92 protein-coding genes, 1 tRNA gene and 1 pseudogene (1 of these 94 cut by a window edge) are annotated in these 115,343 nt (G+C 72.2%); 60 read left to right on the forward strand and 34 right to left on the reverse strand.

The window, feature by feature from the left end; all coding sequences use genetic code 11:
• The first annotated feature begins 60 nt into the window (after positions 1 to 60).
• Both AC0NZQ_RS11120 and AC0NZQ_RS11125 read left to right on the forward strand, forming a co-directional pair.
• The gene (locus AC0NZQ_RS11120) at positions 61 to 744 is read left to right on the forward strand and encodes a TetR/AcrR family transcriptional regulator (RefSeq protein ID WP_474529888.1); all 684 of its coding nucleotides are present in this window, start codon (positions 61 to 63) and stop codon (positions 742 to 744) included.
• A complete protein-coding gene (locus AC0NZQ_RS11125; protein ID WP_474529890.1) occupies positions 744 to 1,082 on the forward strand; it encodes a DUF952 domain-containing protein in 339 nt (112 codons plus the stop codon). Before AC0NZQ_RS11120 ends, AC0NZQ_RS11125 begins: the two co-directional genes overlap by 1 nt.
• Here AC0NZQ_RS11125 and AC0NZQ_RS11130 read toward each other — a convergent pair.
• The gene (locus AC0NZQ_RS11130; RefSeq protein WP_474529891.1) at positions 1,066 to 1,986 is read right to left on the reverse strand and encodes a cytochrome c oxidase assembly protein; all 921 of its coding nucleotides are present in this window, start codon (positions 1,984 to 1,986) and stop codon (positions 1,066 to 1,068) included. The two genes, AC0NZQ_RS11125 and AC0NZQ_RS11130, sit on opposite strands and share 17 nt — an antisense overlap.
• A gap of 33 nt (positions 1,987 to 2,019) precedes the next feature.
• Here AC0NZQ_RS11130 and AC0NZQ_RS11135 point away from each other — a divergent pair, with 33 nt between their 5' ends.
• The 12 genes and pseudogenes from AC0NZQ_RS11135 to AC0NZQ_RS11190 form a co-directional block, all read left to right on the forward strand.
• Complete coding sequence (locus tag AC0NZQ_RS11135) at positions 2,020 to 2,493, forward strand: ribose-5-phosphate isomerase (protein ID WP_474529892.1); 474 nt, start codon at positions 2,020 to 2,022, stop codon at positions 2,491 to 2,493.
• 3 nt (positions 2,494 to 2,496) lie between these two features.
• Entirely contained in the window at positions 2,497 to 3,327 is an 831-nt protein-coding gene (locus AC0NZQ_RS11140; RefSeq protein ID WP_474529893.1) for a hypothetical protein, read from the forward strand.
• 89 nt (positions 3,328 to 3,416) lie between these two features.
• Positions 3,417 to 3,692: a WXG100 family type VII secretion target gene (locus AC0NZQ_RS11145; RefSeq protein ID WP_474529894.1), complete on the forward strand. Its 276-nt coding sequence runs from the start codon at positions 3,417 to 3,419 to the stop codon at positions 3,690 to 3,692.
• Positions 3,689 to 5,179 carry a hypothetical protein gene (locus tag AC0NZQ_RS11150; RefSeq protein ID WP_474529895.1) on the forward strand — a complete coding sequence of 497 codons (1,491 nt, stop codon included), beginning with the start codon at positions 3,689 to 3,691 and terminating at the stop codon, positions 5,177 to 5,179. Before AC0NZQ_RS11145 ends, AC0NZQ_RS11150 begins: the two co-directional genes overlap by 4 nt.
• Before the next feature lie 71 nt (positions 5,180 to 5,250).
• Positions 5,251 to 5,520: a hypothetical protein gene (locus tag AC0NZQ_RS11155; RefSeq protein WP_474529897.1), complete on the forward strand. Its 270-nt coding sequence runs from the start codon at positions 5,251 to 5,253 to the stop codon at positions 5,518 to 5,520.
• Between the two features lie 96 nt (positions 5,521 to 5,616).
• Complete coding sequence (locus AC0NZQ_RS11160) at positions 5,617 to 6,585, forward strand: hypothetical protein (protein ID WP_474529898.1); 969 nt, start codon at positions 5,617 to 5,619, stop codon at positions 6,583 to 6,585.
• A 10-nt stretch (positions 6,586 to 6,595) separates the two neighbouring features.
• The gene (locus AC0NZQ_RS11165; protein ID WP_474529899.1) at positions 6,596 to 10,996 is read left to right on the forward strand and encodes an FtsK/SpoIIIE domain-containing protein; all 4,401 of its coding nucleotides are present in this window, start codon (positions 6,596 to 6,598) and stop codon (positions 10,994 to 10,996) included.
• On the forward strand, positions 10,989 to 13,475 hold the full coding sequence (locus tag AC0NZQ_RS11170) for a hypothetical protein (protein WP_474529900.1): 2,487 nt from the start codon (positions 10,989 to 10,991) through the stop codon (positions 13,473 to 13,475). The genes AC0NZQ_RS11165 and AC0NZQ_RS11170 overlap by 8 nt, the downstream gene beginning before the upstream one ends.
• Positions 13,472 to 14,485, forward strand: a complete 1,014-nt coding sequence (locus AC0NZQ_RS11175; RefSeq protein ID WP_474529901.1) for an AAA family ATPase — start codon at positions 13,472 to 13,474, stop codon at positions 14,483 to 14,485. Before AC0NZQ_RS11170 ends, AC0NZQ_RS11175 begins: the two co-directional genes overlap by 4 nt.
• Before the next feature lie 7 nt (positions 14,486 to 14,492).
• Complete coding sequence (locus tag AC0NZQ_RS11180) at positions 14,493 to 15,671, forward strand: DUF58 domain-containing protein (protein ID WP_474529902.1); 1,179 nt, start codon at positions 14,493 to 14,495, stop codon at positions 15,669 to 15,671.
• A complete protein-coding gene (locus AC0NZQ_RS11185; protein ID WP_474529903.1) occupies positions 15,668 to 17,779 on the forward strand; it encodes a transglutaminase TgpA family protein in 2,112 nt (703 codons plus the stop codon). The genes AC0NZQ_RS11180 and AC0NZQ_RS11185 overlap by 4 nt, the downstream gene beginning before the upstream one ends.
• A gap of 104 nt (positions 17,780 to 17,883) precedes the next feature.
• A pseudogene (locus AC0NZQ_RS11190) lies at positions 17,884 to 18,015 on the forward strand (VOC family protein); the annotation flags it as partial.
• Positions 18,016 to 18,046: 31 nt separating this feature from the next.
• On the opposite strand, the gene AC0NZQ_RS11195 reads toward AC0NZQ_RS11190, so the two are convergent.
• On the reverse strand, positions 18,047 to 18,547 hold the full coding sequence (locus tag AC0NZQ_RS11195) for a methylated-DNA--[protein]-cysteine S-methyltransferase (RefSeq protein WP_474529904.1): 501 nt from the start codon (positions 18,545 to 18,547) through the stop codon (positions 18,047 to 18,049).
• Positions 18,544 to 19,986, reverse strand: coding sequence for an AlkA N-terminal domain-containing protein (locus tag AC0NZQ_RS11200; RefSeq protein WP_474529905.1), 1,443 nt, complete (start codon positions 19,984 to 19,986; stop codon positions 18,544 to 18,546). Before AC0NZQ_RS11200 ends, AC0NZQ_RS11195 begins: the two co-directional genes overlap by 4 nt.
• Before the next feature lie 103 nt (positions 19,987 to 20,089).
• Here AC0NZQ_RS11200 and rfbB point away from each other — a divergent pair, with 103 nt between their 5' ends.
• From rfbB to rfbD, 4 genes are read left to right on the forward strand one after another with little or no spacing between them, the layout of a single operon-like run.
• Positions 20,090 to 21,091 carry a dTDP-glucose 4,6-dehydratase gene (gene rfbB, locus AC0NZQ_RS11205; protein ID WP_474529906.1) on the forward strand — a complete coding sequence of 334 codons (1,002 nt, stop codon included), beginning with the start codon at positions 20,090 to 20,092 and terminating at the stop codon, positions 21,089 to 21,091.
• 8 nt (positions 21,092 to 21,099) lie between these two features.
• Positions 21,100 to 22,002, forward strand: a complete 903-nt coding sequence (gene rfbA / locus AC0NZQ_RS11210; RefSeq protein ID WP_474531375.1) for a glucose-1-phosphate thymidylyltransferase RfbA — start codon at positions 21,100 to 21,102, stop codon at positions 22,000 to 22,002.
• Entirely contained in the window at positions 22,002 to 22,544 is a 543-nt protein-coding gene (locus tag AC0NZQ_RS11215; RefSeq protein ID WP_474529907.1) for a dTDP-4-dehydrorhamnose 3,5-epimerase family protein, read from the forward strand. The genes rfbA and AC0NZQ_RS11215 overlap by 1 nt, the downstream gene beginning before the upstream one ends.
• The gene (gene rfbD / locus AC0NZQ_RS11220; RefSeq protein ID WP_474529910.1) at positions 22,544 to 23,392 is read left to right on the forward strand and encodes a dTDP-4-dehydrorhamnose reductase; all 849 of its coding nucleotides are present in this window, start codon (positions 22,544 to 22,546) and stop codon (positions 23,390 to 23,392) included. The genes AC0NZQ_RS11215 and rfbD overlap by 1 nt, the downstream gene beginning before the upstream one ends.
• Before the next feature lie 24 nt (positions 23,393 to 23,416).
• Here rfbD and ppc read toward each other — a convergent pair whose 3' ends face one another.
• Positions 23,417 to 26,233: a phosphoenolpyruvate carboxylase gene (ppc, locus tag AC0NZQ_RS11225; RefSeq protein WP_474529911.1), complete on the reverse strand. Its 2,817-nt coding sequence runs from the start codon at positions 26,231 to 26,233 to the stop codon at positions 23,417 to 23,419.
• A gap of 71 nt (positions 26,234 to 26,304) precedes the next feature.
• Between ppc and galE the strand changes: the two genes are divergently transcribed.
• The 5 genes from galE (at position 26,305) to AC0NZQ_RS11250 (ending at position 37,063) form a co-directional block, all read left to right on the forward strand.
• Positions 26,305 to 27,309: a UDP-glucose 4-epimerase GalE gene (gene galE, locus AC0NZQ_RS11230; protein WP_474529914.1), complete on the forward strand. Its 1,005-nt coding sequence runs from the start codon at positions 26,305 to 26,307 to the stop codon at positions 27,307 to 27,309.
• An 807-nt stretch (positions 27,310 to 28,116) separates the two neighbouring features.
• Positions 28,117 to 29,631 carry a sugar transferase gene (locus AC0NZQ_RS11235; RefSeq protein WP_474529915.1) on the forward strand — a complete coding sequence of 505 codons (1,515 nt, stop codon included), beginning with the start codon at positions 28,117 to 28,119 and terminating at the stop codon, positions 29,629 to 29,631.
• 46 nt (positions 29,632 to 29,677) lie between these two features.
• Positions 29,678 to 30,943 carry a DUF1972 domain-containing protein gene (locus AC0NZQ_RS11240; RefSeq protein ID WP_474529916.1) on the forward strand — a complete coding sequence of 422 codons (1,266 nt, stop codon included), beginning with the start codon at positions 29,678 to 29,680 and terminating at the stop codon, positions 30,941 to 30,943.
• A 391-nt stretch (positions 30,944 to 31,334) separates the two neighbouring features.
• Positions 31,335 to 36,050 carry a PKD domain-containing protein gene (locus tag AC0NZQ_RS11245; protein WP_474529917.1) on the forward strand — a complete coding sequence of 1,572 codons (4,716 nt, stop codon included), beginning with the start codon at positions 31,335 to 31,337 and terminating at the stop codon, positions 36,048 to 36,050.
• Between the two features lie 62 nt (positions 36,051 to 36,112).
• A complete protein-coding gene (locus tag AC0NZQ_RS11250; protein WP_474529918.1) occupies positions 36,113 to 37,063 on the forward strand; it encodes a glycosyltransferase family 2 protein in 951 nt (316 codons plus the stop codon).
• A 22-nt stretch (positions 37,064 to 37,085) separates the two neighbouring features.
• Here the strand turns inward: AC0NZQ_RS11250 and AC0NZQ_RS11255 are convergent, their stop codons facing one another.
• Complete coding sequence (locus tag AC0NZQ_RS11255) at positions 37,086 to 38,135, reverse strand: glycosyltransferase (RefSeq protein WP_474529919.1); 1,050 nt, start codon at positions 38,133 to 38,135, stop codon at positions 37,086 to 37,088.
• Between the two features lie 154 nt (positions 38,136 to 38,289).
• Here AC0NZQ_RS11255 and AC0NZQ_RS11260 point away from each other — a divergent pair, with 154 nt between their 5' ends.
• Entirely contained in the window at positions 38,290 to 39,687 is a 1,398-nt protein-coding gene (locus AC0NZQ_RS11260; protein ID WP_474529920.1) for a lipopolysaccharide biosynthesis protein, read from the forward strand.
• 19 nt (positions 39,688 to 39,706) lie between these two features.
• Here AC0NZQ_RS11260 and AC0NZQ_RS11265 read toward each other — a convergent pair whose 3' ends face one another.
• On the reverse strand, positions 39,707 to 40,795 hold the full coding sequence (locus AC0NZQ_RS11265; protein WP_474529921.1) for a glycosyltransferase: 1,089 nt from the start codon (positions 40,793 to 40,795) through the stop codon (positions 39,707 to 39,709).
• Positions 40,796 to 40,966: 171 nt separating this feature from the next.
• On the opposite strand from AC0NZQ_RS11265, the gene AC0NZQ_RS11270 reads away from it, so the two are divergent.
• Complete coding sequence (locus tag AC0NZQ_RS11270) at positions 40,967 to 43,876, forward strand: right-handed parallel beta-helix repeat-containing protein (RefSeq protein WP_474529922.1); 2,910 nt, start codon at positions 40,967 to 40,969, stop codon at positions 43,874 to 43,876.
• A 2-nt stretch (positions 43,877 to 43,878) separates the two neighbouring features.
• Here the strand turns inward: AC0NZQ_RS11270 and AC0NZQ_RS11275 are convergent, their stop codons facing one another.
• Positions 43,879 to 45,477 (reverse strand): glycosyltransferase family 39 protein, encoded by a 1,599-nt coding sequence (locus AC0NZQ_RS11275; protein ID WP_474529923.1) that lies wholly within the window; start codon positions 45,475 to 45,477, stop codon positions 43,879 to 43,881.
• Positions 45,478 to 45,659: 182 nt separating this feature from the next.
• Here AC0NZQ_RS11275 and AC0NZQ_RS11280 point away from each other — a divergent pair, with 182 nt between their 5' ends.
• Complete coding sequence (locus tag AC0NZQ_RS11280) at positions 45,660 to 47,858, forward strand: polysaccharide biosynthesis tyrosine autokinase (RefSeq protein WP_474529924.1); 2,199 nt, start codon at positions 45,660 to 45,662, stop codon at positions 47,856 to 47,858.
• On the opposite strand, the gene AC0NZQ_RS11285 is transcribed toward AC0NZQ_RS11280, so the two are convergent.
• Entirely contained in the window at positions 47,818 to 48,528 is a 711-nt protein-coding gene (locus tag AC0NZQ_RS11285) for an arsenate reductase/protein-tyrosine-phosphatase family protein (RefSeq protein WP_474529925.1), read from the reverse strand. The two genes, AC0NZQ_RS11280 and AC0NZQ_RS11285, sit on opposite strands and share 41 nt — an antisense overlap.
• Between AC0NZQ_RS11285 and AC0NZQ_RS11290 the strand changes: the two genes are divergently transcribed.
• Positions 48,452 to 49,438: a glycosyltransferase family 2 protein gene (locus tag AC0NZQ_RS11290; protein ID WP_474529926.1), complete on the forward strand. Its 987-nt coding sequence runs from the start codon at positions 48,452 to 48,454 to the stop codon at positions 49,436 to 49,438. The genes AC0NZQ_RS11285 and AC0NZQ_RS11290 overlap by 77 nt on opposite strands.
• Before the next feature lie 27 nt (positions 49,439 to 49,465).
• Here the strand turns inward: AC0NZQ_RS11290 and AC0NZQ_RS11295 are convergent, their stop codons facing one another.
• Complete coding sequence (locus tag AC0NZQ_RS11295; protein ID WP_474529927.1) at positions 49,466 to 50,659, reverse strand: glycosyltransferase; 1,194 nt, start codon at positions 50,657 to 50,659, stop codon at positions 49,466 to 49,468.
• Positions 50,660 to 50,786: 127 nt separating this feature from the next.
• Here AC0NZQ_RS11295 and AC0NZQ_RS11300 point away from each other — a divergent pair, with 127 nt between their 5' ends.
• From AC0NZQ_RS11300 to AC0NZQ_RS11310, 3 genes are all read left to right on the forward strand, one after another.
• Positions 50,787 to 51,398: a hypothetical protein gene (locus tag AC0NZQ_RS11300; protein ID WP_474529929.1), complete on the forward strand. Its 612-nt coding sequence runs from the start codon at positions 50,787 to 50,789 to the stop codon at positions 51,396 to 51,398.
• 115 nt (positions 51,399 to 51,513) lie between these two features.
• A complete protein-coding gene (locus AC0NZQ_RS11305) occupies positions 51,514 to 51,939 on the forward strand; it encodes an FAD synthase family protein (protein WP_474529930.1) in 426 nt (141 codons plus the stop codon).
• Between the two features lie 37 nt (positions 51,940 to 51,976).
• Positions 51,977 to 53,062: a glycosyltransferase gene (locus AC0NZQ_RS11310; RefSeq protein WP_474529931.1), complete on the forward strand. Its 1,086-nt coding sequence runs from the start codon at positions 51,977 to 51,979 to the stop codon at positions 53,060 to 53,062.
• Between the two features lie 13 nt (positions 53,063 to 53,075).
• On the opposite strand, the gene AC0NZQ_RS11315 is transcribed toward AC0NZQ_RS11310, so the two are convergent.
• The 7 genes from AC0NZQ_RS11315 to AC0NZQ_RS11345 all read right to left on the reverse strand — a co-directional run bounded on the left by AC0NZQ_RS11315 (position 53,076) and on the right by AC0NZQ_RS11345 (position 59,575).
• Positions 53,076 to 53,843, reverse strand: coding sequence for a CDP-alcohol phosphatidyltransferase family protein (locus AC0NZQ_RS11315; protein WP_474529932.1), 768 nt, complete (start codon positions 53,841 to 53,843; stop codon positions 53,076 to 53,078).
• Entirely contained in the window at positions 53,840 to 55,654 is a 1,815-nt protein-coding gene (locus AC0NZQ_RS11320; RefSeq protein WP_474529933.1) for a DUF4012 domain-containing protein, read from the reverse strand. Before AC0NZQ_RS11320 ends, AC0NZQ_RS11315 begins: the two co-directional genes overlap by 4 nt.
• Positions 55,651 to 56,874, reverse strand: a complete 1,224-nt coding sequence (locus AC0NZQ_RS11325) for a hypothetical protein (RefSeq protein WP_474529934.1) — start codon at positions 56,872 to 56,874, stop codon at positions 55,651 to 55,653. The genes AC0NZQ_RS11320 and AC0NZQ_RS11325 overlap by 4 nt, the downstream gene beginning before the upstream one ends.
• A 59-nt stretch (positions 56,875 to 56,933) precedes the next feature.
• Positions 56,934 to 58,070, reverse strand: a complete 1,137-nt coding sequence (locus AC0NZQ_RS11330; RefSeq protein WP_474529935.1) for an acyltransferase family protein — start codon at positions 58,068 to 58,070, stop codon at positions 56,934 to 56,936.
• A 212-nt stretch (positions 58,071 to 58,282) separates the two neighbouring features.
• Complete coding sequence (locus AC0NZQ_RS11335) at positions 58,283 to 58,666, reverse strand: hypothetical protein (protein ID WP_474529936.1); 384 nt, start codon at positions 58,664 to 58,666, stop codon at positions 58,283 to 58,285.
• Positions 58,663 to 58,803, reverse strand: a complete 141-nt coding sequence (locus AC0NZQ_RS11340; RefSeq protein WP_474529937.1) for a hypothetical protein — start codon at positions 58,801 to 58,803, stop codon at positions 58,663 to 58,665. Before AC0NZQ_RS11340 ends, AC0NZQ_RS11335 begins: the two co-directional genes overlap by 4 nt.
• Before the next feature lie 4 nt (positions 58,804 to 58,807).
• Positions 58,808 to 59,575, reverse strand: a complete 768-nt coding sequence (locus AC0NZQ_RS11345; protein WP_474529938.1) for a hypothetical protein — start codon at positions 59,573 to 59,575, stop codon at positions 58,808 to 58,810.
• Between the two features lie 327 nt (positions 59,576 to 59,902).
• Here AC0NZQ_RS11345 and mfd point away from each other — a divergent pair, with 327 nt between their 5' ends.
• The 9 genes from mfd (at position 59,903) to AC0NZQ_RS11390 (ending at position 72,314) form a co-directional block, all read left to right on the forward strand.
• Positions 59,903 to 63,523: a transcription-repair coupling factor gene (mfd, locus tag AC0NZQ_RS11350; protein WP_474529939.1), complete on the forward strand. Its 3,621-nt coding sequence runs from the start codon at positions 59,903 to 59,905 to the stop codon at positions 63,521 to 63,523.
• Between the two features lie 27 nt (positions 63,524 to 63,550).
• Positions 63,551 to 64,180 carry a hypothetical protein gene (locus AC0NZQ_RS11355; RefSeq protein WP_474529940.1) on the forward strand — a complete coding sequence of 210 codons (630 nt, stop codon included), beginning with the start codon at positions 63,551 to 63,553 and terminating at the stop codon, positions 64,178 to 64,180.
• Positions 64,164 to 64,874 (forward strand): nucleoside triphosphate pyrophosphohydrolase, encoded by a 711-nt coding sequence (locus AC0NZQ_RS11360; protein WP_474529941.1) that lies wholly within the window; start codon positions 64,164 to 64,166, stop codon positions 64,872 to 64,874. The genes AC0NZQ_RS11355 and AC0NZQ_RS11360 overlap by 17 nt, the downstream gene beginning before the upstream one ends.
• A 232-nt stretch (positions 64,875 to 65,106) precedes the next feature.
• Positions 65,107 to 66,396 (forward strand): MFS transporter, encoded by a 1,290-nt coding sequence (locus AC0NZQ_RS11365; RefSeq protein ID WP_474529942.1) that lies wholly within the window; start codon positions 65,107 to 65,109, stop codon positions 66,394 to 66,396.
• Positions 66,397 to 67,696: 1,300 nt separating this feature from the next.
• A complete protein-coding gene (locus AC0NZQ_RS11370) occupies positions 67,697 to 69,055 on the forward strand; it encodes a GGDEF domain-containing protein (protein WP_474529943.1) in 1,359 nt (452 codons plus the stop codon).
• Between the two features lie 121 nt (positions 69,056 to 69,176).
• On the forward strand, positions 69,177 to 70,475 hold the full coding sequence (gene eno / locus AC0NZQ_RS11375) for a phosphopyruvate hydratase (protein ID WP_474529944.1): 1,299 nt from the start codon (positions 69,177 to 69,179) through the stop codon (positions 70,473 to 70,475).
• Positions 70,476 to 70,477: 2 nt separating this feature from the next.
• The gene (locus tag AC0NZQ_RS11380; protein ID WP_474529945.1) at positions 70,478 to 70,882 is read left to right on the forward strand and encodes a septum formation initiator family protein; all 405 of its coding nucleotides are present in this window, start codon (positions 70,478 to 70,480) and stop codon (positions 70,880 to 70,882) included.
• Complete coding sequence (locus tag AC0NZQ_RS11385) at positions 70,879 to 71,400, forward strand: DUF501 domain-containing protein (protein WP_474529946.1); 522 nt, start codon at positions 70,879 to 70,881, stop codon at positions 71,398 to 71,400. Before AC0NZQ_RS11380 ends, AC0NZQ_RS11385 begins: the two co-directional genes overlap by 4 nt.
• Complete coding sequence (locus AC0NZQ_RS11390; RefSeq protein WP_474529947.1) at positions 71,397 to 72,314, forward strand: Ppx/GppA phosphatase family protein; 918 nt, start codon at positions 71,397 to 71,399, stop codon at positions 72,312 to 72,314. Before AC0NZQ_RS11385 ends, AC0NZQ_RS11390 begins: the two co-directional genes overlap by 4 nt.
• Here AC0NZQ_RS11390 and AC0NZQ_RS11395 read toward each other — a convergent pair whose 3' ends face one another.
• Entirely contained in the window at positions 72,315 to 72,650 is a 336-nt protein-coding gene (locus AC0NZQ_RS11395; RefSeq protein WP_474529948.1) for a DUF4235 domain-containing protein, read from the reverse strand.
• Between the two features lie 76 nt (positions 72,651 to 72,726).
• On the opposite strand from AC0NZQ_RS11395, the gene AC0NZQ_RS11400 reads away from it, so the two are divergent.
• A complete protein-coding gene (locus AC0NZQ_RS11400) occupies positions 72,727 to 73,530 on the forward strand; it encodes a uracil-DNA glycosylase (RefSeq protein ID WP_474529949.1) in 804 nt (267 codons plus the stop codon).
• A 33-nt stretch (positions 73,531 to 73,563) separates the two neighbouring features.
• Positions 73,564 to 74,541 (forward strand): NAD(P)H-dependent flavin oxidoreductase, encoded by a 978-nt coding sequence (locus tag AC0NZQ_RS11405; RefSeq protein WP_474529950.1) that lies wholly within the window; start codon positions 73,564 to 73,566, stop codon positions 74,539 to 74,541.
• Here the strand turns inward: AC0NZQ_RS11405 and AC0NZQ_RS11410 are convergent.
• On the reverse strand, positions 74,535 to 74,918 hold the full coding sequence (locus tag AC0NZQ_RS11410; RefSeq protein WP_474529951.1) for an acyl-CoA thioesterase: 384 nt from the start codon (positions 74,916 to 74,918) through the stop codon (positions 74,535 to 74,537). The genes AC0NZQ_RS11405 and AC0NZQ_RS11410 overlap by 7 nt on opposite strands.
• 37 nt (positions 74,919 to 74,955) lie before the next feature.
• On the opposite strand from AC0NZQ_RS11410, the gene AC0NZQ_RS11415 reads away from it, so the two are divergent.
• Positions 74,956 to 75,028, forward strand: a tRNA-Leu gene (locus AC0NZQ_RS11415).
• 190 nt (positions 75,029 to 75,218) lie between these two features.
• Here the strand turns inward: AC0NZQ_RS11415 and AC0NZQ_RS11420 are convergent.
• Positions 75,219 to 75,392 (reverse strand): DUF5302 family protein, encoded by a 174-nt coding sequence (locus AC0NZQ_RS11420; protein WP_474529952.1) that lies wholly within the window; start codon positions 75,390 to 75,392, stop codon positions 75,219 to 75,221.
• 19 nt (positions 75,393 to 75,411) lie between these two features.
• Here AC0NZQ_RS11420 and AC0NZQ_RS11425 point away from each other — a divergent pair, with 19 nt between their 5' ends.
• Positions 75,412 to 75,771 (forward strand): GntR family transcriptional regulator, encoded by a 360-nt coding sequence (locus AC0NZQ_RS11425; RefSeq protein WP_474531376.1) that lies wholly within the window; start codon positions 75,412 to 75,414, stop codon positions 75,769 to 75,771.
• Positions 75,772 to 75,795: 24 nt separating this feature from the next.
• Here the strand turns inward: AC0NZQ_RS11425 and AC0NZQ_RS11430 are convergent, their stop codons facing one another.
• On the reverse strand, positions 75,796 to 76,200 hold the full coding sequence (locus tag AC0NZQ_RS11430) for a nitroreductase family deazaflavin-dependent oxidoreductase (protein WP_474529953.1): 405 nt from the start codon (positions 76,198 to 76,200) through the stop codon (positions 75,796 to 75,798).
• Positions 76,201 to 76,305: 105 nt separating this feature from the next.
• Between AC0NZQ_RS11430 and AC0NZQ_RS11435 the strand changes: the two genes are divergently transcribed.
• The gene (locus AC0NZQ_RS11435) at positions 76,306 to 77,283 is read left to right on the forward strand and encodes a pirin family protein (protein WP_474529954.1); all 978 of its coding nucleotides are present in this window, start codon (positions 76,306 to 76,308) and stop codon (positions 77,281 to 77,283) included.
• Between the two features lie 268 nt (positions 77,284 to 77,551).
• Positions 77,552 to 79,210: an acetolactate synthase large subunit gene (locus tag AC0NZQ_RS11440; RefSeq protein WP_474529955.1), complete on the forward strand. Its 1,659-nt coding sequence runs from the start codon at positions 77,552 to 77,554 to the stop codon at positions 79,208 to 79,210.
• Between the two features lie 69 nt (positions 79,211 to 79,279).
• Here AC0NZQ_RS11440 and AC0NZQ_RS11445 read toward each other — a convergent pair whose 3' ends face one another.
• Genes AC0NZQ_RS11445 through AC0NZQ_RS11485 form a run of 9 tightly spaced genes read right to left on the reverse strand, consistent with a single transcriptional unit; the run spans position 79,280 to position 91,553 of the window.
• A complete protein-coding gene (locus tag AC0NZQ_RS11445) occupies positions 79,280 to 81,055 on the reverse strand; it encodes a glycoside hydrolase family 3 protein (protein ID WP_474529956.1) in 1,776 nt (591 codons plus the stop codon).
• A gap of 10 nt (positions 81,056 to 81,065) precedes the next feature.
• The gene (locus tag AC0NZQ_RS11450) at positions 81,066 to 82,823 is read right to left on the reverse strand and encodes a serine hydrolase domain-containing protein (protein WP_474529957.1); all 1,758 of its coding nucleotides are present in this window, start codon (positions 82,821 to 82,823) and stop codon (positions 81,066 to 81,068) included.
• Positions 82,820 to 84,151, reverse strand: a complete 1,332-nt coding sequence (locus AC0NZQ_RS11455; RefSeq protein WP_474529958.1) for an exo-beta-N-acetylmuramidase NamZ family protein — start codon at positions 84,149 to 84,151, stop codon at positions 82,820 to 82,822. Before AC0NZQ_RS11455 ends, AC0NZQ_RS11450 begins: the two co-directional genes overlap by 4 nt.
• The gene (locus AC0NZQ_RS11460; RefSeq protein ID WP_474529959.1) at positions 84,148 to 85,716 is read right to left on the reverse strand and encodes a sodium:solute symporter; all 1,569 of its coding nucleotides are present in this window, start codon (positions 85,714 to 85,716) and stop codon (positions 84,148 to 84,150) included. The genes AC0NZQ_RS11455 and AC0NZQ_RS11460 overlap by 4 nt, the downstream gene beginning before the upstream one ends.
• A 39-nt stretch (positions 85,717 to 85,755) precedes the next feature.
• Complete coding sequence (locus AC0NZQ_RS11465; protein WP_474529960.1) at positions 85,756 to 86,808, reverse strand: SIS domain-containing protein; 1,053 nt, start codon at positions 86,806 to 86,808, stop codon at positions 85,756 to 85,758.
• Positions 86,805 to 87,902, reverse strand: a complete 1,098-nt coding sequence (gene nagA / locus AC0NZQ_RS11470; RefSeq protein WP_474529961.1) for an N-acetylglucosamine-6-phosphate deacetylase — start codon at positions 87,900 to 87,902, stop codon at positions 86,805 to 86,807. Before nagA ends, AC0NZQ_RS11465 begins: the two co-directional genes overlap by 4 nt.
• Entirely contained in the window at positions 87,899 to 89,044 is a 1,146-nt protein-coding gene (locus tag AC0NZQ_RS11475) for an anhydro-N-acetylmuramic acid kinase (protein ID WP_474529962.1), read from the reverse strand. Before AC0NZQ_RS11475 ends, nagA begins: the two co-directional genes overlap by 4 nt.
• Positions 89,041 to 90,840, reverse strand: coding sequence for an N-acetylmuramic acid 6-phosphate etherase (locus AC0NZQ_RS11480; protein WP_474529963.1), 1,800 nt, complete (start codon positions 90,838 to 90,840; stop codon positions 89,041 to 89,043). The genes AC0NZQ_RS11475 and AC0NZQ_RS11480 overlap by 4 nt, the downstream gene beginning before the upstream one ends.
• Entirely contained in the window at positions 90,837 to 91,553 is a 717-nt protein-coding gene (locus AC0NZQ_RS11485) for a GntR family transcriptional regulator (protein WP_474529964.1), read from the reverse strand. The genes AC0NZQ_RS11480 and AC0NZQ_RS11485 overlap by 4 nt, the downstream gene beginning before the upstream one ends.
• A gap of 167 nt (positions 91,554 to 91,720) precedes the next feature.
• Between AC0NZQ_RS11485 and AC0NZQ_RS11490 the strand changes: the two genes are divergently transcribed.
• Complete coding sequence (locus AC0NZQ_RS11490; protein WP_474529965.1) at positions 91,721 to 93,484, forward strand: S8 family serine peptidase; 1,764 nt, start codon at positions 91,721 to 91,723, stop codon at positions 93,482 to 93,484.
• A gap of 57 nt (positions 93,485 to 93,541) precedes the next feature.
• Here AC0NZQ_RS11490 and AC0NZQ_RS11495 read toward each other — a convergent pair whose 3' ends face one another.
• The gene (locus AC0NZQ_RS11495; protein WP_474531377.1) at positions 93,542 to 94,255 is read right to left on the reverse strand and encodes an AAA family ATPase; all 714 of its coding nucleotides are present in this window, start codon (positions 94,253 to 94,255) and stop codon (positions 93,542 to 93,544) included.
• 173 nt (positions 94,256 to 94,428) lie between these two features.
• Between AC0NZQ_RS11495 and lon the strand changes: the two genes are divergently transcribed.
• On the forward strand, positions 94,429 to 96,750 hold the full coding sequence (gene lon / locus AC0NZQ_RS11500; RefSeq protein ID WP_474529966.1) for an endopeptidase La: 2,322 nt from the start codon (positions 94,429 to 94,431) through the stop codon (positions 96,748 to 96,750).
• A gap of 78 nt (positions 96,751 to 96,828) precedes the next feature.
• Here lon and AC0NZQ_RS11505 read toward each other — a convergent pair whose 3' ends face one another.
• Together AC0NZQ_RS11505 and AC0NZQ_RS11510 are read right to left on the reverse strand one after the other, a co-directional pair.
• Complete coding sequence (locus tag AC0NZQ_RS11505; protein ID WP_474529967.1) at positions 96,829 to 97,800, reverse strand: pirin family protein; 972 nt, start codon at positions 97,798 to 97,800, stop codon at positions 96,829 to 96,831.
• A 101-nt stretch (positions 97,801 to 97,901) separates the two neighbouring features.
• On the reverse strand, positions 97,902 to 100,094 hold the full coding sequence (locus AC0NZQ_RS11510; protein ID WP_474529968.1) for an MMPL family transporter: 2,193 nt from the start codon (positions 100,092 to 100,094) through the stop codon (positions 97,902 to 97,904).
• A 93-nt stretch (positions 100,095 to 100,187) separates the two neighbouring features.
• Between AC0NZQ_RS11510 and AC0NZQ_RS11515 the strand changes: the two genes are divergently transcribed.
• Positions 100,188 to 100,790 (forward strand): TetR/AcrR family transcriptional regulator, encoded by a 603-nt coding sequence (locus tag AC0NZQ_RS11515; RefSeq protein ID WP_474529969.1) that lies wholly within the window; start codon positions 100,188 to 100,190, stop codon positions 100,788 to 100,790.
• Between the two features lie 109 nt (positions 100,791 to 100,899).
• Here the strand turns inward: AC0NZQ_RS11515 and AC0NZQ_RS11520 are convergent, their stop codons facing one another.
• A complete protein-coding gene (locus AC0NZQ_RS11520) occupies positions 100,900 to 101,814 on the reverse strand; it encodes a LysR family transcriptional regulator (RefSeq protein ID WP_474529970.1) in 915 nt (304 codons plus the stop codon).
• Between the two features lie 84 nt (positions 101,815 to 101,898).
• On the opposite strand from AC0NZQ_RS11520, the gene hisD (AC0NZQ_RS11525) reads away from it, so the two are divergent.
• The 10 genes from hisD (AC0NZQ_RS11525) (at position 101,899) to AC0NZQ_RS11570 (ending at position 112,662) form a co-directional block, all read left to right on the forward strand.
• Positions 101,899 to 103,218 (forward strand): histidinol dehydrogenase, encoded by a 1,320-nt coding sequence (gene hisD / locus AC0NZQ_RS11525; RefSeq protein ID WP_474529971.1) that lies wholly within the window; start codon positions 101,899 to 101,901, stop codon positions 103,216 to 103,218.
• 106 nt (positions 103,219 to 103,324) lie between these two features.
• Entirely contained in the window at positions 103,325 to 104,086 is a 762-nt protein-coding gene (locus AC0NZQ_RS11530; RefSeq protein WP_474529973.1) for an ATP-binding cassette domain-containing protein, read from the forward strand.
• Positions 104,087 to 104,088: 2 nt separating this feature from the next.
• Positions 104,089 to 105,180 carry an ABC transporter permease gene (locus AC0NZQ_RS11535; protein ID WP_474531378.1) on the forward strand — a complete coding sequence of 364 codons (1,092 nt, stop codon included), beginning with the start codon at positions 104,089 to 104,091 and terminating at the stop codon, positions 105,178 to 105,180.
• A 79-nt stretch (positions 105,181 to 105,259) separates the two neighbouring features.
• Complete coding sequence (locus tag AC0NZQ_RS11540) at positions 105,260 to 106,255, forward strand: ABC transporter substrate-binding protein (protein WP_474529974.1); 996 nt, start codon at positions 105,260 to 105,262, stop codon at positions 106,253 to 106,255.
• 76 nt (positions 106,256 to 106,331) lie between these two features.
• Entirely contained in the window at positions 106,332 to 107,570 is a 1,239-nt protein-coding gene (locus AC0NZQ_RS11545; protein WP_474529975.1) for an ester cyclase, read from the forward strand.
• 41 nt (positions 107,571 to 107,611) lie between these two features.
• Complete coding sequence (locus tag AC0NZQ_RS11550) at positions 107,612 to 108,442, forward strand: nitrilase-related carbon-nitrogen hydrolase (RefSeq protein WP_474529976.1); 831 nt, start codon at positions 107,612 to 107,614, stop codon at positions 108,440 to 108,442.
• Between the two features lie 58 nt (positions 108,443 to 108,500).
• A complete protein-coding gene (locus AC0NZQ_RS11555) occupies positions 108,501 to 109,499 on the forward strand; it encodes a LacI family DNA-binding transcriptional regulator (protein WP_474529977.1) in 999 nt (332 codons plus the stop codon).
• Positions 109,500 to 109,588: 89 nt separating this feature from the next.
• Entirely contained in the window at positions 109,589 to 110,905 is a 1,317-nt protein-coding gene (hisD, locus tag AC0NZQ_RS11560; RefSeq protein ID WP_474529978.1) for a histidinol dehydrogenase, read from the forward strand.
• Complete coding sequence (locus AC0NZQ_RS11565; RefSeq protein ID WP_474529979.1) at positions 110,898 to 111,668, forward strand: SDR family NAD(P)-dependent oxidoreductase; 771 nt, start codon at positions 110,898 to 110,900, stop codon at positions 111,666 to 111,668. The genes hisD (AC0NZQ_RS11560) and AC0NZQ_RS11565 overlap by 8 nt, the downstream gene beginning before the upstream one ends.
• A 34-nt stretch (positions 111,669 to 111,702) precedes the next feature.
• On the forward strand, positions 111,703 to 112,662 hold the full coding sequence (locus AC0NZQ_RS11570; protein WP_474531379.1) for an alpha/beta fold hydrolase: 960 nt from the start codon (positions 111,703 to 111,705) through the stop codon (positions 112,660 to 112,662).
• Positions 112,663 to 112,873: 211 nt separating this feature from the next.
• On the opposite strand, the gene AC0NZQ_RS11575 is transcribed toward AC0NZQ_RS11570, so the two are convergent.
• Positions 112,874 to 113,659 carry an HpcH/HpaI aldolase family protein gene (locus AC0NZQ_RS11575; protein ID WP_474529980.1) on the reverse strand — a complete coding sequence of 262 codons (786 nt, stop codon included), beginning with the start codon at positions 113,657 to 113,659 and terminating at the stop codon, positions 112,874 to 112,876.
• 110 nt (positions 113,660 to 113,769) lie between these two features.
• Between AC0NZQ_RS11575 and AC0NZQ_RS11580 the strand changes: the two genes are divergently transcribed.
• Together AC0NZQ_RS11580 and AC0NZQ_RS11585 are read left to right on the forward strand one after the other, a co-directional pair.
• Positions 113,770 to 114,903 (forward strand): cupin domain-containing protein, encoded by a 1,134-nt coding sequence (locus AC0NZQ_RS11580; protein WP_474529981.1) that lies wholly within the window; start codon positions 113,770 to 113,772, stop codon positions 114,901 to 114,903.
• A gap of 232 nt (positions 114,904 to 115,135) precedes the next feature.
• Positions 115,136 to 115,343, forward strand: partial view of a chymotrypsin family serine protease gene (locus AC0NZQ_RS11585; protein ID WP_474529983.1) — the 5' end (the start) only. Its footprint extends 503 nt past the window's final position; 208 of the gene's 711 nt are visible here — the first part of the coding sequence; its start codon is at positions 115,136 to 115,138; the stop codon falls past the right edge of the window.

The raw sequence follows: 115,343 nt of genomic DNA on the forward strand, positions 1-115,343 counted from the left end.
ATCGCTCTCGGTATCTGTGTATGTCAAGAGCAGTGCTCTCTGTTGTGGCAGACTCGGGTCATGGCACCGACACCGCGGGAGCAGGCCCGCGCCGAGACCATCGAGCAGATCAAGGCCATCGCCCGCCGCCACCTCGCCACCGACGGACCGGACCTGTCGCTGCGCGCCGTCGCGCGCGAGCTCGGCGTGGTGTCGTCGGCGGTGTACCGGTACTTCGAGAGCCGGGACGCACTGCTGACCGAGCTCATCGTCGAGGGCTACGGCTCGCTTGCCGAGGCTGTCGAGCAGGCCGAGGCCGCCGTGCCCCGCCGTGACCTGGCAGGACGGTGGGCGGCGATCTGGCACGCCGTGCGGGACTGGGCCCGCGCGCGCCCCAGCGAGTACGCGCTGCTCTACGGCAGTCCGGTCCCCGGTTACGCCGCCCCGCAGGACACCATCGAGGTGGCGCAGCGGCCGGTGGTGCTCGCGGTGGGGCTGCTCCGTGAGGCGGTCGAGGCCGGCCTGGCCGTCCCTCGCGAGCGGGTGTCCCGGCCGGTGCGGGCCGATCTGGCCGGCATCGCGCAGTACCCCGGCCTCGACGGGGTCCCGCCTGCGCTGCTGGCCCGCGGCATGACGATGTGGGCACTGCTCTTCGGTGCCGTCAGCTTCGAGCTCTTCGGCCGCTACGGTGACGCCATCGCCCACCCGGACGACTACTTCGACCACCAGATCCGGCTCTCGCTGGACTACCTCGGGATCTCCTGATGCGCCTGTTCCACCTCGTCGACCCCGCTGTCTGGGACGCTGCCGTCGCCGCCGGGAGCTACGCGCCACCCTCGCTGGCGGCGGAGGGCTTCATCCACTTCTCCTTCGCCGAACAGGTCACCGGGACGGCCAACCGGCATTACCGCGACGTCCCCGAGCTGGTCGTGATCGAGATCGACCCGGCCGGCGTCGACGTCGAGCTGCGGGTGGAGGACAGCTACGGCAGCGGCACCGAGTTCCCGCACCTCTACGGCCCGGTCCCGACCTCGGCCGTGGCCGCCGTGCATCCGATCCGCCGGGACGCGAACGGCGACTGGAGCTTCAGTCCCGACGCTTGAGCCGCGCCTGCATCGTCGGGTCACTGAGCCACCACGGCTCGTCGGTCTCGGCACCGCGAGCGCTGCGTTCGGCCTCGAGGACGGCGTCGACGCGGGCCGCGTCCTTCTCGTCGATCGCCCGCCAGCGGCGATAGGCCAGGACGAGGAACGGCAGGTCGATGATCTCGGCGATGAACCACATGATGGCGCCGGCCCGGCGCTGGTCATCCAGGGCGCCGGGTGCCCAGCCGTGGGCGGCACGGTAGTCGAAGTAGCTCGTCAGCAGGTTGTCGTTCAGCCGCATGACGATGCCGGGGATCGCGTCGATGACCAGCTCGATCATGCCGATGGCGAGCGCCATGCCGGCGAGGTTGGTCGAGACCGACTCGTCGTCCAGCCCGACCAGCCACAGCGCCATCCCGGCCCCGACAGCGACGAGCAGCAGCTGCAGCAGCCAGCCGGCGGCCGGGACGCGGATCGCCAGACCCGGCACCGGCCCGAAGAAGATCGCGAACGACAGCACCGGCACCAGCGCCGGTGAGACGAACGGGTTGGCGACGACGCGGACCGGTCGCCAGGCCAGCACCCGCGCGGTCGGGGCCGGGGCGACGGCACGAGCCAGCTGCACGGGGTGTCCGAAGACGAGGATCACCGGCACCACGAGCCAGAGCACGAGCGCCTGCGAGGTCCAGACCCAGAACAGCGAGCCGGCGTACACCCCGGCCGGACCGCAGGTGGTCCAGAGCAGCAGGGCGAGGCCGAGGCCGAAGATGAGCGACCGGGAGCGCGGCCACGGTCCGGCCAGCCGGCGCACGGCGGCGACATAGCCCAGGGCGAGACCGGCGACGAGCAGGAGCGCCACCGGCTGCAGCGTCCACGCCGTCAGCAGTGACGACGGGACGGGCTTGTCGAGCGCAGCGGTCACCACCCCATGGTGGCACCCTGCAATGATCGGTCCATGCGCGTCTACCTCGGTAGTGACCACGCCGGCTTCGAGCTGAAGGCCCGGCTGCTCGAGCACGTCGCCGGACTCGGCCACGAAGCCATCGACTGCGGCGCCGAGACCTTCGATCCCGAGGACGACTACCCGGCGCCCTGCATCACCGCGGGCCACCGCGTCGTCGCCGACCCCGGCAGCCTCGGCATCGTCATCGGCGGCTCCGGCAACGGCGAGCAGATCGCGGCGAACAAGGTCACCGGCGTCCGCGCCGCGCTGGCCTGGAGTGACGACACCGCCCGGCTGGCGCGCGAGCACAACGACGCCAACGTGGTGGCGATCGGCGCCCGCGAGCACCCCGAGGCCGACGCCTTCCGCTTCGTCGAGATCTTCCTCGCCACGCCGTTCTCGGGTGCCGAACGCCACAGCCGACGGATCGCCGAGCTCGCCGAGTACGAGCGCACCGGCGCGATCGCCGGCCAGCAGACGACCTGAGCCATGCTGCGGGTCACGCTGCGCGGCCACGGCGTGCCCACGGCCGTCCTGGGCTCGGGGGAGACGCTGCTCTTCGGTCGCTCGCCGGCCTCCGCGCTGCCCGAGGGGGACCCCGCCGCCCAACTGCGCTACACCGCACTGGAGCTGCCGCGTTGCGCCCCGCACGTCTCGCGACTGCTGGGGGAGCTCTCGGTCGGTGACGAGATGGTCCGGCTGCGGTGGCGCGGTGGTGTGGAGGCGCAGCTCTCCTCGCTCTTCGACGCCCCCGGCGGGGCGCGTCGGGTCACGCTGGTGGACACGATGTCGGCGCTGCTGGACGAGGGCGAGAACCGGCTCGTCGTCCTGCGTGGCCGCGAGCACGAGGACGGCTCCTTCGCCGACCTGACGCTCGCCATCGACGTCGCGCTCAGCGCCGCCGACGACGCGTCGTGGTCGCCGCCGGCGGGTGACGACGCCAGCCCGACCGCTACCGCGCCGGGGTTGGTCCGCGGCACCCGGGAGTGGTTCGTCGCGCTCGCACTGGCCGAGCCGTGGCTCTCCGGGGCGGATGACTACCCGCGGCCGCCGTCCAACCGGGAGATCTTCGAGCGGATCCGGCACTGGCACGGCTACACCTGGAACCTGGAGCGGCCGCAGCGGGTCGACGACGCGATCCGCTCCATCGCCGGGGTCGCCTTCGGCCCCAAGGACGACCCGTTCCGCCGCAGCGGCGAGGGGCGGGTGCAGAACGTCCGCTTCGCGGTGGGACGTCGCGCCGCCGAGGTCCGGCTAGTGACGGCCGAGGAGCTGGACGAGGTCGAGGCCGCCGCGGCGTCCCGTGATCGCGGGGCCTGACCCGCCCGATCGACGGGCGAAAAGCAAACGGAACCTTCCGCCCCTCGGGCTCTAGTCGCCACAAGGCGGGCACTCCTAGCGTTCCCGGCATGACCTACCACGGCTTCGAAGGCATGGACACCGACTACGCCCGGTCGGCGGCCCACAGCATGGACGGCGGCGTCAGCGCCATCCGCGGTGTCGTCGGCAACATCGGCTCGCTGCTGGAGAGCACGCCGTGGTTCGGCGTCTACGCCCAGCAGTTCCTCGAGGAGTGGCACGGCGCGTTCGCCCAGCAGCTGGGTGGCGCGACCGACGCCCTCACCAACCACGCCGCCCTGCTCCGGCAGCGCGCCGACATGCAGGACGAGGCGTCCTCGTCATGAGCGGCGAGCTCGCCACGACGACCGGCGCAGGACTCTCGGCCGGTTTCCTCGGCGCCGACGTCGACGGCCTCGACGGGCTGGCGAAGGACTTCGCCGGCGCCGCCGAGATCGTCGACATGGTCAAGACGGCCTGCGAGATTATCGTCGCCGCCGCCTCGATCTTCGGTCCGTTCGGCGCCGCCTTCGTCGGCTACCTCAAGGCGACGGTGATCCCGTGGCTGAGCAAGGTGTCCATGGCGCTGAAGGCGATGTCCAAGGTGCTCTCGCAGCACTCGAACGCCCAGCGTGAGGCCTCGTCGAGCAGCACGTCCTCGAGCAGCGCGACGATCACGGTGCTGCCGAGCTACCAGGGTGTCGGGCAGCTGCCCAGCGGTGACACCCGCCAGGCGCCGGCGCTGCCGCCGGCCGTCACGGCGACGTCACCGGCCACCGGCGCCGCCCCCGCGGCCGGCGGTGGCTCGACCGTCGCCACCCCGCCCACCATCGGCGGGACGGACGCCGCGTCCGGTTCTGCCGCAGGCGGGGCCGCGACGGGGGAGACCAAGGCCAGCGGCGAGACGCCGTTCGTCCAGGCCGTCACCGCGCTCACGGGGCTCGTCACCGCCGTCGATCACCTCATCCACCCGGGCAGCAGCTCCGGCGGGGATACCCCGACGACGCCGTCGGACCCGACGACGCCGACCACGCCGACCGACCCCACGACCCCGACCACGCCGTCGGACCCGACGACGCCGACGACCCCGTCGGACCCGACGACGCCGACCACGCCGACCGACCCCACGACCCCGACCACGCCGTCGGACCCGACGACGCCGACCACGCCGTCGGACCCGACGACCCCGACAACCCCCACCACGCCGGTGCTCGGGACCGGCGGCATCGATCTCAGCACGCTGCACCCGCTGCACCCCGGTGACAGCGTTGGCGTGCTCAGCATCCCGGTCGACATCTCGCCCGACGGCAAGGTCACGCCGCTGATCCACACCCCGCTCGACCCCGTCTCGGATCCGGCCGCCGGCAACACGCACACCCCGACCGTCGATGTCGCGCCGGCGCACAGCGGGACGACGAGTCCCGCCCTGCCCGCCGGTCATGCCCCCGCCGGCGGCGGTTCCGGCGGTGGCTCCGGTGGTGGCGGTGACTTCGGCGGTGGCGGCGGCGCGAACCCTGACACCTCGTCGGCCCCGTCGTCGGCCCCGTCGCCGGCCACGACCCCCACCACGCACGCCACCACGGCCGCGGCCCACCCGGCCGCGCAGGCCGAGCCGGAGCTGCGGACGCAGACCATCGGCTCTCACGACGGACTCGTCACCGGACTGGGCCAGGCCACCGGCATCGGCGCCGGCGCGGCAGCACTCGCCCGCGCGGTGCTGAGCGAGGCCAAGCAGCACGGCGACGGCACCGTCCTCGGCGCCACCCCGCTGCCTTTCGAGGCCGACGCAGACGGTGCGGCCCGCACCGAGATCTACCAGGGCGCCATCGGCTGAGCCGATCCATATCCGTCCGGAACGCACCCGCGCGCCGGCAGCAAGTATCCGCACACCCACAGGAGGAAGACATGACCGGCGTTCTCGGTATGGACATCGAGCAGGTGCAGTCCCTGGCCACCTCGATGCAGACCAACTCCGACGCGATCGCGCACGCGACCGCGGCCCTCACCAGCCAGATCGACGCCACGCAGTGGACCGGTCAGGACCAGATGAAGTTCCGCAGCGACTGGGACTCCATCTACTCCGTCCAGCTGCGCAACGTCGTCGAGCAGCTGCAGGAGCGCTACACCCACCTGCGCGCCGAGGCCGACCAGCAGGCGCAGGCGTCCGGCAGCTGACCCACCCGTTTGCACCCGCGGGCGTCGCTATCTCGCGCGTATGCGCCGGGATAGCGACGCCGCCGGGTGCAAACCCACCACACGAGAGGCACGACGATGACCGAGTTCACCAGGGAGTCCTGGGCCCGGGACCTGCTGACCCGCATGGGCTACCCGGTGACCACCGAGAACATGACCTCGGTGATGGCCTGGCAGATCCAGGAGGGCGGCCACTTCAACAACGCCGCCACCTACAACCCGCTCAACAGCACGCTCGGACACAAGACCTACGGCTCCATGAACTCCGTCGGCGTGGCGACCTACCCGGACTACGAGACCGGGATGACGCAGACGATCAAGACGATCAAGCTGCACTACTACGACAAGATCCGCGCCGACCTGCAGGCCAGCGCCGACCCCGCCACCACCACCGCCGACATCAAGGCGAGCCCGTGGGGCACCTGGCACGGCGGCGCCTCCACCAAGGGCGCGCTCGGCCAGGCGGGCAAGTACCTGCAGGCCCACCCCGTCGGTGCCACCCCCACCACCCCCGCGCCGTCGACCACACCCGCCAGGGGCACCGGCGGCACCACCGCTCCGGTCGCCGGGGCGGCAGCGGGAGCGGCGACTGCGGCCCCGGTCGTCACGGCGCCCACCGCCGGGACCACCGGCACCTTCCGCGGCGCGGACGTCGACGGCCTGGACCACCTCTCGCAGGAGTTCTCGCAGGCCGCCCAGATCGTGGACGGCGTCAAGATGGCCTGCGAGGCGATCGTGGCGGCGGCGTCCTTCTTCGGTCCCTTCGGCGCGGCCTTCATCGCCTACCTCAAGGGCACCGTCATCCCCTGGCTGACGCGGATCGGCGAGGCGCTGCGCACGATGAGCAGCGTCCTCACCAAGCACGCGAACGCCCAGCGGGACGCCAGCTCGGCGAGCACCTCGCTGCCGAGCTACCACTCGCCGTCGCCCACGGTCGCCCCGGCCACCACCGCCATCGCACCCGTCACCAGCCTCACCCCGAGCCCGGCCGTGACACCCTCGGTCGTCGTCGGGGCCACCCCGCTCATCGGCAGCACCGCGTCGTGAGCAGCCCGTCATGAGCGCGGTGCGGGGTTGGACGGTGACGGTCCGGCCGTCTCCCGAGAGCGGGTTGCAGCCGGCCGACGTCACCGTCGAACCCCGCCCCGGCGCCACCGTCGGCGATCTGGCCGCGGCGCTGGGTGAGCACCTCACCCGTGGCCGGCGCGCGGTGCTCGTCGCCCCGGTCGAGGACGGCCGGCCCTGGCCGGCCAAGCGGCTGCTCACCGAGTGCGGCCTGACCAGCGGTGACGTGCTCGACGTCGTCACCGTCCCGGCCGCATGGTGCGAGCAACCGGCCCGGCCGTCCCGCCGTCGCGGACTGCTCCGCGTGGTGGCCGGCCCCGATGCCGGCGCCAGCCACGTGCTCACCTCCGACGGCGTCACCATCGGCCGGGACGGCGACTGCGCTGTCACCCTGCGCGATCCGATGGTCTCGCGCCGCCACGCCACCCTCGTGCTGGGCAGCCGCCCCACCATCACCGACGAGGGCTCGGCCCACGGCACCGTGGTGGACGGCACCGCCATCACCGGCCCCACCGCGCTGGAGTGGGGACGCCCCGTCCGACTCGGCGACAGCGCCGTCGTCGTCGAGCGGGCCGACGGCGAGCCCGGCGCGCGATCGAGCGCCGTGCTGCGCCCGCCGCGCTTCGGCGAACCGCTCGCCGAGGGCAGCCTCGACATCCCGGCGCCACCGACGCCGCCTCGGCCGCAGCCGCTGCAGTGGGCGATGTTCGCGATGCCGCTCATCTTCGGCGGTGCGCTGCTCGCGCAGTCGCGCAGTACCTTCAGCCTCGCCTACGTCTGCGGTTACCCGGTGATCATGCTCGCCACCTGGTGGCAGCAGCGCCGCCGCGCCCGCAAGGAGCACGCCGAGGCGCTCCGGTTGTGGCGAGAGGAGGTCGACGAGGTGCTCTCCGGCCTCGACCGGGCCGCCGCCGCGCAGCGACTGCGCACCCAGGACGACCACCCCGAGTTCCGCACGCTGGCCACCCGTGCCCAGCTGCGCGGTCGGGCGCTGTGGACCCGACGTCCCGGCGACCCCGACTTCCTGGCCTGCCGCGTCGGCACCGGGCCGGTCCCGGCCCTGCTCACCGCCTCGCTGCGCGACGGCGGTGACCGGGCCGCGGCCACGACCGCCCGCGACGACATCCGGCTGCGGAGCTTCCTCGACGAGCTGGCCGTCCCCGTCGGCCTCGCCGAGGCCGCGGCGCTCGCCGTCACCGGCGCCCCGGAGCAGGTCGACGCGGCGGTCCGGGCGATCGTCGCCCGCCTCGCCGTCGACCACTCACCGGCCGAGGTCACGGTCGCGGCCGTCCTGGGACGGGCCCGCTCCCATCACGAGGCCTGGCTGCGCTGGCTGCCGCACACCGCGCGGCGCGCCGGCGGCCTCGCGCCGGTGGCCGTCGGCGCCGCGGACGGTGCCGTGCTGCTCGACGCGCTCGCCGGCGAGGACCGCGAGCGCGGCGTGACGATCTGCCTGCTCGACGAGGACGCCGGCGTGCCGCGCCGTCTCGTCGAGGCCGCCCTGGCCGGTGAGCTGGCGACCAACGGGCTGCTGCGCCTGGTCTGGCTGGGCAGTCATCCCGATCGGGTGCCGGCCGGGACCTCGGTGCTGCTGGACCTCGCCGCCTCGATCGCCGCGCCGGACGCCCGCGAGGCGGCCCGCCGACCCGACCGGCCGGCCCCGGAACCGGTGGCCGTGCTGGCGCACCGCGACCGCGCCGGCGTGCAGCTGCTGACGCAGGTGGACGAGCTCGGCCTCGACGATGTCTGGCGGCTGGCCCGGGCGATGGTCGAGTGCACCGACGAGGTCGCCGTCATCCCCGCCGACACCGCGCTGCCGGACGTCGCGCGGCTGCCCGAGCTCGTCGCCGACCTCGGCGACCCCGACGACGCGGCCGGCATCCGGCACCGCTGGGCCTCACGCCGCGGACTGCGGGCCCAGATCGGGGTCGGCGCCGGCGGCGTGGTCTCCCTGGATCTGCGCGAGGACGGCCCGCACGGCCTCGTGGCCGGGACCACCGGTTCGGGCAAGAGCGAGCTGCTGCAGACGCTGATCTGCTCGCTGGCGCTGAACAACCCGCCGGAGCGGATGACCTTCCTGCTCGTCGACTACAAGGGTGGGGCGGCGTTCCGCGAGTGCGCCGACCTGCCGCACACCGTCGGCTACATCACCGACCTCTCACCGGCCCTCGTGCAGCGGGCGCTCACCTCGCTGGGTGCCGAGATCACCGCGCGGGAGCAGCTGCTGGAGCGCTACGGCGCCAAGGACCTGCGGGCCCTGGAGGCCGCCTATCCCGAGGTCGCGCCACCCAGCCTGCTCATCTGCGTCGACGAGTTCGCCGCCCTCACCGCCGAGGTCCCCGAGTTCGTGGACGGCGTCGTCAACATCGCGCAGCGCGGTCGCTCCCTGGGCATGCACCTGCTGCTGGCGACGCAGCGCCCCGCCGGCGTCGTCACCGCGAACGTCCGGGCGAACACCGACCTGCGCATCGCGCTGCGCGTCTCGTCGGTGGACGACTCGTCGGACGTCATCGACACCCCCGAGGCCGCCCGCATCTCGCGGCGGACACCGGGACGCGCGTGGATCCGACGTACCGGCCACGGCACGGCCGAACTCGTCCAGGCCGCCTGGGTCGGCGCCCGGGCACCCCGGGCCGAGGCGCAGGCACCGGTCGAGGTCCGGGCCTTCTCCGCCGCACACGCCGCGACGGCCGCCGCCACCGGCGCGCTCGACCCGCGCACCGACCTGGAACGACTCGTCACGGCGGTCCGGGAGGCTTTTGCGCAGACTGGCGCGAAGCTGCCGGCCAAGCCCTGGCTCCCCGCGCTCGGCGCCGAGGCGCTGCTGGAGTGCACAAGCCGCGGCCGGGTGAGCGTCGCCGGCCACGAGGTGGCCCCACCTGCCGGACAGGTGGTGCTGGGCCTGCGTGACCAGCCGGCCTCCCAGGCGCAGGGCCCGGCGGTGATCGACTACCCGCACGTCGGCAACGTCCTGGTCTTCGGGGCCTCCGGCAGCGGCAAGACCGAGCTGCTGCGGACGGTGGCGATGTCGGTCGCCACCACCGAGGCGGTGGCACCGGCCATCTACGCCATCGACTTCGGCGGCGGTGCCCTCGGCACCCTGGACCGGCTGCCCGTCGTCGGGGCCGTCATCGGCGAATCCGAGCCGGAGCGGGTGATGCGGCTGCTGCGGATGCTGCGGGCCGCCGTCGCCGACCGCAACCGGCTGCTCGCCTCGCGCGGCGCCGCCGACGTGGGGGCTCTCGCCGCGCTGGGTGCGACCCTGCCGCGCATCCACGTGCTTATCGACAACCTCCCCAGCCTGCTGGAGACGCTGGAGTCCGGCGGTGCCGCGCGCCGGGTCCACGCCGACATGCTCGCCGGGATCCTGCAGGACGGCCGCCGCGTCGGCGTTCACGTCACGGCCACCTCGCCGCGGCGCACCGGTATCAGCAGCGGCCTGCAGTCGTCGTTCGGGCAGCGCATCGTGCTCCGGATGCCCACCGACGACGACTACCAGATGCTCGGGGTGCCCCACGGCGTCCTGGGCCCGGACGCCGAACCGGGACGTGCGCTGCTGGGGCGTGACGAGCTGCAGGTCGCCACCGTCGGCGGCGCCGGCACCCCCGCGCAGGCCGACCGCATCGCGCAGCTGGCCCTCCTGCTCGGCGGGGGACCGGCGGTCGGCGTCCCGCCGATGCCGGCGCGGCTGCCGCACCACGCGCTGCCCGCGCCGCAGCGCGACACGATGCCCCTCGCCGTCGACGCCGACTTCGTGGCCGCGGTGAGCCTGCCGCTGCTGCGCAGCCCGCTGCTGATCGCCGGTCGCGGCGGCAGCGGTCGGACCAGCGCCCTGGTCGCGCTGGCCGCGCAGGCCCGCCGCTCGTCCGAGCCGCCGACGCGCATCGTCCTCGTCGGGCCGCGGGCGGGTGACGTCGATGTCGACGCCGACCTGGTGCTCACCGACCCCGCCGCGGTCGTCGCCTTCTGCGCCGAGCCGCCGCCGGCCGGGGGCTGGCAGCTCGTCCTCGTCGACGACGCCCACGCCTGGGAGCGCGAGTGGGAGAAGAACGGCGCCGAGCGCGAGGCCTGCGTCGCCCTGGCGCAGCTGACGAGCGTCGCAGCGGTCAGCTCGCACACCGCGATCGTCGTCGTCACCGACACCGACGACGCCCGGACGCGGCAGCACGTCGCGGGTCCGACCCAGGTGGCGCGGCGCGGTCGGGTGGGCGTCCTGCTCTCGCCCGACCTGCCCGACGGCTCCGTCCTCGGCGTCTCCGTGCCGACCCAGACGGTCGAGCCGTTGACCGGTCCCGGCCGGGGGTTGCTCTGCGAGGCAGGACGAAACCGTGTGGTTCAAGTAATCTGCCCCGGAATGTCCAGCGCGGGTGGGGAAAGAGCGAGCGATGACTGACGGCGGGGCACCGACAGGGGTGAAGCACCGGGTTCGTACGGTAGCGCGGGCGGCCTTCGGTGGCCGTGGCGGTACCGCGCGGCTGGGACTCGTCCTGGCGGCGGCAGCCGTGCTCGGGGGGATGACCCTCGGCAGCGGCGTGGCCACCAAGCAGGTGCGCAGCGGTTACGACCTCGCCTGGCTCCCCGACAGCGCGCGCGGCCAGCTGGTGCAGATAGACCCCGTCGTGGGGCGCGCCAACGTGCGGCTGCAGGTCGCCGACCCCGGCAGCACGCTGTCGATCCAGCAGGGTGACGGTCAGCTCGTCGTGGTGGACCGCAAGACCGGCAAGATCACCAGCATCGATCTGGGGACGCTGCTCGTCGGCGGCACCCGTGCCGAGCGCCCCGGCGAGGGTGTCAAGGTGATGCTCGCCGGCCCCCGGCTCTTCGTCGCCGACCTCACCCGGGGCACGGTCCGCGCCGTGGACCCCGCCACCCAGGCCGACGTCGGCCGGCCGTGGTCGGCCGGCGGCTCGCTGGTGGACGTCGGTGTCGACGGCAATCACGACGTCTGGGCTCTCGACAGCGGACAGCACCTGGTGCGCCTGCACTGGACCGGCGCCGCCCTCGCGCCCATCAGCACCCGCACCGTCCAGGGCGCGGGCCCCGGCTCGGTCATCGTCGGCCACGACCGCGGCGTGACGCTCATCGGCTCGCGGGGGGCGATCGTCCGGGTCGGCACGGGCCGGGACACCCGCCTGGACGCGCCGCGCGTCACCGGGCCGCTGCGCGGGCCGCAGCGCAGCCCCGACGGACTGGTGCCGGTGTCGGCGCCGGGCACGAGCTCGGTCGTCATCGTCGGCCCCAAGGACGCGGTCGTCGACGACGTCTCCGGTTATGGCTGTGACCGGCCCGGCGCGCCGACCGCCTTCGACGGCAAGGTCTACGTCCCCTGCTCCGGGGCGCACAAGGTGCTGGTGCTCGACGCCAGCGGCGGGCAGGTCGGCTCGGCCATCCCCACGCCGGGCGACGGCGACCCGCAGCTCACCGTCAGCGGTGGCCGGCTCGTCATCGACGTCCCCGGCTCAGGGCGTGCCACCGTCGTCGACGGCTCCGGACACACCCGTGACTTCCCGACCGTCGCGCCGGGCGTGGGCGTGCAGAACCCGAACACCCCGCCGCCCGCCCCGCCGCAGCCGCCGAAGATCGAGCCCACCAAACCGAGGGGCGACCACGGCCGCAACGACAACAACAACCCGCGCCACGGAAACGGCAGCCGCGGTGAGGGCGGCGACCGTCCGGGTCAGGGTGGGCCGGGCACCGGCGACCCGTCCGGGGCCCCCTCCGGCGGCCCTTCGGGGACGCCGAGCGCACCGGCCGACGCGACCGCCCAGGCACGGCCGGACGGCTCCGTCCTCGTCAGCTGGGGCGCGGTCTCCGGCGCCGGGGCGACGGTGGTGACGGCCACCAGCACCGGCGGCGAGGTCGCCAGCGTCCCCGCAGGTGCCACCTCCGCGACCGTCACGGTGCTGGACCCCGGCACCACCACCTCCTTCCACGTCCGCAACGCCAAGCTGGACGCCACCACGAACTCGGTCACCACCGCCACCACGCCGGGCGCGGTGACGGGGGTCGCCGTGACCCCGCAGCAGGTCTCGGGCGGGAAGGCGACGCTCGTCGTCACGTGGCAGGCCGCCGCCGCCAACGGCGCCCGGGTGAGCTACGCGGTGAGCGCGGGCGGCTCGGCCACCAAGACGACCGGCAATCTCAACGCGACGGTGACCGTCCCCTGCGACAACGGCTGCTCGGGCACCGTCACGGTGACCGCCCGCAACTCCGCCGGGGCCGGCGCCTCGGCCACCGGCCGCTACGACGTGAGCGCGCCGACCAACCCCGGCACGCCGACACAGGCGCCGCCGACGACGCAGGCACCCGCGCCGACGACCCAGGCACCCGCCCCGTCGACGACGCAGGCACCCGCGCCGCCGGCGATGCCCGGCGCCGGCGAGCAGCTCATCACCACCTCGGCCACCGCCGGCAGCGACAGCGCCGGCACGCCGGCCACCGCGACCGTCACCGTCACCGCCCCTGCGGACTGGGCCGGTTTCATCGGCACCTGCGACCTCTACGTCGACGGTTCGCGAGCCGAGAGCGTGCCCTGCAACGCCAGCGGGTGGAGCCGCAGCTACGAGTACTACGAGTCCGGCTCCCACGAGTTCTGGATCGTGGCGTCGGATTCCGGGCGGACGGTCGAGTCGGCGCACGCCACGCAGCGAGTGGTGTACCGGCAGGTGTGCCTCAACTCGGCGGGGGAGCGGCGCCTCGCCGGCCCGGGTGCGTCCCCGCAGCAGCGGCCGATCTGCGATCCGCAGCCTTCCTGCCCGGACCGCAACTGCCAGATCCCGTTCCTCTCGCCCCGCCTGGATCTCGACCCCGACCGTCCCGCTGCCCGACCGAGCCGCCCGGCGGCCGTCGGTGTGGGACGGTGGCTGCGATGACGATGACCGAACCCCGGGCCACCACCGGCCCGCGGGGTGACGTCGGCGTCAGCGAGGCCGCGGTGGCCCGCTTCCGCGAGCTCCACACCCGGCTGGCCGAGGCCGTGGAGGTCGCGGTCCAGGGCAAGCGACTCACCGTCGAGCTCGTGCTGACCTCGCTCTTCGCTGGCGGTCACGTGCTGCTCGAGGACGTGCCGGGCACCGGCAAGACGACCCTGGCCCGCTCGCTGGCCGCCGCGCTCGGTGGCGAGTCGCGCCGGGTGCAGTTCACCCCCGACCTGCTCCCCTCGGACGTCACCGGCACCTCGGTCTACGACCCCCGCAGCAGTGACATCACCTTCCGCGCCGGGCCGGTCTTCGCCAACGTGGTGCTCGCCGACGAGATCAACCGCGCCGCGGCCAAGACACAGTCGGCGCTGCTCGAGGTGATGGAGGAGCGGACCGTCACCGTGGACGGCGTCGCGCACGCCGTCCCTGATCCGTTCCTGGTCGTGGCCACGCAGAACCCGGTGGACCTCGACGGCACCTACAGACTGCCTGAGGCACAACTGGACCGTTTCGCCGTCCGTACCGCCCTCGGCTACCCCGACGTCGAGGACGAGATCTCGGTGTTGCGGCCGGGTGGGCACGCCGGTCGGGTCTCGGACGTCCCGGCCGTCGCCACGCCGTCGGAGATCGCCGAGCACACGAGCGTGCTCGCCGGCATCCACGTCGCCGAACCCCTGCTGCGCTACATCCGGGCGATCGGCGCCGGGACCCGCGACGACGAGCGGCTCCGCCTCGGCGTGAGCACCCGGGGACTGCGCACCCTGGTGCGCTGCGCGCAGGTCCAGGCGGCGGCCTCCGGCCGGCACTACGTCGTCCCCAGCGACGTCCAGCACCTGGCCGAGCCGGTGCTCGGTCACCGCGTCCAGCTCACCCGGGCTGCCGCCATCGGCGGGACGACGACCGCCGAGGTGCTGGCCGACGTGCTCGCCGCCGTCCCGGTGCCCCGCCCCGACGCCGACTAGTCCGGCAGTGGCGAACTCCGAGCCCGCCGGCCCCGGCCTGCAGTTGCGGGTGCGTCCCACCGGCCGGGGCGTCGCGGCGGCCGTCCTGGGTGCGGTGGCGCTGGTCGCCGGGATCGGCTGGCAGTACGCCGGGCTGGTGGTCCTGGGATCGGGGCTGCTGCTGCTGGTCGCCGCCGCCTTCGCCGCGGTGCTGCTGCCGGCGCCGGTGATCCCGGAGCGCCGCGTCGCGCCACTGCGGGTGGCCCGCAACGGTGACTGCACGGCGACCCTGCGGGTCCGCAGCGGTGGCTCGCGTTTTGCCGTCGCGCTGGACGCCGACGAACGGATCGGCGAGCGGCGGGTGCCGATCGTGGTGCCGCGCCTCGCGCCCGGCCGCGAGGTCTCCGCCACGTACCGCATCCCCACCGCCGTCCGGGGCCTCGTCCGCGTCGGTCCGCTGCGGCTGCGCCGGGTCGGCGTGGCCGGTCTCGCAGTCGCCGCGGGGACCGTCGGCGGGACGGTGGCCGTGCATGTGCTGCCGCGGGTGCTCCCGGTCGGCGGGCTGCCGGGTGGCGTCCGCCGTGGTCACGTCGGAGCCGACGAGAGGGTCGAGCGGGGTGGTACCGACCTCGTCGCGCTGCGCGAGTACCTCCCCGGCGACGACCTGCGGCGCGTCCACTGGGCCACGAGTGCCCGCAGCGGCACGCTGATGGTGCGGGAGGACGCCGATCCCGCCCGCCCGCACCTGACACTGCTCGTGGACGACCGCGCCGGCCGCTATGCCGGTGAGCAGTTCGAGGACGCCGTCGAGGTCGCCGCTTCGCTGGCTGCCTCCGTCGCCGCCGCCGGTCACCCGATGCGACTGCTCAGCACGACCGGCGGTCTGGACCTGGAGCTGCCGGCGGCGCCGCCCGGCATGCTGGCACCGGGGGCCGACCAGCTGCTGCGCGAGCTCTCCGAACTGCGGTCCCGGCCCGCGGCGGACGCCGTGCCGCTCGCGCTGCGCGAGCTGGACGTCGTGGTCGCGGTGACCGGCGCCGGCGGTCCGGTCGAGGGACTCGTCGCGGAGGCCGGCCGGGCCACGCTCGGCGTCGTGCTCGTCCTCGACACCCACTCCGCCGAGGTGGAGGCCCGCGGCGCCGTGCTCGTCCTGCGCGGGCCGCGGGCCGAGGAGCTGGTGCGAGCCTGGGACGCGGTGGTCGCGTGACCCGGGTCCGGGCGGGGTGGGCCGCCACGCTGCTGCTCGTCGCCGCTCTCGGCCTCGCGACGTCCTATCGCGGGGCCCTCGCGCCGCTGCTCATCACGGCTGCCGTCGTCGTCCCCTTCGCCGTCGCGACCCTGGGACATCGGCTGCGGGTCGGTGCCACGACGGCCCTGCTCGGGCTCGTCGTCCTCGCGGCTGCACTGGCCTGGTGGGTGCTGCGCTCGGACGGTGTGGCCGTGGCCGACGCGCTGCCGCGGCTGCTCACCGTCGCCCGACCGGCGCCGGCGACCGGTGCGCTGCTGGCGCCCGCGGTGCTCGCAGTGCTCCTCGTCGCTGCGCTGGTCGCCTCGGCGGTCGTCGGCGTGGCACGGGCCGGCTCCGCGCTGCTCGCCCCCGTCGTCGGGGCCGTCGTGCTGTACGGCGCCGCGCAGCTGCTCTCTGCCGGGAGCTCCGATCAGCACGGGCTGGCCGCGGTGGCACTGCTCGTCATCGCCGCCGGCGGCTGGTCGCAGCCCTACCTGCGCGGCACCGGAGACGACACCGGAGACGGCACCGGGGCCGGTGTCGCCGTGGCGTGGCGGCCGGTCGCGGTGGTCCCCGTCGTGCTCGTCGCCGCTGTCGCGCTCGCGGTCGGGCTGCTGGTTCCGGCGGGTGCCTTCGACCCCCGCGAGCACGTCACCCCGCCGACCGTCCAGCTGGAACGCACGAGTCCGCTGGTCCAGCTCCGCAGTTGGCAGGCCAACCCGTCCGTGCGCATCCTGCGGGCGAAGGTCTCCGGCGCCGACCGGCTGCAGCTGGCCACGCTGGACACCTTCACCGGCGCCGCCTGGCAGCTCGACGCCCGATACCAGCAGCTGGGCCTCGTCCGGCGCGGCGCGCTGCCCCCGGCGCAGCGACAGCAGCGGGTCCGGGCGACCGTCAGCCTGGAACGGCTGGGGGGTGTCTGGCTGCCGACGGCCGGCTATGCGACCGCCTCCTCGCTGGACGACGTCCTGGTCGACCCCGAGGACGGGACGCTGGCCCGGCCGGGGCAGGTGGGGCCGGGACTCGTCTACGACCTGGACGCCCGGCGCGACGCGCCGACCACCCGCCAGCTCTCGGTGGCCGCGGTGCCCCGGTCCGTGCCGGCACGCTATCTCGCCCTGCCGAATGCGCCGGTGGGCTTCTCGCAGTACGCCCGCTCCGCCGTCCGCGGTGCCTCGACGCCGCTGGAGGAGGCAATCGCGCTGGAGAACGCGGTGTCGAGCGGTCGTCGCGTCGACCCGAAGGCCGCGAGCGGGTCGTCCTACGGTCGGCTGCAGACCTTCCTCTTCGGCCGCAACGGCACCGCCGGCGCGGGGGTCGGCACCGCAGAGCAGTTCGCCGCCGCCTACGCCGTGCTGGCCCGCGAGGTCGGGCTGCCGAGCCGGCTGGTCGTCGGCTTCGACCTGACGGGCGCCAGCCGATCGTCCGGTGGCACCGTCACCGTCCGCGGTCGGGACGCCACGGTCTGGCCCGAGGTCTACCTCGGCGGGGCGGGCTGGGTACCGTTCTCCCCGACGCCGGGTGCCGATGGCGGCGGGGGCGGTTCAGCGCTGCGCGACGACGTGCTGCAGCGGCTCTCCAAGCGCGCGGAGCAAGCGCCGACCCCGGCCCCGATGCCGTCCGCGGCGCCCGCCACCACCGCGCCCTCGCCGGCTGCGCGGGCCGCGTCCCAGCCCTCCGACGGCGGCGTGCCGGGGTGGCTGATCGCGCTGTCGGCCCTCGGAGCGCTCCTGGTTGCGGGGGTGCTGCTGCTGTTCGGACTGCGGCTGTCGCGGACCCGGCGCCACCGGGCTCGCGGCGCGCGCGGTGCGTGGGCCGAGCTCGTCGACCTGCTCGTCCTCGTCGGGCGTCGGCCACCGCCGCACCGGCCGGCGCCGCAGATCGCCGCCGACGCCGCCGAGCTCTTCGGCGAGCCCGCTGCCGCCATCGCCGCCGCCGCCGACCGGGAGGCCTTCGCGCCGGGAGCCGAAATCTCGGCGCCGGTCTGGGGTCATCTCCGGGTGCTTCGCCGCCGGGCACGCGCCACCCTCCCGCCGCACCGGCGACTGCTGCTGCCGGTGGACCCGCGCCCGCTCCTGCGCCGCTGACCCGGCTCCGCCGGGCTTGGCCCCATGCCCGCGCGGTTGGCCCCATGCCGGCGCGGTCGGGCGGCGCCCGTGGGCGCGCTCACGTGGGGCCAACCCCCGCGGCCGCTGCCGAGCAGCACGGGTGGCGCCCGCTGTACCAGGACCGCTACCCGCATGCCGGCGGTCCGGATCACTACGCGGGGTGGCTGGAGAACTCCGCCGGGTTCAAGGCCGAGGTCGTCGCGGACGGGGCGTGATCGACGCGTGACCGGGTCGCGACGAGGCCGGTCAGGCGAAGAGCCCGGTCCGCAGCCCGGAGACCGAAGCCTCGTGACCGAGCAGCCACTTCTTGGCCTCGAGACCGCCGGCGTACCCGGTGAGCGAGCCGTTGGCCCCGACGACGCGGTGGCAGGGCACCACGATCGAGATCGGGTTCTGCCCGTTGGCCAGCCCGACGGCCCGCGAGGCGCCGGGCGAACCCAGGGCGGCGGCCAGCTCGCCGTAGCTGCGGGTCTCGCCGTGCGGGATCTCGGTGAGCGCCTGCCACACCCGGTGCTGGAAGGGCGTCCCGGCGGCGCGCAGCGGCAGGTCGAAGCTCGTCCGGTCACCGGCGAAGTACTCCGCCAGCTGCCCCTGCAGCTCGGCGAAGGCGTCGTCGTCGCGCTCGGCGCCGGCCGGCGGATCGGTCGGGTGCCGGCCGCCGGGCAGGTACAGGTGCGTCACTCCGGCGGCCCCGCCCAGGGCGAGCAGGTCACCGAGGGGGGAGGGGATACGGCAGTAGACGGTCATGCGGTCACGCTCCAGAGATCGGCGTAGAGATGGGCCCAGAGGTGGTAGGTGGCGTACGAACGCCAAGGCGCCCAGTCCGGTCGGCCGCCGTCGAGGCCGACGCCGAGGTCCTCGGCCGCGCGACGGACAACCAGGTCGCTGGTGAGCAGGACGTCCGGATGGCCCAAGATGCGCATGAGCAGGTAGTCCGCAGTCCAGGGCCCGATCCCGGGGAGGGCGAGCAGCGCCGCACGGACCTCGTCGCGATCACCGCCGGGTCCGAGATCGACCTGACCGGTGGCGACGGCCGTCGCGAGGGCGACGACGGCGCGCCCGCGAGCGCGCGGCATCGGCAGGGTGGTGGGGTCCGCCGCCGCCAGGGCCTCGGCTGTCGGGAAGAGCCGCCACTGCTCGTCGAGCTGCCGCCCGTGCTCAGCGACGATGCGCCCGAGCACCGTGCGCGATCCGGTGACCGAGATCTGCTGGCCCACCACCGTCCGCACCGCCGTCTCGAACGGATCGACGGTGCCCGGCGCCCGTAGCCCCGGCCGCTTGGCGACCAGCGGTGCCAGGTGCGGATCGGTGGCGAGCGCGGCGTCCACGGCCTCGGGATCGGCGTCGAGGTCGAGCAGGCCGCGCACCCGCGCCACGACGGTGACGAGATCGCGCAGATCGTCGAGCCGGACCTCGCACCGGACCACGCCGTCGCTCGCGGACAGCGACACCGAAGCGGGACCGTGCGGCGCCGGGAAGACGCGTCGGAAGACGCCGTCGCGATAGCTCTCGACACCGGGAATGGCGTGCGCGCCCAGGAAGTCCAGCACCAGCGAGACCGCCATCGGCTCCCGGTACGGCAGCCGTAGCGACACCGTGCCGGGGGCGCCGACCGCGGACGGCCGGGCCCGCTCCCGCAGCGCCGTGGGCGTGACGTCGAAGACCTCCCGGATGGTGTCGTTGAACTGCCGGATGCTCGCGAAGCCGGCGGCGAAGGCGATGTCGCCGACGGGCAGACCGGTCGTCTCCAGCAGGACGCGTGCGGTCTGTGCCCGCTGGGCCCTGGCCAGCGCGAGCGGACCGGCGCCGAGCTCGGCCACCAGGGTCCGGTGCACCTGACGCTCGGAGTACCCCAACCGCTGCGCCAGCCCCGGCACCCCGTCGCGGTCCACGACGCCGTCGTTGATCAACCGCATGGCCCGGCCGGCGACGTCGCCGCGCAGCCGCCACTCCGGTGAACCGGGCGATGCGTCCGGCCGGCACCGCTTGCAGGCCCGGAAGCCCGCATGCTGCGCCGCCGCGGCGCTGGGATGGAAGGTGACGTTGCCGGGTTTGGGCGTGATCGCCGGGCAGGACGGCCGGCAGTAGATCCCGGTCGTCCGGACGGCGGTGAAGAACCAGCCGTCGAAGCGGGGGTCGCGCGACTGCACCGCCCGGTAGCAGGTGTCGTGGTCGGGGAGGAGCACGTCGTCGAGTCTGCCTCGCCCCTCCGACAGTGGCTGGCGGGAATCGGACATCGCCGTGGCGGCTGGCGATGGCTGCCGCGGCCACATCAGTAGGCTCGGCCCCGTGCGCATTCTGGTAACCGGGGGTATGGGCTTCATCGGCGTGAACTTCGTGCGCTCGACTCTCGCCGCCCGCCCCGACGCCCGGGTCACCGTCCTCGATGCGATGACCTACGCGGCCAACCCCGGCAGTCTCGACGGCGCCGCCGGCGCCGACCGCGTCCGGCTCGAGGTCGGCGACATCGCCGACGCCGACGTCGTCGACCCGCTCGTCGCCGAGGCCGATCTCGTCGTCCACTTCGCCGCCGAGTCGCACAACGACAACTCGCTGCGGGACCCGTCGCCCTTCGTGCGGACGAATCTCGTGGGCACCTTCACCCTGCTCGAGGCGGTCCGCCGCCACGGCACCCGCTTCCATCACATCTCCACCGACGAGGTCTATGGCGACCTCGAGCTGGACGACCCGGCGAAGTTCACCCCGGAGACGCCCTACAACCCGTCGAGCCCCTACTCCTCGACCAAGGCGGGATCCGATCTGCTCGTCCGGGCGTGGGTCAGGTCGTTCGGGGTCGCGGCCACCATCTCCAACTGCTCCAACAACTACGGTCCCTACCAGCACATCGAGAAGTTCATTCCGCGGCAGATCACCAACGTCCTCTCCGGCCTGCGTCCCAAGCTGTACGGCAGCGGGGAGAATGTCCGGGACTGGATCCACGTCGACGATCACAACGACGCGGTCTGGACGATCATCGAGAAGGGCCGGGTCGGCGAGACCTACCTGATCGGCGCGGACGGCGAGTCGGACAACCTCACCGTGCTGCGGACCATCCTGGAGCTGCTCGACCAGCCCGCCGACGCCTTCGACCACGTCACCGACCGCGCCGGCCACGATCTGCGCTACGCCATCGACGCCGGCAAGCTGCGCGACGAGCTGGGCTGGACGCCCCAGTACGCCGACCTGCGGGCCGGACTGGCACGGACCATCGCCTGGTACCGGGACAACACCGCATGGTGGCAGGCCCAGAAGGACGCCGTCGAGCGCAAGTACGCGGAGGCCGGACAGTGACCGCGCCGATGAAGGGCATCGTCCTCGCCGGCGGCTCCGGCACCCGGCTCCACCCGCTGACCCGTTCGGTGAGCAAGCAGCTGCTGCCCGTCTACGACAAGCCGATGATCTACTACCCGATCTCGGTGCTGATGCTCGCCGGGATCCGCGACATCCTGATCATCACGACGCCGCACGACCAGGAGCAGTTCACCCGGCTGCTGGGCGACGGGTCGCAGTGGGGCGTGACGCTCAGCTTCGCCGTCCAGCCCTCGCCGGACGGCCTGGCGCAGGCCTTCCTCATCGGCGCCGACACCGGGTTCCTCGCCGACGGCGACGGAGCAGCGCTCGTCCTCGGTGACAACATCTTCTTCGGTCACGGCATCGGCGGGAAACTCGCCGAGGCGGCCGCGCAGGTCACCGCCGAGGGCGGCTGCACGCTCTTCGGCTACCGGGTGAGCGATCCGGAGCGCTACGGCGTCGCCGTCCTGGACCGGCAGGGCACGGTCATCGACATCGAGGAGAAGCCGGAACGGCCCCGCTCGAACCTCGCCGTCACCGGCCTCTACTTCTACGACGGCCAGGTCGTCGACCTGGCCCGTTCGCTGCGGCCCTCCCCCCGAGGCGAGCTGGAGATCACCGACCTCAACCGGGCCTACCTGCAGCGCGGGCAGGCCCGCCTCGTCGACCTGGGCCGGGGCACCGCCTGGCTGGACACCGGCACGCAGGACGCGTTGCTGGAGGCGGCGCAGTTCGTCCAGGTGCTGCAGCACCGGCAGGGCATCACCATCGCGTGCCTGGAGGAGGTCGCCATGCGTCGCGGTTTCATCACGCCGCAGGAGGCGCTGCGCCAGGGCGAGGCGATGGGCAAGTCCGGGTACGCGCAGTACCTGCGGCGCACCGCCGCCCAGTTCATCGAGGACAACACCTGATGGTCGCCATCGACGAGATGACGGTCGAGACCACCGCCATCGAGGGTCTGCTCAAGATCACCCCGAAGTCGGTGACCGAGGAGCGGGGCACGGTGCGGGAGTTCTTCCGCGCGAGCGCCTACGCCGAGCACGGCGTCCCGGTGCCCGGACAGTGGGCCCAGATCAATCTCACCCGGACCGCGCGCGGTGGTCTGCGCGGCATGCACGGCGAGAACGCGGACAAGCTCATCGGCCTGGCGGCCGGCGAGGCCTTCGGTGCCTGGGTGGACGCCCGGCTGGGCTCGGCCACCCACGGCCGCGTCGTCACCGCCACGCTGCGCGCCGGCGTGCAGCTGTTCGTCCCGGCCGGGGTCTGCAACGGCTTCCAGGCCGTCACCGACTGCGAGTACCTGTACTGCTTCGGCAGCGAGTGGGTGCCGGGCATGGCCGGCGTCGCCTGCAATCCGCTGGATCCCGCGCTCGGGATCGCCTGGCCCGTCACCGGGGACGAGGCCATCATCTCGGCCAAGGACGCGGCCGCTCCTGCGTTCGCGGAGATCTGATGCGCTGGCTCGTCACCGGCGCCGGCGGGCAGCTCGCCACCCAGCTGGAGCTGCAGCTCCGCGCGGCGGGTGAGGATCTCGTCGTCCTCGGCATCGACGACCTCGACATCACCGACGCCGCAGCAGTGGCTGCCGCGGTGGCTGACGCCCGGCCCGAGGTCGTCGTCAATGCCGCCGCGTACACCGCCGTGGACGCCGCCGAGACTGACGAGAGCACCGCCGCCGCGGTCAACCAGGCCGGCCCCGCCGCCCTCGCCGCAGCCCTGCGTGACGGCGGCAAGCTGCTGCACGTCTCCACCGACTACGTCTTCGGCGGTGACGCGAGCCAGCCGTACGACGTCGACGACGAGCCCGACCCGAGGACGGCCTACGGCCGCACGAAGCTGGCCGGCGAGCGGGCTGTCCGCGACGCCCTGCCCGACACCGGTTACGTGGTCCGCACCGCCTGGGTCTACGGCGGCCCGACGAGCAACTTCGTCGACACCATGCGTCGCCTCGAGCGGGAACGGGAGACGGTCGACGTCGTGGCCGACCAGCTCGGCAGCCCCACTTGGGCCCGGGATCTCGCCGCCGGCCTGATCGAGCTCGGCCGCAGCGATGTCCCCGGCGCGACGCTGCACTACGTCAACGAGGGTCAGGCCTCCTGGTTCGACCTCGCCCGCGAGGTCTTCCGGCTCGTCGGCGCCGACCCCGAGCGTGTCCGCCCCACCGACACCGCGTCCTTCCCGCGGCCGGCGCCGCGGCCGGCGTGGTCGGTGCTCTCCACCCGGGCGTGGCGCGACGCCGGGCTCACCGCCCCCCGGCCGTGGCGCGACGCCCTCGCCGACCACCTTGCCGGCGGCGACTGAGGCAGGCGAGGCTGAGGCCGGCTCTCAGCCGGTGTTGCGCAGTCCCGCCGCGACGCCGTTGATCGTCAACAGCAGGGCCCGCCGCAGCTCCGGCGACACCTCGTCGCCCGCCTCGCCGGTGTGCCGTACCCGCGACAGCAGATCGACCTGCAGGTAGGAGATCGGGTCCAGGTAGGCGTCCCGGACGGCGAAGGTGCGCTGCAGCACCGGGGAGTCGTCCAGCAGCTGCTGCTCGCCGGTGACGGCCAGGACCTCGGCCACGGTCCGGGCGTGCTCGTCGCGGACGACGTCGAAGACGTGACGCAGCCGCTGCGGCACCAGCGTGTCGACGTAGTGGGAGGCGATCTCCAGGTCGGTCTTGGCCAGCGTCATCTCGACGTTGGAGACGAAGGTGCCGAAGAAGTGCCACTGCTCGTGCATCTCGGTCAGGACGTCACCGAGTCCGGCGTCGCGGGCGGCGGCCAGGCCGGTGCCGACGCCGAACCATCCCGGCACGATCTGGCGTGACTGCGTCCAGCCGAAGACCCACGGGATGGCACGCAGCCCCTCGATGCCGCCACCGGAGGAAGGTCGCTTCGCCGGTCGCGAGCCGATGTTGAGCATGCCGAGCTGCTCCACCGGGGTGGAGGCGAGGAAGTAGTCGGGCAGGTCGGCGTCGTCGACGAAGGCGCGGTAGGCCGCGTAGGCGGCGTCGCTGACGACGGTCATGCACTCGTCCCAGCGCTCCAGCTGCGCGGCGGGCTGCCGCGGCTTGCGGTGCAGCACGGAGGCTCGCAGCGTCGCCGCCACCGTCAGCTGCAGGTTCTCCCGCGCCAGCTCGGGCAGGGTGTATTTGTCGCTGATCACCTCGCCCTGCTCGGTGAACTTGATCTCGCCGTCCAGCACCCCGTACGGCTGGGCCAGGATCGACTCGTAGGTGGGGCCGCCGCCACGGCCCACGGTGCCGCCGCGGCCGTGGAAGAGCCGCAGCCGCACCCCGTGGCGCGCGGCGACGTCGCGCAGCGTCCGCTGGGCACGGTGGATCTCCCACTGCGAGGTCGCGATGCCGGCCTGCTTGTTGGAGTCCGAGTAGCCGAGCATGACCTCCTGGACGTCACCGCGCAGCGAGACGATCAGTCGGTAGGTCGGGTCGGAGAGGAGGTCGTCCAGGACGTCGCCGGCCTTGCGCAGCTCGTCCACGGTCTCCAGCAGCGGGACGAAGCCGATGCGGGCGAAGGGCTTGCGGGCCCCGTCGGGGCCGGAGCCGTGGACGTCGACGAGCCCGGCCTCGCGGGCCAGGACGACCGGTGCCAGCACGTCGTCGGCCCCGCGGGTCATCGAGACGATGTAGCTCTCGATCACCTCGTCGCCGTAGGTGTCCAGCGCCTCGCGGATCTCGGTGAAGACGGCGAAGGTCTTGGCGCCGGCCTCGTCCAACGGCGGCGGCGAGCCGGCCAGCGGTCGGCGGGACCGCAGCTCACGCGACAGCAGCCGCAGTCGGTAGTCCCGCGGTACGTCGGCGTAGAGCCAGGTCTCCTCGACGAGGCGGTCGACGAGCTGCCCGACGACGTGGTGGTGTGCGTCGGCGTGCTCGCGGACGTCCATGGTCGCCAGGTGCAGGCCGAAGACGGCGACGGTCCGCTCGACCCGGGCGAGCAGCCCGTCGGCGATGAGCTCGCCGTGGTTGGCACGCAGCGAGTCGCCGAGCAACCGCAGCTCCGCCTGCAATTGCGCAGTTCCGAGGTAATCCCGGCCGGGGACGTGCTGCGTGCCGCCGTCCACGCGCTGCCGAGTGTTGGCGATCTTGGCCTTGATGCAGGTCAGCTTGAGCCGGTAGGGCTCGGTGGCGTTGAGCGTCACCAGCCGCGGGTCCACCTCGACGACGGCGAGGTCGGCCTCGACGGAGGCGAGCAGCTCCGGGGTCGCCGCGACCACCGCGGTCGAGGACGACAGCTCCGCGATGAGCGAGTCCAGCGCGCGGTCGACGACGCGCGCGGCGACGTGGTGCTGCAGCCGCAGCACGTCGCGGGTGACGGCCGCGGTGACGTTCGGGTTGCCGTCGCGGTCGCCGCCGATCCAGGTGCCGAAGGTCAGCGGGTGCGCGTCGACGGGGAGGTCGACGCCGTGCCGCCGGGTCTCCTCGGCCAGGTCGTCGGTGAGGACCGGCAGCGTCTCCTGTGCGAGATCCTGCAGGTAGTAGATGACGTTGCGCGCCTCGTCCAGCGGCGTGGGGCGGTTCTGCCGCAGCTCGTCGGTCTGCCACATCAGGTCCACCAGCTCGGCCAGGTCACGGTCCTGGCGCGCTCGGGCCGACGAGCCCGGTGCGGTCTCGCTGCCCAGGACGTCAGCGATGCGGCGGAGCTTGGTGAGGATGGAGCGCCGGCTCGCCTCGGTGGGGTGGGCGGTGAAGACGGGACGGACGGCCAGTCCGTCGAGGGCCTCCCGCAGCGCAGTCGTGCCCACCTCGGCAGCGATGTCGCCGACGGCCCGGGCGAGCCAGCCATCGTCCTCGGCGCGAGTCCGCAGGCCGCGCACCCGCTGCACCTGCTCGCTGATGTTGGCGAGGTGGAAGTACGCCGAGAAGGCGCGGACCAGGACGATGGCGGTGTCCAGCGGCTGCTCGGCCAGCAGCGCCCGGGCCCCGGCGGGATCGGCTGCCGCGGCGTCGGCCGGGGTGTCGAGCTCCTTGCCCCGCTTGGTCAGGGCGCGGACCCGCTCGACGAGGTCGAGGGCGTCCTGCCCCTGCTGGCGGACCAGCGACTCGCCGAGCAGTTGTCCCACCCGTCGAACGTCGGCCCGCAGCTGGGCGTCGGTGTCGGGAGCGTCCGGTCCGGAAGCGTTATCAGCCTGCACCCGGCTCATCCTTCCGTATCGCCGAGCCCGGTGCAGGTAGCGTCGGCGCGGCACGCAGCTCGGAGCCTGCAGGAGGAAGCGTGAAGGTCCTGGTCACCGGCGGTGCCGGTTACATCGGCAGCGTCGTCGCGGCGCGATTGCTCGCCGCGGGGCACGAGGTCGTCGTCGTCGACGATCTCTCCACCGGACACGCCGACGCGGTGCCGCCGGGAGCGGTGTTCCACCAGCTCTCCATCGCCGAGCTCGACCCAGTCCTCGGTGACTGGGGCGTCGAGGGTGTCATCCACCTCGCGGCCCGATCACTGGTGGGCGAGTCCACCGAGCAGCCGGCCCGGTACTGGCGCAACAACGTGATGGGCACGCTGGCGCTGCTGGACTCGCTGCGAGCCCACGGCATCGACCGGCTCGTCTTCTCCTCCTCCGCGGCCACCTACGGCGCCGCGGCGGAGCAGCCCATCCGGGAGGACGCCCCCGCCCGCCCGACCAACCCCTACGGGTCCACGAAGCTCGCCGTGGACCTGCTGCTGCGCGACTACGCGAGCGCCTACGGCATGGCCACGACCAGCCTGCGGTACTTCAACGTCGCCGGCGCCCTGGAGACCGGTACGGCCGCGGCGGGCGTGGGCTGGTTCGGCGAGCGCCACGACATCGAGACGCACCTGATCCCCAACGCGCTGTCGGCGGCGGCCGGGGACGGACCCGCGATGCGGCTCTTCGGCACCGACTACCCCACCGAGGACGGCACCTGCGTGCGGGACTACATTCACGTCGTCGACCTCGCCGATGCCCATGTCGCGGCGCTGTCGCACGGCGCGCCCGGCGAGCACCACGTCTTCAACCTCGGCAGCGGGTCCGGAAGCTCGGTGAGGCAGGTGCTGGACACCGTCGGCCGGGTGACCGGACGTGCGGTCCCCGTCGAGGAGAGCGCGCGCCGGGCCGGGGATCCCCCCGTCCTGGTCGCTGCGAACGACAAGGCGCGAGAGCTGCTGGGCTGGCGGCCGTCCCGCGGCCTCGAGACCATGGTCGCCGATGCCTGGAGCTTCCGGCAGGAGCGTCACGGATCGGCCGCCGACGGCGGGGCCTGAGAACCTCGTCCCCGCGGCTGCGATGCCGTCACGCCGGTTCACCGGGACGGCCCGGTCGACGGCCCACCCCCGCGCGTGGCACGACCGCGCCGGGCTTGATTGAATGACCGGGCACAGAGCTGCACATCGGGGGATTTGCTTTCAGCAGGAACGTGGCTGCTGCGCGCCGGGACGTGTCCGGGCGTCCAGCGGCGACAGCTTGGCTTGCGTGTGGCGTTTCGGGCGTCGCTTATGCACGCAAGCCCGCACGGGGGAGTGGCGTCGCACCAGGCGCACGCTCCCGGCAACACCCTGTGGGTGTCCCGAATGGCGGCGCGGGGCTGGCTGTCACACCGTTCCCCCCGGGGTGAACCGGCCTCGCGCCGTCAGCTGAACTTAGCAGTTACTTCACGTCGTGCCCAGGACGCGGCCGGGCGCGACCGCCCCGGCGTCACCGATGCAGATGTGACCGCCGTGACATGTCGGCCGGCGTGGGCCTCAAAGCGAGTCAAAACGGTGTGTTGCGTGTCGTCATCGGCAGGACGAACGTCCCTGGTTGCTCGCGACACGCGGTGATGCGTCGGAACCGGTTTGAAGTCCCCGGCCCACCCGGATATAACAGAGAGGACACCTGGGGCTTACGCGAACTGGGGGGTTTGCGGGCTGGTGTCGTGAATCGGGGGATTCATGAAGTGTGGTAGCCGTGAGGCTGCCGACGGGGGAATTGCCGTGTTGCGCCCGCTTTCGGGGCGCCACGTTGATCTTGCGTCCGCAGCTGACGTGACGGACCCGCCGCGGTCCGGGAGCTCGGTTGCGGTCGCGACGCGCATGACCGCGACGACCGCTGCGACGACTGCTGCGACGACCTCGGTGCGTCGGGCGCCCGCGGCGACATCGCCGGCGTCGCCGGCGTCGTCCACGCCCCGTCGCGAGGCGCGCGGCAACGCGCACTCGGGCATCACGGCGTACCGCCTCGTCGTCATGGGCCTGGACACCGCCGCGGCGTTCCTCGCCGGCGCAATCGCGCTCGGCCCCGGTCACGTCCGTGCCGTGGACTTCCTGGTCTGCCTGGCCATCGTCATGCTCTGGGCGCCGATCGTCGCGGCGAACGGCGGGTACGAGCGCGGCTCGGTCGGCGCCGGTAACGCGGAGTTCTCCCGCGTCTTCCGCGCCTTCCTGCACGTCACGGCACTCTCGGTCTTCGCGATCTTCGCCCTCGGCCAGCATCCGACCCGCGTCGTGGTGGTGCCGGCGCTCGGGCTGACGCTGCTGCTCACCTGCCTCGGCCGCTTCGCCGCCCGCAAGGTGCTGCACTCGCGACGCCGCCACGGTCGCTCGTTGACTCCGGTCATCGCGGTGGGGGATGCCGACGCCGTCGTCGAGTTCGCTCAGCTGCTGCGTCGTGACCGGTTCGTCGGTCTGGACGTCGTCGGCGCGTGCCTCACCGCCCCGGCGGCACGGGGGACCGCAACGGCGGCCGAGCTGCGCGATCTCGGCGTCCGCGATCTCGGCGCCGTCGCCGACATCGGCGCCGCAGCGCGACGCTTCGAAGCGCCGACCGTGGCCGTTCTCGACGGCGCGGTGGGCTCGGAGCGACTCAAGCGCATCGCCTGGGAGCTCGAGGGCAGCCGCGCCGGCCTCGTCGTCTCGCCCGGACTGGCCGAGCTCGGTGGACGACGCATGCACGTGCGACCGGTGGCGGGCCTGCCGCTGCTGCACGTCGATGAGCCCAGCTTTACCGGCTCCCGGCGGATCGTGAAGCGCGCCTTCGACATCACCGCGGCCGGCCTCGCCCTGATCCTGCTGCTGCCGGTGCTGCTGCTGATGGGGCTGCTCATCCGCACCACTAGCCGGGGACCGGCGCTGTTCCGCCAGACGCGGGTGGGGCGCAACGGCCGGCAGTTCACCATGATCAAGTTCCGCTCGATGTGCGTGGACGCCGAGCAGCGTCTCGCCGAGCTCAGCGGAGGTGACGACGGCAACGGGGTGCTCTTCAAGATGCACGCCGATCCGCGCGTCACCCCGGTCGGGCGGGTCCTGCGCCGGCTCTCGCTGGACGAGCTGCCGCAGTTGATCAACGTCCTCACCGGATCGATGTCGCTGGTGGGGCCGCGGCCGCCGCTGCCCAGCGAGGTGGCGCAGTACCACGACGAGGCGCACCGCCGGTTGCTGGTGAAGCCCGGTCTCACGGGGCTGTGGCAGGTCAGCGGCCGCAGCAACCTCAGCTGGGAGGAGTCGATCCGGCTCGACCTGCGCTATGTCGAGGACTGGTCGCTGTCGCTGGATCTGATCGTGCTGTGGAAGACGGCGAGAGCCGTGCTCAAGGCCGAGGGCGCGTACTGACCTACGCGACAACGGCTGTTTTTCGGGGGACTCGGGGGAGTTTGCAATGCGGATCGCACTGGTGGGAACTCGTGGCGTGCCGGCTCGGTACGGCGGTTTCGAGACGGCGGTGGACGAGGTGGGCCGTCGCCTGGTGAAGGCGGGCCACGAGGTTGTCGTGTACTGCCGCCGCGCGCCCGGTGAGGGAGCCGACGCGCCGCTGCCGCGCGAGTTCGAGGGCATGGAGCTGGTGCACCTGCCGGCTATGCGCAAGAAGGCGCTCGAGACCCTCAGCCACACCGCGCTCTCCACGGCGCACCTGCTCGCCCACCCCGTCGACGCCGCCATCGTCTTCAACTCGGCCAACGCGCCGTTCGTCCCGCTGCTGCGCTCGCGAGGCATCCCGGTGGCGACGCACGTCGACGGCCTGGAGTGGAAGCGTTCGAAGTGGCAGGGCGCCGGTCGCGCCTACTACCGCGTCGCCGAGTCGATGGCGGTGCGGTGGTCCGACGCTCTCATCGCCGACGCCGAGGGCATCGCCGACTACTACCGCGCCGAGTTCGGTGCCGAGACCACGATGATCGCCTACGGCGCGCCCGTCGTGGCGGCCCGGCAGGCGCACATCCTGCGTCCGCTCGGACTGGAGGCCCGCGGCTACCACCTGGCGGTGGCGCGCTTCGAGCCGGAGAACAACGTGGACAAGGTCGTCGAGGGCTACGTCCGCAGCAACGCGACCCGTCCGCTGGTCGTCGTCGGTTCCGCGCCGTACGCCACCGAACACATCGAGCGCATCCACGCCCTGGCTGACGACCGGGTCCGTTTCCTCGGCGGTGTCTGGGACCAGGACCTGCTCGACCAGCTCTACGCGAACGCCTTCACCTACCTGCACGGACACTCGGTCGGCGGCACCAACCCGTCGCTGCTCCGCGCGATCGGGGCCGCGGCGCCGACGCTGGCCTACGACGTGAGCTTCAACCGCGAGGTCCTCGGCGCGGCGGGTCGCTACTTCGGCGATGTCGACGGTGTCCGGCAGCTCGTCGAGGCGGCCGAGGCCGACCCGGCGGCCACCCGCGAGCTCGGCCTGGACGGTCGGGTGCGGGCCGCGGCCTACGACTGGGACGACGTCGCCTCGCGTTACGAGCTGCTCTGCCTGCGGCTGGTCCGCGACGGCGTCACCTCTCGCCGCAAGACGGGCCGCCCGAGCGGACGGCGCAACGGGATCGACGTCGACGCCTTCCTGCGGGTGGAGGCCGCCGCGACGGCGGCACGGGTCGAGACGCTGCCCGCCGGCAACCGTCGCGACGAGGTCGTCGAACTGCGCAAGGCAGGCTGAGCCGCTCGCTGCGGCGACGTCAGCATTGGCAAGATCCATTTCGTCGTTGCCATTTCCGGACGCTGCGTTTCGCATTCTGCGAACGAATTCGATAAGTGGTCGCTGAGGGACCAAGGTCTGCCCGCTCGGCCCGAAATGGACATACTCGACATTGACCTCGCCAGCAGGGTGAAGCCCCGGTGGATCGGGACCTCTGGCGGTTACCACGGCCGGCATCCGTCCCGATTCCGGGCCGGGAAAGTCCTTTTTGCCGGCCCCGCGACGTGTCGCGTCAACTGCCTCACGATTTGGCCGAGGGCGTCTCGTAGATGTAAAGTCCTCGTAGGCGGATGTGGGGATTCGCCACGGGGGATTTTTTCAGGGGGAATGACAGATGTGGGGTTTTTCCCGCATGCGCTCGGGTGAGGCGTCGGCCGCACCGTCGGCAGCTCCGAGGGGCCGTCGCGCGCGACGGTTCACCGCCACCGTCGCCGTGGGCGGCGTCCTGGCCGGGCTGAGCGTCGCGGTGGCCATGCCGGCCGCGGCGGACGTGCCGGCCACGGTCAGCCCGGTCGTCGCGCGCACCAGCACGACGCCGTCGGCCGACGCGTTGCCGACGGTCCAGATGGACGGCGTCGCCTGGACCCAGGCCATCGCGGGCGACAAGGTCTGGGTCGGCGGCAAGTTCGCCAACGCCCGTCCCGCCGGCGCAGCGCCGGGGACGAACCTCACCACCCGCAACAACGCGCTGGTCTACGACATCAACACCGGCGTGCTCGACACCTCCATCGACCCCAACTTCAATGCGCAGGTCAAGAGCATCGTCGTCTCGCCGGACGGCTCGCGGGTCTACGTCGGCGGCCAGTTCACGTCGACGAACGGGATCAGCCGCTACCGGCTGGCGGCGTTCAACGCCCAGACCGGTGCGCTCATCACCTCCTTCGCGCCGAGCCTCGACTCGACCGTCAACGCCATCGCGGTCACCGACACCACCGTCTACGTCGGTGGCTTCTTCACCAAGGCGAACAACCAGCCGCGGGCCCACCTGGCCGCCTTCAGCACCTCCAACGGCGCGCTGACGACGTGGAACCCGGGCTCGGACGGCGACGTCAACGCCATGACGGCGACCCCGGACGGCCAGAAGATCGTCGTGGGCGGCAACTTCGCCACCCTCGGCGGGGCTCGCTTCCTCGGGATGGGGGCCGTTGACCCGGCCACCGGCGCCCCGGTGACGTGGAACGTCTCCAACCAGGTCCAGGACACCGCGCCGAACGCCGCGATCCTCACGCTGAGCTCCGATGCCGACGGCAACGTCTACGGCGGCGGGTACGTCTTCGGCTCCAGTGGCAACCTCGAGGGCGCCTTCTCGGCCAACCAGACCAATGGCGACGTCAACTGGATCGAGGACTGCCACGGCGACACCTACGGTGTGGCCGCCAACTCCAACGCTGTCTTCGTCGTCAGCCACGCGCACTACTGCGGCAACATCGGCGGGCACCCGCAGACCCAGCCGTGGACCTTCCACCGCTCGATGGCCTTCACCAAGAACGCCACCGGCACCGTCCAGCACGATCCGCTCGGCTACCACGACTGGTTCGGCAACCCCAGCCCGTCGATCATCAACTGGTGGCCGGATCTGGCGACCGGCACGGTCACCGGCAAGACTCAGGCCGCCTGGACGGTGACCGCCAACGACAAGTACGTCGTAGAGGGTGGCGAGTTCCCCAAGGTCAACAACGTGGGGCAGCAGGGTCTGGTCCGCTTCGCGGTCGGCTCGCCGTCGCCGAACAAGCGCGGTCCGCAGGTCAGCTCGTCGGCGTGGAACCTCTCCGCGGTCTCGCTGACCTCGAACTCCGTCCGCGTCGCCTTCCCATCGAACTGGGACCCGGACGACCTGTCGCTGAACTACAGCGTGTACCGCGACAGCGCCGGCGGGACGCCGGTGTACACGACGACGGGGAATTCGACGCCGTGGAGCCAGCCCAATCTCGGCTTCACCGACAGCGGGCTTACCCCCGGCCAGACCTACCGTTACAAGGTCTTCGCCCGTGACGGCGACGGCAACCAGGCCTCCAGCGACTGGGTCTCGGTCACCGTCAACGGTGGTGTCCTCGGCACCTACGCCAAGGACGTCCTCGCCGACGGTGCGAAGAACTACTGGCGCCTCGGCGAGACCACCGGCACCACCGCCTACGACTACGCCGGCTTCGACGACCTGTCGCTCACCAACGTGACGCAGGGTCGGCCCGGTGCGATCAGCGGCGACCAGGATCTCGCCGACGGCTTCACGGGCAGCAACTCCTACGGCGCGACGCAGGCGCTGCAGCCGGGCCCCAACCGCTTCACCATCGAGGCGTGGTTCAAGACCACGAGCACCTCCGGCGGCAAGATCGTCAGCTTTGGCGACCAGAAGACTGGCCTGAGCGGGAACTACGACCGCCACATCTACATGGACGCCAACGGCCGGGTGTGGTTCGGCGTCTACAACAACGCGACCTACACCGTGAACACGGCCAAGTCCTACAACGACGGCCAGTGGCACCAGGCCACCGGATCGCTCGGCCCGAACGGCGTGACGCTCTATGTCGACGGCGTCCGGGTCGGCAACAACCCGAACACCACCGTCGGCCAGAACTTCGCGGGGTACTGGCGGGTCGGCGGTGACTCGCCGTGGAGCGGCAACGCCTACTTCGCCGGCGACATCGACGACGTCGCCATCTACCCGCAGCCGCTGAGCTACGCCCAGGTGCGTCAGCACTACAGCGACGGCTCGGGTACCAACAGCGGCGGTACGTCGCCCACCGACACCTACGGCAAGGCGGTCTTCGCCGACACGCCCGACCTCTACTACCGCATGGACGACGCCGGTGGCCCGACGGCCACCGACGCCTCCGGTGCCCGCAACCCTGGCACGTACTACGGCAGGGAGTCCTTCGGCCAGGCCAGCGGCGTGACGGGCAGTTCCGGCACGGCGGTCGCCTTCGACGGCAACGAGGGCAGCCAGCTGGTGAGCAGTCAGCTCGTCAGCAACCCGACCGCCTACACCGAAGAGCTCTGGTTCAAGACGACCACCACTCGTGGCGGCAAGCTCATCGGCTTCGGTGACGGGCAGAGTGGGCGGAGCAACAACTACGACCGGCACGTGTACATGGAGCCCGACGGCCGGTTGACCTTCGGCACCTGGACCGGCCAGGCGAACACCACCACCACGCCGAAGTCCTACAACGACGGCGCATGGCACTACCTGGCGGCGTCGCAGGGCGCGGCCGGCATGCAGCTCTACCTCGACGGCGCCCTGGTGGGCTCCAACCCGCAGCGCTCCGCCCAGACCTACGACGGTTACTGGCGAGTGGGCGGCGACAACACCTGGAACGGCACGGGGTACTTCGCCGGCACCATTGACGAGGTCGCGGTGTACTCGCAGCAGCTCTCGGCCTCGCAGATCGCGGCGCACTACGGTGCCTCGCCGCTGGCGCCGAAGCCGCCGGTGGCGGCCTTCACCGCCACGACGAGCGATCTGACCGTCAACGTCGACGCGAGCAGCACGACCGGTTCGTCGCCGATCGCGGCCTACAGCTGGGATTTCGGCGACGGGTCCACCGCCACCGGAGCCACGGCGTCGCACACCTACGGCGCAGCCGGCTCGTACCCGATCACGCTCACGGTGACCGACGGCAACGGACTGACCAACACCGTCAGCCGCACCGTGGCGGTGCTGCCGCCGAACCAGAAGCCGACCGCCGCCTTCACGAGCACGGTGAACAACCTCGCCGTGAGCTTCGACGGCAGCGCCTCGGCCGACCCCGACGGCTCGATCGTCAGCTACGCCTGGGACTTCGGTGACGGCTCGAGTGACACGGTGGCGCAGCCGCAGCACGCCTACGCCGCCGCCGGTACCTACACCGTGAAGCTCACGGTCACCGATGACCGCGGGGCGACAGGCAGTGTCAGCCAGAGCGTCTCGGTCAGCCCGGCCAACCAGCTGCCCACCGCTTCGTTCACGGCGACACCGAGCAATCTGCGGGTCGACGTGGACGGCTCCGGCTCGAGCGATCCCGACGGGACGGTGGCGGCCTACGCCTGGGACTTCGGTGACGGTTCGAGCGCCACCGGGGCGACGGCCAGCCACACCTACACCACGGCCGGCACGTACACGGTGACCTTGACCGTGACCGACGACCGCGGCGGCAAGGGCACGACCACCCGGCAGGTGAGCGTGGTGGCACCGAACCAGCTGCCGAAGGCCACCTTCACCTCCGCCGCCGCGGGCAACGGTCTGGGCGTCGCGGTCAACGGCAACGGTTCCAGCGACCCCGACGGCACGATCGCCGGTTACGCCTGGGACTTCGGCGACGGCAGCACGGCCAGCGGGGCCACCGCCGCCCACACCTACTCGGCGGCGGGGACGTACACGATCACGCTCACCGTCACCGACGACCGCGGCGGGAAGGACACGGCGACCACGTCCTTCACGGCCGCCGACAACACCCCGGTGAGCGTCGCCAAGGACGCCTTCACCCGCAGCGTGACCAGCGGCTGGGGCAGCGCCGACACCGGTGGCGCCTGGACGGTCACCGGTGGTGCGAGCCGGTTCGCGGTGAACGGCACGGCGGCGACGTCGACCCTGCCGACGGCGGGGACGACCAACACCGCGCTGCTCAACGGGGTCTCGCAGGCGGACACCAACATGTCGGTCGACTTCTCCGTGGACAAGGCGGCGACCGGCGGCGGCTACCAGACCACGCTCATCGCGCACCGGGTCGGCACGTCGGACTACCGGGTCACCGCCCGGCTCACCTCGACCGGCACGGTGACGCTCGCTCTGAGCAAGGTGATCTCGGGCGTGTCGACGAGCTTCGGCGAGAAGACGGTCAGCGGGCTGACCTACTCGCCGGGTGACGTGCTGACGCTGCGGCTCGTCGTGGCGCAGTCCGGTTCGAGCACCTCCCTGGCCGGCACGGTGTGGAAGGCGGGGACGACCGAGCCCACGCCGCAGCGCACCGCCAGCGACGACACCGCGTCGCTGCAGGGACCCGGCGCAGTCGGGCTGTCGAACAACGTCGCCGGCTCGGCCACCAACGCCCCGGTGGTCGGACGCTTCGACAACTTCGTCGTCACCAACCGCTGACACGACGGGCCCCCGTCGGACCTCCCGGTCCGGCGGGGGCTCGTCGCTGCCACACTCTCGCCGTGTCGTCTCGCCACCCGCACCCCGCGCCGGTCGCCGTCGTCGTCGTGAACTACGGCTCGCATCGTTTGCTGGCGAGGAATCTCACGCTGGCACCGGATCCGCGCTGGCGCGTGTACGTCGTCGACAACGACTCCGGTCCCGCCGAGCGGGAGGCCGTGACGGCGCTGGCCGCCGAGCGCGGCTGGCGGCTGCTGGCCGGTGACGGCAACCCCGGTTTCGGCGAGGCGGTGAACCAGGCGGCGGCCGCGGCTCGCGACGAGGGCTGCGGGGCGCTGCTCATGCTCAACCCCGATGCCGTCATCACGGCGGAGACGCTGCTCGAGCTGGGCCGCCGGGTGACGGTGGACGACCGGCTGCTCACCGCACCGCGGCTGGTCGACTCCGCCGGTGGGGACTACTTCCGCGGCTCGTGGCTCTGGCTGCGCGACGGGCGCATCCGCAGCCGGCGTCCGGCCGACGCCCGCGACGCGGAGTGGGTCCCCTGGCTCACCGGCGCCTGCCTGGCCATGGACCTTGCGCGCTTCCTCCGCCTCGGTGGCTTCGGGTCGCGGTACTTCCTCTACTGGGAGGACGTGGACCTGAGCTACCGAGCGCTTCGCGACGGGGCGACGCTCCGGGTCAGCGAGGACCTCGTCGTCGTGCACGACGAGGGTGGGACGCAGCGGGAGTCGGTCGGGCCGGCGCGGGCCAAGTCCGCCACGTACTACCGCTACAACACCCGCAACCGACTGCTCTTCGCCTCGCGCCACGTGCACGGGGTCGCGCGACTGCGATGGCTCTGGACCACGCCGCGCGTCAGCTGGGAGATCCTCATGCGGGGCGGCCGGCGTCAGCTGCTGCACTCGCCGCAGCTGCTCTGGGCGGCGCTGCGCGGTAGCGCCGCCGGCGTGGCCGAGCTGGCCCGCAGTTCACGACGGCCGGGGCGGGACGCGTCGACCGCCGCGCGATGATCGCCACCGGGCACCGGAGCGGTCAGCGCCGGGCTCGCGCCTGCCGGTAGGCCTCGGCGTGCGCGGCACCGGACTCGTCCCAGCCGCGCCGTGACAGATCCGGCCCCGATTCGGTGTCACCGTCGGAGCGGGCGATGCCTGCCAGCGCGTCGGCGAGGTCCGCTGCGGTGAGCTCGCCGGCGAAACGCAGCACCCAGCGCTCGCCGACCTCGGCGGCCAGGGCGCGATTCACGTCGTTGTCCGGGACCAGCACGGGGCGGTCCAGCGAGAGGGCGGCGAGCACTGTCCCGGAGTTGTGCATCTGCGGGTAGGGGAGGACGACCAGCGCCGAGGAGGTGATCTCGGCGACGAGGTCGGCATCGGTGAGGTACTCCAGGCGCAGCGAGATCCGCGGATCGTCCCCGGCAATCTCCCGCAGCTGCGCGACGATCTCGTCGCTGCTCGGCCGGCCCGCGACACGCAGGGTGGGGACGGCCGTCGGACTGTCGCCGTCCGCCATGTCACGGAAGGCGCGCAGCAGTGTGTCCACGCCCTTGTACCGCCGCACCAGGCCGACGAAGACGAGGCGGCGCTCGTGGCGGGCCGAGCGGGGGTAGTCGGTGAACCAGTCCCGGTAGTGACCGTGAGGGACGGTGCGGCTCGGCCGTCCGGCCGGGACCGGGGTGGCGTCGTTGAGGGTGAGGAACAGCGAGGTCCAGCGCTGCGCCAGCCGCAGCAGACCCCGCTGCCGCCGGTTGAGGCCCGAGGGCAGCTCCACGTTGTGCAGCGTGCGGATCAGCGGCGTCCGGGTCAGCCGCAGTCGCAGCAGGATGGCGAGGAAGAGCAGCTGGCGGATGGCGGTGGTCGCGGGGCGCTTGCCGGTGACCAGGTTCTCCGGCCAGTGGGCGTGGAAGGCGTCGTAGCGTCCCGCCAGCGCCCGCCGGTAGGAGAACGGCATTGCCGTCACGCCCGGCTGGCGTCGCAGGCTGCGCAGCAGCAGCGTCACATAGGGGTTGCTGCGAGTGGTGGGCTCCGGAAAGGACTGCAGCACCACGATCGGTCGCCGCGCGTCGGCGTCCTCGCTGCTGCCCAACCGCTGGCCCTCCCGGTGCGAGCAGGCCGGCGGCGGGTGCTCGTCTCGGACACTGCGGCTCTGAGGATAACCGTTATCCTGAAGCCGCTCGGCCGGCAGCGCGCGGCAAGCCGGCGGCGGGCCGCGCGGGCAGGACAAGGAAGGCCGGTCATCGGTGGTCACGCAACAGCCCCTCCCTGCCCCCGACGGCAGCGGCGCCGATCCGGTGCTCGCCCCGCAGGCGCCTCCGGAGCAGCAGGCCCCGCGCCGGAGCCCGCTTCGTGACGTCTTCCGCAGCGGTGGGGCCAGGATCATGGTCGTGCCGGTGTCGGCGCTGCTCGGCATCGTCAACACCCGCATCGTCATCGAGCACTTCGGCCAGTCCGCCTACGCGCAGTACGGCCTGCTGATCGGCATCGTGGCGCTGCTGCCGTTCGCCGACCTTGGCGTCTCGGCCGCGGTCATGAACGCGGTTGCCGGCGCCGACGATCCGGCGACCGACTCCCACGTGCGGCGGGTGCTGACCACGACGTTCCGGGTGCTCGCCGGCTCCATGCTGGTGCTGAGCGCGGTGGCCGTCGTCCTGCTCTTCACCGGCGCCTGGCCGTCCGTGCTGGGGGAGGGGTTGCTGCCGGGCAGCGGCCCCGCGGTCGCCACCGTCTGCCTCGTGCTCATCGCGGTCGGAATCCCCTTCGGCTTCGGGCAGCGAGTCCTTGCCGGTGTGGGCCGCAACCACGTGACGGTGCTGATCCAGGGGCTGCAGACCCCGGTGGTGCTGGTGGTGCTGCTGCTGCTCGTCTCCGGTGGTTTCGGCTCCGGCTCGTGGATCGCGGTGGTCCCGTACGCGGCGACCCTGCTGCTCACCGTCTGGGTGTGCTGGCTTGCCGCACGCCGTATCGCCCCCGCTGTCCGGCGCAGTCTCCGGGATGCCGTCCGGCCGCAGCGGGTTCGCGGTGCCGGGGTCTTCGCGCTGGCGTGGCCGATGCTGATCCAGATGATCGCGCTGCCGATCGCCATGCAGACGGACCGGATCGTGCTCAGCCACGTCGGCACGGTCGGGGAGCTGGCGCAGTACAACCTCGCGGCGCAGATGTTCTTCCCGGTGTGGGGCGTGGTCAACGCGGCCGGCGTGGCCCTCTGGCCCATCTTTGCGCGCGCCCGCGCTAAAGGCGAGGACGCCGAGGCGTCACCCACCCGGCTGGCGCTGGGCTTCGGGGCGACGGCGGGCGGTGTCTGCGTGCTGATCGCGTTGGCGTCGCCGTTGCTCGCCGAGCTCGCCTCCGGCGGGAAGGTCCGGCTGCCGCTGCTGCTCGTCATCGCCTTCGTGGCGCTCATGATCGTGCAGGCGGCGAAGTACCCGCTGGGGATGTACATGACCGACGCCCGGGGCCTGCGCCACCAGGCCTGGTGGATCCTGCTGCTGCTGCCCCTCAACGTGGGCCTGTCGATCCCGCTCGCGATCCGTTACGGGCCGGCCGGGCCGGTGATCGGATCGGTGGTGAGCGTCCTCATCTGCCAGGTCGCCGCCAACTGGGCCTACGTGAAGCGCGATCTCGCCCGCCGCACCGGCTAGCTCTGGTAGTCCGGGAAGCTCAGCCGGTCGACATCAGCCACTGGTCGGCGGCCCAGCGACCGTCGGTCGCCGGCAGGTCGGCCAGGATCCGGGCTGCCGGGCGTTCGTCGGTGGCCGCGGCGAGGATGGCGGCCGCGACCGACGCCGTCGCCGCGGTCCCGGCGACGACATGGTGGCCGTGCTCGACCAGCCAGCCGGCGAGTCCGGTCTCGTCGGTGGCCACGACCTCGCAGCCGTGGGAGAGGGCCTCGACGATGGGCAGCCCCACCTGCTCGCGCCAGTACCCGATGCGCTGCGAGAGCAGCACCACGACGTGCGCGGCGCGGTAGGCACGGTGGATCTCCGGTCGCGGTGGATCGAGGGTGAGCCCGACATCGGCGCGACCCGCGGCGAAGGCCTCGACCTCGGCCCGCAGCGGGCCCTGCCCGATGAGCTCCAAGCGCAGCTCCGGATCGGTGGCGTGGACGACGTCCCAGGCCGCCAGCAGCTGCCGGATGCCCTTGCGCTCGTCGAAGGAGCCGACGAAGAGGACGACGGCCGGGTCCCGCTCCACGTCGCTCGGGCAGGCGCAGGCCGCGCCGACGGCCGGGAAGACCTCCGCCCTGGCCGCCAGCGATCGCTCCGGGACGTAGCGGGCCAGCATCTCCCGGGTCGCCTCGGTACCGAAGGCGAGGCGGTCGTAGCCCGCGACGAGGGTGCGCAGCATCAGCCGCGTCCACACGCGCAGGACGCGGCCCGGCAGCGGCAACCGGCGGCGGGAGAGCAGCTTGGCCACCGGATCGGTGAGGCTGATGCAGTAGGCGCCGATCGTCACGGGGCGTCGGCGCAGTCGAGCGCCGACGCGCGTGGCGACGAGCTGCAGTGCCAGGTCGAGCCAGCGATAGGTCATCAGCGGCTCGTTCAGCTCGACCACGTCGTACCGGGTTCGCAACAGGTGCCAGCAGGTCCGCCAGCGCCCCAGCGGGCGGAGGTCCAGCCCGGTCGCCAGGGCCGGGTCGAAGTCGTAGCGACGGTCGGCGAAGACCACGGTCGCCGGTGCCATCGTGCGGAAGCGTTCCAGGTGAGCGCTACGAATCGCGTCGTAGACCCGCACGCGCGCGGCCGGCATGGCGGAATCCTAGCGGCGGCAGCAGGTGGGTCGCCGATGAGTGCAAGACGTCCCGTGACATCGGGACCTAACACGGACTTGACGGGGACCTAGGTCCCGTGGCAACGTCGTCAGCGGTCGGGGGGCCGCCACCGCGATCTGGGGAATCGTCCGAGATTTCCGAGGACCGACATGGCCACCACCGCTGTCTCTCCGCAGTCCGAGACGGTTCGCTCCCGCCTCACCCTCGGTGCCGTCGCCGCCATCGTGCTGTCCCTCGTGGCGTCCATGCTGACGCTCCTCACGCTGGTGGCCGCCGACCCGGCCGACGCGGCCGCCGCCGGCCGCATGATCGTCTCGGACTCCTTCGACCGCAACGTGCGCTCCGGCCTCGGCACCGCCGAGCGCGGAGGCGCCTACGTCGTCAGCTACCGCGGCGCCAACCCCTACCGGGTCAGCCGGGACGCCCGCGCCTCGGTGACGGTGCGGCAGAGTCGATCCGTCGCCACGCTGCCGTCGGTCCGGGCCCGCGACGTCCAGGTCGACGCCGGTCTGGCGATCGCCCAGCGACCCAAGGGCCGCTGGGGCATCTCCAACAGCGTGATCGCCCGCGGGCAGGCCGACGGCGCCGGTTACCGCGCCGTCCTGGGCATCGACCGGAACGGTCGCCTCAACCTCGCCCTGCGCCGCTCCGCCGGCGGCAAGTCGGTCACCCTGGCGCGACGGGACATCCCCGGCCGCTTCATCGTCGGCCGCTCCATGCGGATCTCGCTGTCGGTGATCGGCGCGAACCCGGTCCGTGTCGCAGCGCGGGCCTGGCCGTCGATGTCCAAGACGCCCGGCTGGCAGATCAAGGCCAGCGACGCGAGCTCCCGTCGCATCGCCTCGGCGGGCAAGGTCGCGGTCGCGCAGCAGCTCTGGCGTGGCTCCGCCGGCACCATCGCTCGGCTCATCGGACTCTGGACGCGCACCATCGACCGCGCCCCGGCGTCGGTCCGCCCGCCCCGCAAGCCGGTCCCGGGCAAGCCGACCCCCAAGCCCTCTCCCACCAAGCCGGTCCCGACTCCCACGCCGACCGCTCCCGCGCCGACGCCCACCCCGACTCCGACGCCTACCCCGGAGCCCACCACGCCGGCCCCGACCACCCCGACCCCGACGCCGGAGCCGACCACGCCAGCTCCCACCCCCACGGTCGAGCCCACGCCGACGCCCGAGCCGACGACGTCGGCACCGACCCCGGAGCCGACGACGCCGGCACCGAGCCCGACGCCCACCTCGCCGGAGGTCACCACCCCGGCGCCGACCCCGACGCCGACGCCGACCCCGACCCCGACGCCCACGCCGACCCCCACGCCGACCCCCACGCCGACCCCCACGCCGACCCCTACGCCCACTCCGACGCCGACCCCCACGCCCACTCCGACCCCGACGCCGACCCCCACGCCGACCACTTCGGCGCCCAGCCCGACACCGTCGGCGCCCGCCGACCAGGCGGCGGGTTCGCTGCCGGTCGGATCGGCGAGCTACCCGGTGCCCGCCTCGGCCATCTACGTCTCGTCCAGCTCCGGCAACGACGCCAACCCCGGCACTCTCTCGGCGCCGAAGCGGACCGTCGCGGCGGCGCTCAAGAGCGCGACGAGCGCCCAGACGATCGTCCTGCGCGCCGGCACGTACCACGAGTCGTTGAGCGCGGGTGCGGCCGCCAACGGCGTGACCCTCCAGAACTACCCCGGTGAGGCCGCCTGGTTCGACGGCTCCAGCCAGGTCACGAACTGGGTGCAGGACGGCTCGACCTGGGTCGCGAACGGGTGGAACGCCCAGTTCGACCACTCTGCGAGCTTCACCACGGGATCCGACAAGGGCAACTTCGTCAACCCCGCCTACCCCATGGCGGCGTGGCCCGACATGGTCTTCGTCGACGGCGCGCAGCTGCGGCAGGTCGGCTCGGCCGCCGAAGTCACCGCCGGGACGTTCTTCGTCGACTACAACGCCCGGACGCTGCGTATCGGCACCGACCCGACAGGCCACGAGGTCCGCGGCAGCGACCTCGCCACCGCCTTCACGGTGGGCGCCACCAACTTCACCATCCGCGGCATCGGCTTCCGGCGGTACGCCAACGCGCTCCCCAAGGGTGGGGCCATCTACTTCGCCCGCGCCGGCGACAAGCTCGAGAACGTCGTCGTCAGCGACATGGCCACCCAGGGGGTGTCGCTCTACAAGGCGAACGTCTTCATCAACCACGTCACCGTCGACAGCGCCGGCATGCTCGGCATCACCGGCTACCTCGCCGACGGCGCGGTCGTGCAGAACTCGCTGGTGACCAACAGCAACACCGAGCGCTTCAACAAGGAACCGTCCGCGGCCGGGATGAAGATCGTCCAGTCCAAGAACGTGGTCGTTCGCAACAACACCGTCCGCGACTCCAACAACGCTCACGGCATCTGGTTCGACATCTCCAGCAAGTACCTGACCATCGTCGGCAACACGGTGCTCAACAGTGGCAACGCGCCCAGCATCGAGATCGAGCTCTCCGCCTTCGCCGTGGTCGCCGACAACATCGTCCGAGGCGGGACGCACGGCGTCTACATCTTCGACAGCAACGACGTGAAGGTCTTCAACAACTCGTTGAGTGGCAACAGCACCGGCTCGGTCTTCATGCTGCAGGACGGCCGGCGCGCCGCGAGCTCGGGTTACACCGATCCCGAGTGCCCGTGGGTCATCAGCAACATCATGGTCTACAACAACGACTTCGGCTGGAACGGCGGTCCCTACGGCCTGCAGGTCTACGCCCTCGACGGGACGACCGGCATCCCGGCCGATGACATGAACATCACGATCATGGGCAACCGTTTCCACTTCCGCGGCTCGGCGTCCTCGGACTCGATGGTCGGCTGGGGTGGCACCGACGGCAAGATCAAGCGGTACGAGACGCCGGCAGCCCTGAACGCCGCGCTCGGCAAGGACTGGAGCAACACGCAGGTCACCGCCGGGACGACCTTCTCGGCCTCCACGGGAGGGTCAGGCGAGCCACTGCCCGCCGACGTCGCCGCCGCGGTGGGACAGCCGACCGGCACCCGCTGGGTGGGAGCCTTCCCGCGCTGAGCTCACCGGACGAACTCGACCACCCGGTCCACCGAGCCCGACCACGACCGGGTGGCGTGAAAGCCGGCCCGCCGCAGCACCGCGTCATCCGAGCGCGCTGCTGCGGCGGGATAGTCGAGGCGTCGCAGCACCCAGACCGCGTCCACCTGGCGCAGCCGGGACTGCGACGCAGAGAGCAGCCGGGAGGTGCCCGTCAGCGAGTCGTCCTGCTTGCCGCTGCGCAGCAGGGTGATGTCGACGAGGCCGTCGAAGGCCTTCGGGTAGGCGGTGGCGATGTAGCGGCTGGTGCTGCCGACGGTGGAGACGCCGGCGGCGGGCGCGAACCGGGGTGCGAAGTAGACACCCTGGCCGGCTCGCTTGTGCCCGGCCACGTAGGCGGCCGCCGCCGCCCAGTCCGAGCCCTTGCCGGTGGCGGTGCGCTGCGAGGCGTACACCGGGAAGGCGAGCACGACGATGCCGGCCAGGGCCGCCGCACGCAGCCAGGCCCGGCCGAGCTGGTCGATGCCGATGCCGACGCCGATCGCGACGGCGAAGGCGGTGAAGCAGAAGTAGCGGGCGCTGTACATGGGGCTGACCGCCAGCGAGTAGCCGGCGACCGCGACCGTCGGCAGGATCAGAGCCGGCAGCAGCACCGGCAGCGGGTCCGTGACGTCCCGGCGCCGCTCCCGCCACTGGTGCACCGCCGCGACGAGGACGAGCAGCCAGGCGAGCAGCGCGAGCAGCGGACCGGCGACGCGCCACAGGTCACCGGGGCCGTCGACCGACAGCGAACCGCCGGGCTGGCCACTGGGGTTCGGGGTGTTGCCGAGGAACCACTGGTTGATGACGACCGAGCGGACGGTCTGCCCGAGGCCGAGCCGGGTCTCGCCGAGCTGACCCCGCTGGCCGAGGGCGGCGAGGACGATCGGCGACGAGAGCACCGCCGAGCCCACGGCGGCGACGAGCCAGCCTCGGAGCTCGTGGCCGCGTCGTCGTCCGACGAGGAGGGTAACGCCATGGCAGACCACGAGCAGCGCGACGTAGACGTTCACGGCGACGCCCAGCGCGCTGAGCAGGCCGTAGCCGACCCAGCGGCGCCGGCCCGCCGGCTCCGCACGGCAGGCGTCGACGAAGAGCACGGTCGACCAGACGCCGAGTGCCGCGGTGTAGGCGAACGGCCGTGCCTCGATGCCCATCCAGGTGACGCGCGGCAGGACGAGGAAGACCACCGCGGCGAACCATGCCGCGCGGCGACTCGTCAGCCGGGTGGCCAGGACGAAGACGCCGGCGGTGGCCACCCCGGAGGCGACCGCGCTGGGCAGTCGGGCCGCGAACTCCGAGCGTCCGGCGATCGCCGTCCACGCCTCGAGCGTCGCGTAGTAGATGCCGTGGACGGCGTCGATGTGGTGCAGCAGCCGCCACAGCCCGTCCGGCCCGCGGGAGACGGCCGACAACGAGTCGGTCTCGTCCTTCCAGAAGGAGACGTGCCACGAGCCGAGCAGGCAGACGAGGGTCGAGAGCAGGCCGAGCCCGAGGGCCGGGCCGCGTGGTGCGGGGTGGGCCGGAGATTGCGGCGAGGGCTGCGAGCGCGTCTCGCCCGCCGGGTGCGCGGTGCCTGTCATGCTCGTCCCCTCGTCGTCGCCAGCGGCCGACGCGACCCCCGCGAGTTGGCCGTCAGTGTTGCCTACGCAGCACCGCTTCGCTACCACGTCACCTACGGTCCTGTGCGACACTTCACTGTCAGGTCCGTAGCCGGTGTCACCCCGAGCGGAAGCGGTCGCCAAAGGCAAGGAGTCCCCTCGACGTGCAGCTGACGACCTACCTACGCGCACTGCGCAAGAGCTGGTGGATCATTCTGCTGCTGGCGGTGCTCGGTTCGGGTGCCGGTGTGCTCCGCAACGTCGAGGCCACGCCCGTCTACGCGACCACGATCACCTTCTACGTCAGCACGCCGGGCAACAACAGCTCGCAGAGCCAGTTCGCCGATCAGCAATTCGCGGAGGCGCGCGCAAACTCGTATCCCCAGGTGCTGTCGAGCGACCGTCTCGCGCGCCTGGTGATCGCCCGGGCCGGCCTCGACCTCTCCCCGCAGGATCTCACCGGACGTATCAGCGGCTCGGTGGCGCTGAACACCATCACCGTCACCGCCACGGTCCAGGACACCTCCAAGCCACGGGCGCTGCGCATCGCGAAGGCCGTCGCCGTCGAGTTCCCGGCTCTGGTGGACACGCTCGACAATCGCGGCCAGAGCCCGCGGACCGTCGTCATCGACGTGCTCTCAGGGCCGGACGCGCCGGGCCAGATCTCGCCGCGGGTGTCGCTGAACATCGGCCTGGGCTTCGTCGCCGGCCTGGTGCTCGGGATCATCATCGCCGCCCTGCGCGAGCTCTTCGACACCAACGTCCGCACCGTCTCCGACGCCGAAGCCATCATCGGCAAGCCCATCCTCGGCACCATCCCCTTCGACCCGAGCACGTCGGACTCCCCGCTCATCATCGGCGCACAGTCGGCGACGTCCCGAGCCGAGGCGATGCGGCAGATCCGGACCAATCTGCAGTTCGTCGATGTCGACATGCCACCGCGGGTCATCGTCGTCACCTCCTCGACGGCCGTCGAGGGCAAATCCACCACCGCGACGAACCTGGCCCTGGCCTTCGCCGAGACCGACACCCGCGTCGTCCTCGTCGAGGGCGACCTGCGACGACCCAAGGTCACCGACTACACCGGCATCGGTCAGACGGTCGGGCTCAGCAACGTGCTCGCCGGCCAGGTCGAGCTCGACGACGTCCTGCAGCCGTTCGGGGAGAGCCTCGAGGTGCTCCCCAGCGGGCCCACCCCGCCCAACGCCGCCGCCATGGTGGGGAGCGCGCGGATGGCAGCCCTCGTCGCCGAGCTGCGGAGCCGGTTCGACATCGTCGTCATCGACACGCCGCCGATGCTGCCGGTCACCGACGCCGCCCTGCTCGCTCGACTCTCCGACGCGGTGCTCATCGTCGTCCGGCACGGCAAGGTGAGCCGGGTCCAGCTCACGACCACCTGCCGGAGCCTGGAGGCGGTCAATGCGCCCATCGTCGGGTTCGCGCTCAACATGATCCCCAAGCGTCAGGCCCGCCAGTACGGCGGCAGCTACGACGAGTACTACCGCGACGACACCGCGGGCCTCGTCACCGACGACGAGGCGGTGCCGGCGACGGCCGCCGTCTCGGAGCCGGAGTGGTCGCCGTCGGCCACGGAGCCGGACGCGGCGGGAGCGGTGGCGGTCCGGGAACGGCGCAGTCGCGGACGGCGCGGGCCCGAACGCCAGCCCGGCGGGGGGCGCCACGCCGCCACCGAGGACGAGCCCGCCGCCGAGGACGACGCCGTACCGGCCGTCGCCTCGGGCCCGATCGCGGACGACCCGACCGGCGTTCCCGCGGTGGACGACGAGCCCGAGGTGCTCGACGGCGCTGCCGGTGTCGACGGCCTCGCCGGGACCGCTACGCAGTCGGGACGGGTGCGGCGCAAGCGGGTCCGCCGGGTGCCCGGCGACGGCCCCGGGATGCACGCCGCCGCCGACGAGATCGGCGCTGGCGATGACGTCACGCCGACCACCGCGGACTCCCCGGCCGAGGATTCGGCCGCCGATTCTGCCGACGGTGCGCTCCCGGTCGTCGAGTCCGAGGATGCTGCGGAACCGGAGTTGCAGGTTGTGACGGAGCCCGATGCGGTCGCGCACCCCGACGGAGCCAGCGAGGTGGGTGAGGCCGAGGCCGTCGGCGCGACCGACGATTCGACAGCGGCAGCCGAGCCGACCGCCCCTTCCGAGGATTCCGCGCTGCCCGCCCTCGACGCGGGCGAGGAGACGTCCGGCGAGGCCGTCGCCGACGCCTCCGTCAACGCCTCCGCCGAGGAGACGTCGACGGCGTCGTCCAGCCGGGGCGGGAGCTACTCCAAGCCGCCGCCGGGGGCCCGGCGGCAGCAGGCTAGTAGACGCTCGAAGAGCGGGTCCGGTCGACGACGCTGATGCGGCGAGACATGGCGGCGAGGGCCTCGTCGATCACCTCGGAGCAGCGGCGGTACTCGCTGGCCGGCGCCCCGATGGGGTCGCCGATGTCGTCGAGCGACCGCGCCCGGGGCTGCACGCCGAGCCGTCCGCGGGCGGCCATCACGACCAGTTCACTCGGGTGACGGGCACCGTCGTCGTCGCCCATCACCTGCAGCAGGCGGGCGAACTGCAGCAGGGCAAAGGTCCGCTTGGAGGCTCGCGGGTTCTGGCGGAGCACGTCCGCGACATGGTGGTGGGTCGCTGTCAGCACCAGGTCGGCGTCGTCCACCAGGTCGGCGGTGACCCGTCGCGAACGCCAGGTGGGCTCGACGCTGATGCCGTGGGAGGCGAGCGTCTCGACCGCGAGCGGCTGCGGCACGGTGCCGGGGACGGCGCGGGTGCCGGCCGACGAGACCTCCCACGCCACGCCGGCGGTCTCGAGACGTTGCCGCAGCAGATGCTCGGCCATGACCGACCGGCACTGATTTGCCGTACACACGAAGAGAATCGACGCCACTGTTACCTCTGCCCCCGTAGCCTTGCGCCTGCTCATTTTACGGCCGGTTCCGGCCGTGGCTGACCCCGCACAGCGACTCCATGGCGGGAGTGTCACCGCCGCGGTCCTGACGTATCGCCGGCCGGACGACATCGCCGCGCTGGTGCCGCTGCTCCTGGACGAAGCGGCCTCGATCCTGGCCCGCGGCGGAGATGCCGAGGTTCTCGTCGTCGACAACGATCCGGCCGCGTCGGCCCGCGATGTCGTCGCCGCGGCCGTGGCGCGGTGGCGGCAGCAGCACGGGCCAGCGGTCACGCTGCGCTACGTCGTCGAGGCGCGGCCGGGCATCGCCGCGGCGCGCAACCGGGTGCTCGACGAGGGCCAGGACCGCGATCGCATCGCCTTCCTCGACGACGACGAGCGGCCTCGTCCGGGGTGGCTCGCCGCTCTCGTCGACGCCGCCGACACCTTCGCCGCCGACGCCGTCGCCGGTCGCACCATCACGGTCTTCCCCGAAGGCACCGACAGCTGGATCGTCGACGGTGGCTTCCTCGATCGGCGGCACCGCGACGGGCTGGCCACGGGCGATCCCATCGACACCGCCGCCACCAACAACGTCCTGCTCGACATGACCACCGTCCGCCGGCTCGGGCTCCGCTTCGACGAGCGCTTCGCCGAGAGTGGCGGGGAGGACACGCTCTTCACCCAGAGCCTCGCGGCCGGCGGCGCGCGCCTGGTGTGGTGCGACGAGGCCGTCGTCGACGACCACCCCGCCCGCGACCGGATGACCCGTCGGTGGATGCTGCGACGCGTCTTCAGCCACGGTGTCACCGACGTCCGGGTGGCGCTCGCGCTCGATCCCGGCCGCGCGGAGCGGGTGGCCATCCGGGGCCGGGCGCTGCTCGGCGGGCTCGCGCGCCTGGTGACCGGGCTCGTCCTGCTCCTCGCCGGCTTGATCCGGCGCGACGTGCGGCGGCAGGCGCACGGCGCTCAGCGCGTCGCCCGCGGCACCGGCATGGTCTCCGGCGTTGCGGGACATGTCCACCGCGAGTACCGCCGCTGAAGGCCGAGCAGCGCCGGCCCCGGCAGGTCAGCGCCCGGCGGCCTCGGCGTACCAGGCGGCGACGAGGTCCGGGAGCCGGGTGGCGAGCCAGCGGGTGCTGGGCCGGCCGCCGTCGGCGGGGACGCGGGACAGCGCGTCGGCGAGGTCGGCGACGGCCTCGCGTCCGGGCGCCACGACGATCCCGTTCTCGGCGGCGAGCAGCGGCGGACCGCCGAGGTCCAGGCAGACCACGGGGCAGCCGGCTGCGCTGGCCTCGGCCACCGCCCAGCCCGCGGAGTCGTGCAGCGAGGGGAAGAGCAGCGCGTCGGCGTCCCGATAGGCGGCGAGGATCTCCTCGCGCGGCCGCTGCCCCATGAGGCGGACCCGGTCACCCAGTCCCCGCTCGGCGACGAGAGCCTCGACGGCGGCGCGCTCGGGACCCGAGCCGTAGATGTCCAGGGACCACTGCGCCGCAGCCGGACGGGCCAGCACCTCGACCGCGATGCGAGGTCCCTTCCAGCCGATGAGACGGCCGACGAAGACGGCGCGGCGGGGCAGACGGCCAGCCGTCGCGGACCTCGGCTCCGCCTCCGCCAGCGCGGCATTGGCCTCGACGACGACGCGTCGCGCACCGGCGAAGCGCCGCGCGACGTCGGCGTTCTGCGCCACCACGAGGGCGGCACGCCGCGCGACGGGGTCGGCGCAGACACGGCGCACCAGGCGGGTGGCGACGCCGCGCAGGACTTCCTTGAGCAGGTCGCGGCGATCGAACCACGACGACATCGACCAGGGCAGGTACGTGGTCCCGCCGACCGGGCCCCAGACCAGCGGGACCTCACCGGCCAGCCCGCGCAGGCCGCTGGGAAGCCAGTCGGAGGCGAAGGTGACGTGATGGAGCACGTCGAAGGGCTCGGCACGGTGCTGTTCACGCGCCCAGCGGCCCAGCTCGCGCTGCCAGAGCGCGTAGTACCAGTAGACGTCGCGTGGCCGCTTCTTCCATCGCTGCAACCGCGGCGACAGCTCGAGGTAGTGGACGCGCAGGTGCCGCGCCAGCGCGGGATCGGCGGCCAGGGCCGCCTCGACCGCCGGACGGAACCGCTGCCGGGTGACCAGCCGGACGTCGTGGTCGCGCGCGGCGGCGCTGGCGAAGGCCCACCCCGCATTGGCCTCGGACTCGTCGCCCGGGCCGCAGGCGTAGGCGCTGACCAGCACGCGCAGCCGGCGCCCGCCCGTCTTCTCCACCGCTGGGTCCCTTCGGCTGCGGCCGCGGGTCTGCGGCGGTGACCGAAGGGTACTGAACCCCCGTCCCGTCCCACGCCGTGGCGTGACGACGTGCAGCCGCTCCGACAGCGCGCTCTAGGATCGGCCGATGACCATCGCCGGCCGTCGGGGCCTCGCCGCCCTCGCCCTCACCGCCGTGACCGTGGTGTCGATGGCCGCCTGCACGAGCTCGGGGTCGGGGACCGGCAGCTCCGGCCCCGCGCCGAGTTCGGCGACATCCTCGGGCGACACCTCCTCGGCGAGCCCGTCGTCGGGCTCCGGCAAGCCGACCCCCGCACCGACGGCCACCGTCCCCTCCGGGACGGCGACGACGAAGGCGCCGGTGCCGATCTCCTCCCCGGTCGCCGTGGGACGGGGTGTCACGGCGCGCATCAGCAGCGTGCGCGCGGTCGACGCCAAGGCCGACCTGCCGGGCGAGATCGGCGGGCCGGCGGTGCTGGTCACGATCAGCCTGCGCAACGACTCCCGTCGGGCAGTGGCGTTGGAACCGGTGGTCAACCTCTACTACGGCGCGGCCCGGACGCCGGCCGGCACCATCAGCGGCTCGCCGTCCAAACCCTTCGGCACGCGCCTGGCCGCCGGCCGGAGCGCCAGCGGGTCGTACACCTTCACGCTCGGCACCAGCCAGCGCAGCACGGTGCGGATCGAGTTCGGCTACGCCCCCACCGCGCCGGTCGTGTTGTGGCAGGGTTCGGTTTAGCCGCCGTGAAGCTGGTATCGTCACCCCGGTAATCGGGGGAATTTCGAGCACGCTGTGGCCCGGTCGTCATGATCGGGTCAGTCGGGGGACAACAGTGGCTGCAGCTGAATCACGCATGCGCGTCGGGTACGTACCCGGCGTCTACGACATGTTCCATGTCGGGCATCTCAACATCCTGCGCAATGCGCGGCTGGCCTGCGACCGGCTGATCGCCGGCGTCGTCAGCGACGAGCGCGCCTCGCTGGCCAAGGGTCGAGTGCCGATCGTGCCGGAGGCGGAGCGCCTCGAGATCGTCGGCGGCATCCGCTACGTCGACGAGGCCGTCCTCGAGGATGTCGCCGAGAAGCTCGAGATGTGGGAGCGGCTGCGTTTCGACGTCATCGTCAAGGGCGACGACTGGCGTGGCACGGCCAAGGGCGACAAGCTCGAGGCCGACTTCGCCACGGTCGGCGTCGAGGTGGTCTACCTGCCGTACACGGTGCACACCTCGAGCACGATGCTGCGGCAGGTGCTGAGCAACCGGCTCGCCGCATCCTCCTGATGTTCGGGCGTCGCCCCGCCGACGGAGGCTGTGGTCGGTGACGCACGTCGTCTTCGTCCACTCCTCGGACGAGCTCTACGGCGCCGACCGGATCGTGCTGGAGCTGGTGACGATGCTGCCGGCGGGGTGGCGCGCCACCGTCCTGCTCCCCACCGATCTGGCCCACGGCGCCGCCCCACTCTGCGAGGAGCTCGAACGCCGCGGTCACGAGGCTCGGCACGTGGATCTCCCCGTGCTGCGTCGGGCCTACCGCACCCCGCGCGAACTCGCCCGACTGCTGGGTCGGGTGCGCACGCTGACCCGCGTGCTCCGCTCGCTGCATCCGGACGTCGTCTACTGCACCACCAGCGCCACCTACCTCGCCGTGGTCTCGGCCCGCCGTGCCCGGGTGCGGCGCGTCGTGGGACACGTGCAGGAGCTGTGGTCCCGCTCGGACTCCCTGGTGCTCACCCCCTTCGCGGCACGCTGCGATCGGCTCGTCGCCATCTCCGACGCCGTGGCGGCCGCGCTGCCGCCACGGCTGCAGCCGCGCTGCGTCACGGTCGTCAACGCCACCGCCGAGCCGGCGGAGATCGAGCCGCTCGAGGGCCGCAGCGGACCCTTGACGTATCTGATCGCGAGCCGGTGGAACGGCTGGAAGGGGCACCGCACCCTCTTCGCCGCCTGGCAGCGCGCCGGCTGTCCCGGCCGGCTGCTCGTCCTCGGGGCGGCCCCGGCCAGCGGCGAGTCGGTGGACGTGATCGGGCTGCGGGCGGGGCTGGACGATCCCGCCTCCGTCGAGATCGTCGGGGAGGTCGCGGACCCCTCGTCCTGGCTGCAACGGGCCGACGTGGTGGTGATGCCCTCGGACGCGCCCGAGCCCTTCGGCCTCGTGGCCATCGAGGCCTTCGCCCGGGCACGTCCGGTGATCGCCTCGGCCGCCGGTGGACTGGCCGAGATCGTGACCCACGGCAGCGACGGCTGGACCTTCCCGCCGCAGGACACTGACGCCCTCGCCGCGATCCTCGCCGAGCTGGACCGTGCCGCGGTGACGCGTGCCGGCGCCGCCGCGCGACGCACCTATCTCGAGCGCTTCACCGTCGCTCGCTACGGCGAGCAGTGGCGCCGCGCGGTGACGTCCTGACGGTCGGTGGGGATCAGCCGCGCGCCGCGGCCAACCCGCGCATCTCCCGGAACCAGCGGACCAGACCGGCCACCAGGAAGAGGACGTTGGCGGCGAAGAGCAGCGTGTAGACGGCGATGAAGGCGCTCTGCGCGGCCAGCAGCACCATGACCAGGCAGAGCACGCCGTAGTCGTTCGGCAGCACGATCAGCGACCGCAGCACCGGCGCGGCCTCGTTCGGGTCCACGCTCGCCGTGGTGACGTCCGATCCGCCCCCTCGCTGCCGCTCGATACGGCGCAGCATGTCCGCCAGCAGCAGAGCGAAGAAGAAGACGGTGGCCACCGCCGAGAAGCCGAGGGGCACCAGGAGCCAGGCGGGCCGGTCGAGGTCGAAGAACCGGAACCAGCAGATCGCCACCGCGAGGTGGAAGGTCGCCAGCTTGACGGCGTCCAGCACGTGGTCGAGCCACTCGCCGGCCGGCGAGCCGGAGCGCTGCAGCCGCGCCACCTGCCCGTCGGCCGAGTCCAGGGCGTAGCCGATGACGAGGAGCAGGGCCACGACAATGCTCACGGTCCAGCTCGGGGTCACCGTCGCCACCAGGACGATGGCGGCATAGGTGCAGGCAGCGCTGAGCATGCTCACCTGGTTCGGGCTGAGCCCGGCCAGATAGGCGAGGGCGGCGAACTGCCGTCCCAGCGGCCGATTGACCCATCGCGAGTAGCCGGCCGCACCGCGGTTGCTCTTCTGCGCTTGCGCGAGGCGAGCCACCACGTCGGCCCGGGATTCACGGCTGGGGCTCATCGGCACCTGTCCCCGTCGAGATCGACCCGGAGCGGCGTCACGCCGGGCTGTCGCAGCACCGTCACGGTGCCGCGAGCCTTCGGCTCCGAGACCGTCACCGACACGGTGACGGTCCGTCCCACGGGCAGCTCGACGGTGGTGGTGGCGGTGTTGGTGGTGCCCTCGGGGAGCACCACCAGCGGCACCTTCGCGCCGTCCACCGTCATCGAGATGATGTCGGCGCTGCGGTCGGCGTAGTAGGTCACCAGCAGGCGGTTGTCGCCGGGACGGGTGCCGGCGGCGGCGTCGTCGGCCCGGATCGTGACGTAGGGGGGTAGCCCGGAGCGGGGCGCGGTGTTGGTGAGGGCGAAGCTGGCGGTGGCGCGCCCGCCGGCGGCACAGTCGGTCCGTCGATAGGTCATCGTCCGGCGCAGGTAGTAGTCCAGCTTGCTGCCGGCGGCGTTGTTGACGACGAAGCCGCTGTAGGGCGCAGGGACGTCGTTGCCGATCGCGCCGGCCCACCGGGCGTCCTGCAGCTGACGTTCGATCCGGGTGTCGGCGCTCCAGACCGTCAGGCGTCGTTCACCGGCTGCTCGCGACAGCGCGCGGATGAGCTTGGCCGGCGATGCCGTGCTGCTGAGCAGCCGTGACGAGACGGCCTTCGCGATCGAGATCAGGTACGCCTTGCGCTCGGCGGTCTCGCGCGCCGAGGTACCGGTGAAGAGGGCGTACTGGCGCTTCTGGGTGATGCCGACGATGTCGCCGCCGCTGACCGGACTGCCGTCGGGGAGGCGGGCCGGCCCGGTGACGTCGAGCAGGTAGCCGAGCGCGGTGGGATCGACGGCGAGGGCGCCGTCGATCCGCTCCCCGGTCTTCGCCTGCCACATTCCTGCCCAGATCCGCGCGGCGACGCTGAAGTCCGGGCTGAGGTTGGAGTTGGGCAGGACGCCCGTCGGGTCGTCGTCGCCGTAGAGCGCCTCGAGCTCGCGTCCCAGCTGGACCTTGGCGCGGACCTTGGTCAGATCGGTGTCGGTGCCGAAGCGTTCGAAGCTGATGCGACCACGGTCGGCGGTGACGATGGCGAAGGCGCCGGGGATGCCGCCGCCGCCGCGAGCCTCCGCCTCGTTGAGGAAGCCGACGAAGTAGCGCTGGGGTGCGTCCGAGCCGAGCATCGTGGGCAGGATCGTCGCGGCCCGGTCGGCGCCGTCGAGCTCGCCGGAGAGCCGCTGCAACTCGTGCAGCACCGACCGGCGTCCGTCGGCGACCAGGGGCAGCCAGGAGTCCTGCGATGCGGCGACGGCGTCCGAGGCGTCGTCGGCGGTGGCGACGGCGCGGTCGAGCTCGGGCGCCAGCCGCTGGACCGCGCGCAGATCGATACCGCCGAGCCCGCGGGCCGCGCCCTCGGGCGCCGCCCGGCCGAGCTTGACGATCGCGGGCAGGACGTCGTTGCCGAGGCGGGAGGCCTGCAGCGCGAGGGTGCGTCCGGTCCGCAGCGGCGTGCCGGCGACCGGGATGTTGGCGGCGACCCACCATGCCGGTCCGCTGGTGAGGCTGTGGGCGGAGTCGGCGTTGTCGCCGATCTCGCGCACCAGGCGGTCGACCCGGGCGAGATCGCCGCTGGTGACGGCCTTGCGGAGCGCGCCGATCTCGCCGCGGGCCTCGTTCAGGTGCGAGCGGGCCAGCAGTCCGGTGACGACGACCCACGCGAGGCCGAGCAGGACCAGGCCGAACAGCCCCAGCCCGGCCAGGGTCAGGACGCGATGGCCACCCGGCTGCTTCCCGGCTGACTCCGGCGCCTCCCCGGCGGTCCCGGCGGCCGACTCGTCGCTCATCGTCGGGGCCTGGCGGTCGCCGGGACGGAGAGCCCCACGGTGGGCGACAGCAGCAGCCCGATGGTGAGGAAGAGGACGGTGACGGCCGAGGGGAAGGGGCTGAAGAGCAGGTTCCACAGCGCCCAGACGCTGAAGAAGACCAGCAGCACGTCATGTCGTCGCGCCGCGGCGAGACGGGCGACGTGGGTGAAGGCGAAGACGAGCAGCACCCCCACCAGCACGAGCCCGGCGATACCGCAGGAGGCCCACAGGTCACCGAGGACGGAGTGCAGCTCGACGGCCGACCCGAACATGAAGCGGTTGACGTAGCCGTTGTCCGGGTCGTAGTTGATGCTCGCCATGCCTGCCTTGGCGACGGCCACGTCCTCACCGTTGGCGATGACGCCGAAGCCGAAGCCGGTGATGTCGTGGCGCAGCAGGGCTGCCGTCGCGCTCAGCTCCGGGCGACCGCCCAGCAGGATCGAGCCCGAGGTCTCGACCTGCTCGGACGAGCGCTGCTGCACGTAGGAGCCGAGGTAGCCGTTGATCAGCAGGATCGTCGCCAGGTTGTAGATGGCGAGCACCAGACCGACGATGAAGACCGCGGTCACGGCCCACACCCGCTGCGGACGGCGGGCGCGGACGATCTGCCACAGCACGATGGTGGCCGCCACGATGGCGGTGCCGAAGAAGGCGCGAGCGTCGGCGATGATGCCGGTCGCTGCCAGGGCCAGGAGGACCACGAGCTGGACCACCGCCGGCCGGCCGTAGACCAGGGCGAAGGCGATCACGGCCAACGGCACCAGCACGGCGAACTTGAGCGGGTTCATCGCGCCGAGCGTGCCGGGATTGACGAGCCCGTCGGCCAGCAGCCCGAGGCCCAGGCACAAACCCAGGCTCCGTACCGACATCACGGTGGTGGCGTGCGCGATCACGCCGGCCGCGGCGAGCAGCAGCCCGATGGTGACGCCCGCGGCGAGTGCCAGCCGGTTGTCGACCTGATGATCGACGGAGTTGACCGAACTGAGGACGATGCCCGACGCGATGGCCGCAAGGGTGGTCAGCGTGATGACCTTGCCCCAGCGCGTGGCCACCAGGGTGGGGAGCCAGAGCGGGGCCGCCAGCAGGCAGAGCGCGAGCACGATCATCTCGCCGCGGGGGAGCAGGTCCCGGACGCCGAGGGCGAAGATCAACCCGGCGAAGATGATCTGCTCGACCTGCCGCATGGCAGCGCCGGTCACGGGCCGGCTGCCCGCGGTCGTCGCCGCGGGAAGCGGCCGGACTACCGCCACGCCGTCGGTCACCGTCCCGGCTCGGCGGGGACGCCGACGGCGGTCCGGGTGGGCGTCGCGGCGCTGCCGGGCTGCTCGACTGCGCCGCGCCGTGCGGCGCGGGGGCCGCGGTCCTTGAGGCGCAGGAAGGGATTCTCGACGTAGCGACGGCTCAGCTCGGCGAGGATCAACGCAGCCGGCACGACGACGGCCGCCGCCGCCCATCCCGTGACGCCCTCTCGCTTGAGGAAGAAGATCAGCGGGAAGTGCCAGAGAAAGACGCCGTAGGACATCAGCCCGAGATGGATGACGGCCCGGTGGGTGAGGAATCCGACGTTCCGGTCGTGCGCGGTGGCGAGGACCCAGACGACGGTCACGCCGATGATCGAGGCGACGGGATGCACCCAGATGTGTCCCAGTGTCTCCGTGCCGTCGACCAGCACGCTCATCGCGGCGAAGGCCGCCGCGGCGACGAGCAGGAAGATCGGGGAGAGCCGAACCCGGCGGTAGTCCAGGCCGAAGGCTAGCAGGCAGCCGAGCAGAGCCGCGCCGATGCGCGCACCGGGACCGAAGTTGTCGTAGTCGACGAAGAGCACGATCTGGCCGAGGACGCCGAGCAGCGCCACCACGCTCATGACGACCAGGCGGGTCGCCTTGCCGAACCGGCCGAGGAAGAGCACGACCAACGGCCAGGTGAGATAGAACTGCTGCTCCAGCGACAGCGACCAGGTGTGACCGAGCGGCCCGATGTTCACGTGGAAGATCGAGATCATCAGGTCGAAGGTGTACGTCAGCGCGTACGCGGTCTGCCGTAGCGCGAACCCGGCGAGGCCGGTGGCGACCAGGCCGACGGCGACCACGGCGGTGACGACGACGAGACCGGGGTAGAGCCGCAGGAATCGCCGGTAGAGGAAGCGGCCATAGCGGATAGAACCGGTCTTGGCGCGCTCGCGCAGCAGGATGGTGGTGATCAGGTAGCCGCTGAGGACGAGAAAGATCTCGACGCCACCCTCGAGGGTGTTGTTGGGCAGCAGGTGATGCGTGACCACCAGGGCGATCGCCACGCCGCGAAGCCCGTCGAAGGCGGCAACCTTGCCGCCCGGGTAGATCGCCGGGGAGATGTGGCCGGCGGCGCTCTCCATCTCGGTATCGCCTCGTGCGCTCACCAGGCTCCACCCCTCTCGGACGCGATTACTGTATCGGCCGCCGGCTGTGGGCAGGCGGCAGCGACCGGTCCTGCCGGCAGGTCGTGCGAGCCCGAGACGCCGGGCCCGCACCGACGCTGCCTCGACACCTTCGGACGGCGCGCCGCACCGTCCGAAGGTGTCGTCTGAAGGTGTCGGCGGATCGGTCCGCGGACCGCCGGCGGGTCTTCAGCTCAGCTGTGACGGCGACGGCGGCCGGCGACGAGCAGGGCGCCACCACCGACCAGCAGCGCGGCGGCGATGAGCGACGCGGTGAGCGCAGCGAAGCCGGTGTTGGCCGTCTGCGTCTCGTTGCGCTCGGTGCTCGGCGTGCGGTTGTCACGACGGTCGTTGGTGCCGCGGTCGCAGCCGCTGCCGGACTGACCGGACGGGTCGGACTGGCCACCCACGCCGAGGCTGCCGCCGCCGCTGCCGGGCACGCTCGGCGAGGTGGAGCAGTTGTCCTTGGGCGGGTACGGCGCGGCCGAGGCGGCCGAGCTGCCGATGACCAGCAGCGAGAGGGCTGCGATCAGAGTGATGAAGGTCGTGAGGACACGACTGAAGGCACGGTTGTTCACGGCGCACTTTCCCCCGAAATCTTGGCGCGCGTCAGATTGACGTTCGCATCGTATCTGTGACTGGTGGTGCGGTCGACCGGACTTAATACCCGAGTCTCACATCGGGTGAGGTCGTTGCCGCCGGAGAGGATGATCATGAGTTCATCGCTCCGGCCGGCGGGTAAGAAGCAGGACGGCGAGCGTGCCGAGGACCAGCAGCGCCGCAGCGATGCCGAGCCCGATCCCGAAGGGCAGCTGCGAGATGGGCCCTGGCTCGGCGCGTGGGGCGGGCTGCGGGGAACGCCCGGTGGCCGACGGGGTCGAGGCGGTGGGTCCGTCGGTGGCCGTGGCCGTTCCCGGCTCGATCGAGCCCCGTTCGCCGGCACCGGTGGGGGAGCTGCCACCGGGGCCGCCCGTGCCGGCGTTGCCCGTCCCGCCGCCGGGTGCGGTGGGGCGCACGCCGCCGTCGTCCGGGCGGCTCGCGGACGCTGACGCCGGCGTCGACGGTGGCCGTGGCGGACGGGAACTGCACGTCCGCGTCGGCGAGCTGGCCTGCAGCGCCGGGGCCACGTCCCGGCGGTCGGCCACCACGACGGCGCGGAACCCCCCGCCGTCGTCGGTGCGGGTCGTGGCCAGCGTGCGGCCGGTGTCGGTCGCGACGACCCGGACCGGTTGCCGGGATCCGAGCCCGCTGCCGGTGACGTCGTAGAGGACGGTCTCGGCCGGCGTGGGTGAGCCGCCGGCGTCCGGGGTGCTGGACGGGTGGGCAGCGGGACCGGCCGTCGGTGGGGTCGAGGTGCCGCTGGCGGGGTCGCGCACGGTGGCCACGACGACGCAGGGCCCGGTGGGCGGGTAGGGGGCGGCGTGCGCAGCGGTCGTCCATGCCGTCAGCAGGGCGGCACCACCACCCACGACAACCATTAGCGCCACGACGACAGCTGCGGCGGCCGAGGGCATCGGCCACGGCAGGCGCCGCGACATCGCCCCCGACGACACCGCGAAATCCCCCGATTTGCGTTGCTGGTCGGCGTCACAGGTGTGAGGCCGACGTGTGACAACCGTAGCCCACAAAAGCCGCAGACCCAATTCGGCGAGGACGGCCGGGACGGAAGTCCGTCCCCCGGCGGACTGCGCCGCGCAGCGGCGGCACGGCGGTGTCGGACCGTCCGCGTACAGTCGATCTCGACCCCTCCCGCCTGCGGAAAAGGGGTCACTCGTGCTGCTCGGATGTCCCCAGTCTGTGTCGAAAGGCCCGTCGTGTCCCTCTCCGGACTGCTCGCCGCTGCGGCGGGCGACCCTGCCCTCTCTGCCGCCCGCGAGGTCGCCTCGGCCGAGACCGGTTCCGACCTGCTGTTGACCGGGCCGTCGGCCACGCAGCCGTTCGCGCTCGCCACGGCAGCCGCTGCCGGGCCGCTGGTCTTCGCCGTCGCCGCGGGGGAGCGGGAGGCGCACGACCTGGCCGAGACGCTGCGATGCCTGCTGCCGCCGGATCGCGTCGCGCTGTACCCCGGCTGGGAGACGCTGCCGCACGAGCGGCTCTCGCCGCGGGCCGACACCGTCGGGCAGCGGCTCGCCGTCCTGCGTCGGCTGGCGCATCCCTCGGCCGAGGACCCGACCGCGGGGCCGCTGTCGGTCGTCGTCGCTCCGGTCCGGGCGCTGCTGCAGCCGCAGGTGCCCGGTCTGGGGGAGCTCGTCCCGGTCGAGCTGCACGCAGGGGACTCGGGCCTCGATCTCACCGATGTCGTCACGGCGCTGGTCAAGGCCGGCTACACCCGCAGCGAGCTCGTCGAGCGCCGCGGCGACTTCGCCGTCCGCGGTGGCATCCTCGACGTCTTCCCGCCGACCGAGGAGCACCCGCTGCGCGTGGAGTTCTGGGGCGACGAGGTGGAGGAGGTCCGTTACTTCAAGGTCGCCGACCAGCGATCGCTCGAGGTGGCCGACCATGGCCTGTGGGCCGCGCCGTGCCGGGAGCTGCTGCTCACCGACGACGTGCGAGACCGTGCCAAGGCGCTGCTCGTCGAGCATCCGCAGCTCGGCGAGCTGCTCGACCCGATCAGCCAGGGCGAGGCCGTCGAGGGCATGGAGTCCCTCGCCCCGGTGCTGGTCGACCGTCTCGGCCTCGTCCTGGACGAGCTCCCGGCCGACACCCGCGTCGTCCTCTGCGACCCCGAGCGCGTCCGCACCCGCGCCGCTGACCTCGTCCGCACCTCGCAGGAGTTCCTCGACGCCTCCTGGGCCGCGGCCGCCGGCGGGGGCAAGGCGCCGGTGGACCTCGGCGCCGCGTCGCTGCGCGACCTGGACGAGGCGCGGGAGGCCGCTGCGGAGCTCGGACTGTCCTGGTGGGGGCTTAGCGCGCTCACCGCCGAGCCCGGCACCGACGCCGACGCCGACACTGACGAAGCGGTGGCGACCGGGGGCGGCGGCGCAGTCACGGCCAGCAGCTTCGAGCCCGCGCCGTCCTACCGCGGCGACACCGAGGCGGCGCTGGCCGACCTGCGGCAGTGGGCCCGCGACGGCTGGCGGGTGACGCTGGTCTTCGACGGCCACGGTTCGGCCACCCGAGCTGTGGAACGTCTCGGCGCGGCCGAGGTCCCGGCCCGGCTGGCCCCGGACCCCACCGGGGAGCCGGGTGTGGTGGAGGTGACGACCGGACGCCTGCTCGGTGGTCTGGTCTCGCCGGCGCTGCACGTCGCCTTCCTCACCGAGGCGGACCTCACCGGTCAGCGCGGCTCGCTGACCAAGGACACCAGCCGCATGCCGTCGCGGCGCCGCAACACCATCGACCCCATCCAGCTCAAGGCCGGCGACTTCGTCGTCCACGAGACGCACGGCGTCGGTAGGTACGTCGAGATGGTCCGTCGCACCGTCAACGGCGGCGAGCGCGAATACCTGATCATCGAGTACGCCGCGTCCAAGAAGGGGCAGCCGGGCGACCGGCTCTTCGTCCCGACCGACGCGCTGGACCAGGTCACGAAGTACGTCGGCGGCGAGTCGCCGTCGCTGTCCCGCCTCGGCGGCGCCGACTGGGCCAAGACCAAGGGCCGCGCCCGCAAGGCGGTCAAGGAGATCGCCGCCGAGCTGATCCGGCTCTACAGCGCGCGGATGGCGACGAAGGGGCACGCCTTCGGACCGGACACGCCCTGGCAACGTGAGCTCGAGGACGCCTTCGCCTACGTGGAGACCCCCGACCAGCTCGCCGCCATCGACGAGGTCAAGGCGGACATGGAGAAGCCCCTGCCGATGGACCGCGTCATCTGCGGCGACGTCGGCTACGGCAAGACCGAGGTCGCCGTCCGCGCCGCCTTCAAGGCCGTCCAGGACGGCAAGCAGGTCGCGGTGCTGGTCCCGACGACGCTGCTGGCGCACCAGCACCTGCAGACCTTCGCCGAGCGGATGGCGCAGTTCCCGGTGACCATCAAGGAGCTGTCCCGGTTCACACCTCCGGCAGAGGTCGAGGCCGTCGGTGCCGGGATCGTCGACGGCTCCATCGACATCGTCATCGGCACCCACCGGCTGCTGCAGCAGACCGTCCGGTTCAAGGACCTCGGCCTGGTCATCGTCGACGAGGAGCAGCGCTTCGGGGTCGAGCACAAGGAGTACCTCAAGGGCCTGCGCACCGCCGTCGACGTGCTGACGATGTCGGCGACGCCGATCCCGCGCACGCTGGAGATGTCGCTCACCGGCATCCGCGAGATGACGACGATCCTCACCCCGCCCGAGGAGCGGCACCCGATCCTCACCTTCGTCGGCGCCTACGACCGGCGCCAGGTTGCGGCGGCCGTCCGGCGCGAGCTGCTGCGTGAGGGGCAGGTCTTCTACGTCCACAACCGGGTCGAGTCGATCAACCGTGCCGCCTCGACGCTGCACGAGCTGGTCCCGGAGGCGCGGATCGCCGTCGCGCACGGCCAGATGGGGGAGGGCCAGCTCGAGGAGATCATGGTCGGCTTCTGGGAGAAGCGCTTCGACGTCCTGGTGGCGACGACGATCGTGGAGTCGGGGTTGGACATCCCGAACGCCAACACGCTCATCGTCGACCGTGCCGACGCCTTCGGACTGTCGCAGCTGCACCAGCTGCGGGGCCGCGTCGGACGGGGGCGCGAACGTGGCTACGCCTACTTCACCTATCCGCCGGAGAAGCCGCTCACCGAGACCGCCTACGACCGACTGGCCACCATCGCCCAGCACACCGAGATGGGGGCGGGCATGGCCGTCGCCATGAAGGACCTCGAGATCCGCGGGTCGGGCAACCTGCTGGGCGGTGAGCAGTCCGGGCACATCGCCGGAGTCGGCTTCGACCTCTACGTCAGGCTGGTGGGGGAGGCGGTCGCGGACTACCGCGGCGAGTCGGCCGAGGAGCAGCACGAGGTGAAGGTCGACCTGCCGGTCGATGCCAACCTGCCGGTCGACTACCTGCCCGGCGAGCGGCTGCGTCTGGAGGCTTACCGGGCGCTGGCGTCCGCCACCAGCGACGAGGCCGTCGACGCCGTGCGCGCCGAGCTGCTGGACCGATACGGCCCGATCCCGCCCGCGGTGGAGAATCTCCTCGCCGTCGCCCGGTTCAAGGTGCTCTGCCGCCGCTACGGGATCACCGAGGTCTCGCTGCAGGGCGGCGGCCAGGGTGGCACCGTCCGGTTCTCGCCGTTGGAGCTGCCCGAGTCGATGCAGCTGCGCCTGCAGCGCACCTACGACCGCGCGCAGTACAAGCAGACGGTCTCGACGGTCTCGATCCCTCGCCCCAAGGGCGTGCTCAAGCCGGACGGCAGCTTCGCCGAGACGAAGTTCGGTGGCGAGGCGCTGCGTGACGTCCCGTTGCTGCGGTGGTGCGGCCAGGTGCTGGAGACGCTGGCGGGCGCGCCGGCCACTCCGGTGCCCGCGTGAGGTCGGACGCATGACATTCTGGACGCCGTGAGAGCTCGGATCGTCGCTGCCGCCGCTGTTGCCGTCGTCGCTGCCACCACGCTGACCGCGTGCCGCAGCAACGTGGGATACGCCGCCACCGTCGAGGGCAAGCGCTACAGCGAATCCGACATCAGCGACTACCTCACCCCCGCCGCGCAGCCCATCAGCAGGCAGGACGAGACCGGTGCCTCGAGCTCGGTGCCGCCGCGGTCCTTCGTGGTCGAGACGCTGATCACCGAGGCGCTGCTGCGCAAGGTCGCCAACCGCCTCCCCGGCGGTGCGCCGAGCGCGGCGGTGCTGGCCCGGCTCAGGTCCGCCTCGCTCGGTGGCAAGTCGGTCGAGGCCGTCGTCACCGGGGCGGGCATCAAGGGCTACTCGACCAGCTTCGACAACCTGCTGCTGCGCCGTGTCGTCTACTCGCAGTACCTGCAGGGCGCCTCCCAGCAGGGGGTGGACGTGCAGTCCGCGGTGGCCAAGACCCCCTTCTCGGTGTCGGTCAACCCGCGGTACGGCACATGGGACTCCTCGACCCGTGCCTTCGACAGCGGCGTCGGCGCCGGAGCGCCGGCGTTCTTGAAGTTGAACTCGTCGCTGTCGAGCAGCGGCGATGCGGCGAGCGGTGCCCCGGCCCGCTGAGGTGACCGGCCTCGACTCGGTTCCCGGTGCGTCGCCGCTGGCGGACGCTGTCCGCGTCATGGATCGGCTGCGCTCACCCGGCGGCTGCGCCTGGGACGCCGAGCAGACGCACGCCTCGCTGGCCAAGTACCTGGTCGAGGAGTGCTACGAGGTGCTCGAGGCGATCGAGACCGACGATCCCGTCCTGCTGCGCGAGGAGCTTGGCGATCTGCTGCTGCAGGTCCTCTTCCACGCGCGCGTCGCGCAGGACCGTCCCGACGGCTTCGGCATCGACGAGGTCGCCGGCGACCTGGTGTCCAAGCTGGTGCGCCGCCACCCCCATGTGTTCGACCCGGAATCGGGCGAAGCCGGCACCGCCGACGACCTCAACGAGACGTGGGAGCAGCGGAAGATCGCCGAGAAGGGACGTACCTCGGTGCTCGACGGCGTGCCGGTGGCGCAGCCGGCCCTGGCGCTCGCGGCGAAGCTGCTCTCCCGCGCCGCTCGTGCGGGGCTGCCGGTCACCGTCACGCCGGCTCGCGCCGCCGAGGCTGGCGCCGACGCCGCGGATCAAGAGAGCGAGTTCGGCGACCGGCTGCTGGGGCTGGTCTCGGAGGCTGTCGCGGCCGGCGTCGACCCGGAGACGGCGCTGCGCCGCCGCATCCGCAGGCTGCGGGACGATCTCCGTACCGCCGAAGCGGCCGCCCCGAGATGAAGCCCGGAGATGACGAAGCCTCGGCCGGGAGTACGGGGGGAACTACCGGCCGAGGCGTCTCGAGCATAACCGTAAGTGATCAAGAAACACAATACGTGACCGGACACTGACGTGGGGTGCCCCGGTCAGCTCCGCAGCGTTGGGCGTCGAGGCTGATGTGGACGGTCTGCGATGCGGTGATCTCGAGCCAGCGCAACGAGCAGCTCACACGCAGCCCCCTACGGTGTCGATCATGACCACGGTGGCGCGGAGCGGCTTCGCGGACGTGCTCCGCCACCGCCAGTTCGCCGTGCTCTACGCGGCGGAGTCGCAGTCCATCCTCGGCGACCAGCTCGGCCGGGTTGCCCTCTCCGTGCTCGTGTTCCGGGCGACCGGGAGCATCGCCACCACCGCTGTCACCTACGCGGCGACCTTCCTGCCCGCGATCGCGGGCGGTCTGCTCGTCGCAGGGGTCGGCGACCGCCTCTCGCACCGCGCCGCGATGGTGCTCGCCGACGTGATCCGCGCCGTCCTCTTCTGTGCGATGGCGGTGCCGGGCCTGCCGTTGCCGGTGCTGCTCGTCCTGGTCGTGCTGGCCGTGGCCGTCGGTCCGCTCTTCACCGCGGCGGAGGTCAGCCGGCTGTCGGTGGCCCTCGACGCCGAGCCGTTCCGGGTCGCGGCGGCCCTGCGGTTGGCCACGAGCCAGGTGGCTCAGGTCGTCGGATTCGCCGTCGGCGGTGTCCTGATCGCCGTGCTGTCACCCCGCGGCGCGCTGCTGGCCAACGGGCTGACGTTCGCACTGTCGGCGGTCCTCATCGGCTGCCTCCTCCCGCTGCAGGCCCGACCCTCCACCGCGGCGGGCGCACCCGTCTCCGTCTCGGATGCAGTGCCGATGTCCCTTCCTGACGGCCGCAGCGATACCGCAGACCCGCCCGGTCGCGACGCGCGGCGCGTGCTCTGGAGCCGGCGGGACCTGCGCTTTCCTCTCGCGATGACGCTGCTCGCCGGGTTCTTCATCGTGCCTGAGGGCCTCGCGGTGCCCATCGGCGACGAGATCGGCGCAGCGTCCTGGCAGACCGGGCTGCTCCTCGCCGCCATCCCGTTCGGAGGCGTGGTCGGCGCCATCGTGCTGGCGCGACTCATCCCGCCGGCACGTCGTCGGCCGGTCTCCTGGGCGATGGCCGCGGTCGCCGGGCTGCCACTGGTCGTCTCCGCGCTGACACCGGTCTGGTGGGCGATCGCGGCGCTCTGGGCCGTCTCGGGCCTCTTCACCGCGTATCAGATCGAGGTGACGAGCGGACTCGTCGCCAGCCTGCCGGAGACGTCACGAGCAAAGCTGGTGGGTGTCGTCGGCGCCGGCCTCACCGGAGCACAGGGTGTTGGCGTCGTGCTCTTCGGTGCCATGGCGCAGCTGATCGGGGCGTTACCGGCCGTTGCTGCCGCCGGCGCCATCGGCGTGGTCCTCGGGACCCTGGTTCGCAGGTCCCTGACGGCGCAGAGTGCCCTCGAGTCGTCGCCGAGCGGCGCGGCGCCCCGCAGCTGACGACCTCTCCTACACGGCTCCGTGCGCTCGGCCACGAAATCGCCGTGGTCTTCGCGCCCGGTTGCGCACCATGAAATAGACGCGAATAGGTGTGACTACGCCGCAACGAACCGTGACAGCGAATTGCTGAAGGTCGCCATGTCGTCGCCACGCGAATACAAGAATTGTCGATAACGACGTTGGCTGCACATCACTGGCAGTGACAGCCGACTACGCAGCCAGCATAAGCTTCGTGTGTGCCGTGAGGAGCGTCGCGTGACTGGGAATTTTCACGACTTCGGGTCGACGTTCGTCTACCTGGCCGACGGCCCTGTCGAAGGAGCGTGCCGTCACGCTGCGTAGCCGCGTGAGCACGCGCTGCACCTGACCCGTGCTGCTTGCCTCACGCACGCGCACATCCGGGTGGGGGTGATCGACGTTGCGTTCTCGTCGCTACCAACCTGGGCACGGTGGCGGCCGGCCCCGGTGCGCACACCGAGCGTCGGCTTCGGCCCTGTTCCGCGGCTCGTCCCCGCGGCCGGGGCGCCGATGGGCGGCAGTGACCGCTCACATCAGGCTTGGCCAGTGAGGGCCGCGAGCGACGCCGCGGCGGCTCTGGCGGCGGTACGGGTCGTGCGACGCAACTGCTTACAGGCCCCAGCTGTTCGTCATGACGACTGTCCCTTCACGTCGGTTCTCGGCGGCCCGGCACCGGTGTGGCGCCAACCTGCCGATCGGGTGGTGATGAGTTCGTGGCGAGTCCGCCACTGCCTGGAACCAGCATCGGTTCCCGCGGTGGAGCGGTGCGGCTCAGAGGCCCCAGCTGTTCGTCATCGGACGGTCCCTTCGAGTCGATGTGGCCATGCGTGTCTGCGTCGTTGAAGGCTCAGAGGCCCCAGCTGTTCGTCACGTCGGACCTCCTCGTCTGCGCTCGTGAGGTGAAGTCGGTGTTGTGCGCTGCGTGACGGCCGCGTCGGATCCGGCGATCCGTGCCTGCTGCTTCGCACCGTGTCACCAGTGTGGGGAGCGACCCATGAAATCCTCGTCATAAGGCAATCGCGCATTGCCGCCGACGCTCGCAGTGACATGTCAACCGGGCGTGAGACAGAGGTGTAGTCCACGCCAGTGATGGCGATGCGCTTCCCGTACAGGCCGTGTCGGACCCGTGGTAACCGTACAGATCGGACATACTGGCATCATCGAGGCGCCTGTGCGTGCCGAGGATTTGCACAATCTTTGCCGCGACCTGCGAATCTGGGCGCTCTCGTGGATATCATCTTCGAAATGGCGGCCCGAGGTCGCCGTAGCGACGGGGCCTTCATTGACGACGCAGCGAAGCCGGCCGGTGGCCGGGCCGGCGCGGACGCGCAATCTCGCGTCCGCGCCCAAGCGTGCCGTCGTCTACCTCGTCCTCATCGGTGCCGCGGGCTGCGCGTGCGTGGTCCTCGGGTTGCTGGCGCTGGCCGGAGGTGTCTCGCTGTCGGGGATGCTGCATGACGGCAGCGGTGCCTCGACGAGCGCCCCCCGGTCGTGTCTGGTCCTCGTCCTGCTGGCCGTCCTGGCGCTGGTCTTCGAAGAGGCGGCGCGCCGACCGGCGCGACTGAAGCTGCGGCTGACGACAGGCATCAAGCGCGACATGACGTCGGTCTGGTGCGTGGCTGCGGCCGTCGCTCTGCCGCCGGCCGAGGGTGCTCCGCTCATCGCCCTCGTCATGGGGTACGTCTGGTTCCGCCAGCAGCGACCCGCCGGCGAGGTCCTGCACATCAAGCTCTTCAACTCCGCGACGGCCATCATTGGCTGCGTCTCGGCGAGCGTTCTCTTCGACGTGGTGTCGCACGCGCTGCTCGAGGCACCGGTGGGGCTGGGGCGAGCCGCGGCGATCCTCGCGGCCACGGTCGGCTACACCCTCGTCAACCGGTCGCTGGTCACCATCGGGGGCCTCGCTCTCGGCATGCGGCTGCGCGACCTGATGGGCAGCCGGGACGACAACGTCGTCGAGCTGGCGACGCTGTGTCTCGGCGGCCTCGTCGCGGCGGCCGTGGCGTTCGAGCCCTGGTCGGCCATCTTCGTGCTCGCCCCGATGCTGGCCCTGCAGCGCGGCTCGGTGGTGCGCCAGCTGGAGACGGCGGCGATCACCGACTCCAAGACCGGCCTGCTCAACGCCGTCGCCTGGGAGCAGCTGGCGCAACGGGAAGTCGCCCGCGCCATGCGGGAGAAGCAGTCGCTCTCGGTTCTCATCATCGACATCGACCGGTTCAAGGGCGTCAACGACCGTTACGGCCACCTCGCCGGTGACAAGGTCCTTGCCGGGGTGGCTCGCGTCCTCGGCGAATGCGTCCGGGAGTACGACGGCATGGGCCGCTTCGGCGGCGAGGAATTCGTCGCCGTCCTGCCCGACGCCGGCGAGCACGAGGCGCTCGTCATCGCCGAGCGGATCCGACTGCGCATCTTCGCGATGCGTGTCGCCGATTTCGTCCCCGATGTCGCGGGCGTCGACGGCAGTGGGGACGAGCGCCTCTCGGTCTCGGTCGGGGTTGTGGTGCGGCGCTCCGAGGTCGTGGAGCTGGCAGACCTGCTGCACGCTGCGGACCAAGCGCTGTACCGCGCCAAGAACAACGGCCGCAATCAGGTGCAGTTGGCCAGCCGCGGTGACGAACGGCCCCCGAGCCTGGTCGGCTGACGCGGCCTCCGGCGGGGCACCACGGCCGGAGGGGGCGGTGACGTTAGGGTCTGCCTCAAGGGTGCCGCGGTTGCGCGGGCCCGGTCTGCCCTGACCTGCAACCCCATGAAGGAGTGCCCCAGTGGCCAGCATCGAGGCCGTCGGAGCCCGCGAGATCCTCGACTCGCGCGGCAACCCCACTGTCGAGGTCGAGATCGCACTCGACGACGGCACGCTGTCGCGTGCGGCAGTCCCGAGCGGGGCCTCCACCGGTGCCTTCGAGGCGGTCGAGCTGCGTGACGGCGGGGACCGCTACAACGGCAAGGGCGTGACCACCGCCGTGGCCGGCGTCATGGACACCATCGCGCCCGAGATCCTCGGTCTCGACGCGGCTGACCAGCGACTGCTCGACCAGGCGATGCGTGACCTCGACGGCACCCCGGACAAGAGCCGGCTGGGCGCGAACGCGCTGCTCGGTGTCTCGCTGGCTGTGGCGCGGGCGGCCGCGGCGTCGGCCGGGCTGCCGCTGTTCCGCTACGTCGGTGGCCCCAACGCCTTCCTGCTGCCGGTGCCGATGATGAACATCCTCAACGGCGGCGCCCACGCGGACTCCAACGTCGACGTCCAGGAGTTCATGATCGCCCCCATCGGCGCCGGCACCTTCGCCGATGCGCTGCGTCAGGGCGCGGAGGTGTACCACTCGCTGAAGTCCGTGCTGAAGGCCAAGGGCCTGAGCACCGGCCTCGGGGACGAGGGCGGCTTCGCCCCGGACCTGGAGTCGAACCGCGCCGCGCTGGACCTCATCGTCGAGGCCGTCACCGCCACCGGCCTCACCCCCGGTGTCGACATCGCGCTCGCGCTCGATGTCGCCGCCACCGAATTCCACAGCGACGGCAGCTACCAGTTCGAAGGCGCGGCCAAGAGCGCGGACGAGATGATCGCCTACTACGTCGATCTCGTCGACAGCTACCCGATCGTCTCGATCGAGGACCCGCTCGACGAGCAGGACTGGACCGGCTGGATCGACCTGACCGGCCAGCTGGACGACAAGGTGCAGCTGGTCGGTGACGACCTCTTCGTCACCAACCCCGAGCGGCTGCGTCGGGGCATCGCCGAGGGTGCCGCCAACGCGCTGCTCGTGAAGGTGAACCAGATCGGCACGCTGACCGAGACGCTGGACGCCGTCGACCTGGCCCACCGCCACGGGTACCGCTGCATGATGAGCCACCGCTCCGGCGAGACCGAGGACACCACCATCGCCGACCTCGCCGTCGCCACCAACTGCGGTCAGATCAAGACCGGCGCCCCGGCGCGCAGCGAGCGCGTCGCCAAGTACAACCAGCTGCTGCGCATCGAGGACGAGCTGGACGATGCCGCACGCTATGCCGGCGCCGGGGCCTTCCCGCGTTACGAGCCGAGCGCGTTCGGCGGCGCGAGCTGATCATGGCCGTCCCCTCGCCGCGTCGCCCCCGCCCCGTCCTCACCGGACGGGCGCTGGGGCTCGGTGCGCTGGTGGTCCTGCTCGTCGTGGTCCTCGCCTCTCCGGTGCATCGCTTCCTGGCCAGCCGTACCGACGTCGGCAACGCCGCCTCGCAGCTGGCCGACGACCGGCGTCAGCTGGCGCAGCTACGCGACGAGCTTGCGCGCTACGGCGACCCAGGCTTCATCCAGCGGCAGGCCCGCGACCGGTTGCAGTACGCGATGCCGGGCGACACCGTCTACGTCGTCGTGGACAAGGGCGCGCGCAGCGAGATCGAGACCACCCGGGCGCTGCCGTCAGGCGACGCGGTCGACGGACCCTCGTGGAACAGCCGTCTGATGAACAGCGTCCGCGCCGCCGGGCGATGAGCGCGCCAGAGCCCGAGCTCGATCCGGCCGACCGGGCGGTCGTGGCGCGACAGCTCGGTCGTGAGCCCCGCGCGATCCGCGCCGTCGCGCACCGCTGCCCCTGCGGCCAGCCCGACGTCGTCGAGACCTCGCCCCGGCTTCCCGACGGCACACCGTTCCCGACGCTGTACTACCTCACCTGCCCCAAGGCCGCCTCGGCGATCGGGACGCTCGAGGCCAGTGGCCTCATGCGCGAGATGACCGAGCGGCTGCGGGCCGACGACGACCTCGCGGCAGCGTACGCGCGGGCGCACGAGGCCTACCTCGCCCGGCGCGAGGAGATCGGTCACGTCGACGAGATCGCCGGGGTGAGCGCCGGCGGCATGCCGAACCGGGTGAAGTGCCTGCATGTGCTGGTCGGTCATGCCCTCGCCGCGGGGGAGGGCGTGAACCCGCTCGGCGACGAGGCGCTGGCTCAGCTGCCCGAGTGGTGGGCCGCCGGTCCCTGCGTCCGTCCGGCGCCCGATCCCGAGGCATGACGCGCGTCGCCGCGATCGACTGCGGGACGAACTCGATCCGGCTCCTGGTCGCCGACGTCGCGGCCGGGCGGCTCACCGATGTCGTCCGCGAGCTCGAGGTGGTCCGGCTCGGGCAGGGCGTGGACCGGATCGGAGTGCTCGCCGAGGAGGCGATCGAACGTACCCGGCTCGCGCTGACCCGGTATGCCGAGCTGATCGGGCGTCACGGTGCCGAGGCGGTCCGCATGGTCGCCACGAGCGCGACCCGCGACGCCACCAACCGGGACGACTTCGCCGCGATGGTCCGCGCCGTGCTGGGAGTGGCGCCGGACGTCGTCACCGGCGAGGAGGAGGCGCGGCTCTCCTACACCGGGGCGATGAGCGTCCTCGATCCGGAGGTTGCCGCCGAGGGACCGGTCGTGGCCGACATCGGCGGCGGCTCGACCGAGCTCGTCCGCGCCACGTCGGTCGGGCTGGCTGCCCACTCCATGCAGGTGGGCTGCGTCCGGCTCACCGAACGTCACCTGCACCGGGACCCGCCGAGTGCGTCCCAGGTCGCGGCTGTCGTGGCCGACGTCCGGGCCGCGCTGGCGGCGGCAGACGTGCCGCTGGCCGGGGCACCGCTCGTCGGTGTCGCCGGCACCGTCACCACTGTGGCGGCCATCGCGCTGGACCTCCCGGCCTACGACTCGGCCGTCATCGACGGCTCCCGGCTGAGCCGGCAGCAGGTCCTCGACGTCACCGCCACGCTGGTGTCGATGGGGCGCGCCGACCGCGCCGCGCTTCCGGTCATGCATCCGGGGCGGGTGGACGTCATCGCCGCCGGCGCGCTGGTGCTGCGCACGCTGGTCGAGGCGACCGGGGCCGACGAGGTGGTCGTGAGCGAGCACGACATCCTCGACGGCATCGCCCTCGACCTCGCCGCCGGGGTCTGATCAGCGACTGGCGATCCGCTGCTGCGTCTCGTTCTCCTTGAGCTTCTTGGGCGACTTCGACGCGCTGGCCGGCGGCTCGTTCCCGGTCAGCGCGCGATAGACGCCCTCCGAGCCGCGGCGGGTGATGAGGTCGGCGAGGACGAGGCCGGCCGCGGACATCGCACCCCAGGTGAGGGCGTCGGCCCACGAGACATCGGCGTCCTTCGCGCGGCGAGGCGGGTCGTCGGGGCGCGCGGTGAGCCACGCCTTCTCGATGAGCTTCTTGGTGACCATCGTGGTCGGCACGCTGATCGACACCGTGATCAGCTTCATCGTGATCTTCGCGCCCACACCCATGATCCACTCCTCGCCGCGCGCCCGCTCGGGCCCGTCCGGTGGACCTTACCCGGGACGGGCCTGCCAGGCTGTGGCCATGAGCGTGCGTCCGGGATCGGGCTGGCCGGGCGATCCGGCCACGGTCCGTACCCCCGTGGCGACCGGTCCGGACGATGTCGCGCGGCTCGCCGTGTCGAGCCGCACGCCTGAGGTCGTCTCGGCCCGCTCCTCCGTCTGCCGGGCGTGCCCGCGACTGGTCGAGTGGCGCGAGGACGTCGCTCGCACCAAGCGGCGTGCCTTCGCCGACGAGACGTACTGGGGGCGGCCCGTCCCGAGCTTCGGCGACGCCGACCCCCGCGTGCTCATCGTGGGACTGGCGCCCGCGGCCCACGGCGCCAATCGCACCGGGCGCATGTTCACCGGCGATCGCAGCGGTGACTGGCTCTATGCCTCGCTGTACCGGGTCGGGCTGGCCACGCAGCCGACCTCGGTCGCCGCCGACGACGGGCTGCAGCTGGTCGGTACCCGCATCGCCGCGCCGGTCCGCTGCGCTCCGCCGGCGAACAAGCCGACGACCTCCGAGCGCGACACCTGCCGGCCGTGGCTGCTCCGCGAACTCGAACTGCTGTGGCCGCGGCTGCGGGTGGTCGTCGTGCTCGGCGGCTTCGGCTGGACCACGCTCTTCCCCACGCTGCGTGCGGCGGGCATCGAGGTGTCCCGGCCGCCTGCCTTCGCGCACGGTGCTGAGGCCGAGGTCGAGGGACGGACGGTGCTCGGCTGCTACCACGTCAGCCAGCAGAACACCTTCACCGGCCGTCTCACCGAACCGATGCTGGACGCCGTCCTCGGGCGCGCCGCCGAACTCGCCGGGCTGTCCGGCGGCGGTGGCAGATCACGTTGACAGTTTTACTGTCAGTTACCTAGCGTCCGAGGTATGTCGTTGCCCGAGATCCTCCGTGGCCCCTTGACCCTGCCGGCCGTCGCGGCGCCGTTGTTCATCGTCTCCGGGCCGGAGCTCGTCGTGGCGCAGTGCCAGGCCGGCATCGTCGGTGCCTTCCCGGCCCTCAACGCCCGTCCGGCCGAGAAGCTCGAGGACTGGCTGGCCGAGATCAGCGAACGGACGGCGGGCCACGCCCCATTCGCGGTGAACCAGATCGTGCACAGGTCCAACGACCGCCTCGAGCACGACCTGGCCAAGTGCGTCGAGCACAAGGTGCCCATCGTCATCACGTCATTGGGCGCGCGCGAGGACGTCAACGAGGCCGTGCACTCCTACGGCGGCATCGTCCTGCACGACGTCATCAACGACCGCTTCGCGCACAAGGCGATCGAGAAGGGCGCCGACGGTCTCATCGCGGTCGCGGCCGGCGCCGGTGGCCACGCCGGCACCACCTCGCCTTTTGCGCTGATCCGCGAGATCCGGCAGTGGTTCGACGGGCCGCTGCTGCTCTCAGGCTCGATGGCGCACGGTCGCTCCGTGCTGGCCGCGCAGGTGGCGGGGGCTGATCTGGCCTACATCGGCAGCGCCTTCCTTGCCACGCACGAGGCCAACAACACCGACGAGTACAAGCAGATGATCGTCGACTCGGCGGCGTCGGACATCGTCTACAGCAACCTCTTCACCGGCGTGCACGGCAACTACCTCCGTGGCAGCATCACCGCCGCCGGGCTGGACCCTGACGATCTGCCGCAGTCGGACCCGTCCAAGATGAGTTTCGGCACTGGCGGCGAGGAGGGCGGCGGTCAGGCCAAGGCCTGGCGCGACATCTGGGGGTCGGGGCAGGGGATCGGCGCGATCGACCGCCGGTTGTCCGTGGCCGAGCTGGTGACGCAGCTGCGCGAGCAGTACGACGAGGCGTTGGCGACCCCGATCTGGGACGGTCGCGAGAACCGGCAGCTGCTGACTCAGTGACCGAGTAGCACCCCTCGGTCGGTCTCGCTGATGGGCTGTGGCGCGCCCTCGGCGTCGGCCAGGACGTAGACGGTCTCGACGCTGCAGCAGTCGCCTTCGGCGGTGCGGATGTCGAAGGTCATGGTGAAGCTGCTCCGTCCGACCCGGCCGCACGTCGCCGTCACCTCCACCACGTCACCCCAGGTCGCGGGTGCGTGCCAGGTGAGGGTCGAGGTCTTGAGCCGGATCAGCTCCACGAACGCCTGCAGCCCCCGTCCCGCGCAGAAGGCCCCCATCGCCTCGTCGCACCAGAGCAGGTAGTGGGCGTTGAAGGCGACGCCCTGCTGGTCGGTCTCGGCGTAGCGGACCGGCGCGCTCCAGGTGACGGTCGTGGTCATGGGGTGATCCTGCCGGGCGGGCACAATGAACCTTCACACCCCCGTAGCCCAATGGCAGAGGCAGACCCCTTAAAAGGGTCGAAGTGTCGGTTCGAGTCCGACCGGGGGTACGCAGGAGGAGCCGAGCGAAGACCGAGCTTGCTCGTGTCTTCCGAGGCGACGATCTGCGTTGAGGTGCGGAGCGCCGATCACGGGCAGGGGGAGCCGAGCGGGGACCGAGCTTGCTCGTGTCTTCCGAGGCGACGATCTGCGTTGAGGTGCGGAGCGCCGATCACGGGCAGGAGGAGCCGAGGAGGGCGGTCAGCCGCTCTTGCGCCGATGAACGCGCTTGCCGCCGGCCGCACCGTGGGCGTCGCCGGCCTTCCCGCCGGACTGCGACGCGTCCTCGTGAGGGTGGGAGCGGTTCTTCTTGCGCTCGAGTGCCGCCCTGAACGCGTCCTTGACCTGCTTGTCTGCGCCGTCGGATTCAGCCATGCCCCTACCCTCGCACGTCATGGACGTCGTCATCGACCCGGATTCGGCCGTGCCGCCCTACGAGCAGTTGCGCGCCGGCATTGCGTCGCAGGTCTCCGACGGCCGTCTCGCCGCCGGGGTCAAGCTCCCCACCGTCCGGGGCCTGGCCGGGGAGCTGGGCTTGGCCGTCAACACGGTCGCCCGGGCCTACCGGGAGCTGGAGGCCTCGGGCCTCATCGAGACCCGAGGCCGAGCCGGCAGCTTCGTCGGTGCCCGGGGAGATCGCAGCCGCGACGAGGTGCTCCGCGCGGCCGAGGAGTACGCCGCCCGCGCGCGCGAACTGGGCGTAGCTGAGCCGGAGGCGCTCGCCATCGTCACGGCTGCCCTGCGGCAGCGCTGACGACGGTTGCGTCCCGGACTCGCGTCAGCTGCGTTCGAGGACGACGACCGGGATCTCCCGATCGGTCTTGGTCGCGTAGTCGTTGTAGTCGGGCCAGACCTCGGCCATGTGATCCCACATGGCGGGGCGCTCCTCCGGTGTGGCGGTCCGCGCGTGGGCGGCGAACCTCTCGCCCTTGATCTGGACCGTCACGTTCGGGTCCTGCTCGATGTTCTTGAACCAGTCGGGCGGCTCGGGGGCGCCGCCCTTGGAGGCGACGATGAGGTAGCTGTCGTCCCAGTCCCGGTAGATGAGCGGGTGGGTGTAGTCCTTGCCGGACTTCCGGCCGGTGGTGTGCAGCAGCAGGATCGTCGTCCCCTTCTCCCAGTGGTAGCCCTCCTCGCCGTCCGTCGCCTCGTACCGCTCGACGTGTTCCTTGCCGAAAAGCATCGTCGCCGTCCTCGCTCGTCTCGGATCTGGAGTCACGGAATAGCCTGCCCGGCGATACCGTTGCCGAAGCAGTTGCAGTTGCAACTACTTCGAGAGGAGAGGCTGATGGTTGCCGTCACTGCAGACACGTTGGTGCTGCCGCGGGTGAAGAAGGCCGGGCTGGGCGACACCGAGCGTCCCGTGCTCGCCGTCTCGACCGGACCCACGGGCTACGAGGGCGAGGGATTCCCCGTCCGCCGGACCATGGCCGGCATCAACCACCGCTTCCTCGACCCGTTCATCATGATGGATCACATGGGCGAGGTGGACTACGCCGCCGGCGAGCCCAGGGGTACCAACTGGCACCCGCACCGCGGCTTCGAGACTGTCACCTATCTCATCGACGGCGAGTTCGTGCACCAGGACACCCACGGCGGGGGCGGTGTCATCCGCGAGGGCTCGACGCAGTGGATGACCGCCGGCGCCGGCCTGCTGCACATCGAGACGCCACCGGAGAAGCTCGTTGAGGACGGCGGGCTCTTCAACGGCTTCCAGCTCTGGGTCAACCTTCCTGCCGCCGAGAAGTTCACGACGCCGGCCTACCAGCCAGTCGAGGCCTCGGACCTGCTCCTGCTCGCCAGCGAGGACGGTGGTTCGCTGCTGCGCGTCATTGCAGGCGAGGTGGACGGTCACGTCGGGCCCGGCTCGACCCACACGCCCATCACGCTGTTGCATGCGTCGATCTCGGCCGGGGCGCAGCTGTCCCTGCCGTGGCAGCCGACGTACAACGGGCTCGCCTACGTCTACGCCGGCTCCGGGACCGCCGGCACCGAGGGTCACGAGGTGCACGCCGGGAACCTGGTCGTCTTCGGCAAGGGCGACCGCATCACGCTGGCCGCCGACGCCACCCAGGACAGCCGCACCTCCTCGCTGGAGGTGATCCTGCTCGGCGGCGAGCCGATCAAGGAGCCGATGGTCCAGTACGGGCCGTTCGTCATGAACACCCGCGAGGAGCTGCAGCAGGCGATCGAGGACTACCAGAAGGGACGCCTCGGCGTGATCCCGCCGGACGCGATCATGCCTCACGTTCCGCAGGGTCGCTGACGACGCCCGCGCGTCCCGTCCCATCCCGTCCCATCCCGTCCCGTCCCGTCCCGTCCCTCCCGTCCCATCCCGTCCCGTCCCGTCCCAGCCCTCCCGCCCGCGTCGAGTGGTCGATTCCGAACCCGAGTGGTCGCCTCAGCGGCGACCACTCGGTGCGGATATCGACCACTCGGCGTTCGGGGAGGTGCGGATATCGACCACTCGGCGTTCGGGGAGGTGCGGTGCGGGTCACCGTTCACGCCCCGGCCGCGGCACTAGCGTTGCGGGTGTGACCACGCCTGAACGCAGCGCCGCCGACCTGATCGTCGAATGTCTGGAGAACGAGGGCGTCACCCACGTCTTCGGCATCCCGGGCGAGGAGAACATCCGCCTGGTCGAGGCGCTGTCCCGCTCGACGATCGAGTACGTGCTCACGCGGCACGAGCAAGGTGCCTCGTTCATGGCCGAGACCTACGGCCGCCTCACCGGCAAGGCCGGGGTCTGCTCGGCGACGCTCGGGCCGGGTGCGATCAACCTGCTGCTCGGCGTGGCGGACGCCACCACCAACTCCACGCCGGTGCTGGCGATCTCGGCGCAGGTCGGCAACAACCGCAGCTACAAGGAGTCGCACCAGGGCGTCGACCTGGTGTCGATGTTTGCGCCGGTGACGAAGTGGTCGGAGCTCGTGGCGACGCCCGGAGCGGTGCCCGAGATGGTGCGTAAGGCCTTCAAGCTGGCCCAGACCGAGCGTCCGGGATCGGTCTACCTCGCCGTCCCCGAGGACGTCGAGGAGGCACCGGCCCCGGCGGGACGGGTGCCGCTGCCGGTGAACGTCCCGCGTCCGGAGGAGCCGTCGGCGGCCCAGCTCGAGCGCGCGGCGGCGATCCTGCGGTCGGCCAAGAACCCGGTCGTCCTCGCCGGGCACGGTGCCGCCCGTGCCGAGGCCGGACCGGCGTTGCGACGCTTCGCCGAAGCCCTCGGTGTCCCGGTCGCGACCACCTTTCACGGCAAGGGCGTCTTCGACGACGGACACCCGCTGGCGCTCGGCGCCGTGGGCTTCATGCGCCACGACTACGTCAACTTCGGCTTCGACTCCGCCGACGTCATCGTCGCGGTCGGCTACGAGCTGCAGGAGTTCGATCCGGTCCGGATCAACCCTCGCGGTGACAAGTCGATCATCCACGTGCACCGCTTCGCCGCCGAGGTGGACGCCCACTACGACGTCTCGGTGGGGTTGGTGTCGGACATCAGCCGCAGCCTGGACGCCCTGGCCGAGGAGGTCGGCGAGGTGAGCTACGGGTCGTCCAACGAGCGCATCCGCAGCCTGCTCACCGCCGAGCTGGAGCGAGGGCAGGCCGACGACCGCTTCCCGCTCGCGCCGGCCCGCGTCGTGGCCGATACTCGCGCCGCTCTCGATCGGGACGACATCGTCCTGGTCGACACCGGTGCGCTGAAGATGTGGATGGCCCGGCTCTACCCGACCTACGAGCCGAACACCTGCCTGATCAGCAACGGCTTGTCGACCATGGCCTGGACCGTGCCGGGAGCGATCGGCGCCAAGATCGCGCGGCCGGAGGCGAAGGTCCTCGTCGCCACCGGCGACGGCGCGTTCCTCATGAACTCCCAAGAGATCGAGACCGCGCTGCGGCTGCGGATCCCGATGGTCGTCCTGATCTGGGTGGACGACGCCTACGGCCTCATCAGCTGGAAGATGGACCTGGAGATCGGCAAGAACGTCGACACGACCTTCACCAACCCGGACTTCGTCGCCTACGCCGAGAGCTTCGGCGCGAAGGGGTATCGCATCGGTGCCGCCGACGAGCTGCTGCCGACGCTGCGGACCGCCCTCGCCGACGACACCGTCTCGGTCATCGCCTGCCCCGTCGACTACACCGCCAACCTGGACCTCATCGAGTCCCTCGGCGAGCTGGACGAGACCCAGGGCTGACCCCGCCTGTCTGACCCCGCCGGTTTTGGCGCCGTGACTTGGTATCCCAAGTCACGGCGCCAAAACCGGTCAGGAGGAGGGGAGGCGGTAGCCGAGCCGCGCCACGACGGACGAGCCGTCGGGGGTGCGGATCGTGATCGGGGAGCGGCCGGTGGGCCTCGCCCCGAAGAGGACGTCCGCGGCGGCGCGCAGCGAGGTCGCCTGATAGCCGAAGGACGCCATGAAGACCGGAGTCGACGGGTCGTAGCCCAGCTCGTAGGGCGCCCCCACGGCCAGGACGATGGTGGGGGTGCCCGTCGCCCGGATGGCTGCTGCCAGCTTGCGCTGCTGCGGGTCGCCCCAGGCGTCGTTGCTGATCACCACGGCGTAGTCGTTCTGCTTCGCCGCGGCGACGGCGGTGGCGATGGCGGCGTCGCTGGGTGCGGAACCCGTGTACACGTTGGTCGCCTGCACGCCCTTGGCGGCGATCGCCTTGGTGAGGGTGGCGCCGGTCGTGACGCCGTACCCGGTGACCAGCACCTTCTTGCCCGAGTTCGGCGCCAGCGGCAACGTGCCGTCGTTGCGGTACAGCGTCATGCCCCGCGCGGCAGCGGTGTCCATGGCGCGGTTCTGTGCCGGGGTCCCGACCGCGCCGGCAGCCTTCGCGGCATCGACCTGCGCGCCGTCGAAGAGTCCCAGCTTCTGCTTGGCCGTGAGCACCCGGCGGACGGACTGATCGATGCGGGCCAGGGAGATGTCGCCGGAGCGGACGGCGTCCAGGACCGCGGTGTAGGCGGTGTCGAACTGCGGCGGCATAAGCAGCTGGTCCACCCCGGCCTTCAGCGCCAGCAGGACGCGCTGCGGCACCGTGTAGTTCTGCAGCGCCTGCGCGTCGAGGGCATCGGTGACGACGAGCCCGTCGTAGTGCAGCTTGTCGCGCAGGATGCCGGTGACCATCGGCTCGGAGAGACTCGCCGGGGCGCCGGACGGGTCGAGAGCGGGCGCCACGATGTGCGCGGCCATGATCTGGTCGGTGCCCGCCGCGATCGCCGCGCGGAAGGCGGGCAGGTCGTAGCGCTCGAAGTCGCGCCTGCTCTGGTCGCTGACGGCCTCACCGAAGTCGGTGTTCACCTCGGTGCTGCCCAAGCCGGGAAAGTGCTTGGCGACGGCAGCGACACGCTGCGACTGCAGGCCACGTACCGCCGCCGCGCCGAAGGCCGAGGTCTGCAGCGCGGTGTCACCGAAGGCGCGGGACCCGTCCGCAGCGTTGGCGGGGTTGGTGTTGGTGTCGACCACAGGCGCGTCGTCGACGTTGATGCCGAGGGCTCGCAGCTGCTGCGCGTTGGCGCGGTAGGCGTCGAAGGCCAGGCGCGGGTCGAAGCTCGCCCCCAGCGCCATGTTGCCGGGCGATACGGCCACCGGCGCGCCGATACGGGCGACGCGGCCACCCTCCTGGTCGATGGTCGTCAGCAGCGGGATCCTCGCCCCCGAGGTCGCCGCCGCCTGCTGCAGCCCGTTGGAGAGCGTCGCGATCGTGGTGGGGTCGGTGAGGGTGTTGGCCCAGGTGAAGTAGATGACGCCGCCGAGGTGGTACTTGCTCACCAGCTGGGCGCCGTTGTCGACGCCGTAGAGCTGCCGGTTCTGCGCGACCGCCGCCGGGTCGGTCGTGTCGGCCGTCGTCCCGTAGGCGTAGGTGACGAAGAGCTGGCCGACCTTCTCCTCCAACGTCATCGACCGCAGCAGGTCCGCGACGCGGTCGGCATGGTGGGGCCGCGCGCCGGTGGGCACAGCCGTGGCGGGCAGGGCGAGACCCAGCGTCGCGAGCAGGGCCGTGACGAGCACGAGCAGTCGTCGTCGGGTGGTCATGGCGTTCCTCCTAGCGGGCCGCCGGCGCGAAGCCGGTGGCGTGGACGTCGGTGAGCGGGGTCGTGCCGAGTCGCAGGGCGTCGAGCCGGACGCCCAGCCCGTGATAAAGCGCATCCGTGCGATAAGTCCAGCGCAGCTGGGTGGTGCCGGTCGCGGGGACGGCGACGGCATGCCACCAGCGGTGATGGCCGTAGCCGGAGAGGACGCCGTCCGGGGCGGGTCGGATCGACCGTCCGTCGCGCAGGCCGAAGGGCAGCGGCGTCCAGGTCGTGCCGTCCGCGCTCTGCTCCAGGGTGAGCAGGTCCTGCTGCGGTGCAGTGTCGAACCAGAGGTCGAAGCCGAGGCGCTCGCCCGCCGTGGCCGGTGCCGCTCGGTGGGCGGTGAGGACCGCGGTGGTGGAGTCGGCCGGACCGGCTCGCCACGACGTCGCCCCCGCCGTCGGACGGACCGGCAGCGCCGAGGCGAGGTCGTCGGCGACCGCGCGCCGCACCGGGTTGTTCGTGCCCCAGTCCCGGCTCGGGTGCACCCGGTTGGAGAGGAAGATCAGGAACGAGCTCGTCGTCGGGTCGACGACGAAGGTCGTGCCGGTGAAGCCGGTGTGCCCGATCGTGTACGGCGTGGCCAAGGCACCCATGTAGCTGTACTGGTACTGCTCGAAGCCGACGCCGTGGTTGTGCGTTCCGAAGGCCTGGTTGAGGTTGGTGAAGAGCGCCTCGACCGCCTGCCGCGACAGGATCCGGTGCCCGCGGTAGATCCCGCCGTTGAGCAGGGTCTGCGCCAGCACGGCGAGGTCGTCGGCGTCGGAGAAGACGCCCGCGTGACCGGAGATCCCCCCGAGGGCCCAGGCGTTCTCGTCGTGGACGACACCGCGGACCATGCCGCGGTCGGGCACCTTCTCGTACTCGGTCGCCGCGATGCGCGGTAGCAGCGAGGCCGGGGGGTTGTACATCGTGCTCGTCATCCGCAACGGCCGCGTGATGCCGTCCCGGACCAGGGCGTCGAGACGCCGGCCGGTGATGGCCTGCTCGACCAGCTGCATCGCCATCATGTTGATGTCGGAGTACACGTAGGTGGTGCCGGCCGCGGCCTGCGGGACGCTGTCCAGGATGGCGGGTACGCGCTCCTGCTCCGGCAGCTGCCACAGGGCGGGCACCGGGTCGGGAGCGAGTCCCGAGGTGTGGGTGAGCAGCTGCCGGACGGTGATGTCGTCCTTGCCGTGACTGCCGAAGGCGGGCAGGTACCGCACCACCCGGGCGTCGAGGTCCAGGCGTCCGGCGTCGACGAGCTGCATCGCGACGAGGGCGGTGAAGAGCTTGGACAGCGACGCGAGGTCGTAGATCGTGTCGGTCCGGGTGCGCACGCGCTGCTCCGGTGGCAGCAGCGTCGGCTTGTCGTCGGCGTAGAGCGAGGCGTATCCGTGTGCCGACTCGTGGACGATCACGCCGTCGTGGGCGGCCAGCGCCACGCCACCGGGGATGAGGGGATGACCCGACGCGCCCTGGGGCTGCATACCGGCCTCGACGTCGAGGCCGATCTTGGACACCGGCCCGGCCAGCAGTCCGGCGCTGCGGGCCGAGCCGTGGTGCAGGCTGCGGACCGGGCCGAGCATGGACCGCAGCGCCGACGACGGCGCGGGCAGGATCTGGACCGGCGAGTTCTGCTCGACGGAGGCGGGACGCGACTCCGGACGCGACGCCGGACGAGCCACGGCGACGGTGCTCGCGAGCAGGACGGCCGTCCCGGCGCAGGCGGAGAGCAGCCGCTTCATCGGAGGGCTCCCTCGCGGTATAGGAGGTAGCTGCGGCGCACTGCGCGAAAGCGCTCGACGTCTGGCTGCATGTCCCGGACCAGGCTGCGGGGGTCGCGCCCGGCGTCCACCCCGGTGCGGAGCGCATCGCTGCCGGAGAGCTTGTCGATCCAGTACGGGTCGACCTTGTCGCCGGTGTCGTAGCGCCAGGCGAAGTCCGGGTAGAGGCGCTTCAGTGACGACAGCATCGTCGTGGCGGTGAGCACCGGATCGAAGGCGGTCGCGTCGGTGACGTAGGTCTGGACCCCGCGGCACACCTGTCCGGCGTAGGCAGCGGAGGTGGGTGAGAACGCCGCCTCGCGGAAGGCGGCGCCGGGAAGGTTCGCTGCCCGGAGTGCCGCCGTCCACCGCTCGTCGACGTAGGGGGCGCCGATGAGTTCGAAAGGCGCCGTGGTGCCGCGGCCCTGGGAGAGGTTGGTGCCCTCGAACCAGCAGGTGCCCACGTAGACGAGGGCGGAGGTGACGGTCGGGATGTTCGGTGACGGCGCCACCCAGCGCAGCCCACCGGTGTCGCCGGGACGGTCGCGACGCCAGCCGGTCATCGCGATCACCTGCAGGTCGACGCCGGCGCCGGCGCGGTCGCGGACGAACTCGCCGGCGAAGAGCCGCGCCAGCTCGCCGACGGTGAGGCCGTGCTGCTGCACGATCGGGGCGCGGCCGACACCGGTCTGCAGTGCGTCGCGCAGCAGGTGTCCGGCGACCCGGTTGCCGCCGAGCGGGTTGGGGCGGTCGAGCACCACGACCCGGCGTCCGGTGGCGGCGCAGGCCGTCATGACGTCGTAGAGCGTCCAGATGTAGGTGTAGAAGCGAGCGCCGACGTCCTGGATGTCGAAGACGACGGTGTCGACGCCGGCCTTGTCGAGGACGGCGGGCAGGGCGGTCCACGCCAGGCCGTAGAGGTCGTAGACGGTGAGGCCGGTGCGCGGGTCGACCGAAGTCCCCTCCGAACCGCCCGCCTGCGCCGTCCCGCGGAAGCCGTGCTCCGGGCCGAAGACGGCGCGGAGGTCGACCCGCGGCGACGCGTGCATGACGTCGACGATCGAGTCCAGGTCGTCGGTGACCCCGGTGGGGTTGGTGAGGACGCCTACCCTGCGGCCGCGGAGCGCGGCGTAGTCGGAGGCGATGAGTCGGGCCAGCCCGGTGCGGACCCGCATCGTCGCCTGCCCCGGCCCCGGACGGGGCGCCGGCGGGGTCGCCGTCGCGGTCGGCGTCGGACCCACGCACCCGGCGACGGCGGCCGCGGCCCCGAGCACACCGGCCCCGAGGACGGCTCGCCGCGGGGTCGTCACGACAGCACCTTCGCCCGTTCCAGCGCATCGGGCGGGGCCGCATCGCGCCGGGGCCGGACCAGCGACACCAGGCCGCCGACGACCAGGGTGATGATCACGCCGGCCGGCACGAACCAGGGGAAGGCGAGTCCGACGCCCTTGGTCTTGTCGGCCTCCCACCAGAGGATGTCGCCGCCGGTGGTCACCTTCACGCGCAGCACGATCCACGCCATCACCGCGACCGTGGTGACGAGGGCGATCGCCGCTGCGACCTGATCGGCGCGTTTGACGACGAGGCCCAGGATGAAGGCGCCCAGCATCGCGCCGTACGTGTAACCGGTGATGGACAACCCGACGACGACGACCTGGTTGCCCTTGTCGTCGAACAGGGACGCGAAGACGACCATCACCGCCGTCCATGCCAGCGTCGCGTAGCGGGCGATGGTGAGCATTGCCTCGGGGCTGGGCTTGCGTCCGAACCAAGCCGTGATGATGTCGGCGACCGTCGAGTTGGAGAGCGAGTTCAGCGCCGAGGAGAGGGAACCCATCGTTGCGGCCAGGATGCCAGCGATGAGTAGGCCTGCCAGGCCCACCGGAAGGCCGTTCAGCACGAAGTCCGGGAAGATCTGGTCGGAGCTCTTGAAGCCGAGCTGCTCGAGTGACGCGGCATCCTTGTAGACCCACAGCAGCGCCCCGACCAGGGAGAAGAGCGCGAACTGGACGGTGACTGCGATGCCGCTGCCGATCATGGCCTTGCGGCCGTCGGAGAGGTTCTTCGTGGCCAGCACCCGCTGCGCGATGAGCTGGTCGGAGCCGTGGGAGGCCATGCCGAAGATGGCGCCGCCGATGATCGCCGTGACGAAGGCGTAGGGGTTGGTGACGATGTTGAAGAAGGTCCAGTCACTCGAACTCGACACCTGGAAGATCTCGAACTTGCCGCCGTCGAGAGCCTTCCCGAACGCGCTGAAGCCGGTGTGCCCGAGCAGGACGACGATGCAGACGACGGCGCCGCCGAGATAGAGCGTCATCTGGATGACGTCGGTCCAGATGACGGCCTTGATGCCGCCGACGTAGGTGTAGGCGACGGTGATCAGCGACAGCACGAGGATGATGACGAAGTAGTTGACGCTCACCCCGAGCTCGTCGAGCAGCAGCTTGATCGGGATCGCGGAGGCGAAGAGCCGCACTCCCTCGGCGAGCAGGCGTGTGACGAGGAAGGTCAGCGAGGCTAGGCCCTGCACGTGCCGTCCGAAGCGCTCGCCGAGGTACTGGTACGCGCTGACGAAGCCACCCTTGAAGTACAGCGGCAGCAGGACGAACGACACCAGCGTGCGGCCGAGGATGTAGCCGAAGGCCAGCTCGACGTAGGAGAAGTTCGTCAGGTACGCCACGCCCGGCACGGAGATCACGGTGAGCGTCGAGGTCTCGGTGGCGACGATGGATCCCATCACCGCCCACCAGGGCAACGACTTCTCCCCGGTGAAGTAGTCCTCGGCCGACTTCTGCCGGCCCGACAGCTTCAGGCCGATGAGCGCGATGACCACCAGGTAGGCGACGATGACCGCGACGTTGATCGCGTCGTGCACGGGCTGCTCCTCTGTTCTTCGAGCGGATCTGCGACAAAGTCAGTGCGTGACGGTCACCTTGGACAGCCCGCCGGGATGGTCGACGTCCACGCCGCGGGACGTGGCGAGGGCGCGGGCCACGAGCTGTCCGGGGACGACGGCCACCACGGGGCTGAGCCATGGCGGCACGCCGGCCGGGACGGGCACCACGGTGGTGATGCCGTCGGGCAGTGAGGCGTCGTTCGCCGCCGCCGCGAGCACGTGGACCGCCGCACCGCGGCCGAGCAGGCCGGGGACGATCTCGAGCACGCTGCTGCTCGCCGCCTCGTCGGGGGCGACCAGCAGCACCGGGACCTCCGGGGTCACCGCACCCACCGGCCCGTGGAGCAGGTCGGCCGGCGACCAGGGCACCACCTGCGTCCCCGTCAGCTCGGTGATCTTCAGTGCGGTCTCGTGGGCGGTGGCGAGGTTGAGGCCGCGGCCGACGGCCACCGCCCGGCCCGCGGGATGCAGGGTGCGGGCGGTCTCGCGGGCGGCGGGATCGGCGAGGTCCAGCGCGCCGCGCAGCAGCTCGGGCAGCTGCCGCAGCTCGTCCCACGCACCGGCGGTGGCCGAGGCGGGGCCGAGAGCCAGGGCCAACCCGGCGACGGCGACGAGCGAGGTGGTGTAGGTCTTGGTGGCGGCGACCGAGCGTTCGGCCCCGGCCGCGAGGTCGACGACGTGGTCGACCGCCGCCGCCAGCGGGGACGCCGCGTCGTTGGTGATCGCCACGGTCGGGCGTCCCTGCGCGCGGGCGGCCCGGATCACCGCCACGATGTCGGTGGAGCGCCCCGACTGCGAGATCGCGACGACGAGCTGACCGGTCATCGCCGGGGTGCGGTCGTAGACGGTGGTGAGACTGGGCGTGGCGAGGGTGACGGCCAGCTCGCTGCGCAGCGGGACGAGGTACTGCGCGTAGCGGGCGGCATTGTCCGAGCTGCCGCGGGCGACCAGCGTCACCCCCGTGCAGCCGACCGCCAGCTCGCGGAGCCGCTCGACGTGCTCGGGCAGCGAGGCCAGCAGGCGCGCGATCGCGTCGGGCTGCTCGGCGAGCTCGTCGTCCAGCCGCGTCATGCCGCCGCCCGCCCCTCGACCAGGGCGGTGCGGACACCGAGGTCGTCGTCCAGGACGACGACGTCGGCGAGGTTCCCCGGCCGCAGCGCGCCGACATCGTTGCGCCGCAGCAGCCCCGCCGGGACGGCGGTGGCGGCGGTGAGCGCCACGGCGACGTCGATGCCGAGGGCGACACAGTGACGGACGCAGCCGAGCAGTGTGGCGGCGCTGCCGGCCAATGCGCCCTCGGCATTGCGGACCTCGCCGCCGCGCAGCCGCACCGGGACGTCGCCGAGTCGGTAATCGCCGTCCGGCATTGCGGCGGCCGCGGTGGCGTCGGTGACCAGCGCGACGCGTCCGGGTGCCGCGGCGAAGGCCAGCCTGACGAGCTCGGCCGAGAGGTGGTGGCCGTCGGCGATGAGCCCGTTGACCACGCCGGGCCGGGTCAGCGCCTCGCCGGCCAGACCGCCGTCGCGTCCGCGCATCGGCGGCATCGCGTTGAAGAGATGGGTGGTGCCGGCGGCTCCCCGCCCGAAGGCGGCGGCTGCCTGCGCGGCGGTGGCCGCGCTGTGTCCGAGCAGGACGGTGACGCCGCGCGCGGCGAGGGCGCCGATGACCTCGAGGGCTCCCGGCAGCTCCGGGGCGAGGGTCACCGCTGCCACGCCGGAGCTGATCAGTCGCTCCATCCCGGCGGCGTCCGGGTCACGTCGGTACCGCGCCGGATGAGTGCCGAGGCGTTCGGGGGAGAGCCAGGGACCCTCCAGGTGTACTCCCAGCACGCGTGCCGCGCCGGGCTCGGGAGTGGTGGCGCAGAGGCGCGCTGTCGCCGCCGCCGTCGCCTCGACATCGCCGGTGATCACCGTCGGCAGGAAGGAGGTGACACCGTCGCGAGCCAGGGCGACGCGCACGGTGTGGATCTCGGCGGCGTCGGCCGCGGCGAGGTCGACGCCGCCGTAGCCGTTGACCTGGAGGTCCACGAGGCCGGGTACGGCGATGCCGTCCCGACCGGCCGGGCTCACCCCGACCGCCTCGATGCGTCCGTCGGCCACGGTCACGTCGCCGGGCAGCAGTCGGCCGCCGACCAGCGCGGCGGCGACACCGAGCCGGGCCCTCATCCGACTTCCAGCGTGTCGACAGCCGCCAGGGGTTCGGGCAGTCGCAGCGGATCGATGCCGGGGGTGATCCGTCCCAGCACGCGGGGGTGCCGACTGCCGGTGCCGCCGGGGACCACGCCGGGGACGCCGTGCCAGGTCAGCCAGCCGAGCAGGGCCACGAGATACGCCTCCTTGGCGTCGGACGGCAGGCCCAGCTCGTCGCTGCGGCGCAGTGGCACCGTGCCGAGCGCAGCGGACAGCCGGGCGACCAGTGTCGGGTTCCGCAGCCCCCCGCCCGAGGCGATCACGTCCTCGGCACCGTGGTGGTGCACCGCCGCCGCCACGGTCCGCGCCGTCAGCTCGACGAGCGTGGCCGCGATGTCGGCCTCGTCGAGATCACGGCCGACGAGGTGAGCGTCGAGCCAGGCCGCGGTGAAGAGCTCCCGCCCGGTGGATTTTGGTGGTTCCTGCGCAAAGTAGGGCTCGGCCAGCATGGCGTCGAGAAGGGCCCGGTCCACCTGGCCAGCGGCCGCGAGCGCCCCGTCGACGTCGTATCCCTCACCGCGACCGGCGCGCGTCGCGACGACGTCGAGCAGGCAGTTGGCGGGACCGGTGTCGTAGGCGAGGATCCGGTCCGGTGCGACCACCGTGACGTTGGCGATGCCGCCGAGGTTGAGGGCGAGGCGAACGCCGTCACCGCGCAGCCAGAGTGCGTCGAGGGTGGAGGCGAGCGGGGCGCCGTGCCCCCCGGCGGCGACATCGCGCGCCCGCAGGTCGCTGATCACCGGAAGTCCGGTGGCTTCGGCGATCCAGGCGGGTTGCCCGACCTGCAGCGTGCCGCGTGCCGTGCCGTCCTCGATCCAGTGGAAGACGGTCTGCCCGAGGGAGGCGACCAGCTCGCCGCCGTGCCGAGCATGTACCTGCGCCGCCACCGTCGCGCAGAACCGGCCGAAGTCGGTGTCGAGCCGGCAGAGCGCCTCGGCTGTGGTGCCGGCCGGTGGCAACACGGCCAGCGCGGCCTGCCGGATCGGGGCCGGCAGGGCGACGGTCTCAGCGAAGACCGGACGCAGGCGCGCTCGCCCCTGCCCGTCGTGCTCCAGGTCGGCGACGGCGACGTCCAGGCCGTCGACCGAGGTCCCCGACAGCAGCCCGATCACCTTCATGCGTGACCCACCGGGGCCGGCGCCGCCAGGGCCGCGCGCACCGAACCGGCGGCGTCGAGTCGTTCGCGTGCGGTCGCCGCGTCGAGGTCGCCGAGCAGCATGACCAGGGCGACCCGGACCGAGCCGTCCGCCGCCGCGAGGGCGCGGGCGGCCTCGTCGTAGCTCACCCCTGCGGCGTCACGCACCATCCGCTGGGCGCGCCGACGCAGCTTGTCGTTGCTGGCGATCATCTCCACCATCCAGGGACCGAAGGTGGTCCCGGCGCGGACCATGGCCGCCGTCGACAGCGTGTTCAGCGCGATCTTCTGCGCGGTGCCTGCGGCGAGGCGGGTCGAGCCGGCGATGACCTCGGGGCCGGTGAGCAGCTCGACGGCGATGTCGGCGACGGCGGACAGCGGGCTGTCCGGGGCGTTGCCGATCCCCACCGTGGCCGCGCCCCGGTCGGCGGCCCGCCGCAGCGCCGCCAGCACGTAAGGCGTGCGTCCCGACGCGGTGATGCCCACCACGACATCGCCCGGTCCGACGCGGAGATCGTCGACATCCGCGGCGCCGGCCGCCCCGTCGTCCTCGGCGCCCTCGATGGCGGTGGTCCCGGCGCGCTGGCCCCCGGCGAGCAGCACCGGCACCCGGTCCGGGGGCAGGTCGAAGGTCGGGGTCAGCTCGGCGGCGTCCTGGACGGCGAGGCGGCCGGGGGTCCCCGCACCGACGTAGACCAGCCGGCCGGTGCCGGCGAGCGCGGCCCCGGCCAGCTCGGCAGCAGCGCTGAGCGGCGCCGCCGCTGCCAGCACCGCACCGGCGGCACCGCGGTGCCCCTCGGCGAGGCGGGTCACGAGGCGCTCGGTCGGCCAGAGGTCGAGGTCCGCGGTGTCCGGCGCCACCGCCTCGGTCGGCAGCAGGTCGGTGTCGTGCTCGGCGTCGGTGCGGGGGCGGCCGACAAAGGCCTCGTCGGCGAAGGCCCCGGTGTCGGCGAGCAGGGCACGGAGTCCGTCGACGGCGTCGCCGGCCGGCGCGGTCCATGCCCGGCGTGAGCGCGCTTCGAGCCGGGGTGCGAGCAGCGGAGCCAGTCCGCCGACCACCGCGATCGGCAGGTCGGTCGGCAGCGGTGTGAGGGTCTCGGTCAGGCCGTCGGCGGCGGCGTCGAGCACCCGGCGCGCGGCGTCGTCGCCCTGCGCCGCGGCGGCCGCGACCTCGGGCACGAAGGCCGCGAGGCGGGCCGGGAGGGCAGGGTCGCCGAGCAGCCGTGGCCAGCCCGTGGCGCGTCCGAAGCGCGCCACGGCGGCCGCGTGCAGCGGGCCTGCGGGATCGGCGTCGGCCTCGCGCAGCGCCTGCCAGCCGATCCAGGCACCGCCACCGGTGTCGCCCAGCAGCAGGCCGCGACCGTCGAGCCGCAGGACGCGGCCGCTGATCCGAGCCACCGTCACCGCGCCGGTGCCGAGCGCGACTGCGGCTCCGTCCCCGCCGGCGAAGGCGCCGGCCTGCCACGCCGCGGAGTCGCTGACGACGAGCACCGGGTCGGGCGCGATCGGGAACGAGGCGGCCAGGGTGTCGGCGAAGAGCTGGGCGGCGTCGGTGTCGGTGACGATGCCGGGTGCGCAGACGGCCAGCCGCCAGGCACCCGTGATCGGGACGGCGGCCCGGACGGCGGTGGTGACGGTCCGGGCGGTGCCGACCGCCCCCTCGGGGCCGAGGACGGCCGCGCCGCCGGGGAGGTGTCGGTCGACGGTCGACTCGCCGTCGGAGACCACCCGCAGGTGACTGCGCCCGACGTCGACCAGCACGGTGGTGCTGCGGCTCATCGACGCCCCTCGCGCGGCGGCAGGATGTCGATCTCGATCAGGTAGCGGTCGGCGCGGTAGAGGGCGTCGACGTACTCGACGACCTCGCCGTGGTGATCACGGGACAGCCGCAGGAACCGGAACGCGGCGGTGCCGGGGTCGACGCCGAGCAGCTCGGCCTCGGCGGCGTCGAGGACGACGGGCTCCACGCTCTGCCGGCCGTTGGCCACGCGCCGCCCGAACCGCTCGCTGAGCAGGGCGTAGTACGAGCCGTGGGCCAGGTCAGTACCGGTCAGGCCGGGGACGCGGTGCGCAGGGACGTGCAGGGTCTCCAGCGCGATCGGCTGCTCGTCGGCCAGCCGGAGGCGACGCACGACGAGCACCGGGTCCTCGCGGGCGATCTCCAGACGTGCCGCCAGCGAGTCGTCGGCCTCGCGCACGCTGTCGCCGATGAGCTCGGTGGACGGTCGCAGTCCCCGCCGGCGCATGTCCTCGTGGAAGGAGGTGGCCATGAGCGGTTGTGCTGCGGCGGGCCGGCGCACGAAGGTCCCCGCGCCGTGGCGCCGCTCCACGATGCGGCGCGCCTCGAGTTCGTCCAGGGCCCGTCGGACCGTCATGCGGGAGACCCCGCAGCTCACCGCGAGCTCGCGTTCGCCGGGGAGGAGCGCCCCAGGGCCGAGCCCCTCGGCGAGCTCCCGGACGTACCGCTCGACTTCGTCAGCGCGAATAGGCACGCCACAGGTATAGACCAGTGAGGGCGGCTGCGGCAAGACTTCCTCGCGCAGGCTGCTGCGTGACCAGTTCCTGCCAGTTTGCCCGATCACGTCGGTTCTGTCGGAGGCGCCAGGCAGGATGGCTCCACTCAGCACAATGTCAGGAATCGACGACCGAAAGGACCCGCGTGTTCTCGCGATCTCCCCGTGCTAACCGACGGTGGCTGCTCGGCCTCGGTGGCAGTGCCGCCCTGGCGGTCTCCGGTCTGGCCGGTCTCGGCGCGCCCGTCGCCGCGGCCGCCGGTCCAGCTCCGACGCTCGCCGGACCGGAGGTCGAGTACTCCGTCCTCGCGGCCGACCCAGCCGTCCGCGGCGCCGGCACGGTCACCGCCGCCGAGCGTGCGGTCCGCGCGCAGGGCGGCCGGGTCGTCTCGGTCAACCGCGCCGTGGGCCTGCTGACGGTGCGCGCGCCGCAGCAGGGGTTCACCGCCCGCATGGCCGGTGTCCGCGGCGTCACCACCGCCCCCGTCACGGTCGTGGGACGAAACCCGCGCACCGACCGGATCTCGCGCAAGGAACTCGCCGTGGCCCGCGGCGCGATCGGCCGGGCCGCCAAGGCGCGCAAGACCCGCAGCGCCGGAGCCGACCCGCTGGACTCCCAGCTCTGGGGGCTGCGCTCCGTCCGCGCGGACCTGGCCCGCACCGTCCAGCCCGGCGACCGTCGGGTGAAGGTCGGCATCATCGACACCGGCGTCGACGGGACGCACCCCGACATCAAGCCGCACTTCGACGCCAAGGACTCCCGCAACTTCACGCAGGACATCCCCACCGACCCGACCGGTGCCGTCGTCGACGGGCCGTGCGAGTTCCGCGGCTGCGTGGACCCGGCCGACCACGACGACAACGGTCACGGCACGCACGTCGCGGGGACGATCGGCGCCGCCGCCAACGGCGTCGGCGTGACCGGGGTGGCGCCGGACGTCACGCTGGTGAACGTCCGCGCCGGCCAAGACTCCGGCTACTTCTTCCTGCAGCCGGTCGTCGACGCGCTGACCTACGCCGGGGACGCCGGCATCGACGTGGTGAACATGTCCTTCTACGTCGATCCCTGGCTTTATAACTGCACGGCCAACCCCGCCGATACCCCGCAGCAGCAGGCTGAGCAGCGGGTGACGATCACGGCGATGACCCGCGCCATGAACTACGCGCACAAGCACGGCGTCACCCAGTTGGCCGCCATGGGCAACGAGCACTCCGACCTCACGGCGCCACCGGCGGACACCTCCAGCCCCGACTACCCGGCCAACTCGACCCACCCCCGCCCCATCGACGACGCCACCTGTCTGTCCCTGCCCACCGAGGGTCCGCATGCGATCGCGGTCGGCTCCTACGGTCCGTCGCGGGCCAAGGCCGACTACTCCAACTGGGGTTCGCCCATCTCGGTGTCGGCGCCCGGCGGCTGGTACCGCGACTACGTCGGCACCGACAAGTACAAGACGAACGAGAACCTCATCCTCTCGGCCTACCCGAAGAACGTCGCGATCGCCGATGGTGCCGTCGACGCCGCCACCGGGGCCATCACGGCGGCCGGCGTGGCTGCCGGTGTCCAGCGTGACTGCAAGGGGACGGTCTGCGGCTACTACCAGTTCCTGCAGGGCACCTCGATGGCGACGCCCCATGCCTCGGGTGTCGCCGCATTGATCGTCAGCCAGTACGGCAAGGGAGGGAAGAAGAACTTCGGCCTCGCCCCGGATGCGGTCCGCCGCGTGCTCGAGGGGACAGCCTTCGCGCTGTCCTGCCCGGTCCCGGCCACCCGCAGTTACGCCGCCGAGGGGCGGGACGCCAGCTGGACGGCGACCTGCACCGGCACGCCGACGAACAACTCGTTCTACGGTCACGGCTCGGTCGACGCGTACGCCGCCGTCACTCGTGGCAAGCAGTTCCTGCGGTAGTGCAGCGGCTCTCGGCCGGCGCGCCACGGTTCAGGTGAACCGTGGCGCGCTGGCGGCTCAGAGCTCCTCGTCGAGCAGTGGGCGCAGGAACACCTCCGGATCGAGCAGGAAGTCGCGCCAGTTCTGCACGAGCTCCAGGTCGTCCCAGGCGCTCTCGCGCAGGCCCCAGTCGCCGACCTCGTAGATCGTCGCGCCGGGGGTGGCGGCGATCAGGGGGGAGTGGGTGGCGACGATCGCCTGCCGGGTCTGGTCGCCGGCGATGCTGTGCAGCATGTCGACCAGCGCCAGGCAGCCGGTGAACGACAGCGCCGACTCCGGCTCGTCCAGGACGTAGAGGCCGGGGTCGTGCAAGCGGGTCTGCAGCACCTCGATGAACGATTCACCGTGGGAGAACTCGTGGTAATGCTCGCCGCCGAGCTCCTCGAGATAGGTGTAGTAGCCGTGCATCGTCTCGGCTCGCAGGAAGAAGCCCCACCGGGCGGCTCCCGCGCCGCGGGTGAGCCGTAGCGCGCGGACGAGTTCGGACTCGGTCGGTCGGGTGCTGTGCTGTGCGCCGGTCGAGCCGCCCTCCGGCGAGAGCCCGAAGCGCTGCGCGATGGCCTCGATGATCGTGGACTTCCCCGACCCGTTCTCCCCGACGAGGACGGTGAGCCGGCCGAGCTGCAGCCCCTCTGCCAGCAGCTGCGACACCGCCGGGATGTGCCAGGGCCACCGGTCGGGGTCGATTCCGACCGGGGAGCTGTCGTCGCGAGACAGGGCCACGACCGGCAGTTCGAGCACCCGGTCAGCCTGCCAGGTCAGCCTGACGGGTCACCGGACGCTCAGTGCGCCGGGATGTGGCCACGCCTCCGGGGTCGTCGACCGTTTCGCCCCCGGCGAACGCCGGAACAGCATGGGGTCTCACTGCCTTGAGTCGGTATCACTCAAGAAAACCGAGGTTGACCGTGAGCGATGTGCTGACCCTTCCCATCCTGTCCCTTCCCGAGACCGTGGTGCTGCCGGGCATGGTGGTGCCCGTGCCGTTGGACGGCGCCGACGGTGCGGACACCCGCGCCGTCATCGACGCCGCCCGTGCCGGTAGCGACGGCACCCTGCTGCTCGCCCCGCGGCTGGCGGACCGCTACCCGACCTACGGTGTCGTCGCCACCATCGAGCAGGTCGGCCGGCTCCCCGGCGGTGAGCGGGCGGCGGTGCTGCGCGCCGGGTCCCGTGCCAAGTTGGGGTCCGGGGTGCCGGGGCCCGGTGCCGCCCTCTGGGTGGAGGCCGAGCCCGTCGATCCCGACGAGGTCACCGAGCAGGTCCGGCAGCTCGCGGCCGAGTACCGCACCGTCGTGGTGGCGATCCTGCAGCGCCGCAACGCCTGGCAGGTGATCGACTCCGTCCAGCGGATCACCGACCCCTCCGAGCTGGCTGATCTCGCCGGCTACGCGCCCTACCTCTCCGACGCCCAGAAGCGTGAGCTGTTGGAGACCCCGGACCTCGAGGCCCGGCTGCTGCGCGTCCTCGCCTGGGCCCGCGACCACCTCGCCGAGCTGGAGGTGTCGGAGAAGATCCAGACCGACGTCCGTGAGGGCATGGACAAGCGGCAGCGGGAGTTCCTGCTGCGCGAACAGCTCGCCGCCATCCGCAAGGAGCTCGGCGAGGGCGAGCCCGAGGGCACCGACGACTACCGGGCCCGCGTCGAGGCGGTGGAGCTACCCGACAAGGTGCGCGATGCCGCGCTGCGCGAGGTCGACAAGCTCGAGCGCGCCTCGGACCAGAGTCCCGAGACGAGTTGGATCCGCACCTGGCTGGACACCGTCCTGGACCTGCCGTGGGGCGTGCGTACCGACGACACAACCGACATCGCCGGCGCTCGCGAGATCCTGGACGCCGACCACCACGGCCTGGACGACGTGAAGGACCGCATCGTCGAGTACCTGGCCGTCCGGTCGCGCCGGGCACAGCGTGGCCTGGAGGTCGTCGGCGGACGCGGCTCCGGCGCGGTGCTGGCCCTCGTCGGCCCGCCCGGCGTCGGCAAGACTTCGCTCGGCGAGTCCGTCGCCCGCGCCCTGGGGCGGAAGTTCGTCCGGGTCGCGCTCGGCGGTGTCCGGGACGAGGCGGAGATCCGTGGCCACCGGCGCACCTACGTCGGCGCGATGCCCGGCCGCATCGTCCGCGCCATCAGCGAGGCCGGGTCGATGAACCCGGTGGTGCTGCTGGACGAGATAGACAAGGTCGGCAGCGACTACCGGGGCGACCCCGCTGCGGCGCTGCTGGAGGTGCTGGACCCGGCGCAGAACCACACCTTCCGCGACCACTACCTCGAGGTGGACCTGGATCTCTCCGATGTCGTCTTCCTCGCCACCGCCAACGTCGCCGACACCATCCCGGAGGCGTTGTTCGACCGGATGGAGGTGGTGACCCTCGACGGCTACACCGAGGACGACAAGGTCGCCATCGCCCGGACGCACCTGCTGCCCCGGCAGCTGTCCCGGGCGGCGTTGGCGGCGCACGAGGCCACCGTCGCCGACGACGCGCTGCGTGCCGTCGCCGCGGACTACACCCGCGAGGCCGGCGTTCGGCAGCTCGAACGGGCACTGGCCAAGATTTTGCGCAAGGTGGCGACAAAGCTCGCTGTCGACGACGCGCCTGTCACGGTCGAGGCCGCGAACCTGCGCGACTACCTCGGCCGGCCCCGCTTCCTGCCCGAGTCGGCGGAGCGGACAGCGGTCCCCGGCGTGGCCACCGGTCTCGCCGTCACCGGTGCCGGCGGGGACGTCCTCTTCATCGAGGCCTCCGCCTCGCCGGGGGAGGGCCGGCTGACCCTGACCGGACAGCTGGGCGACGTCATGAAGGAGTCAGCGCACATCGCGCTGAGCTACCTCAAGGCGCACCGCCCCGATCTCGCGGAGCCGCTGGACCGCACGATCCACCTGCACGTCCCGGCCGGTGCCGTCCCCAAGGACGGCCCCTCAGCCGGCGTCACGATGGTGACGGCGCTGGCGTCGCTGGCGACCGGGCTGCCGGTGCGCTCGGACGTCGGCATGACCGGCGAGGTCACGCTCAACGGCCGGGTGCTGCCCATCGGCGGGGTGAAGCAGAAGCTGCTCGCCGCCCAGCGCGCCGGGCTGAAGACCGTCTTCATCCCGCTGCGCAACGAGCCCGATCTGGACGATGTCCCGGCCGAGGTGCTCGAGGCCCTGGACGTGCGCCCGGTCGGCGATGTCGCCGAGATCCTCGCTGCGGCGTTGGAGCAGTCGGCGTCGGCCGAGCGTGCCGCCTGATCATGCGTTTTTGGCGGCAGACGCTCGCATGTGAGCGTCGGCCGCCAAAAGCGGTGTCAGGGGGACGGGGGGAGGGCGTCAGGGGGTGGCGCCGCGCGGCTTGAGACGCCCCGGCGGGAGGGCCGGTGCGGGCAGCCGGTAGCCGTCGAAGCCGACGACGTCGCCGAACGAGCCGCTGGCGCCGCCCATCCAGTCGGCCCGGGCGGTGGCGATCTCGTCGGAATCACGGGCCACGAAGTTCCACCACATGACGAGCTGCTCGTCGAAGGGCGTTCCGCCCAGCAGCATGAAGGTGGCGCCGTCGGGGGCGGAGACGTCGAGCGAGCCGCGTCCGGTACCCAGATAGGCCATCGCACCGACGGTGAGCTCGGTGCCGTCGACCACGACGGATCCCGACATCACCAGCGCGCCGAACTCGAAGTCCGGCTCGAGTGCGATCACGTCGCGGCCGCCCGGAGGCATCCGCACCGAGGCGCCGACGAGGTCGGTGTAGGTCGTGCCGACCGACGGCGTGCCGGCCAGCGAGCCGAGGAAGACCGTGATCTCGGCGCCGGGGGCGTCCAGCACGGGCAGCTCAGTGAGGTGCTGCCAGGCCGGGGCGACGCCCCGATCGGCGTCGGGCAGGGCGACCCAGAGCTGGACTCCGTGGAGCAGCGCCGGGTGCGGCACGGGGGAGTGCTCGGCGTGGGTGATGGCCCGTCCGGAGGTCATCAGCCCCAGATCTCCCGGCCGGATGATCACGTCGTTGCCGAGGCTGTCGCGGTGATGGACCTCGCCGGCGAGCAGCCAGCTCACCGTCTGCAGCCCGATGTGCGGATGCGGCGGCACCTGCATGCCGGGCGCGGCGGCGACGTCGTCGGGTCCGTAGTGGTCGACGAAGCACCAGGCGCCGACCAGTCGCCGGCCGAGATTGGGCAGCAGCCGCCGGACGCTGGTCGTCTCGCCGAGCAGCACCTCCTTGCCGGCGTGCACCTCGAGCACCGGCCGGGGAGCGACCTGCGCGAGACCACCGCAGCGGGCGACGTCCGGGGCGCGGTCGAGATTGCTCATGAGACGACGTTACCTGCGGCTGGGCCCTCGGCAGCGGCACCAGCAGCCCCCGCCGGGGTGCGACCCGTGCGCCGGGTGCGGCACCCGGCGCACGGCGTCGCTCACCGCGAGGTCGCCGGCACCCGCTCCTCGATGCCGTGTGCGCGGAGCCGGTCGTCCAGCTTCTCGCCCTCGATGTCCGGGTCGGGCACGAGCCGGCCGTACCAGCGAGGGTGATGCCAGATGCGGGCCCCGGCGATCGCCATCACCGCCGGCACCAGCGTCAGCCGCACCACGAACGCGTCCACCAGCACGCCGACGGCGAAGCTGAAGCCGATCGACTTGATGATGGGATCGTCGCCGAGGATGAAGGCGGCGAAGACGGCCGCCATGATCAGCGCGGCGGCGGTGACGACGCGCGCGGACTGACCGGTACCGATGATCACCGCCTGCCGGGCGTCGCCGTGCTTGGTGAAGTGCTCCTTGATCCGCGACACCACGAAGACCTCGTAGTCCGACGAGAGCCCGAAGATGATCGCGATCAGGATGATCGGCAGGAAGCTCAGCGTCTGGCTCGGCTCGACGCCGAAGAGGTCCTTGAGCCAGCCCCACTGGAAGACCGCGACCTGCGTGCCGAAGGCCGCACCGGCCGACAGCAGGAAGCCGACGATCGACTTGATCGGCACGAGGATGGTGCGGAAGGCGAAGGTGAGCAGGACGAAGGCCAGACCGGCCACCACGATGATGAAGATCGGCAGCGCGTCACCGAGCTTGGCCGAGACGTCGATGTCCGCGGCGGTCTGCCCGCCGACGAGCAGCCGGGCGCCGGTGTCCCCGGCGATCTCCGCCCGGTCGGCCCGGATCCGGTTGACCAGCGAGGTCGTCGCGGGATCGTTGGGACCGGTCTTAGGGACCACCGTGATGATCGCGATCCCATTGGTGACGACGCCCGGCCGGGCCGCGGCGACGCCGTCCTCACGGCCGAGGGCAGCGGCGATCTCGGCCGCGGCCGCGGGTCGGGTGACACCGTCGGCGACGACGGTGAGGGTGCCGTTGTACCCGGCGCCGAAGTGCTCGGTGGTGAGGTCGTAGGCCCGGCGCGAGGTGTCGGACTCGGGACGCGAATTGGCCCCGGGGAGGCCGAGGTCCATGCTGGCGACCGGAACGGTGAGGATCGCCAGCCCCAGCACCCCGGCGATGAGGACGGGAACGCGCCGCTTGACGACCCAGCGGGCCCAGCGGGTGCCGGCGAGCTGCTCGGGATGGTCGACGGCGGCGCGCGTGGCCGCCTCGGCCCGCCGCAGGCCCGGAATCCGTGAGAAGCGCATGACCCGGTCGCCGACGAAGCCGAGGGAGGCAGGCAGCAGGGTCAGGGCGATGAGCAGAGCCATGAGGACGGCGCCGGCTCCGGCCAGCCCCATGGTGGTGAGGAAGGGGATGCCCGCCACGGTGAGGCCGCAGAGCCCGATGATCACCGACAGCCCGGCGAAGACCACCGAGCTGCCCGCGGTCCCGGCCGCGCGTCCGGCGGCCTCCAGCGCGTCCAGCCCGGCGAGCCGGTTCGTCCGGTACCGCGACAGGATGAAGAGCGCGTAGTCGATACCGCAGGCGATGCCGAGCATGATGCCGACCGTCGTCGCGGCCGAGGCGATGTCGGTCACCGCGGCGATCGCCATCATGCTCATGAACGACACCGCGACCCCGAAGAGCGCCGTGACGATGGGGAGCCCACCGGCGACGAACGAGCCGAAGGTCATCACCAGGACGATCAGCGCCACCGCGATGCCGATGGCCTCGGCGCTCTCCATGGCGCTGCCGCGGGGGTAGACCTCGCCGCTGAACTCGACCTGCAGGCCGGCGTCGCGGGCGCCCGCCACGGCCGGCGAGAGCTTGTCGATGGTGCCCTGCTTCACCTGCCCCGCGGAGGTGTCGTAGCTGACCGTGGCCAGCGCCAGCTTGCCGTCGGGCGAGATCGACCGGGCCTGGAACGGATTGCTGACAGCCGTGACCTGGGGGAGCTTGCCGAGGCGGCCGACGGCGGCGGTGATCGCCTGCCGGTCCTGCGTCGAGCTCACGCCCTGCTTGCTGGCGAAGACCACCTGGGTCGATGCGCCGGAGGCAGCGGGGAGCTTCTGCTCCAGCAGCGAGACGACGCGCTGGGATTCGGTGCCCGGGATGGAGAAGGTGTCGGTGGTCTTGCCGCCGGAGAGCTGCGCGACGGTGACGACAGCGGCGACGGCGACGAGCCACAGGGCGAGGACGAGCCCGCGGCGCCGGAAGCACCAGCGCGCGAGACGGTAGAGAGGAAAGGACACGAGGCACTCCGGCGGGTGAGATCGATATCGGGATTCACCGTACGGCAAATTTGCCGTTGACGGCAAAGTTGCAGCGCAGGTTATTCTCGTCACGTGAGCATCGATGTCGAGGCAGGCAGTGCGGGATTGCGCGAGCGCTCGAAGGCTCGACGGCGCGCCGAGATCCTCAAGGCCGGCATGCGGCTCTTTGCCGAGAAGGGCTATCTGAACACCACGGTGGTGGAGATCGCCGAGGCCGCCGAGGTGGCCCCGCGCACCGTCTCGGGCTATTTCGCCACCAAGATCGAGATCGCGACCGCCTTCGCCGACGATCTCGCCCGCACGCTCACCGACCGGCTCCGTGACGACTCGCGAGGTGACCTGCTCGCCGTCATCGACGACTGGCTGCGCACGACGGCCGAGAGTGTCGACGCCGAGACCGCGCGCCTGGCCAAGGGCATGCACGAGGCGAATCCGGAGCTGCGGGCGCTCTCCGGCGCGCACGTCATCGAGGCGGCGGAGGCCGGGATGGCGGCCCTCGCGCACTGGAGCGGGCGGCCGGCGTCCCATCCCATGGTCGCGATCGGCATCGCGGCGGTCGGCGGCGTCCTGGACCAGTACCTGGACACGGTCTTCAGCGGGGGCGGCGTCCGCGGCCTGCACGACGAGGTGATGGCCTTCCTGCAGGTCGTCCTGGACGGGGTGCGGGCCGGGTGATCACCCGGTGACGCGGGCCGCGGGTTGACGCGCCCGGCTCCGAGACTCGATCATCACCGACGTGCCGGGGCGCAGGACAACAGCGCCGGAATGCTCACCCGCGAGGCCGTCAGCCGTCGAGCTGGGTGAGTCGAGCCTCTCGGCGCAGCATCGCCCGCGCCAGCCGGGCCAGCTCGCGGGTCGCCCGCGACAGCGGCACCGACTCGCGACGGACGAAGGCGATGGTGTCCCACAGCGGCGGGTCCAGCGCGGCCAGGTGCAGGCCGTCCGGCCACGACGGGCTGCGGGTGACCGCGCGCGAGACGATGGTGTCGCCGACGCCCCGCGCCACGAGATTGAGCGCCGTCTCGACCTGCTCGACCTCGATCCAGGCGTCGAGGCGGACCCCCGCCTGGTCGGCCCGGTCGGCAAGCTGCCGGCGGGTGGGATCCCGGCTGCCCGCGTGGGCGTCGTAGAGGATCAGCTGCGCCCGGGCCAGCCCGGTGATGTCCACGGGGGCCGCGGTCCGTGCCGGGTCCGCGCTGACGTACACCACCTCGTCGCGCGCCCACGGCAGCACGCGCAGCCCCTCGGTCTCCACGGGCAGGACCACCAGCCCCGCCTCGAGCGAGCCCTCGGCGACCGCCACGGCCACGTCGGCGGAGTTCAGGCCGATGAGGCGGACGCGTACCGCCGGATGCTCCTCGTTGAAGCGCTGCACGAGGTCGGAGAGCAGGTAGTAGTCGGCGTTGCGGAGCACGCCGAAGGTGGCCGTCCCGCCGGTGAGGTCCTGCACCGAGCGCAACGCCGTCGCGGCCCCGTCGACGGCGCCGAGTGCTGCCTCGGCGTGGGGCAGCAGCCCCTCCCCGGCGGCCGTCAGGCTGAGCCGCCGGCCGCGGATGAAGAGCTGGACGTCGTACTCGTCCTCGAGGCGGCGGACGAGCTCGGAGATCGACGCCTGCGAGATGCCCATGGTCCGGGCCGCGGCGGTGAACGAGCCGTGGCGCGCCGTCTCGAGGAAGGCGCGCAGCTGGGTCAGCGTCACGTCGTAAGCATAGGGCAACCCTATGGAGGTCACCGGGTCACTCTGGGTTGCCCCCTGAATACGTATGTACCTAGGGTGACCGCCATGCAATACACGCCCGCTGTCCTCGACTCGCTCGCCGGCCGCTTCACCGTGGTCAAGGCCCCCGCCCGTACCGACCCGCCGTCGCAGCGCGACCCGCGCGTCATCAGCACCGTCTCGGAGATGCTGAGCACCATCCAGGCCGGTGGCCTGGACGCTGTGCGCAAGTACGCCGAGGCGCTCGACAACTTCACCGGCACCGAGCTGGAGCTCGACCCGGCCACCATCGCGGCCAGCGGCGACCTGCTGCCGGCCGACCTCCGCTCGGCCATCGAGCTGGGCGCCGAGCGGACCAAGGCCTTCGCCGAGGCCTCGCGTGCGCACCTCACCGGATTCGAGACCGAGCTCGTGCCGGGACTGGTGACCGGCACCCGCTACGTCCCCGTCCAGCGCGTCGGCGCGTACCTGCCCGCCGGCCGCTTCCCGCTCACCGCCAGTGCCTTCATGACGGTCAACGTGGCCAAGGTGGCCGGCGTCCCGACCGTGCTGGCCTGCACCCCGCCGCAGCCCGACGGCGGCCCCAATGCCGCGGTCCTCTACGCCGCCCACGTCTCCGGCGTGGACCGGGTCTTCCTGCTCGGCGGGGTCCAGGCCCTGGCGGCCATGGCCTTCGGCCTGCTCGGCGAGCAGCCGGTCGACATGATCGTCGGTGCCGGCAACGCCTACGTCGCCGAGGCCAAGCGCCAGCTCTTCGGGACGACGGCCATCGACCTGCTCGCCGGCCCCTCCGAGGTCGCCGTCATCGCCGACGAGAGCGCGGACCCGGTCCTGGTCGCCGCCGACCTGCTCGGCCAGGCCGAGCACGGCCCCGACTCGCCGGCTGCCCTGGTCACCACCAGCCCCGAGCTGGCCGAGGCGGTGGCCACCGAGGTCCGCCGCCAGCTCGAGGGGCTCTCGACCCGTGAGATCTGCGGACCCGCCTGGGAGAACTACGGGTCCATCACCGTCGCGCAGGATCGCGAGACCGCCGTCGCCCTCATGGACGACCTCGCCCCCGAGCACCTCGAGGTCCAGACCGGCGACGACGACTGGTACCACGACCACCTGCACAACTACGGGTCGCTCTTCCTCGGCACGTGGAGCACCGTCGCCTACTCGGACAAGGGCATGGCCGGCACCAACCACGTCCTGCCGACGGCCGGCGGCGCCAAGCACACGGCGGGGCTGTCGGTGTCGCGCTTCGTCAAGCCGCTGACCTACCAGCGCGTCAGCAAGGCGGCGACGCCGCTGCTGGCCGACGCCGTCGACGTCATCTCCGAGTCCGAGGGCATGTCCGCCCACCGCGCCACCGCGACCCTGCGCCTGGAGCGGCTGCGGGGCTGATCGCAGGATCCGGCGGCTCCCACGACGGCCGGCAGGCCGGGCCGCCGCCGAGCACCGATCCGTCACCGACCGACTCAGCGACCGACCCAGCGACGAAAGGCTGCAGATGCCCGAACCGACCTATCTCCTCGAGGCCAGAGGGATCGTCAAGAGCTACGGCCACGTCGAGGTGCTGCGGGAGACCGACTTCCACGTGGCGCCGGGCAAGGTGACATCGCTGATCGGTGACAACGGCGCGGGCAAGAGCACGCTGGTCAAGATCCTCTCGGGGGTGATGCCGCCACAGCGCGGCGAGATCCTGCTGCGGGGCGAGGCGATCAGCTTCGACTCGCCCACCCACGCCCGCGACTGCGGCATCGAGACCGTCTACCAGGACCTCGCCCTGGCGCCGGACCTCGGTCCGGCGGAGAACGCCTACATCGGACGGGAGCTGCTCAAGCCCGGCCTGCTGGGGCGACTCGGGGTGCTGGACAAGAAGCGGATGCGGCGCGAGGCCTTCGCGACCTTCACCTCGCTCGGCACCGATGTGAAGGACATGGACGCCACCGTCGCGGCGCTCTCGGGCGGTCAGCGGCAGAGCGTCGCCATCTGCCGCTCGGTGATGTGGGCCAAGGGGCTGGTCTTCATGGACGAGCCCACCGCCGCCCTCGGGGTGCGACAGACCCGTCGCGTCCTGGAGCTCATCCGCCGCGTCGCCGATCAGGGAGTCGCCGTCGTGCTCATCAGTCACAACATGCCGGAGGTCCTCGAGGTGTCGGACTCGATCCAGGTGCTGCGTCTCGGCCGCCGCGTCGCCGAGTTCGACAACACCGCCTCCGTCGACGACCTCGTCGGCGCGATGACCGGCTCGCTGGAGGTGGCGTCGTGAGCATGCTGGACAAGACTCGTCGCCGGACGTCCCGTCCCGGCCAGGCGCGACCGGACCTCGCCGGCGACCTCCCGGCCTCGCCGGACGTCATGGACGCCGTCACCGCCAGCGGGGTGACCCCGTGGCGCCGCATGGTGCGGCGCGGGGCCAACTCGTCGCCGGCCTACATGATGCTGGTGCTGTTCGCCCTCTTCGTGGTCTTCAGCATCATGAAGCCGGACACCTTCCCCACCACCGGCAACGTCCGCAACCTCGTGGTCGACACGTCGATCTTCCTGGTGATGGCCACCGGCATGACCTACGTGATGGTGGCGGCCGGCTTCGATCTCTCCATCGGATCGGTGCTCGTCTTCTCGGGCATCTGCGCGGTCAAGACCATGAGCTGGGTTGGCGGGCAGGGGTACGGGACCGTCCTCGCCGGCCTGCTCGCCGCGCTGGTGGGCGGCGTGGTGTGGGGGCTGTTCAACGGCTTCTGCGTCACGCGGTTGAAGGTGCCCGCCCTCATCACCACCCTCGGCACGCTGGGCGCTGCCCTGGGCGTGGCCAACCTGATCACGAACGGCAACGACATCCCGGTCTCGCAGAGCGCGATGATCGACCTGCAGATCAACTACTTCCTCGGCTTCCCCTGGATCGTCTGGGTCGCGCTCGTCGTCGTGGTCGTGGGCGGCTGGTTCCTGCGCTACACCCGCTTCGGCCGGCACACCTACATCATCGGCTCCAACGACGAGGCCGCCCGCCGTGCCGGTATCAACGTCAACCGACACCTCATGAAGCTCTACGCGATCAGCGGACTGCTCGCCGGCCTGGCGGGCATGATGTCGCTGGTCCGGTTCTCGACCACCACCATCGGCGGCCACAGCCAGGACGCGCTGACCGTCATCACCGGTGTCATCCTCGGCGGCACCAGCCTCTACGGCGGCTACGGCGCCGTCCTGGGCACCGTCATCGGCATCTTCATCCCCACCGTTCTACAGAGCGGCCTGGTGGCGACCGATGTCCAACCCTTCTGGCAGAACGTGGCCATCGGCTTCATCCTCATCGCCGCTGTCTACCTCGACCAGCTCAAGCGCCGGGCCCGCAACAAGGGCTGACCTCCTGACGCGCCGCGCTCGCACGATCCCCACCATCGCCTGCTCACTCTCACCACCCGGCTGTCTGGAAAGGACAACCATGAAGAACAAGCTCACCCTCACCGCGGTTGCCGTCGCGGCGGTTGCCAGCACGGCAGTGGCCGGCTGCAGCTCCGCCGGATCGGGCGACAGCAACGCCAGCGGCAAGGGCAAGGTCGGCAAGATCGTCTACATCCCGGGCCTCACCGGCAACCCGTTCTACAACACCGTCTCCTGCGGGGCGTCGAGCGAGGCCAAGAAGCTGGGCGTCGGCTACTCTTACCAGGGTTCGGCCACCTTCGACGTCGCCGAACAGACGAAGATCGTGAACTCGGTCGCGGCGAGCAAGCCCGGCGCCATCATGATCTCGATCACCGACCCGAAGGCCATGATCGCTCCGCTCACGGCCGCCAAGCGGCAGGGCATCAAGATCATCGCGATCGACGGTGACCTCACCGACAAGTCCGTGATGACGACGAACATCCAGTCCGACGGCGTGCAGGGCGGCGAGCTCGCCGGCGAGGCGCTGGCCAAGGCCGTGGGCTACAAGGGCTCCGTCCTCGCGATCGACAACGCCACCGGCTCGATCGTCTCCAAGGCGCGCACCGACGGCTTCAAGAAGGCCATCGCGAAGTACCCGAACATGAAGTTCCTCGGCATCCAGTACTCGAACAACGACGTGAGCAAGGCCGCCTCCATCACGTCGTCCGCGGCCACCAACAACTCCGACCTCGTGGGCATCTTCGGTGCCGAGACCAACAACACCCAGGGCGCGCTCACCGGTGTCCGGGAGTCGAACAAGAAGGGCAAGGTCAAGATCGTCGGCTACGACACCTCCGACCCGATCGTCGCCGCCCTGAAGGACGGCTCGCTCACCGGCACCGTGGTCCAGTACCCCCGCGGTGAGGGCGTCCTCGGGGTCCAGTCGGCCGTCAAGGCGATGAAGGGGGAGTCGGTCCCGCGCAACCAGCAGGCCGACGCCATCTTCGTGACGCCGCAGAATGTGGACTCCAGCAAGGCCAAGCAGTACATCTACGACGTCAACTGCTCGGGCTGATCCGGTCCGACCTCACCCGCGGGGCAGCCGTCCGGCGGACAGCGATTCCTCGATGGGTTCAGCAAGGGATTTAGCAATGACCAACGGTTCCACCCCGCAGGAGGCGGCGTCCGCGGACGCCGCCTCCCCGGCGGGCGCCGCCCCGCTCGCCGCCCCCTCCGGCGACGGCGCCCGCCACCCGTTGCAGGCGGCCACCCTCGGTGGCGTGGCCTCGCAGCGGCGCATGCCGACCGACTTCGCCATCGCCGTGCGTCCCGGCTCTGGCTCGCACACGCTGCGCTCGGACCGTGAGCGTGGCGAGCGGGTCCAGTCGCTGCGCGGCTTCGAGGACACCTACACCGACATCGTCGACTACATCGTCCGGATCACCCACCGGATCTGGGAGGACCAGGACGTCGGCTACATCTACGACACCTACTCGCCGGGGTGCTACGTCCACGACGACAGCGGCCCGAACTACGGCGTGGAGCGGGTGGTCGAAGGGACGATGGCGAGCATCCACGCCTTCCCCGACACCCGGTCCTGGGCCGACGAGATCATCTGGGCCGGCGACGACGAGCAGGGCTTCGTCACCTCGCACCGGTACGTGACGACCGGGCATCACCTCGGCGCCTGGCAGTGGGGCGCCCCCACCGGCCGCAAGGTCAATCTCTGGGGCATCGCGAACTGCGTCATCCGCGAGAACGAGATCTTCGAGGAGTGGGTGCTCTACAACATGACCTCGAAGTTCCTGCAGCTCGGCATCGACGTCGCCTGGGCCGCCCGCCGGTACGGCAACGAGCTGAACGCCAGCCGGGCCGACCGGCACCAGGCGGAGGTTCAGCGGCTGCTCGGCGGCCGGCAACCGGAGTACTACCCGGCCCCCTCGGGTACGGACTTCGACGTCGAGCACTTCGTGCGGGCGCTGTTCCACGACCTCTACAACCGCCGCGACCTCTCGACGGTGGACCGCGCCTACGACCCGACCGTCCGCTGGAAGGCCACCTCCAACCGTCTCGGCCACGGCCGGCAGGACGTCAAGGCCATGGCCAGGGCGCTCATGGCGACCTTCCCGGACCTCGGCATGCAGGTCGACGAGGTCTACTGGATGGGCAACGAGGCGGAGGGCTTCCGGGTCTCCGTCCGCTGGCGCGCGCAGGGCACCCACCGCGGCTACGCCCTCTACGGCGCCCCCACCGGCCGCCGGGTGCAGCTGTGGGGCATCGACCAGCTCTACATCCGCAACGGCGTGATCACCGAGGACTGGATGTGCTTCAACGAGTTCGACGTGATGGCGCAGATCCTCGCCGACGAGCCCACCCTAATGCTGCCCTGATCGGCGGCGGACGGACGGGATGAGACGGGCGGGGTGAGGCAGTGACCGAGAACGGCAGCGCCCGTGTCGTCTGCTGCCAGCTGTCGCCGCGGGTGGCGGACCTGGCGGGCAACGTGGCGATGGTCGACGCGGCCGTTGCGGCGTCCCGGCAGCGGGGTGCGGACGTCATCGTGCTGCCCGAGCTGGTGACCAGCGGCTACGTCTTCGAGTCGGTGGCCGAGGCCCGGGCCGCGACCCTGACCCGCGAGGATCCGCTCTTCGCGCGGTGGGCCGAGATCGCCGGCGAGGCCCTGCTCGTGCTCGGCTTCGCCGAGCTGGGCGGCGACGGACAGCTCTACAACTCCGCCGTACTGCTGGGCGCCGGCCCGGAGCCGGTCTTCTACCGCAAGACCCATCTCTGGAACACCGAGAAGCTCTTCTTCACGCCGGGCGACGAAGCGCCCCCGGTGGTCGGCACCCGGGTCGGCCGGCTGGCGGTGATGATCTGCTACGACGTGGAGTTTCCCGAGCTGACCCGCTCGGTGGCGCTGCGCGGGGCCGAGCTGGTGGCGGTCCCGGCGAACTGGCCGCTGGTCGAGCGGCCTGCCGGACTGCCGGCTCCCGAGGTCGTCATCGCCATGGCGGCGGCCAGGGTCAACCGGATGGCCATCGCCTGCTGCGACCGGGCGGGGGAGGAGCGCGGCGTCCGCTGGAACGAGGACAGCACCGTGATCGGCATCGAGGGTTGGCCGGTCGCCACGTCCGACGCCTCGGGCTTCGTGGTGGCCGACCTCGACCTGCGGCCGGCCGGCGACAAGCGGATCTCGCCACGCAACGACCTGCTCGCCGACCGACGCCCGTCGGTCTACGGCGAGGGCTCCCCGTCCTCGTGAGGCTGCGCGTGAAGAGCGTCGGACCTCGGTAGTGTCCCGACCGGACACGGGAGGCTTGATGGCGGTCACCAGCCACGACGTCGCGCGACTGGCCGGCGTCTCGCAGCCGACGGTGTCGCGGGCGCTGCGCGGGGACCCTCGGGTGGCCGCGGCCACCACGCAGCGGGTGCAGGCCGCGGCGGCGGAGCTGGGCTACGTGGCCAGCGAGCTGGGCCGCAGCCTCTCCACCCGCTCGACCCGTCAGATCGCCATGGTGGCCGACCTGCGCAACGCGCTCTACCCGGCGCTGGTGGAGCCGCTGCACGACGCCTTCGCCGCGCACGGGTACCGAATGGTGCTGCTCGCCGAACGGGGCGACGACCGGGCCACCTACGAGCGGCTGCTGGATCGCTCCGTGGACGGCGTGGTGCTCACCACCTCGTCGCTGCGCTCGACGCTGTCGAAGTCACTGCTCGAACGCGAGGTCCCGTTCGTCGAGCTGAACCGCCTCTCCGGACGGCGTGGCGCCCCCGGCGTGACGGCGGACAACCGCGCCGGCGGCGCCGCCGTCGCGGAGCTCTTCCTCGAGCTCGGGCACCGTCGGGTGGCGGCGGTGATGGGCAGCCCGCAGGCGAGCACCAGTCGCGACCGCGAGGCCGGGTTCCGCGCCGCCCTCGCCGCCGCGGACGTGGACCTGCCGGCCGGGCGCGTCGCCCACGGCGGCTTCGGGCACGAGGACGGCGAACGTGGCATGGCCGAGGTGATGACCGGCCGGCACCGTCCCACCGCCGTCTTCTGCGTCGGCGACACGGCGGCCGTCGGGGCGCTGAACCAGGCCCGACGGCTGGGGCTGCGCGTCCCCGAGGACGTCTCGATCGTCGGCTTCGACGACCTGCCGATCGCGGGCTGGCCGGTCTTCCGGCTCACCACGGTGCGGGTGTCGCTCGCCGAGATGGCCGCCGCCGCGGCGCAGCGGTTGGTGACCCTGCTCGGCGGCGCGACGACCGCCGAGCCGGCGCCGGTGGTCCGGACGTTCCCGGTCGAGCTCGTCGCGCGGGAGACCCACAGCGCTCGCTGACGCCTCGCGTCCCGGCGACGATGTCGTCGGCTGCGGCGAGTGGCGGCGGCGCTTGACGGCGAAGAATGCATACGTATAAATTCCGCGGCATGGTCACCTACCTCAAGCGCGCCGTCCCGGCCGACACCCTCACCGGCGGGCGGGCCGAGGTCGCCGCCACGGTCCGCGACGTCCTCGACGACGTCCGGCAGCGCGGCGACGACGCCGTCCGGCAGTACTCCGAGAAGTTCGACGGCTGGAGCCCGGAGTCGTTCCGGCTCAGCGCCGAGCAGATCGAGGAGATCGTCGACGGCGTCCCGCAGCAGGTGAAGGACGACATCGCCTTCGTGCAGGCGCAGGTGCGTCGCTTCGCCGAGGCGCAGCGGGCCTCGCTCACCGACTTCGAGGTCGAGACGCTGCCCGGCGTCCACCTGGGTCAGAAGAACGTCCCCATCTCGGCGATCGGTGCCTACGTGCCCGGCGGTCGTTACCCGCTGACCGCCTCGGCCCACATGACGATCGTGACCGCCAAGGTCGCCGGCGTCCCCCGCGTCGCGGCCTGCACCCCGCCGATCCGCGGGCAGATCCCGGCCGCGACCGTGGCCGCGATGTCCATGGCCGGCGCCGACGAGATCTACCTGCTCGGCGGTGTCCAGGCCATGGCCGCGCTCGCCCTCGGCACGGAGACCATCGGCCGCGTCGACCTCATCGCCGGACCGGGCAACGCCTACGTCGCCGAGGCCAAGCGTCAGCTCTTCGGACAGGTCGGCATCGATCTCTTCGCCGGCCCCACCGAGATCCTCGTCGTCGCCGACGATCAGGCCGATCCCTTCGTCGTGGCAGTCGACCTGCTGAGCCAGGCCGAGCACGGTCCGGACTCGCCGGCGGTCCTCGTCACCACGAGCGAGCGGGTGGCCCGGGAGGCTATGGCCCACATCGAGACGATCCTCGTCGACATGCCGACGCGCGACTACGCCGCACCCGCCTGGCGCGACCACGGTCAGGTGCTCGTCGTCGACTCGATCGAGGAGGCCTTCGCCGTCGCCGACAGCTTTGCCTCCGAGCACGTCGAGATCCTCACCGAGGAGCCGCGGCGCGCGCTGGCGGAGATGCGCGAGTACGGCGCGCTCTTCCTCGGCGAGGGGACCTGCGTCTCCTACGGCGACAAGGTGATCGGCACCAACCACGTGCTGCCGACGCGGGGCAGTGCGCGCTTCACCGGCGGGCTGTGGGTGGGCAAGTACCTCAAGACCGTCACCTACCAGGAGGTCACGGACCCCGCGTCGAGCGCGATGCTCGGCGAGCTCTGTGGCCGTGCCTCCCGGGTGGAGCTCTTCGAGGGCCACGCGCGCTCCGGTGACGTCCGCGCCGCGAAGTACGGCGGCGCGCCGCTGCCCTGGAGCGAGCACACCTTCGCCGGTGCCTGAGTCCGTTCGGCCCGCCCGCCGGACCGCCCTGGTCACCGGGGCGGGTTCCGGTCTGGGACGCGCCATCGCCGTCGCGCTCGCCGGTGCCGGTCACCGCGTCATCGCCTGCGGACGTCGGCGGGAGGCACTGCTCGGCACCGCGGAGCTGGTCGGGGCCGACTGCCGGGTCGCCACCGTGGACGTCGCCGACGCGGCCTCGGTGGTCGCGCTGGCCGACGCTCTGGCCGACGAAGAGATCTCCGTCCTCGTCAACAACGCCGGGGTGCCGGGTCCGGTCCGCCCGCTGATCGAGATCGAGCCGGACGAGTGGGACGACGTCTTCGCCGTCAATGTCCGCGGCATGTACCTGATGTGCCGGGCGTTCCTGCCGGCCATGATCGAGCGCGGTACCGGTGACGTGATCAACCTGGCCTCGGTGAGCGGCAAGCGACCGCTGGCCATGCGCACGCCCTACACCGCCTCCAAGCTGGCCGTCATCGGGCTCAGCACCACCCTGGGCGCGGAGGTCGGGCCCGCGGGCGTGCGGGTCAACACGCTCTCGCCCGGTCCGGTGCGGGGCGAGCGGATGACGCGCAACTTCCGGCTGGAGTCCGAGCGTCTGGGCATCACGCCGGCCGAGGCGGAGGCCGCCTTCGCCGGCCGGGCCACGCTGGGTCGCCTCGTCGAGGAGGAGGAGGTCGGCGCGGCGGTCGTGGCCATGCTCGCCATGACGGGCCTGCACTGTGCCGACATCGATCTCTCCGCCGGCATGGTTGCGCGCTGACGCGGTGGCGGGGGAGGGTCACGGCGTGAGCGCGATGCCATCGATGCTGCCGTTGCCGGCCCCGCCGCAGGCCGCTCGCGCCACGGTCGAGGGTGACACCACCGGCGTGGCGGACAAGGCTGCAGACGAGGCTGCGGACGAAGCTCTGGACGATGGCTCGCGGGGCGCCGCTCCCAGCGCTGCTGCTGTCGTGCCCGATCTGGGTCGCGGACTCGGCGTCGGTGTCGGTGTCGGTGTCGGTGGCGGTGTCGGTGGCGGAGTCGCGGTCGGTGTCGCGGGGCGGGTCCCGGTGGTGCTCCTGGCCGGCATGCTCGGCGACGAGACGGTGTGGGACGCCGTCGCCGCGTGTCTCGACGGGCTCCTGCCGTGGCCGGTGCGGATCGACCTCGACGACTCGGTGCCCGAACTCGCGGCCTCGGTGCTCGCCGCAGCCCCCGAGCGCTTCCTGCTCGCCGGGCACTCGCTCGGTGGCATCGTGGCGCTGGAGATCGTGCGGCAGCAACCGCACCGCGTCGCCGGCCTGGCACTCGTCGCGGCCAGCGCGCGCGGACCCGTCGCGGCTCAGCACGAGGCCTGGGCCGCCTGGCGGCGCCGCACGGTCGCCGGGGAATTCGCCGCGGTGGCGGCCGAACTAGCGCGCGTCACCCTCGGCCCCGCTGCCCGTACCGACCCCGAGCTGGTCGAGGCGAACGAACGGATGGCATCGCGCGTCGGGCCGGCCGGCTTCCTCCGGCAGCTCGCCGCCCAGGGCACTCGTCCGGACAGCCGCGACAGCCTGGCGTTCCTCGACATGCCGGTGAGAGTGCTCTCCGGAGAGCAGGACGAGATCTGCCCGCCGGAACTGCAGGCCGAGATCGCGGAGCTTTCCCCGGAAGCCGAGTTGGTCACGCTGCCGGGCGGGCACATGCTTCCCCTGGAGTGCCCCGACGAGGTCGCGGGCTGCCTCCGGGATCTCGCGGCGGCGCTGAGGTCGAATCGTCGGTCTGCTCCGTAATCGGCCGGTCGGCCGGTGGGCAACCCACCCGAAAAGCGACCCCGTGTTCTGCACCCGAATACGGGTGCAGAACACGGGGTTCGCGGGAGGCTCAGTGCCGGGTGCCGAAGGTCGGCTGCCGGCTGCGGCAGGTCGCTCTCCGAGTTCGTTCGACCTGCTGTCCGTGGTCCGGCAGTCCGTGGTCCGGCAGTCGGTCACGTGTGCAGCAGGCTCAATAACCGGTTGCCGCGCGGGCTTCGCTCGTCTCGCCGCGGGCGAGGGCAACGCGTTCAGCTACCGCGGCGCGGATGATGCCGATGTCGTTGCCCGGCGTGACGAGCTGGTACCCGGCGGCTACCCGCGCGGCCGCGACCTCTCCGTCGGCGCAGAAGATGCCGGCGTAGCGCCCGGCCGACCGGGCGGCGGCAGCGATGTGGCTGATCGCGGCGGTGGTACGGAGGCCCGGCTGGCCGGGGAGCTCGCCGAGTGAGAGCGCCAGGTCGTTGGGGCCGACGTAAACGCCGTCCAGTCCGGGCGTGGCCAGGATCGCCTCCAGTGCCTCGAGGCCGGCGGCCGATTCGATCATGGCCCAGGTCAGCACAGTGTCGTCGGCATGCTCGGCGTAGTCGGGCCCGCCGTAGAGCAGGCCACGGGCCGGGCCGAAGCTGCGGCCGCCCGCGGGCGGGTAGCGGCACGCCGCGACGAAGGCAGCCGCTTGCTCGGCGGAGTCGACCGCCGGACAGATGATGCCGTACGCCCCGGCGTCGAGAAGCTTGCCGATGACCGCCGGGTCCGACGACGGGCATCGCGCCAGCGGGGTGGCCGGGCCCGACCCGACGGCCTGCAGCAGCGTGACGGCCTCGCCCAGGCCGAACATGCCGTGCTGCAGGTCGACGGTGACGGCGTCGTAGCCGGCGTGGGACAGCACCTCGGCCAGATAGGGGCTTCCCACCGACAGCCAGCCTGTGACGGCGGGCGCGCCGGATCGCAGCCGGTCCCGCAGGGTGTTCGGACGCATCGGGCGCTCCGCTCGTGGTTGACATCGCGTTCGGCTGCCCCGACTATACATACGTATTCAGAGGGGCCACGCGAGCGTCGTCCCGACCCTGACCCGAAGGAACCCTCACCATGACTGCCGTCACGGCCGGCGACGTCGTCGTCACCGCCGAGGAACTCGTCCACCGCACGATCCTGCGTCGCGACCTGAAGGAGGACCGCGCCGCCTTCCTCGACACCCGCATCCCGGGTTCGGACCGCAAGGTCAACTACCCCCTCATCGGCCCGGGGGTGTCGGAGAATGCCGACCAGGTCGTCCCGGTCACCGAGCCGCACGGCTTCAACCTCGGTGGTGCCGTGATGCCGGCGGGAGTGGTGAACAACCTGCACCTGCACTTCACCGCCGAGGTCTTTGTCTGCTTCGCCGGCCAGTGGCGCTTCCGGTGGGGAGTGGACGGGCGTGACGGTGAGGCGATCGTCGGCGAGGGCGACGTCATCTCCATCCCGACGTGGATCTTCCGTGGCTTCACCAGTCTCACCGACGATGCCTGGCTCTACACCGCGCTCGGCCGGGACGTCAGCGGTGGGCTGATCTGGGCGCCGTCGGTGATCGAGAAGGCAGCGGCCACGGGGATGTTCCAGACCGTCGGCGGCGGCATCGTGCAGACCGCCCCCGGCGAGGTCCCCGAGGGCGTCGAGCTGGTTGCGCCGCTGAACCCCGATCAGCTCGCGCAGCTGCCGGTGGTGTCGGTCGAGCAGATGCGCGAGCGGCTGGCCACGCCCGCGGACCTGGACTGGAGCGACGCGCCGTTCCTGGACTCCGCGCTGCCCGGCGCAGGTGCGCAGCTGGCCTGCGTCGTGGGTTACGGCATGACCGAGGACCGCACCCAGCGGCCCCGCCTCAGCGACCCGCACGGCCTGGCGCTGGCGTGGCTGCGCGCCGACCCCGGCCACGGCGTCGGGCTGCACCGCATGGCCGAGGCGGAGGTCCTGATCGTCAAGCAGGGACGGCTGCGGGTGACGTTGAACCGGCACGAGCCCGTCGCGGTGGAGCTCGGCCCCTACGACACCCTGTCGGTGCCGCGGGGGGCGTGGCGGCGCTTCGACAGCGTCGGTGACGAGACGGCTCAGTGGGTTGCGATCACCGAGGGCGACGGCCGGGTGTATCTGGATTGGGACGAGTCGGTGGTCGAGGGGGCGCTGGCCAAGGACATCGCCCGCGACGCGAACGGCTACCTGGCGCCGGCGAGCATGCTCAACCGCTGACCGGACTCCGCCGCAGGCCCGGACGACGACGGCCGGCCCTCCTGAGCGGAGGGCCGGCCGTCGTGGCGTCTGGTGCCTACTCCAGTTCCGACGAGCTCTTGTTCAGCAGCCGCACTGGTTGGGTGGGACACCGGCACAAATCGAGATGTCCGATTTGTGCACTTGTGACGAAGACGGACACCGACCCGGGCCCTTTGGATGGGGGCATCACCCGCCCATCCAGGAGGAACCAATGATCACCGCGAGACGCATTCTCATCACCGGGGCGGTGCTGGCCACCATCGTGACGACGGCACCGGCCGTCGCCGCGCAGGCCGACGTCGCGAGTGGCACCGGGCTGATCACGAACGGGGTCCCGTACACGGACATCCCGGGCCGCGACGTCTACTGCACCATCGGCGCGGTCGGTACGGACGCCGCGGGTAACAAGGTGGCGATCA

It is taken from the genome of Jatrophihabitans sp. sgz311053 (assembly GCF_056135305.1).

What these genes read in the sequence shown, in the direction of transcription:
- AC0NZQ_RS11430 (WP_474529953.1), bottom strand. Translation starts at nt 76,200, where the DNA reads ATGCTTTTCGGCAAGGAACACGTCGAGCGGTACGAGGCGACGGACGGC.
- AC0NZQ_RS11365 (WP_474529942.1), top strand. Translation starts at nt 65,107, where the DNA reads ATGACCACGGTGGCGCGGAGCGGCTTCGCGGACGTGCTCCGCCACCGC.
- rfbA (WP_474531375.1), top strand. Translation starts at nt 21,100, where the DNA reads ATGAAGGGCATCGTCCTCGCCGGCGGCTCCGGCACCCGGCTCCACCCG.
- AC0NZQ_RS11305 (WP_474529930.1), top strand. Translation starts at nt 51,514, where the DNA reads ATGCGCGTCGGGTACGTACCCGGCGTCTACGACATGTTCCATGTCGGG.
- AC0NZQ_RS11475 (WP_474529962.1), bottom strand. Translation starts at nt 89,044, where the DNA reads ATGAAGGTGATCGGGCTGCTGTCGGGGACCTCGGTCGACGGCCTGGAC.
- AC0NZQ_RS11425 (WP_474531376.1), top strand. Translation starts at nt 75,412, where the DNA reads ATGGACGTCGTCATCGACCCGGATTCGGCCGTGCCGCCCTACGAGCAG.
- AC0NZQ_RS11450 (WP_474529957.1), bottom strand. Translation starts at nt 82,823, where the DNA reads ATGAAGCGGCTGCTCTCCGCCTGCGCCGGGACGGCCGTCCTGCTCGCG.
- AC0NZQ_RS11270 (WP_474529922.1), top strand. Translation starts at nt 40,967, where the DNA reads ATGGCCACCACCGCTGTCTCTCCGCAGTCCGAGACGGTTCGCTCCCGC.
- rfbD (WP_474529910.1), top strand. Translation starts at nt 22,544, where the DNA reads ATGCGCTGGCTCGTCACCGGCGCCGGCGGGCAGCTCGCCACCCAGCTG.
- AC0NZQ_RS11445 (WP_474529956.1), bottom strand. Translation starts at nt 81,055, where the DNA reads ATGACCACCCGACGACGACTGCTCGTGCTCGTCACGGCCCTGCTCGCG.
- AC0NZQ_RS11170 (WP_474529900.1), top strand. Translation starts at nt 10,989, where the DNA reads ATGACTGACGGCGGGGCACCGACAGGGGTGAAGCACCGGGTTCGTACG.
- AC0NZQ_RS11380 (WP_474529945.1), top strand. Translation starts at nt 70,478, where the DNA reads ATGGCCGTCCCCTCGCCGCGTCGCCCCCGCCCCGTCCTCACCGGACGG.
- hisD (WP_474529971.1), top strand. Translation starts at nt 101,899, where the DNA reads ATGCAATACACGCCCGCTGTCCTCGACTCGCTCGCCGGCCGCTTCACC.
- AC0NZQ_RS11545 (WP_474529975.1), top strand. Translation starts at nt 106,332, where the DNA reads ATGACCAACGGTTCCACCCCGCAGGAGGCGGCGTCCGCGGACGCCGCC.
- AC0NZQ_RS11195 (WP_474529904.1), bottom strand. Translation starts at nt 18,547, where the DNA reads ATGACCGTCTACTGCCGTATCCCCTCCCCCCTCGGTGACCTGCTCGCC.
- AC0NZQ_RS11400 (WP_474529949.1), top strand. Translation starts at nt 72,727, where the DNA reads ATGAGCGTGCGTCCGGGATCGGGCTGGCCGGGCGATCCGGCCACGGTC.
- AC0NZQ_RS11245 (WP_474529917.1), top strand. Translation starts at nt 31,335, where the DNA reads ATGCGCTCGGGTGAGGCGTCGGCCGCACCGTCGGCAGCTCCGAGGGGC.
- AC0NZQ_RS11435 (WP_474529954.1), top strand. Translation starts at nt 76,306, where the DNA reads ATGGTTGCCGTCACTGCAGACACGTTGGTGCTGCCGCGGGTGAAGAAG.
- AC0NZQ_RS11235 (WP_474529915.1), top strand. Translation starts at nt 28,117, where the DNA reads ATGACCGCGACGACCGCTGCGACGACTGCTGCGACGACCTCGGTGCGT.
- AC0NZQ_RS11340 (WP_474529937.1), bottom strand. Translation starts at nt 58,803, where the DNA reads ATGATCATCCTCTCCGGCGGCAACGACCTCACCCGATGTGAGACTCGG.
- AC0NZQ_RS11165 (WP_474529899.1), top strand. Translation starts at nt 6,596, where the DNA reads ATGAGCGCGGTGCGGGGTTGGACGGTGACGGTCCGGCCGTCTCCCGAG.
- AC0NZQ_RS11140 (WP_474529893.1), top strand. Translation starts at nt 2,497, where the DNA reads ATGCTGCGGGTCACGCTGCGCGGCCACGGCGTGCCCACGGCCGTCCTG.
- AC0NZQ_RS11145 (WP_474529894.1), top strand. Translation starts at nt 3,417, where the DNA reads ATGACCTACCACGGCTTCGAAGGCATGGACACCGACTACGCCCGGTCG.
- AC0NZQ_RS11575 (WP_474529980.1), bottom strand. Translation starts at nt 113,659, where the DNA reads ATGCGTCCGAACACCCTGCGGGACCGGCTGCGATCCGGCGCGCCCGCC.
- AC0NZQ_RS11555 (WP_474529977.1), top strand. Translation starts at nt 108,501, where the DNA reads ATGGCGGTCACCAGCCACGACGTCGCGCGACTGGCCGGCGTCTCGCAG.
- AC0NZQ_RS11465 (WP_474529960.1), bottom strand. Translation starts at nt 86,808, where the DNA reads ATGACGCGGCTGGACGACGAGCTCGCCGAGCAGCCCGACGCGATCGCG.
- AC0NZQ_RS11480 (WP_474529963.1), bottom strand. Translation starts at nt 90,840, where the DNA reads ATGAGCCGCAGCACCACCGTGCTGGTCGACGTCGGGCGCAGTCACCTG.
- AC0NZQ_RS11420 (WP_474529952.1), bottom strand. Translation starts at nt 75,392, where the DNA reads ATGGCTGAATCCGACGGCGCAGACAAGCAGGTCAAGGACGCGTTCAGG.
- AC0NZQ_RS11535 (WP_474531378.1), top strand. Translation starts at nt 104,089, where the DNA reads ATGCTGGACAAGACTCGTCGCCGGACGTCCCGTCCCGGCCAGGCGCGA.
- AC0NZQ_RS11240 (WP_474529916.1), top strand. Translation starts at nt 29,678, where the DNA reads ATGCGGATCGCACTGGTGGGAACTCGTGGCGTGCCGGCTCGGTACGGC.
- AC0NZQ_RS11405 (WP_474529950.1), top strand. Translation starts at nt 73,564, where the DNA reads ATGTCGTTGCCCGAGATCCTCCGTGGCCCCTTGACCCTGCCGGCCGTC.
- AC0NZQ_RS11265 (WP_474529921.1), bottom strand. Translation starts at nt 40,795, where the DNA reads ATGCCGGCCGCGCGCGTGCGGGTCTACGACGCGATTCGTAGCGCTCAC.
- ppc (WP_474529911.1), bottom strand. Translation starts at nt 26,233, where the DNA reads ATGAGCCGGGTGCAGGCTGATAACGCTTCCGGACCGGACGCTCCCGAC.
- AC0NZQ_RS11395 (WP_474529948.1), bottom strand. Translation starts at nt 72,650, where the DNA reads ATGGGTGTGGGCGCGAAGATCACGATGAAGCTGATCACGGTGTCGATC.
- AC0NZQ_RS11285 (WP_474529925.1), bottom strand. Translation starts at nt 48,528, where the DNA reads ATGTCGTCCGGCCGGCGATACGTCAGGACCGCGGCGGTGACACTCCCG.
- AC0NZQ_RS11320 (WP_474529933.1), bottom strand. Translation starts at nt 55,654, where the DNA reads ATGAGCGACGAGTCGGCCGCCGGGACCGCCGGGGAGGCGCCGGAGTCA.
- AC0NZQ_RS11385 (WP_474529946.1), top strand. Translation starts at nt 70,879, where the DNA reads ATGAGCGCGCCAGAGCCCGAGCTCGATCCGGCCGACCGGGCGGTCGTG.
- AC0NZQ_RS11160 (WP_474529898.1), top strand. Translation starts at nt 5,617, where the DNA reads ATGACCGAGTTCACCAGGGAGTCCTGGGCCCGGGACCTGCTGACCCGC.
- AC0NZQ_RS11125 (WP_474529890.1), top strand. Translation starts at nt 744, where the DNA reads ATGCGCCTGTTCCACCTCGTCGACCCCGCTGTCTGGGACGCTGCCGTC.
- AC0NZQ_RS11390 (WP_474529947.1), top strand. Translation starts at nt 71,397, where the DNA reads ATGACGCGCGTCGCCGCGATCGACTGCGGGACGAACTCGATCCGGCTC.
- AC0NZQ_RS11175 (WP_474529901.1), top strand. Translation starts at nt 13,472, where the DNA reads ATGACGATGACCGAACCCCGGGCCACCACCGGCCCGCGGGGTGACGTC.
- nagA (WP_474529961.1), bottom strand. Translation starts at nt 87,902, where the DNA reads ATGAGGGCCCGGCTCGGTGTCGCCGCCGCGCTGGTCGGCGGCCGACTG.
- AC0NZQ_RS11215 (WP_474529907.1), top strand. Translation starts at nt 22,002, where the DNA reads ATGGTCGCCATCGACGAGATGACGGTCGAGACCACCGCCATCGAGGGT.
- AC0NZQ_RS11300 (WP_474529929.1), top strand. Translation starts at nt 50,787, where the DNA reads ATGACCATCGCCGGCCGTCGGGGCCTCGCCGCCCTCGCCCTCACCGCC.
- AC0NZQ_RS11150 (WP_474529895.1), top strand. Translation starts at nt 3,689, where the DNA reads ATGAGCGGCGAGCTCGCCACGACGACCGGCGCAGGACTCTCGGCCGGT.
- AC0NZQ_RS11155 (WP_474529897.1), top strand. Translation starts at nt 5,251, where the DNA reads ATGACCGGCGTTCTCGGTATGGACATCGAGCAGGTGCAGTCCCTGGCC.
- AC0NZQ_RS11275 (WP_474529923.1), bottom strand. Translation starts at nt 45,477, where the DNA reads ATGACAGGCACCGCGCACCCGGCGGGCGAGACGCGCTCGCAGCCCTCG.
- AC0NZQ_RS11540 (WP_474529974.1), top strand. Translation starts at nt 105,260, where the DNA reads ATGAAGAACAAGCTCACCCTCACCGCGGTTGCCGTCGCGGCGGTTGCC.
- AC0NZQ_RS11315 (WP_474529932.1), bottom strand. Translation starts at nt 53,843, where the DNA reads ATGAGCCCCAGCCGTGAATCCCGGGCCGACGTGGTGGCTCGCCTCGCG.
- AC0NZQ_RS11570 (WP_474531379.1), top strand. Translation starts at nt 111,703, where the DNA reads ATGCCATCGATGCTGCCGTTGCCGGCCCCGCCGCAGGCCGCTCGCGCC.
- AC0NZQ_RS11410 (WP_474529951.1), bottom strand. Translation starts at nt 74,918, where the DNA reads ATGACCACGACCGTCACCTGGAGCGCGCCGGTCCGCTACGCCGAGACC.
- AC0NZQ_RS11530 (WP_474529973.1), top strand. Translation starts at nt 103,325, where the DNA reads ATGCCCGAACCGACCTATCTCCTCGAGGCCAGAGGGATCGTCAAGAGC.
- AC0NZQ_RS11580 (WP_474529981.1), top strand. Translation starts at nt 113,770, where the DNA reads ATGACTGCCGTCACGGCCGGCGACGTCGTCGTCACCGCCGAGGAACTC.
- AC0NZQ_RS11135 (WP_474529892.1), top strand. Translation starts at nt 2,020, where the DNA reads ATGCGCGTCTACCTCGGTAGTGACCACGCCGGCTTCGAGCTGAAGGCC.
- AC0NZQ_RS11120 (WP_474529888.1), top strand. Translation starts at nt 61, where the DNA reads ATGGCACCGACACCGCGGGAGCAGGCCCGCGCCGAGACCATCGAGCAG.
- hisD (WP_474529978.1), top strand. Translation starts at nt 109,589, where the DNA reads ATGGTCACCTACCTCAAGCGCGCCGTCCCGGCCGACACCCTCACCGGC.
- AC0NZQ_RS11505 (WP_474529967.1), bottom strand. Translation starts at nt 97,800, where the DNA reads ATGAGCAATCTCGACCGCGCCCCGGACGTCGCCCGCTGCGGTGGTCTC.